Genomic DNA, 92,786 nt, shown 5'->3' with positions numbered 1-92,786 from the left:
ATCTGGTCGCGCTGACCGATGGCGGTGCGGACTATACCTTCGACTGCACCGGTAACACGACAGTCATGCGTCAGGCATTGGAAGCCTGCCACCGCGGCTGGGGCACCAGCATCATCATTGGCGTGGCTGAAGCGGGCAAGGAAATCAGCACCCGTCCGTTCCAGCTCGTCACCGGCCGCAACTGGCGCGGCACCGCCTTTGGCGGAGCCAAAGGACGTACCGACGTACCCAAGATCGTCGATTGGTACATGAACGGCAAGATTCAGATCGATCCGATGATCACCCATGTTCTGACGCTGGATGAGATCAACAAGGGCTTCGACCTCATGCACGCAGGCGAAAGCATTCGTTCCGTTGTCGTGTTCTAACTAGCAGCATATAGTAAAGGGAGACCAGATCATGGCAGTTATTTCCGGCGACGGCGTATTTTCGCATGCCACCGTAGGCGCGATCGATTTATCCAAGTCGACAACCTTTTACGATGCGGTACTTTCACCGCTGGGCATCAAGAATATGGGGCCGTTTGGCGATACCGTTGTTCTGTACGGCAAGGACAAGCCTGCTCTCCTGGTGCTTAAGCCCAGTAACGGCGAAGCTCCTTCGAGCAATGGCGTTACGATCGGCTTTGCTGCCGCGACTACCGCCGATGTGGACGCATTTCATGCGGCTGGCCTTGCGGCAGGCGGAACTTGCGAAGGTGCCGCGGGACCGCGCGGCCATCTGCCAGGTGCATATGCTGGCTATCTCCGTGATCCGGGTGGCAACAAGGTGTGCGCCTACACCTTTACGGCAGACTAAGGGTTCAAATGGCTGTCGAAACACTATCGACGAGTCGCGCATTCGGCGGCGTGCAGGGCGTGTATAAGCATGTCTCTGCCGCCACCGGCACGGATATGATATTTTCCGTATATGTTCCCGAGCATGCAGCCGATACGAAACTGCCGGTGGTCTGGTATTTGTCCGGCCTCACCTGCACCCATGCCAACGTCACGGACAAAGGGGAGTTTCGTCGCCTCTGTGCCGAGCTTGGCCTGATTTTCGTCGCACCGGACACCTCGCCGCGCGGCGAGGGCGTGGCGGACGATCCCGACGGTGCCTATGATTTCGGTCTGGGTGCCGGCTTCTATGTCGATGCAACTCAGGAACCGTTCGCGGCGCATTACAAGATGTGGACCTACATCACACAGGAGCTGCCAGACCTTATAGGGGCGCATTTTCCTGCCGACATGGATCGGCAGTCGATCATGGGCCACAGCATGGGCGGACATGGCGCGCTGACCATCGGATTGACATTCCCGGACCGGTTCCGGGCTATATCCGCCTTTGCGCCGATCGTCGCACCGTCGCAGGTTCCATGGGGCCATAAGGCTCTTGGCGGTTATCTGGGCCGCGATCAGGCGGCATGGCGTCGACATGATGCCGTCGCCCTGATCGAGGACGGCGCCCGTGTCGCCGATCTGCTGGTCGATCAGGGGGAGGCCGACAACTTTCTGACGGAACAGCTTAAGCCCCATCTGCTCAAAGAGGCTTGCGAGAAAGCTGGCATTCCGCTGACGCTGCGGCTCCAGCCGGGCTATGACCACAGCTATTACTTCATTTCCACAATCATGGCCGATCATTTGCGCTGGCATGCCGATCACTTGTCGAAACGGAAAAATTAATGGTTCAGATTATTGTTACGGACCGCGCTCGTACTGAGCGCGTACTTGAAGCCGAAGCAGGGCTTTCCCTGATGGAAGCCATTCGCGACAATGGCATTGACGAACTGCTTGCCCTTTGCGGCGGATGCTGTTCGTGCGCCACTTGCCACGTTTACATTGAAGATAGCGGCGCACTTCCGGCCTTGAGTGACGATGAAAACGACCTGTTGGACAGCAGTGACCACCGAACCGAAAGGTCGCGCCTCTCGTGTCAAGTTCCTCTTACATCGGCAATGGTCGGCCTTAAGGTCGTCATCGCACCTGAAGACTGAACGAGGATATGCCCGTGGAACTTGTGAGCATGTACTATGATGCCTTCAATCTCGGTGATTCCAACGCGATGCTTGATCTCCTGACGGATGGTGTCCTGCACGAGCCGTCGCAAGGCGCAGGTCGCATTGGTAAGGCCGCTTTCGCTGAATTTCTCGACCATATGAACCGTTGCTACCGCGAGGAGGTTATCGATCCCGTCTTCCTGACGTCGGCAGACGGGACACGTTGTGCTGCGGAGTTCTGGCTCAATGGCACGTATCTCCATACCGATGGCCACCTTCCCGCCGCGCGCGGTCAGGCATACCGACTGCGTGTCGGTGCCTTCTTTGAGATTGTGGACGGCAGGCTTTCTCGCGTCAGCAATCACTACAACCTTGCTGACTGGCTGGCCCAGATCGCATGACGACCGCTATGCCACTCTATGACAATCCAGCCGAACGGGTGACCATCGAACGCATGAGCCGAGATGACCTGACGCTGCGCGCGCTTGCTACCTTGCGGATGACGGTTTTCCGCAGCTGGCCCTATCTCTACGATGGCAACGCCGACTATGAAGCGGCCTATCTTGCCGAATTTCTGAGCGATCCTGCGTCTGTCCTGATCGTGGCGCGGATCGGCGAGATACCGATCGGCATGGCGACGGCATCGCCCCTTGCAACGCAGTCGGACACAATCACCGCGCCATTCAAAACCGCTGAAATCAATATCAATACCGTCTTTTATTTCGGTGAGTCAGTGCTGCTGAACCAATTTCGCGGAATGGGCATCGGCCATCGCTTTTTCGACGAGCGCGAAGCTGCAGCAGCAGAGTATTGTGCAACTCATTGCACATTTTGCGCCGTCGCACGGCCGGACGACCACCCGATGCGCCCGCTTAGTGCACGCGATCTCACGCCCTTCTGGCAGAAGCGGGGCTACCGGCTCGCGCCCGATCTGAACGCCTCTCTAAGCTGGAAAGATCTCGATCAAACTCTGGAGACCCCGCATAGCATGCGGTTCTGGATGAAGGCGCTGTGATGGTGCCAACCGCACCGGAAGCGGCAGGAAGCCCGTGCCGCCCGGCAGGAGCAGCAGATGACTGCCGATCGATCGGATTCGCCTGACATGACCGCGCTTGCTGACGTTATCTTGCGCGCCTGCGCCGCAGTGGGGAACACCCAAAGCGCCCTACTGCCGCTGCTTCATGCCGTTCAGCATGAAACAGGTTATATCGACGACGCTGCCGTACCGTTGATAGCCAGCGCCCTCAACATCAGCCGCGCCGAAGTTCATGGCGTCGTGACCTTCTATCATGACTTTCGCCGCAACCCTGCGGGCCGCCATGTCGTGAAACTATGTCGCGCGGAAAGCTGTCAGGCCCGTGGCGGCGCGGCAGTGGAAACGGTGGCTGTCAGTCGGCTGGGGGTCGGGATGGGCAAGACACGTGGGGATGGTGCGGTGACGCTAGAGGCAGTCTACTGCCTAGGGCTGTGCGCCATTGGCCCTAATGCGCTTGTCGACGGGCGACCGGTCGCGCGATTGGATGCAGCGGCGATTGATCGCATTGCAAAGTCTGTAAACGCATGACCCGAGTCTTCATCAGTCAGGACATGGCGTCGATTGCTTTAGGCGTCGATGCCGTTGCACAGGCGTTCCGCGATGCCGGATGCGATGTTGTCCGCACGGGCAGCCGCGGGCTGTTCCGGATCGAACCGATGGTCGAGATCGAAGACGGCGATCGGCGGATTGGCTATGGACCGGTGGGGCCGCAGGATGTTGCGGCGATTTTGAGCGGATCGCACCCCAATCGGCTTGGCAATGTCGCAGACTTGGCGTTCTTTGCGTCCCAGCAACGCTTTACCTTCGCCCGATGCGGCGTTGTCGATCCACTTAGCGATGCGGATTATGCCGCGCATGGTGGATGGCGGGGTTTAGAAAAGGCGCTCGGCCTGGATCGGCAAGATGTCGTCGATTGCGTCAAAGCCTCTGGCCTGCGTGGTCGCGGCGGCGCGGGCTTCCCGACCGGGATAAAATGGCAGACCGTTCTGGGCGCGCCGGGCAGCGAGAAATTCATTGTATGCAATGCTGACGAGGGAGACAGCGGAACCTTCGCCGATCGCATGCTGATGGAAGGCGACCCCTTCTGCCTGATCGAAGGCATGGCTATTGCCGCACATGCCGTAGCCGCTTCGCATGGGTATATCTATGTCCGGTCGGAATATCCTTTCGCCATTGAGACGATGCGCAAGGCCATCGAGCTGGCGGCGGGCAGGATCGCGCCTTTCACGCTTGAGGTCAGAGAGGGTGCTGGCGCCTATGTGTGCGGGGAAGAAACCGCGCTGCTGGATTCGATCGAGGGGAAGCGCGGGCAAGTGCGCGCCAAGCCGCCCTTGCCTGCACTGGAAGGCCTATTCGGCAAACCCACCGTCATCAACAATGTGCTGAGTCTGGCAGCTGTTCCTTTCATCCTCGACAAAGGGCCGGAAGCCTATGCCAGCGTCGGCTTTGGCCGCTCACGCGGCACTATGCCGGTGCAGTTGGCGGGCAATGTAAGAAATGGGGGCCTGTACGAAATCGGCTTCGGTATCACGCTGGGCGCGCTGGTTAACGACATCGGCGGCGGCACCAATAGCGGGCGGCCTGTTCGGGCAGTGCAAGTTGGTGGACCACTTGGCGCCTATTTTCCGCCGTCCATGTTTCACCTTCCCTTCGATTATGAGGCTTTCGCCGAAGCCGGCGGCCTTATCGGTCATGCAGGCATAACCGTGTTCGACGATAGCGTCGACATGGCCCACATGGCCAGGTTTGCGATGGAATTTTGCTCGGTCGAGAGCTGTGGCAAATGTACGCCCTGTCGGATAGGATCCACCCGTGGCGTCGAGGTGATCGACCGGATCATCGCGTGGCGGGGCGGCAGGCAGGGTGCGGGCGTCGCTTTGCCCCATGGCCTTGGTGCTGCCCTGTATTCGCGGTCGCCTGAGCGCATGCAATCCGACGCGGCGGCGCAGACGGCATTGCTGCGCGATTTGTGTGATACGATGAAGTTCGGATCGCTTTGTGCGCTGGGCGGGTTTACGCCCTATCCCGTGCTGAGCGCCCTTGACTATTTCCCTGAAGATTTCGGCGCAGTCGCTGCTGCCGCCGAAGTGGTGGAGCCAGTCCGATGAGCTTTTCGCGCGAAACCGATCATGGAACACCGCCAGCATTGGCCGGTGCCCAGTCCGTCAATGTCACGATCGACGGCCAAAGCGTTGCGATCCCTGAAGGAACATCGATCATGCGAGCGGCATCGCTGATCGGCGGCGCCATTCCAAAGCTTTGCGCTACGGACAACGTGGCGAGTTTCGGCTCCTGCCGATTGTGCCTGGTCGAGATCGATGGGCGCAACGGCTATCCGGCATCCTGCACGACACCGGTCGCCGAGGGCATGGTAGTGCATACGCAGACCGAACGGCTTAAGAAGCTGCGCCGTGGCGTGATGGAACTGTATATTTCAGACCACCCGCTCGACTGCCTGACCTGCGGGGCCAATGGCGACTGCGAGTTGCAGGACCAGGCCGGGGCTGTCGGCCTGCGCGACGTACGCTATGGCTATGACGGCGCGACCAACATGGGGCAACCGAAGGACCAGTCGAATCCCTATTTCGATTTCGATCCCAGCAAGTGCATTGTCTGCTCGCGCTGCGTACGAGCATGCGATGAAGTCCAGGGTACGTTCGCCCTCACGATCCAGGGCAGTGGTTTCGGATCGAAGGTTGCCGCCTCCCAGAACAATGATTTCCTTTCGTCCGAATGCGTTTCCTGCGGCGCGTGCGTGCAGGCCTGCCCTACTGCCAGCCTGATCGAAAAGAAGGTGGTCGAGATCGGCAAGCCCGAACGTGCGGTCGTTACCACCTGCGCTTATTGCGGTGTCGGCTGCACCTTCCGTGCTGAAATGCGCGGGGAGGAAGTCGTGAGGATGGTGCCGTGGAAGGAAGGCAAAGCTAATCGCGGGCATAGTTGCGTCAAGGGCCGTTTTGCCTGGGGCTATGCGCAGCATCAGGACCGTATCTTGAAACCCATGGTCCGTGCATCGATTGACCAGCCATGGCGAGAAGTTAGCTGGGAGGAGGCGATAACCCATACTGCGAGCGAAATTCGCCGCATCCAGGCGCAATATGGCGCGCGCTCGGTTGGTGGCATCACCTCCAGCCGCTGCACCAATGAAGAGACCTTTCTGGTACAGAAGCTGATCCGCCAGGGATTTGGTAACAATAATGTCGATACCTGTGCCCGCGTTTGCCACTCTCCCACCGGCTATGGACTTAAAACAACGTTCGGCACTTCCGCTGGAACGCAGGACTTCGACAGCGTTCAGCATAGCGATGTCATACTGGTGATCGGCGCCAACCCTACCGACGGCCATCCGGTTTTTGCTTCGCGCATGAAAAAACGATTGCGCCGAGGCGCGCGATTGATCGTCATTGATCCACGGCGCATCGATCTTGTAAAATCACCGCACATCCACGCCGATCATCACCTGCCGTTACGCCCCGGCACTAATGTCGCGATGCTGACGGCGATAGCGCATGTCATAGTGACGGTGGGTCTCGCTAACGAAGTATTCATCCGTGAACGCTGCGACTGGGACGAATATCAGGACTGGGCAGAGTTCGTCTCACAGCCCGAACGGTCTCCCGAAGCGATCGAAGCACTGACCGGCGTGCCATCGCACGAAGTTCGCGCCGCTGCGAGGCTGTTCGCGACTGGCGGCAATGGGGCAATATATTATGGCTTGGGTGTCACCGAACACAGTCAGGGTTCATCGACAGTGATGGCGATCGCAAACCTCGCCATGGCGACGGGCAATGTCGGGCGCGAAGGCGTAGGCGTTAATCCGTTACGTGGGCAGAATAATGTCCAGGGCGCGTGTGATATGGGGAGTTTTCCTCATGAATTTACCGGCTACCGCCACGTGTCCGACACGCAGACGCGCGAACTGTTTGAACGCGCCTGGGGTGTTTCCCTCGACAGCGAGCCAGGTCTGCGCATCCCGAACATGCTCGACGCCGCCACGGACGGCAGCTTCAAGGCGTTGTTCGTACAGGGTGAGGACATTCTCCAGTCCGATCCCAACACGCATCATGTGGCAGCAGGTCTGGCGGCGATGGAATGTGTCATCGTGCAGGACCTGTTCCTTAATGAAACAGCCAATTACGCGCACATATTCCTTCCAGGGTCGACCTTTCTGGAAAAGGACGGGACCTTCACCAATGCCGAACGGCGCATCCAGCGCGTGCGCAAGGTAATGGAGCCACTCAACGGCTATGCCGATTGGGAAATCGTCCAGCTTTTGGCGAACGCTATGGGATTGAGTTGGGGTTATGCCCACCCCTCGCAGATCATGGACGAGATAGCAGCGCTCACGCCGACGTTTGCGGGTGTGAATTACGATGCCCTCGATGCGCAGGGTTCCTTGCAATGGCCGGTGAACGAGGGTGCGCCGGACGGCACGCCCACAATGCATCTTGATGGTTTTTCGCGCGGCAAGGGCAAGTTCGTTGTCACCGATTACGTACCGACCGATGAAAAGACCGGGCCGCGCTTCCCTCTGCTGCTAACCACCGGGCGGATCCTAAGCCACTATAATGTCGGCGCACAGACGCGACGAACCGCAAATGTAGCCTGGCACCCGGAAGATCTGCTGGAAGTACACCCATCCGACGCGGAAAATCGCGGCATCAAGGATGGCGACTGGGTACTATTGCGCAGCAGGGCGGGTGAAACTACTCTGCGCGCCCAAGTGACCGAGCGCGTGGCGCCGGGCGTCGTCTACACGACCTTTCACCATCCCATGACACAGGCCAATGTCATAACGACCGACTATTCAGATTGGGCAACCAACTGCCCAGAATACAAGGTTACGGCAGTGCAGATTGGGCTATCGAACGGTCCTTCCGACTGGCAAGCGCGGTATGAAGCGCAGGCAAGGCAGAGTCGCCGCATCGATACCCCGGTGGCTGCCCAGTAACGTCCATGATGAGCAACGATGAGCGACTGGTGTACATGGTCAACCAGATCGCGCGCAATTTTGCGACTATGGCCGCAGACCACGCGGCGGCCGCCACTGCCGATCATATTGTCAGTTTCTGGGATCCGCGTATGAAGGCTCGTATAATGGTCCAGCTGGAGGCCGGGCGTGCGGATCTGACCCCAATTGCCGCGCTAGCGGTCGCCCATCTTCGCGATCACGACAAACCGGCGGGAGAGACCCGCGCGACGGAATTTAATGCCGTTGGCGAGTCGGGGCATTCGGACGCTGGATGACGCCCGATTGACGACGTTGATTAAGCAGGTCGATGCCAATGGACGACAGGAAGAGATAAAACAATCGATGGCGGCTGAGACGCCGATTTCCGTCGAGTTTAACGGTGTTGGCTACGCCGTATTAATGGTCACGCAGGATGACCTGTTCGACCCCGCTTATGGTTTCGCCCGATCCGAACGGCTCGTCGATAGCGCGCGGGTGTCCGTGGCCGTCCATATACTTCAAATGGCGCAAAGAATGCTCATTCGGGTGATGCAGATCGACGAGCGTCGCGCGCGTTGCCGACAGGGTGCGCTATCGCATAACCGCATCATCCTGTGCCCATACTGCGTCGAGAATCTGGAGCAGGTTCTTTGCCCTATGCAGCAGGTCACCCAGAAGTCGCTTGCGCGCGTATGGGATTTTTACGGTCGACGAGGTGGGGTTCCAGATTGAAGAGATCGTGAACGTTGGGATATTCTGAGGCGAACTTTTGTAACGCTTTGATTTGTCGGAACCGGAGCACAGCCCGCTCCAAGCGGGTGCAGAGTTAAAATAGCGAAACAGACTGGCGATTTTGTGCGGGCGGGGCATCCCTATTGGCTATCGGTACTTGCTTAACTAGCGATGCGTTTGCTCTGACAAAGCCCTTCGGGACGTCCTTTCGAGCTAAGAGAGAATACGATCGAGCAGCGGGGGACGGCGGATACAACAACGTTATCTTTGTCTAAATTTGCCCTTCAGAATCTTGGCGCCAGCCTGCAAGCCATCAAGGTAATCGGACCAGTGCTGCATCATCTTGACCCGCTCGTCCCAGTGAGCGCCACGGGCGTAAGCCCGTCGGACATCATTTGATTCTACATGGGCGAGTTGGCGTTCGATGGCGTCGGGATGCCACTTACCCATTTCGTTCAGTAACGTGCTCGCTGTAGCCCGAAATCCATGGGCCGTAACCTCGTCCTTTCCGTAACCAAGACGCCGAAGTGCTGCATTAAGGGTGTTGTCAGTGATCGGACGCTCGGCGGATCGGATGCTGGGAAACAGGTATGCCCCGCCACCCGTGATCGGTTCCAACTCAGCCAACATCTCCAGAACTTGCTCGGTCAGCGGAACCTTGTGAGGCCGACGCATTTTCGTTTTCTCAGGCGGAATGGTCCAGACAGCAGCTTCGAGGTCAAACTCCTTCCACTCAGCCATTCGAAGCTCACCCGGCCGCGGAAACATGTGTGGCAGGAGCTTGAGCGCTATACGCACGGCAGGCTGGCCATCATGGGCATCGACGGCCCGTAGGAGGCCTCCCAGCGCCTTGGGATCTAGGATGGCGGCACGATGCGTAGGTTTGGGCGTAATAAGGGCTCCACGAAGATCAACGGAGACATCTCGCTGCGCTCGGCCGGTAACAATTGCATAGCGAAAAATCGTCCCGAATGTGCTGCGGAGGCGGTTTGCAGTCTCATAGCGTCCGCGCACCTCCACCTTCCGTAGAACTTCAAGCAATTCCAGCGCCGTGAGATCCGCAATAGGCCGGTTGCCGATGAGTGGATAGGAAAGATCGAGAAGCCAACGCAGCTTCTGGAGCGTTGCCGGCGCCCGTCCCTCGATTTCAAGCCTACTTAGCCATTCAACGGCTATAGCTTTGAAGGTCTCTTCCAATTTTGCTTTTGCCTCGCGCACATTGGCCTTCCGAACTTCGAAAGGGTCGCGGCCGTCAGCTAGGGCTTCACGCGCCGCCGATCGCTTCTCGCGAGCCTTTGCCAGCGACACGTCTGGATAACTTCCGAAGGAAAGTGTCTTTTGCTGCCCAAGAAACCGGTAGTTCATTCGCCACAAGCGACCACCGGTTGGCGCGATCAGAATATAAAGCCCCAGACCATCAGCCAATTTATATGGCTTAGTCCTTGGTTTTGCAGCATTTATTGCCGTTACAGTGAGCGCCATGATGGTATCTCCGAGATGGTACTTTTTCGAATACCATCAAAATACCATCACCGAGGGCAGGCTGCCAGTGTACCTCCGAGGACATGGGGGGACGAAGAGCTAGTCAAAAACCTAGGTTTTCCGCCGTTTTTGGGATGTCTCTGGACGCTGCTGGATGCTGAAATCAGAGCCAATGGTGCCCGGGGACGGATTCGAACCGCCGACACTGCGATTTTCAATCGCATGCTCTACCAACTGAGCTACCCGGGCATCGATGCTGGAGCGCATTGCTCCTGCGATTGGGAGCGCTGCCTATAAGCGCCCGTTGCAGGCGCTGTCTAGCCCCTATTCATCGTCTTTTTCATCGGGGACATCGGCGGGGCCAGCAGGAACGCGATAGTCCTCCCCCAACCACTTCAATAAATCCCGATCGCGGCAACCCCGGCTGCAAAAAGGTTTGAATTCAGCGACGGTCGGTGCCTTGCACACGGGGCAGGATGCTTTGCGCGCCATGATTAGGCCATATGTCCGGCGGAGAGGGAAAGCGATGCATCCGGGCGCAACGTCACCTTGCCGCCGCGCCGCGTTTCAAGCTGCCTGATCCAGTCCGTCGCCTTGTACAGCATATCGATGGCGGCAGGCGCACCGACGATGGTAACCGCCCCGCCCGTCCCATGCCGCTCCGCCTTACGGAGCAGCGCCATCGCCGCATTCATCACCGGATCCTCGCGCAGCAACTCCATCAGCGACATGCGTTCCCGCTTGCGGATGATCTGGATAAAGCCAAAGCCGTTCACTGCCGTCCGGTCGAAGGGAAGTGGCAACAGCTTATCGATCTGTGTTGCCGCGATCAGCCTTTCATCCTTGTTGTTCATCGTCGGCAAGTCGATACCGATGGACCCCGTCAACCCCATCCGGCGGATCGCCAACGCTGCCAGCTTCGCCCCCTTCGGACCAAGCTGCGCAGGCGGCAGGCTCCCGTCTACATCGATCAACACCATGGCGGGCGTCGGGAAGATACGCAGTGCCGCGTCCTCGCTCCCCACTTCGCCACTGGCCGCTTCGTCGAGCAACTCGCTCCAGCCATGCGCTTCGAGCTGGTCTTCGGCATGGGCAGGGCAAGGCACGACAGGAAACTCGGTCTCGCGCAGCCGTTGCAGCAGGCTGGGGCCGGGATGCGGGCGCGTACCGGGTGCGGCGATGCGCCCCTTCGCCAGTTTCGCGCGTCCCTCCTCAGGAATCGCTGCACGCAGGATATCGACGACAACGACACTGCCCTCCGCTACCTTCGGCGGGATGGGTTCGAGAAGCACTTCCTCGCCGCTATCCAGCCGCACGATACCGCGCTTCTTGGGGATCAGCGTACGGACCAGCCGCCCCTGTGCTGTGGCACCAGGCAGCACCAGTCGGCGTTCCCGCTCGATCTGCGCCTCAAGAATCGCGCCTTTTTCCACCAGCGCCGCGCGGCATTCGCCAATGCCTTCTTCGTACAACCATTCAGCCACAAGGATAATCCACAGCGCGGAGCATGGCCCGCGTTTCATAGAGAGGAAGGCCCACGACGCCCGAATGGCTGCCCTGTAGCGCGCGGATCAATCCGGCGGCGCGGCCCTGTATCGCATAGCCGCCCGCTTTGCCGTGCCATTCGCCAGAAGCGATATAGGCGTCGATCTCATCGGCGTGGAGCCGTTTGAAAGTGACGGTGCTGATCGAAAGCTTGTGACGCGCTTTGCCCTGCGGGTCGATCACCGTCACCGCGCTCAGCACCCGATGTCGACGCCCGGACAGTATATCGAGGCAGGCGCGTGCGTCCGCTTCGGTCTCTGCCTTGGGCAATATGCGCCGCCCCGCCGCAACCACAGTATCGCCCGACACGATCACGCAGCCGGGATGACGCACCGCCACGGTTTGCGCCTTTTCTACGGCCATGCGCGCGGCGTAGAGTTCGGGTCGTTCCGCCTTGCCCGGCGTCTCGTCTATATCGGCGGGATCGATAATGTCCGGCACCACGCCAATCTGCGCCAGCAAATCGAGCCGACGCGGCGATGCGGACGCCAGAACCAGCCGCGCCTGCGCATCCTTGCCTGCGTGATCCGCCGGGGCGGCCACGATCATTTGAAGCGGTAGGTAATCCGACCCTTGGTCAGATCGTAAGGCGTCAATTCGACGAGCACTTCATCGCCCACCAGCACGCGGATGCGGTTCTTGCGCATCTTGCCCGCGGTGTGGCCCAATATTTCATGATCATTTTCAAGCTTTACACGGAACATCGCGTTGGGAAGCAATTCCACAACCGATCCGCGCATTTCAAGCAGTTCTTCTTTCGCCATAATATCCCGATAAACCAAAAATTTCGCGCCGCCATAGCGGCAAAGAGTGCAAATGAAAAGCTATGCCGTTGCCGCGCTGTATTTGGCGCTATCGGGCGAACAGCATACCCGCCTCGGCTATGGCATCGAAGATGCACGTCAATTGTCCGGCATCGGTACAATAAGGCGGCATGACATAGATAGTGTTGCCCAGCGGCCGCAGCAATAGTCCTCGCTCCAGAAAGAACGCGCGCAATGCTGGCGCGACCGACGACAGATAGCCATGATCGCCGGTGACAAGATCGACCGCAGCAATGGTGCCTTGCTGGCGCGGGCTCGTGAAAGCGGCCGTATCCAGACCGGCCAGTCGATCCGATATCCCCTGCGACAACACCGCGATCCGGCCCAGCACATCCTCCTCAGCCCAGATGGAAAGATTCGCAGCGGCGGCGGCGCAGGCGATGGGGTTGGCGGTATAGCTGCTCGAATGGAAGAACATCTTCGCCCGGTCGGTGGAAAGATGCGCTTCGAATATACGCCCGCTCGCCAACGTCGCGGCCAGCGGGATCGCGCCGCCGGTAATGCCCTTGGCCACGCACAGTATGTCTGGCGCCACATCGGCTTGCTCACAGGCGAACAGTGTGCCGGTCCGTCCCCATCCGGTCATCACTTCGTCAGCGATGAACAGCACGTCATGCCGCCCACAGATCGCTGCCATCTCGCGTAGTACCCAGGCCGGATACATCAGCATCCCACCCGCGCCCAGGATCAGCGGTTCGACAATGAAAGCCGCAGGCTTCGCAGCACAGGCCGCCTCCAGCGCATCGAACGTAACCTGCTCTCGCCCCGCAGCCGGAAACGGCACTGTAACGACATCGAACAACAGCGGTTCGTAGGCGCGGTTGAACGCCCCCCGCTCCCCCACCGACATCGCGCCGATGGTGTCGCCATGATAGCTATGCTCCATCACGACGATGGATACCCGACGCGGATCGACTACATTCCAGTAACCCAACGCCATCTTCAGCGCGACTTCCACTGCCGTCGATCCGCTGTCGGAAAAGAACACATGGTCGAGCCCATTAGGCGCCAGCGCGACCAGACCCCGCGCCACGGCTTCGGCAGGGTCGTGCGTATAACCTGCAAAGATCACCTGATCGAGCGTTGCGGCCTGCGTGGCAATCGCCGCAACAATGCGCGGATGGCAATGGCCGTGTGTAGTCACCCACCAGCTTGATATCGCATCGATCAAACTGCTGCCATCGGCGCAGTGCAGCACCGCACCTTCTGCGCGCACGATCCGGGGTATAGGTTCGTTCAACCCATGCTGGGTAAAGGGATGCCAAACGGGAGAGGTCATAACACCCCACCTCCACAACTACCGTCATTCCCGCGCCAGCGGGAATCCATCTCCCGACGTCTCATCTGGAGATAGCTTCGAAGATGGATTCTCGCCTGCGCGGGAATGACGAAAACACTCACAGAGCCGCCCTTATCGCCGCCATATCGATGCAATCCTGCATCGCCGCCCCCAGCGTATCCGGTGTCAACGGATCGAGCATCGGCAACCGCCCTAACGACGCGACTCTCCCCAGCACCGGAACGATCCGTTCGTTCTCTTCGTGCGCATCGCCGATAAACACGATTCCCAGCAAAGGCACATCGCGCGCGCGCAACGCTTCGATGCTGAGCAGGCTATGGTTGATCGTACCCAATCCAGTCCGCGCGCATAGGATCACCGGCATGCGCCACCGTGCGAACATATCCGCATACAGCACTGTCTCGCTCAACGGCACGAGGACACCCCCCGCCCCTTCGACCACCAACGGTCCGGCGATATCCGGCAACGCCAATCGCGCCAGATCGATTTCCACACCATCTATACGCGCGGCCAGATGCGGCGAAGCGGGCGTCGTCAGCCGATACGCTTCCGGGACGATGCGTTCAGCGGACAGCGCAGCCAGCGTAGCCACCGTCTGCGCATCCCCCTCCGGCTCCAGCCCGGCCTGCACCGCCTTCCAGTAATGCGCGCCCAGTGCCGCCGTCAGTCCGGCCGCGAACACCGTTTTGCCGATGCCGGTATCGGTCCCTGTCACCACCACAGCCTGCGTCACGCCATAGCCTCCCGCAATTCCAGACCCAGCGCATCGACATCCGCCAGCCCGATATTGAGCGTCAGCGAAATACGCAACCGCGATGTCCCCGGCGCAACCGTCGGCGGGCGAATCCCCCGCACATCGAACCCTGCCGCCTGCAACGCCGCTGCGACAACCATCGTCCGCTTGTCTTCACCGATGATGACCGGCAAAATCTGACTCTCGGGTTCGGGCAAGCCCAGCGGCGCGCAGATCGCCTCCGCAGCCCGGTCCCGCAAGGCCAGCAAGTCCGATCGCAGATCGTCCGCCCCCTCGATCCGGCGCAATGCTGCCCCAACAGCCACCGCCATCAACGGCGAAGGCGCGGTCGAGAATATGAAAGGCCGCGCGCGGTTTACCAGCCAGTCGACGACCGATCGTGGGCCGCAAACCAATGCCCCCTCGACCCCCAGCGCCTTACCGCATGTGTGCAACGACACGACATTGCCCTGCCCTTCCAGCGCCGCGGCAATCCCGCGCCCACCGGGGCCGAACACCCCCGTCGCATGCGCTTCGTCGAATAGCAGTATCGCATCGTGTTGCACTGCAATCTCCGCCAGCGCGGCCACCGGCGCGATGTCGCCATCCATGCTGTATAGCGTCTCGATGGCAATCCACACCCGTCCGGTGCCGCCCCCGGTGCGCCATTGCGCGATAGCATCGGCGAACGCGTTCGGATCGTTATGCGCCGCAAAAACATGCGCTGCCTTGGACTGCCGGATGCCGTCATGCGCGCTGGCATGGATCAGCGCATCGGCAACGATCAGATCGCCTCGCTGCGGCAGGCACGCCAGCAGCGCCATGTTCGCGGCAAAGCCATTGGCGAAGTACAGCGCCGCCTCGCTTCCGAAATAAGTCGACGCCTGCAACTCAAGTTCTTCGTGCTCCGGCGCATTGCCCCGCAACAACCGCGAGCCGCCAGACCCCACCGGAACGCCACGCGAAACCGCGTCCGCCACCGCCTGTGCAATGACGGAATCGTTCGCCAGTCCCAGAAAATCGTTGGAAGCAAAGTCGAGCCCTGTACGCGGCACCAACCGCCGCAACCGTCCCCGCGATTGCAGGGCGGAAAGCTGTGCAGCAAAGAGATCGGCTGACGAACGCATGTCGCCGCTATAGGCAGCATAGCCGACGAGGCAAGGGCCGACCCTGCGGCTTAGGCCGGATTATACTTCGCCAGGAAGGCTTCCATTTCCTTAAGGAACTGCAATCGATCCGGCCCACGAGAGAAATGGTGGTCGCCAAGAGGCTGCTCGATATATGTGACCGGCTTACCTGCAGCCTTCAGCTTTTCCACCATTTCCCGCGATTGTTTGACCGGCACGCGCAAATCTTCTTTGCCATGCATGACCAACATCGGGATGGAGAACTCGCTTGCGAAATTGACCGGTGACACCGCGTTGTAATCCGGTGCCTGCTTGCGCATCCAGTCACGTCGACGACCGCCGTTTAAAAAGCGCCCATCGAACGCCATCATCGCACCAAGGTCGGAGACGCCTGCATAGGATATCGCGCATTTGAAGCGTCCGCCATCGCGCTGTGCGGCCCGAAATGCGGCATAGCCCCCATAAGATGCCCCGGCTATGCAAACACGATCCTTATCTACGATGCCTTCTTTTACGGCCCAATCGACGGCATCGTTCAGGTCATCCTGCATCGCCAAACCCCACTGCCCTTCTCCTTTTTCGGCAAAGCTGACGCCATAGCCAGAAGAGCCGCGATAGTTCGGCTGGATGACCGCATAACCGCGATTGGCCAGGAACTGCGTCCACCAATCGAATGTTTCGCTGTCGCGTGCGAAGGGGCCTCCGTGCGGCAGAAGGATCATAGGTAAATTGCGGGCATCGCGACCGGCAGGTAGGGTCAGCACCGCAGCAATTTCCAATCCGTCACGCGCTTTGTAATGGACGGTCCGAACCGGAGAGAGCGGTGCCGTTCCCAATGCGCTATACTCTTTTGCAAGCAAGGACATCTTGCTCTCCGTCGGCCTGAACACATAATAGGCGCCCGCACGGTCGGCTGCTCCAACATGGACAAGTAGTGTCGACCAATCCCGGCTCATCGACACGATCGTTCCCTTGCGCGTCCCTAGCGCTTTGTCGATGTCGGCTTGGATCTGAGCCATTTCGGGGTCGGTCCAATGCACTTTTGCGCCTTCGGAAGTATAGCGATACCCTGCCACGCCAGTACCTGCACGATCTGAAATCAAGCTATCCACATCATAGCCTGGCACACCGAACACCCGTTTACCCTTCTCCATCGTGGTCAAATCGAGTTCGTAAAAAGAAGAAAAATCGGCCTCATCGCTTCGCGTAATTGCTTTGGTGGGGTCCGCCAGAAACATGGTCGGGACTGTGAGACTTTCGTCCCGCCGAAGATCGGCTCTATCGACCACGCGAAACGGCCCCGTTGCGTCGGGACGATAGTGAAGTCGGTATGTACGCGAGCCATCGACATAGCCAATTCCCATACGCACCGCGCCTTGGGCATCGGCATACCAATCGAAAACGCTGGATTTGGACGACACGATCTTGCGTGTCTTGCCCGTGGACACGTCTACACGGTCAACCTCTGGCCAGAAACCAGCGTCACCGATGTAAATAGAGCTCTGATAAGCCAGTAGAATATCGGCAGAACCATCCTGGGCCTTCCAAAGCACGTCATCTGCGGCCTGAGCGGCCTGCCTGCTCACGAGCATATTGATTTTAGCGCCATCGGATCTAATTCCGGCCAGCCGACGCAGATAGAAGCTTTGCCCCTGGACGAACTGGCTGGATCCAATACCTGCGATCAACCAGTCGTCATTTACCCACGACCACCAGTTAAGGTCGTTCTTGCCTGCATTTACTGCCTTCAGTGACTTGTCGTTGCTGTAAAGCCCCAGGATCACAAGTGCCTGCTGCCCGTTGATCGCCATCTTCGCAGCAATTTTCTTACCGTCGGGAGAGAGGCTGGGCTCCTCAAGGAACGGTAGCTCCGCAAAATGTTCTATCGGAATGAGTTTACGTTCAGCAGTCGCTGTCTTTTCGCTCGCCGCGCTCTGCGCCAAAGCAGGAATGGACCCCAACGACCCTGCAAAAACAACACCAGTAACAAGCAGTCCATGAATAACGCGTTGCATACATCCCCCCGGAAACCGTGCGATACGCTAGCATGTAGGACTCAATTTTTACAATCTGCGCCTCTTCCTAGCGGAGAATATTCTGTGGCTTGGAAAGACGCCGTCAGGATTGCTTCAGCGCCTCCCTGCACCCTTATGGCGGACCTCCCCGCGACGTTTCTCGAACAAAATTCGGACATTTTGAAACTCTAAGAGAATATTCATAACGCAATCATATCGCATCGTGCATAACCGGACTGGTGGCATTGGGGGGTATGATGCGATTTCGACGATTGATCGGGATGACGGCGGCGCTGGCTCTTCTGTCTGCCTGTGGCGGTGGCGGTTCGGGCACCAGCGCACCTACCCCCACGCCAACACCGACCCCGGTTCCAACACCTACACCCACTCCCACCGCCGGATGCGCCTTGCGCGATCGGCAGGACTGGGCGGCCGCGCAGATGCGGGAATGGTATCTTTTCCCCGAAACGCTTCCTGCCAGCCTCGACCCTGCTGCCTACAGTACGCTCGGCGATTATGTCGACGCGCTTACGGCCACCGCGCGCGGCCAACGCCGGGATCGCTATTTCACTTATGTCACATCGATTGCCGAGGAAAATGCCTACTATAATGCCGGGTCCAGCGCAGGTTTCGGCTTTCGCCTTGCCACGGATTCGGCGCAGCGGCGCATTTTCGTCATCGAAGCATTCGAAAACGCGCCCGCACTTAACGCCGGGATAGATCGCGGCGCGGAAATACTTGCGATCGGCACAAGCGCATCGGATATGCGATCCGTGGCCGATATCGCGGCAGCCAGCGGCTTGGATGGCGTTAGCAATGCGCTTGGCCCGGACGATGTGGGCGTCACCCGGCGGCTGCGCATCAATGACGCCACCGGCATGCACGAAGTCAATGTTACAAAGGCGGACTTTACTTTGCTGCCGGTGTCGACCCGCTATGGTGCGAAAATCATCGACGATGGCGGGCGGCGCGTCGGCTACATCAACTTGCGTACCTTCATTACGCCTGCCGAAACACCCCTGCGCAATGCATTTGCGATGCTCAGGGATCAGGGCATCACCGAAGTCGTCATCGACTTGCGCTATAACGGTGGCGGCCTGTTATCGACTGCGGCTGTCATGGCCAATCTGATGGGTAAGAACCGATTCAGCTCGGACGTGTTTTCCTACATCACCTATCGCTCTGAAAAATAATCACAAAATAGCACGTATTCCTTCATTCCTCAGACCGAATCGATCGCCCCCACCCGTATTGCCTTCATCGGTGGCGGGGGTACGGCCTCGGCCAGCGAACTTCTGATAAACGGCTTCGTACCGTATCTCGATACGGCTGTCGGACTGATCGGCAGCAACACCTACGGCAAGCCCGTGGGCCAGATTGCGCTCGACCGACCCCAGTGCGACGACCGGTTACGCGCAGTGGCGTTCTCCGTGCAAAACAGTTTGCGCTCATCGGCTTATTTCGACGGGCTGGCCGGTACAGTAAAGGCAAGCTGCCGGTCGGATGATGACATAGGCCACGCCTTGGGCGATCCGCAGGAAGCATCCACCCGCCAAGCTCTCGATTTTCTCGCCGGGCGCAGTTGCACGCCCATCGCCAGTGGCCCCAGCGTTACGGGTCAGTCGCTCAAGGAAAGCGTGCGAAAGCTGGTATCTCCACATCGCCCAAGCACGATACAAAGGGAAGTGCCCGGATCGTTCTGACGTCCAAGGCAGGAGGGTAGCGGCGCGGGGAGGATCACCTACTCCGCGCCGCACTCCGATCTCAGGCCGCTCCGTGCGCCAGTGCTGCCAGCAGCAGCAGCGCCACGATGTTCGTGATCTTGATCATCGGGTTCACCGCCGGTCCTGCCGTATCCTTGTACGGATCGCCCACGGTATCGCCCGTCACTGCCGCCTTGTGAGCTTCGCTCCCCTTACCGCCATGATGACCGTCCTCGATATATTTCTTGGCATTGTCCCATGCCCCGCCACCGCTGGTCATGGAAATCGCAACAAACAGACCGGAGACGATAACGCCCAACAACAATGCGCCAAGCGCCGCAAAGCCATTGGACACACCCGCCACCGCCGCAATCGCAAAGTACACGACAATTGGCGCTAGTACGGGCAACAGGCTCGGCACGATCATTTCCTTGATCGCCGCTTTCGTTACCAGATCGACGGTGCGGGCATAGTCCGGCTTGCTGGTGCCATCCATGATGCCCTTGTTCTCCGCAAACTGTGCGCGAACGTCTTTGACAACGTCCCCGGCAGCACGGCCCACAGCCGTCATCCCCATTGCCCCGAACAGATAGGGCAATAGCGCGCCAAGCAGGAGCCCGACGATGACATAAGGATTGGAGAGGCTGAAATCGACGGCATCGGTCAGCCCGAGCGCCGAGTTATAGAATTTCAGATCCTCCGTATACGCGCCGAACAGCACAAGTGCCGCCAGCCCTGCCGATCCGATGGCATAGCCCTTCGTCACTGCCTTGGTCGTGTTGCCCACGGCATCGAGCGCGTCGGTGCGCGTCCGCACGTCCTGCTCCATGCCTGCCATTTCGGCGATACCGCCTGCATTGTCGGTCACTGGCCCATAAGCGTCGAGCGCCACGACCATCCCGGCCAGCGCCAGCATTGCCGTCGCGGCAAAGGCAATGCCGATCAGGCCCGCCAGTTGGTGCGATATGATGATACCGACCACGATCACTAGCGTCGGCATCGCGGTCGATTCCAGACTGATCGCCAGTCCCTGAATGACGTTGGTGCCGTGGCCCGTCTCCGAAGCCTTGGCGATGGAGCGGACCGGGCGGTAATTGGTGCCGGTATAATATTCGGTGATGACGACCAGCAGCCCGGTAACGCCCAGACCGACCATCATGGACCAGAACAGCGCCATGCCGGTATAGCCGCCCGTGCCATCCAGATCGGCACCGAACACCGCGTTCAGATCACCAAGCACCTGATGACAGACATAATAGATCGCACCGATGGACAGGATCGCAGTCGCCCAAAATCCCTTGTACAGCGCGCCCATGATCGACTGGCTCGACCCCAGCCGCACGAAGTAGGTGCCGATGATCGAGGTAATAATGCAGATACCGCCCACCGCCAACGGCAGGGACATCAGCTTCATCAACTGCGCATTGTCGATGCCGGTTATCAGCAAAGCGATCAGCACCATCGTCGCGCCAACGGTAACGACATAGGTTTCGAACAGATCGGCGGCCATGCCCGCGCAATCGCCGACATTGTCGCCCACATTATCCGCGATGACCGCAGGATTGCGGGGATCGTCCTCGGGGATACCTGCCTCGACCTTGCCGACAAGATCCGCGCCCACGTCCGCAGCCTTTGTGAAGATACCGCCGCCCAGACGCGCGAAGATCGAAATCAGCGACGCACCGAAGGCTAGCGCGACAAGGCTGTCGATGACAAGCCGGTCGTCAGGCGCATGTTGGCCCGGCCCCGTCAGATACCAGAAGAACACCGAGATCGCGAGGAGCGCGAGCCCCGCCACCAGCATCCCCGTGATAGCCCCGGCCCGGAACGCGACCGTCAACCCGCTTTGCAGCGAACTGCGCGCAGCCTCCGCCGTGCGCACATTGGCGCGCACCGAGATGTTCATGCCGATATAGCCGGCCACGCCCGAAAGTACCGCGCCGATCAAAAAACCGATGGCCGATGTGATCCCCAGAAATACGAACACCAGCACCGCGACGACCACACCGACGATGGCGATGGTGCGATATTGCCGCGCCAGATAGGCCTGCGCGCCTTCCTGAATGGCGGCCGCAATTTCCTGCATCTTCGCGTTGCCCGGCGATGCGCTCAGCACCTGCCTGGCGGTGATAATGCCGTACAGCACGGCCAGCAGGCCGCACCCTATGGCGATATAAATTATTGTCATTCCTGTTCCTCTCCCCTTGTTCGCTTTCTAGGTCATGACCGCTCCACAGGGAAAACAGGCGGCATGAAGCGGGGAGCAGGCCGGGGATACAGCATCCGGTCGCTGGGTCAGGGCTGGCAATCGGCGGCGCGTAGACATGGCGCATATCCTGATCGGCAAGCAATTCGTCGGCGGAGAGTATCGCCCTGCCGCGCTAGGTCAAGCGCGCAAATATGGTGCTTAGGTCGAACCTTTGTGCTGATAACCAATATGTTTGGGCAGAGGCACGGTCTGGCCATCAAGAACCAACCGCATGCCGTCGCCGGTATCGAACCGCCCCACCGCAATTGCTGGAACAGGCAACACAGCCCCTTCCGGTGCGGCGAACAGCAATTCATAATCGTCCCCGCTGGTCGCCGCCTCGATCTGCGCGGCACGACCGCGAAGGGCAAGGAAGGCGTCCGACACCGAGATATAATCGACGGTCACGCCGATCCCGCTGGCCACAGCCATCCGTTGCGCATCGATCAGCAGCCCATCGGATATGTCCATCATCGCCGTAACATAGGGAGCCAGCGCCTTCCCCTCGGCCACGCGCGGTTGCGGACGGCGATAGGCATCGATCAAAGCGATGGGCGACGATTGCCCGGATCGCAGCAGCGCCAACCCCGCCCCGCTATCGCCCACCGGCCCGGTTACATAGAGGACATCCCCTGCCCGCGCGCCAGTGCGCGATGGCACAGGGGTAGCGGTCGCGCTCCCGATAGCGGTCAGCGTAAAGCTGCGCGCCGATCCGCGTGGCATCGCCACCGTATCGCCCCCAACCAAAGGCATTGCGAACTGCTCCAGCGCCGCGCGCAATCCCGACAGAAACGCGCTGTCCCAGCCGTCGTCACCCGACAACGCATAGTTCATCAGGCAGGCGATAGGCTTGGCACCCTTGGCCGCCAGATCGGACAGGTTCACCGCCGCCAGCTTCCACCCGATGGTGTCAGGCGGATCGTCCGGCAGATAATGCACGCCCTCCACCAGCGTATCGCTGGTCAGGACAAGCTGCGTGCCGCCGATATCCAGCACAGCCGCATCGTCCAACAGCCCGCGCGCAGCCGGATCGGTCGCCAGCCCGCGCAATAGGCCGATGAAGGCCGTTTCGTCCGTCAGGGACGCGCAACCTTGGCGACGGCATCCAGCAGGCCGTTGACGAAACCCGACTCTCGCTTGTCATAGAAGGCATGGGCGACATCGACATATTCACTGATGACGGTGCCGGTGCCGACATCGGCGCGTGCCAGCAGTTCATAAGTGCCTGCGCGCAAGATTTGACGCATCGGCTTATCGAGCCGTTCGAGGCTCCATCCGCTCGACAGCTTGCTGGAAATCAGCCGGTCGATTTCGTCGCTGCGGGCATCCACACCGGTCACGATATCGTCGAAAAATGTGGTTTCCGCGTCGGCATATTCCACATCCTCGATCGTCGCGCCGAGGCGATGTTCGTGGAATTCATGCAGCAACAGGTGCAGCGGCTTTGGCTCCATGTCGAGCTGATAGAGCGCTTGCACGGCGGCAAGCCGGGCAGCGGAGCGGGATTGGGCACGATCGTTCATCGCGTCCCCCTACTCCCTTCCCAGTCAGAATTGCAATCGCCGCGCCACCGAAGATGCGTGCGCCGGCAAGCCTTCCGCTTCCGCCAGCGCAACTGCCGCCGGGCCGATCGCTGCGATGGACGCCTGATCCAGCGCCAGAAAGCTTGTACGCTTCATGAAATCCAGCACCGAAAGCCCCGAGGAGAATCGCGCGCGCCGTCCGGTCGGCAGCACATGGTTCGGTCCCGCGACATAATCGCCCACCGCTTCGGGCGTCATGCGGCCCAGAAATACCGACCCGGCATGGCGCACCTGCGCAAACAGCGCGTCGGGATCGTCCACGGCCAGTTCCAGATGCTCCGCGGCCAATGCGTTGACCAGCGGAATGCACGCGACAATATCGGGCAGCAGGATGATCGCCCCATTGGCGTCCCAGCTCGTCCGCGCTACCGCAGCCGTCGACAATTCCGGTATCTGCCGCTCCACCGCCGCAGCAACGGCATCGGCAAAGGCCGCATCGTCAGTCAGCAGGATCGACTGGCTCGTGGGGTCATGTTCGGACTGGCTGAGCAGATCGGCAGCGATCCATTCGGGATCGTTCTTGCTATCGGCCACCACCACGATTTCCGACGGTCCCGCCACCATATCGATGCCGACCACGCCGTAAAGCTGGCGCTTGGCTTCGGCGACCCACGCATTGCCGGGGCCGACGATCACGTCCACCGGCGCGATGCGTTCTGTGCCATAGGCCAAGGCCGCAATCGCCTGCGCTCCGCCCACGCGCCAGATTTCACCGATCCCGGCGATTTCGGCTGCGGCCAGCACCATCGGGTTGATGATACCATCGGGCGTCGGCGTAACCATCGCGATCCGCTCCACCCCGGCAACCTTGGCCGGAATGACATTCATCAGCAGCGAACTGGGATAGGCTGCCCGCCCGCCCGGCACATACAATCCCGCCGCATCCACAGGCCGCCACCGCGCGCCAAGCCGCACGCCCGCGCTGTCGATGCCGTCGCTATCCTGCGGTTTCTGCTTGGCATGATAGGTCGTGATCCGGTCCGCCGCGAGTTCCAGCGCATCGCGCAACGTAGTGGAAATGCCCGCCAGCGCGGCCTTGCGCTCCGCCGCGGGTATAGCCCAGCCGCTGGTTTCCAGATCGTGCCGGTCGAACCGCTGCGTATAGTCAGCCAGCGCAACATCGCCCTCGGCGCGGACACGCTTCAATATCGCAGCGACGTCGCGCGATACATCCTCGTCCGCTTCCCGACGCGCATTTACGAGCGCTGTAAAGGCGTTAGCGAAATCCGGCGCAGTGGCATCGAGCCTAAGCGGCATCGCGCACCTCGACGGCACGGCGGAAGGCTTCGACCATCGGCACCAGTTCGCCCGACCGCATTTTGAACGCCGCACGGTTGACGATCAGTCGCGCCGAAATCTGCATGATGATGCTCGTTTCGACCAGACCGTTGGCGCGCAGGGTATCTCCCGACGATACCAGATCGACGATCCGTCGCGACAGCCCCAGCGACGGCGCCAGCTCCATCGCACCGTTCAGCTTCACGCATTCCGCCTGAATGCCCTGCGCTTCATAATGCTTGCGCGTCAGATAGGGATATTTAGTCGCGACGCGCACATGGCTCAACGCCGCTTCGTTCTCCGCCACCAGCCCGGCAGGCTCTGCTACCGACAATCGGCAATGCCCGATGTTCAGGTCGACCGGCGCATAGAGTTCGGAGTAATCGAACTCCTCAACGACATCCGACCCGACGATCCCGATCTGTGCCGCGCCATGCGCCACGAACGTCGCCACATCGAACGCCCGTACCCGGATGATCGAGACGTTGGGCTGATTGGTCGCAAAGCGCAGCGCCCGGCTCTTGCCATTATGGAAGTCCGCCTCCGGCTCGATCCCGACACGCGACAATAAGGGCAACGCCTCTTCGAGGATGCGGCCCTTGGGGATGGCAATGATCAGCGGCTGGCTCATGCCGCGCGCTTTACTTGCGGGCGCGGCATTGGGCAAGCCGCGCGGGGCGAGGGATTTTCGATGAGTGTGAACGCCCGCTTTGGATCAGGGATAACTCACCGTCTTGGGCCGCCCCTGCGGGATCGGAATAAACTCCTGATCGTCCCCCGGTATCAATGGAAAGCGCATCGCGTCCCAATCTTCGCGCGCCTGCATCAGTCGATCCTGCCGGGACGAAACGAAATTCCACCACACATGGCGCGGCGTCTTAAACGCTTCTCCTCCGCACAGCATCACCCGCCCGCCGTCCACGCTGTAAAGTGTGGCCCGCGTTCCGGGCCGCAACACATACAACGTCTGGGCCTTTAACGGCACGCCATCCAGCGCCGCGTCGCCACCCGAGACATAGATTGCCCGCTCGTCCGCTTCCGGCTCGATGGGGATCGCCCCGCCCGGACGGAGCATGATGTCGGCATAGATTGTCTGTGCATAGGTCGTGACCGGTGCCTGCTGCCCCCAGAGCGCCCCCATGATGACACGTGCATGTGCGCCGCCATAATCCAGCACCGGCAACGCATCTTCCGGCACATGCTCGAACGCCGGGTCCATTTCCTCCAGCGCATCGGGGAGCGCTATCCATGTCTGGATAGCCGACAGCTTGGACGCGCGCGCGCGTTCGTCGTCTGGCGACCGCTCGGAATGCACGATGCCCTTTCCTGCCGTCATCAGATTGATCGCGCCCGGTTCGATCAACTGGTTCGACCCCAGCGAGTCGCGATGCTGGAACGCGCCTTCGTACATATAGGTTACGGTCGCGAGGTTGATGTGCGGGTGCGGGCGCACGTCAATGCCTTCGCCCGGACCGAACTTCGCTGGTCCCGCCTGATCGAAAAAGATGAACGGCCCCACCATTGTCCGTTCCTTGGCGGGCAGGCTTCGATACACCTTGAAGTCGCCCAGATTATGCGTGGTCGGCGCAATCGTCTGGATAATGAGGTCGTCGGGCATCGTCATTCCCCCGGTGCTTTCGCCTTTATCGCTAGCGCATGAATTTTCCCCAGCATCAGGTCCGACAGCGCCATATTCACCAGCCGCTGCCGTGCGACCCGGCCCTGTCCCACAAAGGCCTCGGCGACGATTTCAACGGTGAAATGGCTCTCGCCCGATCCGTCGTCCCCCATATGGCCGCTATGTTTTGCACTGTCGTTCGTCACGACAAGCTGTTGCGGGTTCAGGGCAGCGCGCAGGCGCACCTCGATTTCTGTGGCCACTGGGCCTTTCGATTCTTCGGTCATCGACCCTATATAGTCGGATCACCGCTGTTTGCATCTGGACTGATCTTGGCTTCCGACCCTTTTTCTTCGCGCCGCCACAACCGTTTCCACGGACGAGTTGAAAACGATGGACGCCCCTGCGCGATAGAAGGCTGCACCGAGGCCGGCGAATTTCGCGCGCCTCCCCCCGAAGGTCCGGCATCCCATGCCGAGGGACCGCGCTGGCGCTGGCTCTGTCTCGACCATGTGCGGGAATTCAATTCCGGCTACAATTTCTTCACCGGCATGTCGCCGGACGAGATCGAAGCAGCGCAGCGCCCCTTTTCCGGGTGGGAACGCGAAACCCGCGCCTTTGCCGCCAATGGCGCGACGCCTCCCCCCAAATGGCAGGATTTCCACGACCCGCTCGACGCCATCGGCGCAAAATTCCGTGAACGGATGAAGGAAGCGAAGGCTCGCGCAGACGGAAAGCCGCTCTCTACCGACGACCGCAGCGCACTAAAGATACTCGGGCTTACCCCGGACGCGGACCGAAAAGCGCTTCGCCAGCGTTATACAGAACTCGCGCGACGATTCCATCCTGACCATAATGGGGGGGACCGCAGCCACGAGAAAGCGTTGCAGGAGGTCATTTCCGCCTATACGCACTTGCGAAAGGCTCCGGCCTTTACCTGATTCATTTACGGCGTTCGCGCGCAGCCCCCACGGCCTTCGGGCCATCATTCGACCGACAGGCAGACCATGACCGACATACCCAACACTCAGCCCGACAACCGCAGCGAGACGATATTGGAGCGGCCGGACCGCGAAGTCAGCGCGCGCGAAATCTTCGGCGTGGATGTCGACATGATGATCCCGGCCTTTTCCGAAGCCGATGAGCGCGTGCCGGATACCGATCCCGCCTATGTGTTCGACCCGGACACCACGCTCGCGATTCTGGCCGGATTCGCCCACAACCGCCGCGTGATGGTTCAGGGCTATCACGGCACCGGTAAGTCGACTCACATCGAACAAATCGCCGCGCGCCTCAACTGGCCCTGCATCCGCATCAACCTCGACGCGCATATCAGCCGTATCGACTTGGTCGGGCGCGATGCCATCGTGCTGAAGGACGGCCAGCAGGTTACCGAATTCAAGGAAGGCCTGCTCCCCTGGGCGCTGCAACGCCCGGTGGCATTGGTGTTCGACGAATATGACGCCGGCCGCCCTGACGTCATGTTCGTCATCCAGCGCGTGCTGGAAACCGACGGCAAGATGACCCTGCTCGATCAGAACCGCGTGATCCGCCCCTCGCCCTGGTTCCGCCTGTTCGCGACGTCCAACACCGTCGGCCTTGGCGACACGACCGGCCTTTATCACGGCACGCAGCAGATCAACCAGGGCCAGATGGACCGCTGGAACATAGTCGTGACCTTAAACTATCTGCCCGCCGCGACCGAAGCGCAGATCGTCCTCGCCAAGTCGGGTGAGTACGATCACGACGGCGGCCGCAAGGAAGTCGAGAACATGATCAAGGTTGCCGAACTGACGCGGCAGGGCTTCATCAATGGCGATATCTCCACCGTCATGTCGCCGCGCACCGTGATAAGCTGGGCGCAGAACGCGCTCATCTTCAAGAATGTCGGCTTCGCTTTCCGTCTGTCCTTCCTCAACAAATGCGACGAAGCGGAACGCAGCCTGGTGGCAGAATATTATCAGCGCGTGTTCGGCAAGGATCTGCCGGAGAGCGTTGTGGGGAAGGCATAGACTCTTACCACCATGACCGAACGCTCCCCCCTCGATTCCTTCAAAGCCGTGCTGTCCGGTGCAGCGCGGGCGATGGCGCGCGATCCGGAGCTGGAGGTATCCTTCACCGCCGATGCGCCGCATGTCGTGGGTAAGCAGATCAAGGTGCCGTCCCCGGCCCGCGCCCTGCCCGCCGATCAGGTTGCGCTCGCCCGCGGGTTTGCCGATGCCAACGCGCTGCGCCTGCGCCATCACAACCCCAAGCTGCACGCTGCATCCGCGCCCGGAGACGCCGTCGCCCGCGCCGTCTACGACGCTGTCGAGCAGGCCCGGATCGAAGCCATCGGTTCGCGGCAGATGGCGGGTGTCCGCGCCAATCTCAATGAAGCGCTTACCATGCGCCTCAAATCGGATCCCATCGTCCGCGCCAAGGGCCGCGACGAAGTCCCGCTCAGCACTGCGGTCGCGCTTATGGTGCGGGAACGCCTGACCGGACAGGCCGCACCGCGCAGCACCGAGGCCGGTCTCGATTTCGTACGCAATTGGATCGAGGACAAGGCAGGTCCGGATCTTGATGCCCTCGGCCTCGCACTCGACGATCAGCAATCTTTCCAGAAGCTGACCACCGCGCTTCTCGAACATCTCGAACTGATCGAAAGCGACGCTCCCCCTGACTCCAGCGACGATGACGCGCAGGATGAAGGCGAAGATCAGGAGCAGGATCAGGAAGACGGCGACGAAGGCGAGGAGGACGCCGGGGACAGCGACGCCCAGACCGAAGCACGCTCCGACGAAAAGGGCGGCGAAAGCGAAGACGGCGAACCCGATTACAGCGACGAATTCGAAAGCGACAGCGAAAGCGGCGCGGATGACATGGGCGAGGAGGGCATGATGCCCGTCCGCCCCAACCGCCCGATGTCCGATCTGCCGCCCGGCTTCGACTACAAGACCTACACCACCCGCCATGACGAAACCTGCGGCGCGGAGGATCTGTGCGACGAGGATGAACTCATCCGCCTGCGCGGGTTTCTTGATCAGCAACTGACCTCGCTGCAGGGTGCTGTCACGAAACTCGCCAACCGGCTGCAACGCCGCTTGATGGCGCAACAATCGCGCAGCTGGGACTTCGATCAGGAAGAAGGGATGCTGGACGCCGCGCGCCTCGCCCGCATCGTCATCGATCCCACCCATTCGCTCAGTTACAAGATCGAGCGCGATACCGAATTTCGTGACACCGTCGTCACGCTGCTAATCGACAATAGCGGCTCCATGCGCGGTCGCCCGATCAGTATCGCGGCGATCAGCGCCGACATCATGGCCCGCACGCTCGAACGCTGCGGTGTGAAGACCGAGATTCTCGGCTTCACGACCCGCGCGTGGAAAGGCGGGCAGAGCCGCGAGGACTGGCTCGCCGCCGGACGCCCCCCGCTCCCCGGACGCCTGAACGATCTGCGCCACATCATCTACAAGAAAGCCGATGACCCCTGGCGCCGCGCGCGCAAGAATCTCGGCCTGATGATGCGCGAAGGTCTGCTGAAGGAAAATATCGACGGCGAGGCGTTGCTCTGGGCGCACAGTCGGCTGCTTGCCCGGCATGAGGATCGTCGCATCCTGATGGTGATATCGGATGGTGCGCCGGTCGACGATTCCACTCTGTCGGTCAACAGCGGCACCTATCTGGAACGGCATTTGCGGCAAGTGATCGACTGGATCGAAAACCGCTCGCCCGTGCAGCTCGTCGCCATCGGCATCGGCCACGACGTAACCCGCTATTACAAGCGCGCCGTGACGATCATGGACGCCGAGCAACTTGGCGGCACAATGGTCGAGCAACTGGCGGGCCTGTTCGATGAGGATTAGACCATGAGCGTCGCCTTCCGTCGCGAGAGTGACGAGGAACATCTCGAACCCAAATTCGAACTGCCCATCCCGCCCGGCCCCAATCTGGTGACCCCGCGCGGCCTCGCGCTGATCGAAGCGAAGGTGACGGAAATCGAAGCCGCCCTCCCCCACGCGGCCGACGAAGAGGCACGCAAGAAAGTGCTGCGCGAAGCCCGCTACTGGCGCGCCCGTCAGGCCACCGCACAACTGGCCCCGATGCCTCTTGCCGACAGCATCGCCTTCGGCTCCCGCGTCCGCTTCCGCTTGAACGGCAAGGAACGGACGCTCGACATCGTCGGCGACGACGAAGCCGATCCCACCGAGGACCGCATAGCCTACTCCGCCCCCCTCGCCCGCGCTATGATGGAAGCAGGCGAAGGTGACCTGCTTGATTTCAGTGGGAAAACAGACGCGATACAGGTGCTGGAAATTGGCATTTCGACGTCAATGGCACGTTAAGGCCAAATCTCCGTTGCCTTCCAATATTCCCCGTTGCATAGGCGGATAGGGGAACCGTTGAATGAAGGATCATCTGGCAGAGGACGCGGTCGCGCAAGGCGATAACGACGAAATCAGAGCGATCCTCGAAGATATTTGCCGAATGACGGATATGGGTTTCGCGGCGGTGGCTCGTGTGACCGACACCCGCTGGATAGCATGTCAACTCCTAGACAAAATCGCGTTTGGGCTTCAACCCGGCGACGAACTCGAAATACAAACCACCATCTGCAACGACATTCGCCAATCCGGCCAGCGGGTCGTCATCGACCATGTGGACGCGGACATTCAATGGCAAACGCACCATACCCCCATTATGTACGGCTTCAAAAGCTACGCATCCTTTCCGATCTTTCTCCCCGATGGCAGCTTCTTTGGAACGCTATGCGCGATCGACCCTCATCCTCGCGCCGTAAGCGGCGCCAAAGTCATTGCGACGATGGAGGAATATGCAAAGCGTATTGCGCAGATACTGGGTAACAACCAGACGCCGGCGGGATAATCCCTTTTTAAAGGAGCCCCGACCCAGCTCTAGCTACACCAAAAAGTTGACCTCTCCTGCCAACCGCAGCATGGCATCGCCATGACCGACACTGCTCCGCCCACAGCCCCATTGCGCCTCTTCAACAGCCTCTCGCGATCTGTCGAGACGTTCGAGCCGATCGTGCCGGGCACCGCGCGCGTCTATAGCTGCGGGCCGACGGTCTACAACTACGCCCACCTTGGCAATCTGCGCGCCTATGTGTTCACCGACACGCTCCGCCGTACGCTGGCGTGGAAAGGCTATGACGTTACCCATGTCATCAACATCACCGATGTCGGCCACCTGACCAGCGACGCCGACGCAGGCGACGACAAGATGGAGGCGGCCGCCCGCACGCAGGCCAAGAGCATCTGGGACATTGCGGCCCACTATACGCAGGCGTTCAAGCAGAACATCGCCGATCTCAACATACTGGAGCCAAGTCGGTGGACTGTCGCCACCGATTATGTGCCGCAGATGATCGCCTTTGCAGAGCGGATCGCGCCGCAGCATTGCTACGAACTCCCGACCGGCCTCTATTTCGACTCGACCACTGTGCCTGATTATGGCGCGCTGGCGGGCGGTCGCGACGACGCCGCCAACGCCCGCATCGACCCGGTGGAAGGCAAGCGCCACCCGTCCGACTTCGCGATCTGGCGCAAATCACCACCGGGCGAACAGCGGCAGATGGAGTGGGATTCCCCCTGGGGCAAAGGCGCGCCGGGCTGGCATCTGGAATGCTCGGTCATGAGCCACGACACGCTGGGCCACCCCTTTGACATCCACACAGGCGGCATCGACCATCGCGAAATCCATCACCCCAATGAAATCGCCCAAAATCAGGCGTTCCATGCCTGCTGCGGCGGCGACGAAAGCATCACCCCGGCAGTTGCAGGCTTCACCGGCGCGCGCTGGTGGATGCACAACAACTTCCTCGTCGACCGCGCGGGCAAGATGTCAAAGAGCAAGGGCGGTTTCACCACACTTTTCTCTCTCATCGACCGCGGCGTGCATCCGCTGGCGTATCGGCTTTTGTGCCTCAGCGCGCATTATCGCAGCGAACTGGAGTTCAGCGGTGAGATCTTGGGGACGGCGCTGACGCGGCTGAAGCGCATGCTGATGGCGGTTAATTCGCTGCGCAACCTTGCTGAAAAAAAGCCAGACGGTAATTCTGCCCAATCGGCGGCATTCCTCAACACCTTCGATGCTGAAATCTCCAATGATCTTAATACGAGCAACGTTCTTGCTTATGTTGATATCGTGCTCGGTCGATCGGACATCCGACCGTCAGATCGCTTAGATGTATTGGCGCAGATTGACTCTGTCCTTGGCCTCAACCTCCTCACCCTCACCCGTGCCGATCTGCGCATTCGGCCCAACGACGCAACCATCACGGAGACAGAGATCGAAGCCGAACTCGACCGTCGAAAAGCCGCCCGCGCAAACAAGGATTTCGCTACGTCCGACGCGATCCGCGATAGCCTGGCCTCACGTGGCGTGGAGGTGATGGACGGCGATCCGCTCGGCTGGGAATGGAAGCTGGACCTTAACTAAGCGAGAGCGTCGATCACACTATCTCACGCAATAGTGTTTCGCCAAAGCCCTCCTTGCGGTAACTAAAGGCAGCGCAGGCTTGCCTTAGCGGAGATGGGCGCGCATAGGAGCCATCCAATTTTCCGGCCTGATTTCGGGCCGGTGACGACAGGAGCATGATAGTGGCAGCGAAGTGGACGCCGGACAGTTGGCGGACCCAGGAAGGGCGGCAGATGCCGACCTATCGCGATACGGCAGCCTTGGCTGCCGCGGAAGCACAGCTTGGCACCTATCCGCCGCTGGTCTTTGCCGGAGAAGCACGCAGCCTGAAGGCTGAGCTTGCCAAGGTCGGCGCCGGCGACGCATTCCTGCTGCAAGGCGGCGATTGCGCCGAGAGCTTTGCTGAGTTCCACCCGAACAACATCCGCGACACCTTCCGCGTACTGCTGCAGATGGCCGTGGTGATGACGTTCGCGTCGAAGCTGCCCGTTGTGAAGGTCGGCCGTATGGCGGGCCAGTTCGCAAAGCCGCGCTCTTCGGATACCGAAGTCATTGGCGGCGTGGAACTGCCCAGCTATCGCGGCGACAACGTCAACGACATCGCCTTCACCGCGGACGGTCGTGAGCCCGATCCTGCGCGGATGGTGCGTGCTTATAATCAATCGGCAGCGACGCTGAACCTGCTGCGCGCCTTCTCGACCGGCGGTTACGCCAGCCTTGACCGCGTCCATGGCTGGATGCTCGATTTCATGGGCCGCAGTCCGTGGGCGAAGAAGTTCAGCGAAATGGCCGACCGGATCGGCGAAGCGCTCGACTTCATGAAAGCGTGCGGGCTTAGCCCCGAAACTGTGCCGCAGCTTGGCGGGACCAGCTTCTACACCAGCCACGAAGCACTGCTGCTGCCCTATGAGCAGGCACTCACGCGCCAGGATTCGCTGACGGGTGACTGGTACGACACCAGCGCGCATATGCTCTGGATCGGGGATCGCACTCGGTTCGAAGGGTCCGCGCATGTCGAATATCTGCGCGGAATCGGCAATCCCATCGGCATGAAATGCGGCCCCAGCCTTGAGCCGGACGCGTTGCTGCGGATGCTGGATGTCCTGAACCCTGGTCGCGAAGCTGGGCGGATGACGCTCATCACGCGCTATGGCCATGACAAGATCGAAGCGGGTCTGCCCAAGCTCGTCCGCGCAGTGATGCGGGAGGGGCATCCGGTCATTTGGTCCTGCGACCCGATGCACGGCAATGTCGTGAAGGCCGCCAATGGCTACAAAACGCGCCCATTCGAACGCATCCTGGCCGAAGTCCGCGGCTTCTTTGCAGTGCATCGTGCCGAAGGCAGCTTCGGCGGCGGCATCCATGCGGAAATGACGGGGCAGAATGTTACGGAATGCACCGGAGGCGCCATCGCGATCACGGACGAGGGTCTGGCAGATCGGTATCACACGCATTGCGATCCTCGCCTGAACGCTGCGCAGAGCCTCGAATTAGCGTTCTTGCTTGCGGAAATGCTTAACGACGAGCTGGCGGAAAGGCGAAAAGTGGCGGCCTGATTCATGGTGATTCGCTGTTAACCGAATCACATACCGATGCCGTGAGTGCTCCGAATGCATTTCGGATCTCGCCCAGTAGATGCATTTTCGCACATACTGCCGTGCGTTTCAGAAGACTGCATCACCCGCATGCAAACACCGCAAGGCATAGAAAAGCCCCGAAAATCGGGGCTTTCCTTTGGTCCATTAGGAATTAACGAGTTTTACTTCCAGCTTCCACCGCCGAAAGCCCAGTCCCAGAAGCCACGAACGGGCTGCTTGTTCTTCGTCATATTGATCCCCATAACAAAAGGCACAGCACGAAGCCGTACCGTCCGGATCAATATAGTAAACGGCTATCCCTTACAACTCATTAACCATGGGAAGCGATACGGCTTTGCGGCTGGATCATGGTGAGCACAGTTTCCCAGTCCGTCGGACGACAGATGTGATAGCCTTGCCCGATCTCACAGCCCATTTGCGTCAGCAGATACTGCGTTTCAGCCGTTTCGATACCTTCCGCGACAACCTTCATACCCAGCGCATGGGCCAGCTCGATCGTCGACTGCATAACCGCCTGATCTTCCGCACTACTCTGCAGCGCCATAGAAAATTGCTTGTCGATCTTCAGTTCCGTAGCCGGAATGGCCCGGAGATATTCGAGGGTCGACATTCCCGTGCCATAGTCGTCGATAGACAGGCAAACGCCCATGTCCCGCAATTCCTCCAGCAAAGCTATCGCCACGCGTCCTTCCGCCATCGCCGCAGTTTCCGTAACCTCCAGCACCAAACCGGTTGCAGGGAAGCTATTCGCACTTAACGCTTGGCGCACCATGTCGATGATGTTGCGTGAAGCCAGCAGGACCGACGAGATATTCACTGATACTGTAAATCCGGGATCGTATTTCAATGCCTGCGCACCCACGCGGGCGGCATCATTCAATACGAAAGCCGTCAATTTCTCGATTCTACCGTGACGCTCCGCCACCTGTATAAATTCGTCCGGGCCGATTGGGCCTCGCGTTGCATGCGTCCAGCGAACCAGTGCTTCGGCACCGATGATGTCGCGAGTGGCCAACTCCATCTTCGGCTGATACGCGACCCAGATATGACCATTGTCGATGGCCTGGTCCAGCTCACCTAGAAGGGAAAGTGCCCATTGCTGCGCACCGTTGGCAGCAGGGTCATGGATTTTCCAGCATGTGCCCTGATCTGCCGCAGATCGTGCAGCGGCCAGCGTACTTGCCAAACGATGAGAAAGGGGCCGATCAATTTCCTGATCAACACCAAAGGCAATATCGACCGTGAAGCTCTTATCCGCGACTGAAATAGGGTTGCGGAAAATAAGCTGTAGTGCCTTGAACTGATCAACTGAAGACGCAAGCTGCTCTGCGGGCATGAGCCAGAAGAAATTGCCATCGTCCCCGTGCAGCAGTTGATGACGCCCTACGCCTAAAGACAAGCGGGAAACCACCTGTTCCAGCAAATCCCGCTCGTTATTGGGTGGCAGCGTACTAACAATTTCTGTAAAGCGGCTAATACGTGCCGCTACGAGTATATGCGGATCGAGTTGGTCGCGATGCAGAATCGCATTAACTGTCGGCAGCCCAGATACTGGATTGATGGCCCCTTGACTTTGTTTGCGAGCACCAAACCGCTGCCACGCAATTGCAGTGGCCGTGGCAACCGAGAGAAGCAGAGCAGGTGCCACGTCAATGAATATACGAAAATTCTGAAATATTATTGGCGCGACAAAAATTACTGCGATGCTAAAAAAACTGAGCCACGTTGCAAGTCTTGGCCAGCGCCCCAGCAAGCACAAGCAAGCAATCGCAAAGGAAAATAGCCAGGCAGGCCCCCACCCCCAGTTTACAGTTGGGCCCTGTATTAGCGTTTCGGCACCCATAGCGAGGACGAAAATGTCAGCAGAACTTCCCTGTCCTAGCACATAGAGCACGTTACCAAACACGTTAGAGCTATTGCCGACAAGGATTGTTTTACCCTTAATATTTGGCAAACCAGCATGTCGCTGAAACACATCGGCAGCGCTAAAATAGGGGATGGTAGAGCGCCGATACGAGCTGTCTACGGGAAACGAAGCCGCCGATAGGTTTTGATTCTTAGCAATCGCTGTCCAGATGGAAGGATACCGCTGTCCTGCAATCACCTGACTATAGCTCATTTCGGATACGCCGTTCCAAAATTCCGCCCATTTCATGTTGCTTACAATTGTGGCGTTGTTGGCCAGCTGCGGCATAGGCAGAATAGCTGAGCCTTTTGTTTCTCCCGTCCTATAGTCCATGCTTGCCGAGAGAAAGATACGACCAGGGTACTTTGAAATGCTCCTTGCGAACATTTCATCTCCGTGAGGCTCAAGCGGCTGAAAAGGAATATTATAGAAAACCCGATCGGCGCCAGCGGCCATCAGTCTGTCCGTCAATACAGCGAATCGGTCGCGTTTCCAGGGCCACGGCCCGACCTCTTGCAGGGCTTCGTCGTCAATACCAACGGTCACAATCTTGCCACTTGCGGGCTGCGAACGCGACTTGAACTGAAGTGTGCGCAAGCCCAGATCCAAGGGTTCTGCTATCTCACCCACGCCAACCACCAAGGTCAAAACAGCAATCCACGCGAGAAGCTTACGCTTGCCGCGTGGTGCTGATGCACCTTGCTGGACTGATCGATTCTGCATTCGTGTGACCCTCTGGCCACCGTCCTAGCGAAAAGTGGTTACGGAAATGCAAATCATATTTCCGCCTTTCCTTCACATGCCTTTCCTGTTGCTGGAAGCGGGCCTACCTCGCGAAGCGCGCGGGTGCATAGGACGCAGCATCAATTCCCGTAACGCAGTCATTCGGAGGATGGCGCAGCAATAATGCTGTACCCAGCTGCGCTGCGGCTGGAGACGTCTGAATGCCGAAACCACCCTGCCCCGCAAACCAGAAGAAATCTGCATTGTGCGCATCATATCCGTAGATCGGTAATCGATCCGGCGCAAAACTGCGCAAGCCGGCCCATTTCCGTTCGACCGCCAGTATTGGCCAATCGACCACATGCTGCAGGCGGGAAATTGCCGTCGCAACGGCTAACTCTTCGGGCGCGGCATCCCCAGGCATCCGGGGTTCTTCATCATGCGGCGAGAGCCAGATGCGCCCATTCCCAACCGGCTTGAAATAAAAGGTTCCGTTCAGGTCGAGAATGAGCGGCAAGTCTGTCGGGATGTCCAGGGCAGTGCGAAGTTGAACCACCGTGCGTTGAAGCGGTGTGATCCCCATTGGCGCGACCCCGCACCGCTGGGCCACGTCGTCAGCCCACGCACCTGCTGCATTGACCAACGTCTGGCAGCGATATTGACCCTCACCGGTGTCTACGAGCCAACTAGCTTGCAGATGCTTCGCTGAAAGCAGTCCGTTCCCGGTTTTCACGACGCCCCCGCGTTGACCCAATTGTCGCAGATAAGCAGAATGGAGCGCCGTTGTATCGATGTCCGCTGTGCTTGGTTCTGCGATCCCCAACGTCCATTCGGTGCGAAGGCCGGGAACGTACTTCGCAATCTCGGCGCGCTCCCGAACATCCATGCGAATTCCCGCGTTAGCATAAGCGCTCAGAAAATCAGCGCGCAACGCCTGATCCCTTTCGCGCCCGATGTGCAGCGCGCCTCGCGGTGTTAGGAACGACGTCTCCGAAAAAGAAGGGTCAGGATTGCGCAGCAAGGGTCCCGACGCCGAGGTGAGAGGCTGTACGGCAGGTCCACCGTAGCTTTCCTGCCAGAAGGAAACCGAGCGTCCGGTAGCATGATAGCCAGGGATCTCTTCCATTTCCAGGACAAGCACACGAGCGTGGGCTGCGACCTCTGCGCCAAGGCTTGCGCCAGCCATGCCGCCGCCGATGATGATGATGTCATAGTCCGTCATGCTACTGGCGCATGCGCATCCCAGAAAGCATCGATCCGGGCAAGCGCATCCAGTCGCACCGCGTCGTCCTCACGCAATATTTCGTGCGCGCACTCAGCACCGTACATATGCAGCGTAGCGTTTGGCAGGCGCGCAGCTACCCGACGAATGGCCGCCGGACTGACAAGTTGATCCGCATCCGTGCCCAGAATGAGAGTGGGCACATCCATATCCTCAAGAGCGGGATCGTGTTCCAGCGCTGCCGTCCCCTTATAGGCTTGATCGAGCCAACCCCAACTGGGCGGGCCAAGGCTGATCTCCGGCGTGTTCCGCCGCCAATGCAGTTCGTCATCGTAACGCGAAAGGCTGTGCGTCAGTCGGCGTTGGCGCGCGCGCAGCCGCACCGCTGACTCTTCGTTCTGCGTCCAGGCCGCCCCCGATGGACCGGCAATACGCAACATGACCTTCACGATCAGCCGTGCCAGCCACGCAGGGATATGCCCGCTGTTAAGTCCCAGCATAGGTGCGGTCAGAACCGCCGCATTCGGCTGTACAATCTTCTCTGACATCGCCCGTAGCGCAAGGAAGCCGCCCATGCTGTGCGCCAGAATGACATCGGGACCGCCCCTCCCTTTATCCTCCCATTGCGCGGCAAAGGCCTGCAGGTCTGCGATCCATTGTCCGAAATCGGCGATGTGTCCCACAAACGGATTGGCCGTAAGCCGCCCCGATCCGCCCTGCCCGCGCCAGTCGAACGCCGTAACGGCCCAGCCGCGCTCAGCGAAATAAGACATTATTTCCAGATACTTTTCGACCATGTCGCCGCGCCCGGTCAGCATCAGCATCCTGCCCCGCGATCCGTCTCCCATGCGATAAATGCGATGCACCCATCCGTCGGGAGCGACCCATCGATCAAGGGTTCCCTGTTCGGGCCAACTACGGAACTGCGGGGGATTCGGCTGCATGTGAACATGGTTACGGTTTGGTAAGGCATGTGGTCTACATCTTCTTCCCCATGACCGGGGAATTTTTCAAATTTGCACTGCTGGCGGTACTGTCAGGCCTGCTTTTGGCAGCCGTCGTAACCGACTTGCGGTCGCGCATCATCTCCAACTGGCTCAACTTGAGCATCGCGTTGCTGGCACCGCTATACTGGTGGGCTTGCGGCATCGATCTGTGGCCTGACGTGGCGTTGCAAATCGGGCTGGGCGTTGGCGTGTTTGCAGTCTTCGCGGGCCTGTTCGCCATCGGCATGATGGGCGGCGGCGATGTGAAGATGCTAGCGGCCCTTGCACTGTGGTTCCCGTGGCAGAGCCTGATCGTTCTCTTGACCATTATGGCGCTGGCGGGCGGCGTAGTTACGCTGATCACGATAATTCATCATCGCATCGCCAAACGCGAGGGTCCGCCGGAGATTCCGTACGGCGTTGCCATCTCCGTTGCCGCGCTTTGGCTGGTTGGCGAACGATATATTAACCAATTCACGTGAAGAAGAAGGTTGGGGCCGACGGCTTCAACTTGAGGGAGGCGAATTTCGTCATGGATGCCAAGAAAATTGTGCTGCTGGTTGGCGCGCTTATCATAGCAGTCGCTACGGCTTTATTGGCACGTAGCATGCTGTCGTCATCGGGAACGCCGCAAGCCAGCGCATCAGCCATGCCAGTCGACGCGGATACGCCGTTTGTGCTGGTCGCGACCAAAGCGCTGCCGGTTGGCACCATCCTCGACGCAGAGAGCTTCCGCTTTCAGCCCTGGCCCAAGGATCTGGTCGAACAAGTCTATTTCCTCAAGGGGCAGGTCAATCCGACCAGCCTGGCAGGGAGCGTCGTTCGCAATCCTATCACTGCCGGTCAGCCGCTGACCCAGGGCGCCGTCATCAAGCCGGGGGACCGTGGTTTCCTTGCTGCCGCCCTCGGCCCCGGCATGCGCGCCGTAACGGTGCCGGTGCAAATGGCCAACTCAGTCGCAGGCTTTGTATTCCCGGGTGATCGCGTCGACATGATGCTGACGCAGTCGGTTGCGGGTGGCGGCGAAGGCGAACCGCTCAAGGTTTCCGAAACGATCCTGCGCAACCTGCGCGTCCTTGCCACCGATCAGCGCACCGATGCGCTCGGTCCCGACGGCAAGCCGATCGTCCAACCCTATTCCAACGTCACTCTGGAAGTGACGCCCAAGATCGCCGAAAAGATCGCTGTGTCGCAGACGCTGGGGTCGCTGTCGCTGTCGCTTCGTTCGATTGCCGACAATGCGTCCGAAATGGATGCCGCGATTGCCAGTGCCAGCGACGATCTGCCCGATGGCAAAGATCCGGCTGCTGAAAAGCGCGCGCTCGCCAAAATCGCAGCCAGTCCGGCGGACAAGGGATCGACCTTTGCCACCGGCGCGGATGTATCGCGTTTTCAGCGCCGCAGCGTACCTGCCAAGCCCGCCGTCATCGGACCGGGCGGTGCGCCTATGGCACCGAACGGCGCGCCCGTAGGCCCCAGCGTCCGGGTCGCACGGGGAACAGATGTGACCGTTGTACCGGTCGGGGGGAAGTAAGATGACTTTAACCAAGTTCCTTGCGCGGAAATCCGCCGCATCCATGCTGGCCATAAGCGTTGCAGCGGGTGCAAGTTTGATCCCCGGCGCGACCTTGAACGCAGCGCCGTCCAACAGCACCAGTGCGGACGGCGGTGTCATTCTCTCGGTTGGCGGCAGCCGGGTCGTGAACCTGTCCGGCAAGATGTCCGACGTGGTGGTAGCCAACCCGACCGTCGCCGACGTCTTCGTCCGTTCGGATACGCAAATTTTCATCCTGGCCAAAGCGCCGGGCGAAACCACCGTATCGGCAGTTAGCAAAGGCGGTCAGACCCTTTACACGACTGTCGTGCGGGTCGGCAACAACCTGACCAGCGTCGATCAGATGCTCAAGCTCGCCATGCCGGATGCCGATGTGCAGGTATCCACGATGAATGGCATGATCTTGCTGACCGGCACGATCAAAGCCCCCGAGGATGCGGCCGAAGCAGAACGGCTCACGCAGGCTTTTGTTGGCAAGGAGGTTACAGTGGTGAGCCGCTTGCGGACGGCTACACCATTGCAGGTGAACTTGCAGGTCAGGATTTCCGAGGTCAGCCGCAACCTGGTTCACAAGATTGGCGTCAACTTAACCTCTTTTGATCCAGGCGGCACAAACAGCATAAGTGGGTTCATTGGTCGCGCGGGTCGCGATTTCGGTAAGTTCGAACTTGAAAAGACAAGCCCCAACTACGGGTCGTTCACGTTTAACCAAGTTGCGGACAACACCACAACAATTGGGGGAATTGCCAAGCTCTTTGGGGTGAACATTGCTGGAGCGCTTGATCTTGCCGAAACGGCAGGTTTGGCAACTTCGCTCGCGCAACCGAATCTGACCTCGCTTTCCGGTGAAACTGCAAGTTTCCTTGCGGGCGGCGAGTACCCCTATGCCGTCAGTAACGGCCTTCAAGGCAATACCATCGAATTTAAACAATATGGCGTACAACTCGCCTTCACACCTACTGTATTAGCAGATGGTCGCATTTCGTTGCGCGTTCGGCCGACCGTTTCCAGTCTCGACTTCTCGATCAATTCTTCAGTCCCAGCGCTTAAGAGCCGGATGGTTGAAACGACAGTCGAATTGGGTTCCGGACAAGCTTTCATGATCGCGGGCCTGCTTAGCAACGACAATGCAAACAACGTCGATAAGGTGCCTGGCATCGGCAATATCCCGATCCTTGGTAGCCTGTTCAAGTCACGAAATTTCCAGCGCAATGAAACTGAACTGGTTGTCGTCGTAACGCCCTATCTTGTTAAGCCGACTAACGCTTCGGACATCCGTTTGCCCACCGACGGTTTCCGGACAGCTACGGAGGCACAAGGGCTTTTCAATCAGCAAGGTTCAGATGGCGTGAGCGGAGCGCGCGCACCGACGCCGACCATCGCGCCGTCGGGCAGTCAGAATGTTGCACCCATTGCGCGTGCCAACACGACCAATCAACCCACACCCAATAAATCGGGCAGCGGCACCGCCGCTCCCGGCTTCAGCTTCTGATGGGAAGGACCGTTAAAATGGTACGATATTCCGCTGAACGGACCTCACTTCACAGCCGCGGGGCGACGCTGCTCCGCTCTGCTCTGATTGGCATAGCGTTGCTGCCTCTGGCGGCATGTGGGGGCAGCGACACAAGCTTCAACCGGGGCGTGCAATCTGTGCATCAGCCGGTCGTGAGCTACACTAACTATGCGTATGACGTACAGGTCGACAGCAATGGCTCTCTCTCGCCCAGCGAAGCAAAGCGGCTGGAAGGCTGGTTGGGTTCGATCGGTATTGGCTATGGTGACCGCATTTCGGTCGCATCCGACGCAAGCTATTATGGCCGCGGCGTGCGCGACGGGATCGCCAATATCGTTGGACGCCGTGGACTGCTTATCGAAGAGGATGCCGCGATTGCCGTCGGCGATGCGCCGGCAGGATCGGTCCGTCTAATCGTCCGCCGCGCGTCGGCAAGTGTACCGGGCTGCCCCGACTGGCGCGATACCGCCGAGAGCAACGGCGTCGGCAGCACGTCGCGCAACTTTGGCTGCGGTATCAATGCCAACCTTGCTGCCATGGTCGCCAATCCGGAAGATCTGGTGCGCGGCCAAACAACCCAGAGCGACTTGCGCACAGCGACATCGGATCGTGCGATCAAAACCTATCGGGAGAAACCTCCGACAGGTTCTGGCGACCTCAAGACCATTACCGCAGGGGGTAAATGATGAACGCACCGTGGAAAGGCGCAGGGTCCGCCGCGCGTGACCCGTTCCAGGCATTTACCTGCGACGATCATAGCTTCGATGTCATTCGCAGCGTTTGCATCGAAATGGGATGGCCACCGGAAAAGGTGAACAAGGGCGGACTGCGTAATGCGGTCCAGTCGCTGTCGATCAGCGCGAGCCCCCAGATCCTGTTCGTGGACCTTTCGGAAAGCGGCGATCCGCTTAACGACATCAACGGTCTTGCCGAAGTATGCGAGCCGGGGACGGTCGTCATTGCTGCGGGCCAGGTGAACGATGTTCGGCTGTACCGCGACCTGGTGGCAAGCGGCATACAGGATTACTTGCTCAAGCCGCTGAACGCGGACCATCTGCGGGACACGATCACGCAGGCACAGGCCGTTTTCATGGCACCCCGCACCGATGCATCCACGGAACGTCCGCATCTGTCGGCGGCCATAATCGGCACCCGCGGCGGCGCCGGCGCCTCCACCATCGCAACCTCGCTTGCTTGGCTCTTTAGCGAAAAGAGCAAGCGGACGACGGCTCTGCTGGATCTCGACGTGCATTTCGGCACGGGTGCGCTAGCCATGGATCTGGAGCCCGGTCGTGGTCTGACGGATGCAATCGAAAATCCCGGACGCATCGACGGCCTGTTCATTGAGCGCGCAATGGTGCGGGCAAGCGATCGTCTGGCGATCCTTTCCGCCGAAGCGCCGATCAGCCAGCCGATGATGACCGATGGGGGCGCCTATCACCAGCTACTGGACGAATTCCGCACAGCGTTCGAATGCAGCGTGGTCGATTTGCCGCGCGCCATGCTCATTGCACACCCCCATCTGATTTCAGATGCCAACGTCACCATCGTCGTCACCGAGATGACGCTGGCCGCCGCGCGCGACTCGATCCGGATATTGTCCTGGCTGAAAAGCAACGCGCCCCAATCGCGCGTCATCGTGGTCGCCAACCGGGTACATCCCACGGCACTGGAAATCAGCCGCAAGGACTTCGAGCAATCGATCGAGCGCAAGGTGGATATCATCGTGCCCTTCGACGCCCGCCTCGCCGCGCAAGCGGCCAAGCTGGGCAAGACGCTCGCCGAAGTAGCCAAGGGCAGCAAGACGGGCCTCGGCCTGACCCAGTTACTGGAGGAAGCACTGGGCGTTCTGGACGAAGCTGGCGCAGCCAAGTCCAAGCCCAAGGGCAGCTCGCTCATGGGTAAATTTACCGACTTCCGATCGAAGATGCCTGCCAGAAAAGACAAGAAAGCCGCCGTATAACGCCGCGCGTTCGGAACCGGCATGACGGGACAGATGTACGATGGATAGCCAATTGATCCTGCTGATAGTGCTGGCCATGAGCCTGGTGGGCATATTGGCATTCGCGTTGTCCGGCCCTTCGCCGGATAAAGCGCGGCAGCGGCGGCTGGCCTTGATCCGGGGGCGGCATGCCGACTCTCCGGATGCTATTCTTGAAGCGCGGATGCGGAAAGCCATTTCCAACCGCACGACCGACGACATGAAGTTGTTGGTGTCGCTGATTCCCAATCCGGAAAACCTGGCCAAACGTATCCGAATGACCGGTAAGAAATGGACGCTCAGCCATTATATGGCTGTAAGCGCCGGCATATTCGTCACGATAACCGCCATCATGGTTCTGCGGGACAACTCGCTGCTTTTTGCGTTGTTCGTCGGGCTGGCCGCTGGTTTGGGTCTGCCCTATTGGTTCACGGGCAAATTGATCGCCAAACGCATCGGCAAATTTACGAAGAATTTTCCGGATGCACTGGAATTGCTGGTGCGCGGGCTGCGTTCCGGCCTGCCGATCAGCGAAACGATGAGCATCGTGGCGAGCGAAGTGCCCGGACCGGTGGGTGAGGAATTCAAGCTCATCAACGAGCGGATGAAAATCGGCAAGACCATGGACGTGTCATTGCAGGAAACAGCAGACCGCCTTGGCACGGCGGAGTTCCAGTTCTTCGTCATCACATTGGCAATCCAGCGTGAGACGGGCGGTAACTTGGCCGAAACACTGTCCAATCTTGCCACGGTGCTGCGTCAGCGCGCCCAAATGAAGCTCAAGATCAAGGCGATGTCGTCGGAATCCAAGGCTTCGGCCTATATTATCGGATCGCTGCCATTCATTGTGTTCGGCCTGATTACATACATCAACTATGATTATATGGCGCCGTTCTTCAATGGCGATCCCACGGGCTTGATGGGCCTCAGCCTCATGCAGCTTATTGGCCTTGGTGGCATGGGCTGGATGAGCATTGGCGTGTTCATCATGTCGCAAATGATCAACTTCGAAATCTGACAAGGGAGGCACGACGACATGCAAGCCGCAACGCCGCCCGGAGCCACATTGTTCGGGTTGACTGCCACCGATCTGGGCACGCTGCTCGCCGCATTGGCCACTCTGGCCATGATGTTCGTACTGTATACCGTTATGACGGTGCGCGACCCAATGGCCAAGCGCGTCAAGGTGCTGAACGAACGCCGCGAACAGCTCAAAGCCGGGATTACGGCCTCGACCACGAAGCGTCGTGCCAAGCTGGTTCAAAAGAACCAGACGACCGATAATATGCGGTCGTTCCTGTCGAGCCTGAAAGTTCTGCAGGAAGACCAGTTGAAAGAGGCGCAGATCAAACTGGCGCAGGCGGGCATCCGGTCGAAGGATTGGGCCGTCGCGATCATTTTCGGTCGCATGATTGTGCCCATCGTCGTGGGTATTGCCGTTGGCCTGTGGCTCTATGTGCTGGGTGGAGAACCCGATTGGGGTCCGATGAAGCGCTTCGGTTGCTTTGCGGTATTGCTGATCCTCGCCTACAAGGCTCCGGACATATTCATCGACAACAAGGTCTCCAAGCGTGCGACGGAAATCCGCAAGGGCCTGCCCGACGCCCTCGATCTTTTGGTGATTTGCGCGGAAGCGGGTCTAACCGTTGATGCCGCATTCAGCCGTGTTGCCAGGGAACTGGGCAAAGCGTATCCCGAGCTAGGCGATGAGTTTCAGCTTACCGCCATCGAGCTGAGTTTTTTGACCGAACGCCGTCACGCCTTCGAAAATCTGGCAACGCGCGTCAAGCTGGATGCAGTCAAAGGCGTCGTCACGACCATGATCCAGACCGAGAAATACGGCACGCCGCTTGCGTCGGCCCTGCGCGTTCTGTCAGCCGAATTTCGTAACGAGCGTATGATGCGCGCGGAAGAAAAGGCAGCACGTCTGCCTGCGATCATGACCGTGCCGCTGATCCTGTTCATCCTTCCGACGCTGTTCGTCGTTATTCTCGGCCCGGCTGCCTGCTCGATCTCTACGGCGTTCTAAAGATTACCGTAGCAGTCGCCCTGCGACGGCATCCAGCCGTGCGACCGTTTCGGGGTCGCGTGCTTCCTGCGCGGTTATAAGAGCATGATCCAGGCACGTGTCGATCGGTGAAGCCGTGCGTTCGGACGGCAACAGCGCGATAAACTCCAGCACCAATCGCCTGGCAAGTGCGGCATTGTCGTTAAGAACGCGCAGAACGTCGGTCACTTCAACGCCTGCTTCCTCGGTTCGCCAGCAGTCATAATCCGTTACCATCCCGACAAGCGCGTAAGGCAGTTCCGCTTCGCGCGCGAGTTTGGCTTCGGGCATGGCCGTCATCCCGATTACATCGCAACCCCATTGCCGGTACAAAGCACTTTCCGCCCGTGTGGAAAATTGCGGTCCTTCCATTGCCAGGTAAGTCGCGCCAAGGGTCGTCGGTGCCTTGGCAGCGCGCGCGGCTTGCGCGGCCAGATCGGATAGACGCGGGCATACTGGGTCCGCGAGGGAAACATGGGCGACCAACCCCTTGCCGAAAAAGCTTTTTGCTCGCCCAAAGGTTCGGTCAATAAACTGATCGGCTATTACGAAATGCCCGGGTGGCAGTTCTTCACGGAGCGAACCTACAGCGGAAATGGACAGAATGTCGGTCACCCCCAGCCGCTTCATCGCGTCGATATTCGCGCGGGAGTTCAGGTCGCTCGGCCCCAGATAATGCCCCCGACCATGGCGCGGTAGAAAGACGCAGCGAACCCCCTCAATATGGCCGACCAGAAACTCGTCGGATGGTTTTCCCCATGGCGTAGTCACTGCCACCCAATGCGCATCCTCCAGTCCCTCAATGCGGTAAAGGCCGGAACCGCCAATGATGCCGATTGTCCATTCGCCCATAGTTTTTACGACCCCCGTGTTCCGCGCAGGCCATTCGGTCCATCGCGTTTCCGTTTACTGTGTCTAGCCGTGATCGGATGGCAGCTTTATGACAACGATAATCGACAAAATAGGAGCGCAGTTTGAAATCGAGCCCTTTACGCATAGCGCTGATGGTTTTGGCTGGAGGCTGGATTTCAATTGCCCAGGCTGCGCAGCCGATATCCGGGCGCTGGTTTACCGAAGATGGCAAGGCCATCGTGCAGATCGGCCCGTGCGGCAAAGCGGTGTGCGGACGCATCAGCAAGGTCATAAAGCCGACACCCGGCGCTCCTCAGAACGACGCCTATAACCCCGATAAGAAGCTTCGCAGTCGCTCGATCGAAGGGCTGACGATCCTTACCGATTTCAACGATGCAGGCGACCTCTGGAAAGGCCAGATCTACGATCCGCAGTCCGGCAAGACCTACGCATCGAAGCTGACGCGCAATGCCAATGGAACGCTCAAGGTGCAGGGGTGCATCGCATTTTTCTGCAAAACGCAGACATGGACGATAGCGCGATAGCCTTCGGCCTATTCTGCGAGAATAAACGCCGCGCCTGCTTTCGCATGGATGGTGGTGCAGTCATAAATCGGCAAGACGTTCGCTTTGACATCGACGATCATTTCCAGCTCGGTGCAGGCGAGCACAACGGCCTGAACCTGCTCCTTCGCGATGTCGGTGAGTTCCGATTTCATGAAGCGCTCGGATTCGCGCGTGGCTTTACCGAGCACCAGTTCCTCATACACGATCCGGTCGATCCGATCGGCAAGGCCCATGTCAGGCGGCAACAACGATACGCCACGCGACACGAGGCGCTGACGATAGAATTTTTCGGTCATCACGTTGCGGGTGCCGATCAAGGCTGCGGATTTGATGCCGTCGGCCTGCATTTTGTCACCCACGACTTCCGCGATATGGATGATCGGAACGTCGACCGATGATTCCACCGCCTCAAACACTTTGTGCATGGAATTGGCGCAGATAAGCAGCGCCTCTGCTCCGGCTTGCTGCAGCCGCTTCGCCGCCCCGATCAAATGGCCGGATGCGCAATCCCAATCGTCCGCGCTGGTGCAGCGGGCGACGTCAGCGAAATCGAGGCTCTCTATGAGGATCGGTGCGCTGTGTAATCCGCCCTTTGCGCGCGCGACCATTTCGTTGATAATCTGGTAATAGCGCGCCGTGGACGTCCAGCTTAGGCCGCCGATCAAACCGATTTTACGCATTGCCTGCCGTCCTCACCCTAACCGTCTGCAAAAGATACGGACGGTTAGGGGATGGACCGCTTAGTGAGCAAGCCCCTTGACGATTTCTTCCACCATCTTCTTCGCATCAGCGAGGAGCATCATGGTGTTGTCCATATAGAAGACTTCGTTATCGACACCGGCATAGCCCGCGCCGCCCATCGACCGCTTCACGAACAGCACCGACTTGGCATTGGCAACATCGAGGATGGGCATGCCATAAATGGGCGATGTCTTGTCCGTCTTGGCTGCAGGGTTGGTGACGTCGTTCGCGCCGATGACGAAGGCGACATCGCATTGGCCAAATTCGCCGTTGATGTCTTCCAGCTCAAACACATCGTCATAGCCGACATTGGCTTCGGCCAGCAGCACGTTCATGTGGCCCGGCATACGCCCTGCGACCGGATGGATCGCATATTTGACGCTGATGCCTTCCTTTTTGAGCAAGTCGCCCATTTCGCGCAACGCATGCTGTGCCTGGGACACCGCCATGCCGTAACCCGGCACGATGATGACGCTTTCGGCCTGCTTCATCAGGAACGCAGCATCTTCGGCGGAACCGCGCTTGTAGGGGCGGTCAATGACCGCACCACCGGCCCCGGCAGGACCGGCATCTGCGCCGAAGCCGCCGGCGATCACGCTGATGAAGCTGCGATTCATGGCTTTGCACATGATGTATGACAGGATCGCACCGGAGGAGCCCACCAGTGCACCGGTGATGATCATCGCGCTGTTACCCAGCGTGAAGCCCATCGCGGCGGCGGCCCAGCCCGAATAGCTGTTGAGCATCGAAACGACGACCGGCATATCCGCGCCGCCGATCGGGATGATCAGCAGGAAGCCGATGGCAAAGCTGAGGCCGATGACTGTCCAGAACAACCAGGGCGCGACCAAGCTAGGCGCAGCCATGACGTAGAACCAGGCGATGAGGCCAAGGATCGCTGCGAGCGTACCCAGATTGATGGCATGACGCCCCGGCAGCATGATCGGCTTGCCCGACATATTGCCGTTCAGCTTCAGGAACGCGATGACCGAACCGGAGAAGGTAATCGCACCGATGGCGACACCCAGACCAAGCTCGATGCGGCTGGCATTGTGGATCTCGTTCGTCACCGTATCGAGAATGCCGAACGCTGCGGGATTGAGATAGGCCGCTGCACCCACCAATACTGCCGCCAAGCCGACGAGTGAGTGGAACGCGGCCACAAGCTGCGGCATGTCCGTCATCGCGATCTTGCGTGCGGTGATGAAGCCGATGACCCCGCCGATGGCGATGGCACCGACGATTTCGGGCAGGCTGGTCAGATCATGGGTATAAAGCGTGGTGGCCACGGCGATTGCCATGCCAGCCATGCCGAAACGGTTGCCGGTGCGGCTGGTCGCGGGGCTGGAAAGGCCGCGCAAGGCGAGGATGAACAGAACGCCTGCGACCAGATAGGCCAGCGCGACGAATGGGGGAACGGATGTGACCGCTTCGTGCATCACTTGCGCTCCTTCTTCTTGTACATGGCCAACATACGCTCGGTCACGGCAAAGCCGCCGAATATGTTGACCGACGCGAATACCACCGCGAGGAGGCCGAGATACTTGGCCGCGGCGCTACCGGCCTCAGCCGATGCGACCAGCGCGCCGACGATGATGACGGACGAGATAGCGTTGGTAACCGCCATCAAAGGCGTATGCAGCGCGGGCGTCACCGACCACACCACATAATAGCCCACGAAACAGGCCATCACGAAGATGGATAATATTGATACGAAGTCCATTTTTGGCCCCCTTGGCTCGCCCCTGCGCACAGCGGCTTAGCGCAACCCGGCTGATATCCGGGCTCCGGATTATTCTTAGAGCAACCGCTCGTTCACAACCTTGCCGCCCTGCGTCAGACGGATAGCGTTGCCGATTTCCTCATCCAGCACCGGCGCGTTCTTTTCCTTGTCCCAGAAGGCGGACAGGAAGTTGTAGAGGTTGCGCGAGAACAAAGCGGATGTGTCCGCCGCGACGCGGGACGGAACGTTGCGATTGCCGACGATCTTGACGCCATGCTTGACAACGACTTCGCCCGCGACAGCGCCTTCGACATTGCCGCCTGCTTCGACGGCGAGATCGACGATCACGCTGCCGGGCTTCATGCTGGCGATCTGCGCATCGCTGATGAGGCGCGGTGCAGGGCGTCCGGGGATCAGCGCGGTGGTGATGACGATGTCCTGCTTGGCGATATGCGAGGAGACCAGTTCGGCCTGCGCGGCCTTATATTCGTCGGACATTTCGGTGGCATAGCCGCCCGATCCTTCGCCTTCGATGCCTTTGACGTTCTCGACGAACACCGCCTTTGCGCCAAGGCTTTCGATCTGCTCCTTGGTCGCGGAGCGCACGTCCGTTGCCGACACCTGCGCGCCAAGGCGGCGGGCCGTTGCAATGGCTTGCAGGCCCGCGACGCCCACACCCATCACGAAGACGCGCGCGGCGGAGACCGTGCCAGCCGCCGTCATCATCATCGGGAAGACGCGATCATATTCGGCGGCGGCGTCGAGCACTGCCTTATATCCCGACACGTTCGATTGCGACGACAGAATGTCCATCGACTGCGCGCGGGTGATGCGCGGCATGAATTCCATGGCCAGCGCTTCAAGGCCCGCCGACGCATAAGTGTCGACGCGCGCCCGATCACCGAAGGGATTGAAGCTGGCAGCGATCCATGCGCCAGGTTTCGCTCCCGTCAGCGTGTCCGCTGGAGGTGCCTGAACGGCCAGGACGATGTCCGCTCCGGCAACTGCGGTGGCACGATCGGCAACGGTTGCCCCGGCTGCGGCATAAGCCTCGTCGCCAATCGATGCAGTCACGCCAGCACCGGCTTCGACGGCTACTTCAGCGCCCAAAGCGATGAACTTCTTCACGGTTTCGGGCGTACCGGCGACACGCCGTTCCCCCGCCGCCAATTCCTTCACGATGACTATTTTCAACTGCATCCCCCCGCGCTGCTCCGGACTGACCTCGACCGGACTTTCAGCTCAATTTACGATCCTGGCCGTTCAGCTAGAGATCAGGATAACGACTAGCGCCCCAAGACCGACGCTCACGATAGTGCCCCATTTCATGAAATTCAGAAAGCTTTCGTACGTCTTTTCTGCACTCTTGATATTTTGCTGAGAGGCCATTGCATTTCCTTCGATGTTGAGCGTTTCGACATTCTCCTTATCGACAACACTCTGCGCCCTCAACCCTGCCATGCCCCAAAGAATTATGTGTCAGGCTTAATCGGGTCTTTACCGCAACCTCGTAGAATCGTCCTCCTGTCAGAAGTTAGGGGGAAGAAGTTTGCGGGACGAAACGCCCATGCTGCTGCTTATCGATGATGAGCCTGCTCAGCGGCGGCTTGTGTCCGCGCTGGCTGCGCGCGCGGGATGGCGTACGCTGTTTGCCAATGACGGGGAAACTGCGCTGGCCACGTTGGGTACGCAGGATGGGTTGCGGCTCGACGCAGTGCTGATCGATCAGTGGAGCCCGGATTTCGACCCGACCGATCTGGTTCGTGACATCCGGGCGCAACGCCCTTCCCTGCCGATCCTGATTGTCACGGCACATAACAGTGTAGCGGTCGCCGTGCAGGCGATGCGTGCGGGCGCCACCGACTATCTGTCCAAGCCGATTGCGCCTGACCAATTACTCGCTGCGCTCAACGCGACCTTGAGCGCAACACCCGACAGCCGCGAACTGCGGCCGCTGACGGAGAAAATCTCCGCGCCCCTCGCATTCGAAGAGATTGTAGGCTCTGCTCCACAATTCCGGGCTGCGCTCGCAGTGGCGGCGAAAGCGGCACGGGCGCGCATTCCCGTGCTGATCGAAGGCGAGAGCGGCGTCGGCAAGGATGTGATCGCGCGTGCGATCCATGCGGCATCGCCACGTTTCAAACAACGGATGGTTGCCGTGAACTGCGGCGCGATTCCCGCGAATCTCGTCGAATCCGAACTGTTCGGGCATGAGCGTGGCGCATTCACCGGGGCGTTCGATCGCCAATCGGGGCGTTTCCTCGATGCCGATATGGGCACTATCTTTCTGGACGAAGTCAGCGAACTCCCGCTCGAGGCGCAGGTAAAGCTGCTGCGTGTCCTGCAGGATGGCGAAGTTCAGCCGCTTGGTGCACGCATGCCGATCCATGTGGATGTCCGCGTCATCGCCGCGACCAACCGCCGCCTGATCGACGAAGTGGAAGCCGGGCGCTTTCGCGAAGACCTTTATTATCGTCTGAACGTCGTTCAGTTGACCATTCCGCCGCTGCGCGAACGGTCCGGAGACATTCCCGCTCTCTCCCGCCATCTGCTGGCGCGGATTGCGGCGCAGCCGGGTTTGCGCAGTCTGGGCATCACAGGCGAAGCCGTCGCATTGCTAATGCGGCACGAGTGGCCGGGCAATGTCCGGCAACTCCAGAACGCCCTGTTTCGCGCGGCAGTGCTGTGCGAAGGCGATGCGCTGACGCCGCAGGATTTTCCGCAAATCTCCGCGCAGATCGTTGCACGGCAGAGCAGTGGCAACGCCCAACCGGCACAGGCTAGCCATGGTGAGGCAGCAGGTATCACCTTGTTCGAACCCGATGGGCATATCCGTCAACTGGGGGAGATCGAAGCCGACGTGGTACGGCTGGCCATCGGCCATTACCGTGGCCGGATGAGCGAAGTGGCGCGTCGGCTGGGGATCGGGCGCTCCACGCTCTACCGCAAGCTTGCCGAATTGGGGATCGACAGCGCAGCCTGACTTGGCCCATGACAGCCTCGTCAGGAGAGCAGAATGTCGGGACGTTTCAAAGGTCATAGCGCGCTTATCACGGGTGCTGCTTCGGGAATCGGGCTGGCGAGTGCGCAGCGGCTGGCCGACGAAGGTATCGAGCGGCTGATCCTGTGCGACCTAAAAGCCGATACGCTCAATACTGTTGCAAAAGCTCTTGGCGGCAAGAAGCTGACAATCGATTGTCTGGATGGCGATGTGGCCGATCCGGCATTCTGGGCGGCAAATAAGTCGACACTCGAAAACGTCACTTTGGGACTGGCCAATGCCGGAATAGCCGACACGGGCGCGATAGACGACATGGACTTTGCCGACTGGCGGCGGGTGATGTCGGTCAATCTGGACGGCGTGTTCCTGACGTTGCAGGCACTGTTTCAGGCGATGAAGGGGCCGGGTGCCATCGTCGTCACAGCGTCCGTTGCGGGCATCAAAGCGGAGCCGGGAACCGCCGCCTATGCTGCGTCGAAGGCAGGTGCGTTGCATCTGATGCGGGTGGCGGCAAAGGAAGGGGCAGCGCGGCGTATCCGGGTGAATGCCATCGCACCGGGTGGCGTGCGCACGCCGATCTGGGAGCAGGCGCCGTTCTTCACCGACCTTGCCGAGCGGCGTGGCGGGATCGAGGAAGCTTTTGTGGCGATGGGCGATGCGACGCCGCTGGGCCGCTTTGCCACGGCGGAGGAGACTGCCGCGCAGATCGCTTTCCTGCTGTCGGACGAGACAGCGACCATGACCGGATCGGTGCTGGTCAGTGACGGCGGTTATCAGCTTTGAAGGGGCCATCGGGCGCTCTTCGGTTGAATTAACGGACGCACTATGCTTTGGCTATTGCCATGAAAACGCGTCTTGCCAGCCTCGCCCTGTTGCTCCTCGTCACCGCATGCGGACGGCAGGAGTCGGTTTCCGAAGTTCCCAACAGCGAGCAACTGGCGGCGGATGCGAAGGCCGCTGCGGACGAAGCAGCGAAAAAGACCGGGGCTTCGGATGCGGTGGCGTTAGAGAATCGCAATTACGTCAATACGCCGCGTGGCTTCTCGATCACATTGCCCGAAGGCTGGGTGCGCAATACGCAGACGTCGACGGCCGAGGGCGTGGTGTCGGAAGATCCGGGCGCAGGCGCGGACGTGCGGGTTTTCTGGTCGGCCAACAGCAATGATCAGGATTTGCGGCAGATCGTCGAAGCGATGAACGACCAGTCCGAAGCCGTCGATGGCGATTTCGTTGGTGAGAACGAATATCGCGGCACTGCGAACGATGGCGAAGGCAATAGCGTGGCCGTGCGTATGGTCCGCAAGAAGGACGGATCGCTGGTGACTGCGACCTTCGTCTATCCCGAAATGCTGAGCGAGCAGTATCAGGCCATCGGCCAGCGCACGTTGGACAGCCTGCGCGTGTTCGATGCAGCGGTCACGCCGCCTGCCGAAGCGGCTCCTGCTGCCGCAAGCAACGCCGCAAATTAAGGCGCGACAAGCGCCGCGTCGCGCAGGCCGCGCCAGAGGTGTAGCGCCTGTACGGTTTCCGGCACATCATGCACGCGCACCATCTGGGCACCCAGATCCACGGCGCGACTGGCCAACGCCACGGACCCGCCGAGCCTTTGCGCGGCAGGTGCTTCATTGGACAGTGCGCCAATCAGACGCTTGCGACTTCCCCCGAAAAGCAGCGGTACGCCCAGTCCCGTGAAGAGCGCGAGCCTGTTCACCAGCGCCAGATTGTCGGCCAGCGATTTGCCGAATCCCAGGCCGGGATCGACAATGATCTTGGCGCGCGCGATTCCGGCGGCTTCACAGGCGGCAATGCGCGCCTCCAGCCAGTCGAACACATCGGTCGCGACATCGCCATAGCCGCTGCGATTCGCGTGGGGATCGTCGCCGGTCGAAGGAGCATGCATGAGGATCACTGGACAGCTGGCGCGGGCCACCACATCCATGCTGCGGGGATCGTGGAGTAAGGCACTGATATCATTTACTATTGTGGCACCAGCGCCAAGCGCCGCTTCCATCACCGAAGCCTTGCGCGTGTCAATCGATACCGGCACGCCGGAGGCCGCAAGCCGCTCGATGACCGGCACCACACGGGTGATTTCATCGCCTTCCCAGACTTTCTCCGCGCCCGGACGTGTCGATTCGCCACCGACATCGACCAGCGCGGCACCCGCCACGCTCATGGCGAAACCGGAGTCGGCTGCCCCCTGCACATCGCCGACATGCTTGCCGCCGTCTGAAAAACTGTCCGGCGTGAGGTTCAATATCCCCATGACCTGCGGCAGATCGAGGCGGATGGTGCGTTCGCCCAGTTGCAGCGCGGAGCGCGGGGCGGCGATGTTGGCGACCAGCATTGTCGCGCGCTCGGCCAGGGGGTCTGGCAGACCTGCTATCCAGTCGGGAAAATGTTCGACGGGAATCGTATCGCGAAATACGCGCACGCCATTGTGAATCGCGACAGCTTCGTATGCCTGAAACCACAGCATGCTGTTGCCGATGCGGGCGGTGCGGCCATCCAACCCGACTGGCGTATCGACGAATGCGACGGGGCGCAGGGTCAGGCGGGCATCGGCGGGAATGGCGGACTGGATCATATGTCCCGCATTAATGCGATCTGGCCGGCGTAGGAAAGCCCGATTATTTGCCCCTGGCTGTCCCGGCGACTTGCGCGGTCTGAACTGCTGCCCCGACTCTGATCGACTTGAGCGCAGCAAGGCGCGCGCGGAACGCGGCCAGATCGCGACCCGCCAGTTGCGACGTGGTAGTGAAGCTGACCGAGGACGGATTTACCGTCTGGCCATTGCGATAGAGTTCGTAGTGGAGATGCGGGCCAGTCGAAAGGCCGCTGGACCCGACATAGCCGATCACCTGACCGCGCCGGACGCGCTGACCGGGATAGGCCGCGATCCGGCTCATATGCGCATAGCCCGTGGCCAGACCGCCGCCATGCGAGAGCTTCACATAATTGCCATGGCCGCCATGACGCCCGGCAAAGGCGACCACGCCGTCGGTCGCCGCGTAGATCGGAGAGCCATAGGCGGCGGCAAAGTCGATACCTGCGTGCATCCGGGTAAAGCCGAGGATCGGGTGACGGCGCATACCGTATCCCGATGTCATGCGTCCCGATACCGGTTGCGCCAATACGCCGCGACGTTCGCCGACGCCCGATGCCTCGAACCATTCGGTGCGACCGCCGGTGGTCCATTTGAGCATGTCGATATCCTTGCCCCGCGCCCGTTTCAGGCCGGCGTAGAGCAAGTCGCCGACTTCCACGTCGCCGGTTTCGGCGCGGCGATGGGCGACGATAATGTCGTAGCGATCGTTGGCGCCGATGGAGCCGATCGAAATCTGCTGCATCAAGGTACGCAGAAACGACTGGACAGCCTTGGGCGGTGCACCGGCCGCGCGGGCGGAGCGATAGAGGCTTTCGCCAACCGTCCCCTGAATGCGCAAGGGCGTGTCATCGACGCGGATGGGAATGCGCTTGGCCTGCAACGTGCCATTCAGGCGCGTCACGTCAATCGCAAGATCGAGCCGGGCACGGAAGGAAAGGCTTTCGAGCGGACGGGGCACCGAACGGCTGATGCGGCGACCCAGAACGATGTCCAGACGGGTGCCAGGCTTCAGCGCATCGCCGCGCAGATCGAGACCGGTGAGACCGATAACCCGCCCCGCATCGGCGCTGCTGACCCCTGCGCGCGACAAGGCGCGGGCGAAGCTGTCGCCATTGCCGATCTGTGCGGTGAGTTCGACTTGCGGGCGTTCAGGCGTTTCCTTGAGCGAGGATACGGCGTCGGTCGCGCCCATATGGCGTCCGCTGTCCGCGCCGAGCGCAAGCGGCGTGATCATCTGGCTGCGCACTTCATCGAATTGCCGCGCATCCATGACGGGTTCGCTCGTGCCGGGAATAGGATTGAAACCGGGGGACAGAGCGATGGCGGACGCACATAGCGCCGTGCAGGTCGCGAGGCCGCGGAACCATGTCAGGCTACCGACGCGCTGGCCCAGATCGGGGACGAGTTCGACGTCTTCCGCCCAATCCTTCAGGCGGGCGCGCCAATCGCGGGTGTCGACAGGAAGGCCGGGATTGGCAATCGCGCCAGCCAGCCACAAGGATGGCGCAGCGCCACCCTGGGCAGTCCCGAACTCATTCTTCTGAAACAAAACCGGCAACCCCCCGGACCATATTCCTGCCACAGCCCCCGCGCCACGGCATTAGGATTACGCTTGTGAACACATAAGGTTAAAGTCAATTTAACGGATGGACGTCAAACCGCTTTCTGCGGCGAACGGTGCCTTAGCGCCGTCCAATGATCCAAATGGGCGGGAACATAATCCGCGAGCGCACTATGCACGCATCCCCCCTTGCGTCGGCCCGGTCCTTGCCCGACATACGGCCATGGTCCAGTTCGCACGATCCGCCGTTACCGCCGTGCTTGGCCCGACGAACACTGGCAAAACCCATCTGGCCGTCGAAAGATTGTGCGGGCATTCCAGCGGGATGATGGGTTTTCCGCTGCGTCTGCTGGCGCGCGAAGTCTATGATCGGGTGGTGGCGATCAAGGGGCGCGAGAGCGTCGCGCTGATCACTGGCGAAGAGAAAATCTGCCCGCCCAAGGCGCGCTATTTCCTGTGCACTGCCGAGTCGATGCCGGTCGATGGGGATTACGCCTTCGTTGCGCTGGACGAGGCGCAACTGGGCGCTGACCCGGAGCGCGGGCATGTGTTCACCGACCGCCTGCTAAGGGCGCGCGGACGGGAAGAAACGATGATCCTGGGCTCGGCGACCGTCGCGCCGCTGGTGCGCAAACTGGTGCCGGACGTGGACATCATCAGCCGGCCGCGCTTTTCGACCCTGAGTTATGCGGGAGCGAAGAAGCTGTCGCGCCTGCCCAAGCGATCCGCCATCGTCGCCTTCTCCGCTGAGGAAGTATATGCCGTCGCCGAGATGCTGCGGCGGTTCAGCGGTGGCGCAGCAGTGGTGATGGGCGCGCTCAGTCCCAGCACGCGCAATGCGCAGGTCAAGATGTTCATGGAGGGTCAGGTCGACTATCTGGTGGCGACCGACGCCATTGGCATGGGCCTCAATCTCGACGTGGCGCATGTCGCCTTTGCTTCGTTGCGCAAGTTCGACGGGCATCGGACACGCAGGCTCTCGATCACCGAGATGGCGCAAATCGCGGGGCGCGCGGGGCGGCATCATCGCGATGGGACATTCGGGTCGCTGGGCGGCGAAGGGGGCGATGCGTCGTTCACGCCCGAGGAAATCGAAGCGATCGAAGCCCATCGGTTTCCGCCGCTCGATTTCCTGTACTGGCGCGATGGTGCGCCGCGTTGCGACACGCTCGACATATTGATATCCGATCTGGAGGCGCGCCCCGACAAACCGCAGTTGCGCGCCGCGCCGGAAGCCGTCGACCTCACGGTGCTCAAGCGGATGGCCGACGATCCGCTGGTCATCGAACGCGCGCGCAACCGCCAGCAGGTGAAACGCCTCTGGTCGGCTTGCGGCTTGCCCGATTTCCAGAAACTGGGCGCGGATCATCACGCACGGATGGTGTCGCGCCTGTGGCGGTTCCTGTCGGAAGGTCAGGGCTATATCCCGCGCGACTGGTTCGCGCAGCATATCGCGCGGCTCGACACCGTGCAGGGCGATATCGCCACGTTATCGGGGCGGATCGCGGCAGCACGGACATGGTCCTATATCGCGCATCGACCCGACTGGCTGGAATATCCCGCCGAAATGGCGGAACGGACGCGCGCACTGGAGGAAAAGCTCTCGGACGCTCTGCACGCCGCACTGACCCAACGCTTTGTCGACAGGCGTACCGCGGTGCTGTTGCGCGATATGGGGCAGAATATGGCGCTATTGCCCGTCGATGTGGATCAAGATGGATCAGTCAGTGTCGATGGCGAAGCGATAGGACGACTTGACGGATTCCGTTTCTCGGTCGATCCCCTTGCACGTGGTGAAAACCGGCGCATGTTGCTGGCAGCCGCGGAGAAACGACTTGGGGCGATATTGCGCGTGAAAGCCGATGAATTACTGGCGGCACCCGATGCTGCATTGGTGCTTACCCCCGGCCCGACGGGGATGCCGACGATATGCTGGGACGGTATCGAGATCGCGACCTTGCACAAGGGGGCGACGTTCATTGCGCCGGAGATTCGGCTGGACCGCGCGCTGACCGATCTGGGACCGGACATGCACAAGCGAATCGCAGAGCGATTGGCGACGTGGATGACGGCGCAGCAGGAGCGCAACGTCCTGCCGCTCGTCAAAATGGCGGCGGCGGCAATAGATCCCGCCGTGCCGCCCGTCATCCGAGCGGTGTTTGCGCAACTGGCCGATGCAGGCGGGGTGAGCGACCGCATCGATATAGACCCGGCCCTCGCGCATCTGGACAAGGAACAGCGATACACGCTGCGCAAGTCCGGCATTACCGTGGGTGTGCTGGATATTTTCCATCCCGGCCTGCTCAAACCCGGCGCGGCATTGTGGCGGATGGCTTTGATGTCGGCGCGCACTGGAAAGCCGATGCTGCCCCTGCCCCCTGCAGGCGCGACGCTGCTGGCGCTGGAAGGTGCGGATACCATCGAAGGCGCGCGCATTGCCGGGTTCCGGGGGTTCGGTGCGCAGCATCTGCGGATCGACATGGCCGAGCGCATGGCCCGCGCCGCGCATGAGACCATTGCGAAGGGCGAGCCGTTCGTTGCGCTCGATCCGCGGATCGTTTCGCTGGGCTTGCTGGAACCGGCTTTCCTCGAACTGATGCGCGCGGCCGGGTTTCGGCAGATCGAAGCCGTAGAGAGCGGGCCGAACTGGGTGTTTCGTGGGCGGCAAAAGGCACGCCCCGCCGAGCGGCCTGCGCGCCCCCGACCGCACGGCAGGAAGGACGGACCGCGCCCGGCGGAGAAGCCCGCGGCGGCGCCTGCGCCTTCCCCATCGGCAGGGTCGGCTTTCGCCGGTCTCGCCGACTTGCTGGGGCGCAATGGCTGAGCGGGCAGTAACGACAGCAGCGTCCAGCCCGACGCTGCGCATCGACAAATATCTGTGGTTCGTCCGGCTGGCCAGCAGTCGCACCAGTGCCCAGAAACTTGCCGAAACCGGATATGTGAGGCTGAACGGGCGCCGGATAGAACGCGCCCATGCACCCGTCCGGCCCGGCGACCTGATAACCTTTCCATTTGGAGAAGCGGTGCGCGTGGTGCGCGTGAGCGCCGTGCCCTTTCGTCGCGGACCGGTGCCCGAAGCACAGGCCTGTTACGAAGAAATTGTTGTGGGGGGCTGATACAAAGCTGCGCGCTATCGTCGCCATTCATATTGACGCAGGCGAAGGGCCGGAATAGCAGGACGACACTGGACCCAGGAAAAGGCCCCCCAAATGACCTATGTCGTGACCGACGCATGCATTCGCTGCAAATATATGGACTGCGTCGAAGTATGCCCCGTGGATTGTTTCTACGAAGGCGAGAACATGTTGGTCATCAATCCCAGCGAATGCATCGACTGTGGTGTGTGCGAGCCTGAATGCCCCGCCGAAGCCATCCTGCCCGATACCGAAAACGGTCTGGAGAAATGGCTGGAGCTGAACACCAAGTTTTCCGCCGAATGGCCGAACATCACGACCAAGGGCGATGCGCCGGCGGATGCCGACGACCATAAGGGCGAAGACGGCAAGTTCGACAAATATTTCTCTCCGGAGCCCGGCGCAGGCGACTGATTTCGCGGCGACATATCGACATTACCAACCTCTTCCTCATGCACATGATGCGTGGGGTGGTAATTTTATTACGAATCTGCTACATGATACGGAGCAGCGGGCGCCTTCGCGTCCGTGTGGAGTAAAATCGTCCCATGATTTTTCGGTGACGTTGCGGATAATGCCGCATGTAGGCCCCCTTTTTGCATGCGGTGACGCAACACCGGTTTCTCCCAGTTGTGATGGAAAGGTTCCAAATGGCTGCCAAAGCGCTGTCCTTTGACGTCGGTGATTACGTTGTTTACCCCAAGCATGGCGTTGGCCGTGTAATAGAGCTGCAGAAAGAGCAGATCGCAGGCATGGACCTGGAACTGTATGTTTTGCGCTTTGAAAAGGAACGCATGACTTTGCGCGTTCCCACCAACAAGGCCGAAGGCGTGGGGATGCGCAAGCTGTCCTCCAACAAGACGCTGGAAGAAGCCATGGATACCCTCAAGGGCAAGCCCAAGGTCAAGCGGACCATGTGGTCGCGCCGTGCGCAGGAATATGAAGCGAAGATCAATTCGGGCGACCTGGTGTCGATCGCCGAAGTGACGCGCGATCTGTTCCGCGCGGACGATCAGCCCGAGCAGAGCTATTCCGAACGCCAGATCTTCGAAGCGGCGTCCAGCCGCCTCGCCCGCGAACTCGCGGCGATGGAAGAAACGGATGAACCCGGCGCGCTCAAGAAAATTCTGTTCATCCTCAACGAGGCTGCACCGAAGTATAACAAGGAAAAGGTCGACTGAGGCTTTTACGGCTTTAGCGATACTGCAAAGGGCGTCCCGTTTGGGGCGCCCTTTTCCGTTGAGGCGCAACGCCATGGCGATTTTGCCTTTACAACCAAATGTCACCTTGTGTATTATAACGGCAATACAGTTGCAGGAGCCGACGATGCCTAAGTCCCCCATTCTTTCTGCTGCGTTGGCAGCGTCCGTGCTGGCCCTGACAGCCTGTTCGATCAGCAATCCGAGCAGCAGCATTCCGGGTGCTGTGGCGGGCAATGGCGATCTGTCCAGCCTGCGCGATTTCGCAAGCGTGGAAGCGACTGGCCCGGACGACGTCATCGTGACCGTCGGCCCCGCGTACAAGGTGACGGTCGAAGGCGATGCGAAAGTGCTGGAAAGGCTGGAGATCGGCGTCAAGAACGGGACTTTATATGTCGGTCGGAAAAGCCGGATCGGCATCATGTGGAGCAATGACGACGAAGGCGCGACGGTCCGCGTAACCATGCCCGCAATGGCCGCCGCATCGCTGACCGGATCGGGCAATATGAAGGTCGACACGGTGAACGGCGAAAGGCTCGCCTTGTCCCTGACCGGATCGGGGAATATCGATCTGGGCAAAGCAAAGGTGGGGATGCTGAAGGTCGACACCACGGGATCGGGCGATCTGAATATTGGAGGGACTGCCGATTCCGCAACGCTGTCTGCCACCGGATCGGGCGGTATCAATGCTGGCGCGCTGAAAGCGGGCAAAGCCGAGATCGACATATTGGGTTCGGGCAACGTCAAGCTGGCGTCCGATGGTCCGGTCAATGTGAGCATCATGGGATCGGGCAATGCGGACGTGCGCGGCAAGGCGCAGTGTAAAATCAAGGCGATGGGATCGGGCGAAGCGCGTTGCACGGCTTGATGCGACGCCAACGTCACCATTGATCGAGCGGCCCGCATGGGCTTTAACGCCGGTATGAAGCACATTGCCATTGCCCTGCCCCTGCTTATGGCTGCCACGCCAGCATTTGCCGCAACGCAGGGATACACGATCACGCGATTCGACAGCATCAGGGTGGAAGCGCCGATCCGCGTGACGGTGACGACGGGCACCGGCGTTACCGCCAAAGGCGATGGCGACCGCGACGCACTGGATCGCGTCGATATGCGCGTGTCGGGCAATTTGCTCGTCATCCGGATGAAAGCGCGACAATCGGGCACGAAAGGCGGCGGTGGACCCGTCAGCCTGAAGCTGTCGACCGATGACCTACGCCGGGTGACGCTGTCTGGCGGCGGATCGCTGACCGTGGACCGGATGCGGGGTCAGCGCGGCGAGATCGTGTTGGGCGGCGGCGGCGACATCACGGTCGGCAAGATCGCCCTGGACGATGTGACCGTGTTGCTGTCCGGCGGTGGGCGAGTGACGCTGACCGGCACGGCGGGACGCGCCGAGATGCGCGTGTCCGGCCCCGGCGCATTGATGGCGGAAGGCCTGATCGCGCGCGATGCAAAGCTGGTGAACGAAGGCACCGGCACCTTGTCGCTAACCGCATCGGGTACAGCGGACATCAGCGCATTTGGATCGGGCGACGTCGCAGTGCTGGGCAAGGCGGCATGCAAGGTCACGCACAGCGGCGCAGGGCGGGTGCTGTGCGGAGGCGAAGAACACTAAAGATCGAACCCGCGTTGAGTTATTGCGGTTGGGTTGCGTTGCCTTCCATTGGCCTGATCACCACGGTTTCCGGAGGTTTGGCTTTTATCGCAGGTTGCGGGGGCTGTGGGGGCGCAGCGGCAGCGGGGTCTCGCAGACGCATGCATTCCGCTTTCGTCGCCCTGGGAATGCGGATGCAGTTCCACAAGGCGCGTTGAAATCCGCCCGCAGCATCATGCATGTAGCTGAAGGCCATGCTGGACAATGCGCTTTCCGGGAGTGGGAAGCCCTGTGGCGCAACGGCTGAATCGTTCCACGCAAGAATGCGGCAGCGGGGGCGCCCGGCACAGAACGCACTCGATACGGCAGGATAGCTGTCCGGCGTTTTGGCGTCCAGCAGCAGGATAAAGGCATTGATCCCCGGCGCAAAGGCGATGAGCTTAGCTCCGCCCACCTGCTTGCCCAGCATATCCGCGCCAATCGCACGGGCAGGCGCAGCGGCCAGCACAGCGGGAGCAGCCAATCCTGGCGTATTGGATGGAAGTCCAAGTATCCCGACCGTCGATTGGTGTGCGGGTGAAAAACGGGCAATCTGTGGGATGATCGGCTCGGTCGTGCTCACGGTCCGTTGAAAAGCCGGGGGCGTTCCCCACCAGCCTGCCCAGCGGAAGAACAGATGGGTTTGCACAGCAGCAATCTTATTGAGGCTGCTGCTCCAGTACGGCACGACCCAGTCGGTATGGTAATGCGTCGCATAGCCGACCTTGGGATAGACGGCACCTGAAAGCGCCGCGCGTGCCACGTCCCGCGCCCGCTCCCATGCTGCAGCCGGGGGCGTTCGGTTCACCAGCGCGCCGTCGCAGGTGAAGGTGAACTGGCATCCGGTACGCCGTTCTGCGCCCTGAAACACGACGCCGCATACTGTCTTTGGGAAGGCGGGATGGCGCAGGCGATTGAGCACGACTTGCGCCACGGCCTTTTGCCCGGTCGTATCGTCGCCCGCTTCATAATATTGCGCCGCCGCCAAACAATCTATGGCGCGGGCCAGCGAATCCGGCGCGCCTGCGAAAGCGAATGGCCTCGCAGGCGGATTGGGTAGCGTGGAAAACGGCACGCGTGCGTTGATGTCGCGCGCTTCATTACGTTCGACCGCAAGCACGACAAGGGGTTCGACGCGAGGCGGAGGCGATGGCGGACGCAGCGCGATGCTGCGATAATTTCCCGCCGCCGACGCATCGGCAGCGACGCGCGCGGAATCGAAGCGCGCGACAGCGGCGGGCAAACCGGCAAACACCAGCAATGCGCCCGCCGCGCTTATCCAGTTCCTGATATCCTCACGCATGATGCGTCGCCGCAGACCCGCTTATTCCGGCAGGAAGTCGGGCACCGACAGATAGCGCTCGCCCGTGTCGTAGTTGAAGCCAAGCACCTTTGCGCCTGCAGGCAGGTCCGGCAGCTTCTGCGCAATTGCGGCGAGCGTCGCGCCGGAGGATATGCCCACGAGCATCCCCTCGACGGTAGCGGCACGGCGTGCGAAATCCTTGGCGATGGCCGGATCGACCTGAATCACGCCATCCAGCAATTGCGTGTGCAGGTTGGTGGGGATGAAGCCCGCGCCGATCCCCTGAATGGGGTGCGGTCCCGGCTGGCCGCCGCTGATGACGGGCGACAGGGTCGGCTCCACGGCAAACACCTTGAGGCTAGGCCAGGCCGCTTTCAGCACCTGTGCCACGCCGGTGATATGCCCGCCGGTGCCGACGCCCGTGATGATCGCATCCAGAGGCGTATCGGCGAAGTCCGCCAGTATTTCCTGCGAGGTGGTGCGCACGTGCACGTCGATATTGGCGGCGTTTTCGAACTGCTGCGGCATCCATGCGCCGGGCGTCTTGTCGATCAGTTCCAGCGCGCGCTCGATGGCGCCCTTCATGCCCTTTTCACGCGGCGTCAGGTCGAAGCTTGCGCCATAAGCCAGCATCAGGCGGCGACGCTCGATCGACATGCTTTCGGGCATGACGAGCACCAGCTTGTACCCCTTGACCGCCGCGACCATCGCAAGGCCAACGCCGGTGTTGCCCGATGTCGGTTCGATGATGGTGCCGCCGGGTTTAAGATCGCCCGAAGCCTCCGCCGCTTCGATCATGGCCAGCGCGATGCGATCCTTGATCGAACCGCCGGGGTTCGACCGTTCCGACTTGATCCATACTTCTGCGTCGGGGAACAAACGGCTCACGCGGATATGCGGGGTGTTGCCGATGGTCTCCAAAATGCTGGATGCCTTCATGATGTCGTCTCCTTGACGTCTGTAACCAGGGGGTCTCGGGCTGTTTCGCTCGGCCGTATGTCGGGTGGGTCGAAGCTGCGCGCAAGGCGAATTTCGGGGAATAACTTCGACCATGCAAGCGTTATGACGATCGCGCCGATGCCGCCTGCGATAACTGCCGTTACCGGACCGACCAGCGCGGCGAGAAAACCGGACTCCGCTTCGCCCAATTCATTGGATGCGGAGATCGTCAGTTGCGACACACTGCCCACGCGACCGCGCATCTCATCAGGCGTATGCAACTGGATCAGCGAGGATCGGACATAGACTGACACCATGTCCGAAATGCCAAGCACCACCAAGGCCGCCAGTGCAACCTCGACAGCGATGTCGCGCGGTAAAAAGGCCGTGAGACCGAAGACAATAGTCGCCAGCCCGAACACGATGACGGCGATCAGCATCTTCATGCCGACCTCCTTTTGCATCGGGCGGAAGGAGAACCACAGGGCCGTTAGCCCCGCCCCGACCGCCGGTGCCGCAGCCAGATGTCCCAGACCCTTGGACCCCACATGCAATATGTCGCGTGCGTAGATAGGCAGGAGAGCCGTCGCCCCCGCGAGCAACACCGCGAAGAGATCGAGCGTGATCGTCGCGAACAGGAACCGGTTCTGTCTCACATAGCTCAGGCCGTCGACCATCTGTCGGATCGGGTGGCGCGTGGTATTGCGCGCAGCCTGTGGGACCGGACCGATGGTCAACAGGCATAGCAGCGCCACGGCATACAACATCGCGCTTAACCCATAAGCGCCCCACGGCGCAGCGGCAAAAGCATATCCTCCCACCGCCGGACCGACAATCATCCCCGATTGCCATGCAACACTGGACAGAGCGATGGCACGCGGCAGAGTAGCCTTTGGCACCAGATTGGGTGCCAGCGCGCCGAAGGCCGGACCATTGAACGCACGCGCAATGCCAACCATCACAGCAATCAGCAGGATGAGTGGCAGCGTGACCCACCCTTCATATGTCGCAAAGCTGAGGAGGCTTGCGGCGGCCGTCAACAGCAACAGCGTACCGCGCACGATCATCCGTCGGTCGTAGTGATCGGCGACCCAGCCGGTAACGGGGGTCAGCAGGAACAGCGGCACGAATTGCGCAAGCCCGATCAATCCAAGCTGCGCGGCTGCGGCCTGCGTGCCCATCGTTTCACGCGCGATGTTGTACGCCTGCCACCCCAGCACGATCATCATGCCGTATTGCGCCAGCACGGCACATACACGCCCAAGCAAATAGGCGCGGAAGCTGGAGAAACGCAACGGATGGTCGATGGCGAGCGCGGTCATTTCTGTGGCTCTAGGCCGTGTAGTCAGGTTGCGGCAACACCGTATATTTTTTCAGTGACAGGAGCGCTGCTTTCATCGCTTCGTACAAATCGACAGTTCTTCCGTCAGTGCAATAATGTGGCATGGTGCTGTAATACACCGAATCATGATCCGTTCCGGGAGACTTCATTTGATACGCCGACTGCATGTCACTGCCTTGCTTGCTGCTTCCGCTCTTTCGCTTTCCCTGTCCGCCTGTTCCGAAGCGCCTGCCAATCAGCAGACGGTTACTGTCACCGATGCAGGTGCCGACAATGCCGACTGGGCGAAATTCAGTGCGGCGTTTCTGGAAGGCTATTTCAAGCAGGATCCTTATTTCGCAGTGTATCAGGGGCGGCATGAGTTCGATGGGAAGCTGCCCGACTGGAGCGAAGCGGGGCTAAAGGCACAGGCGGCTTTCCTGCAGGACAGCATCGCCAAAGCGGAAGGCTTTGCCGCGCGCAAACTGTCGAAGGAGCAATTGTTCGAGCGAGACTATCTGCTCGCCGTCGCACGAGGCAAGCTGTTCTGGCTCACGGATGCGGATCAGCCGCACAACAATCCAGCCTATTATATCGGCGGCGGGCTGGACCCCAATGTCTATATCGCGCGACCCTATGCCGACGCACCGACACGGATGAAAGCGTTCATTGCCTTTGCCAAGAATGTGCCGACCGCCGCTGCACAAATCAAAGCCAATCTGAAAATGCCGATGCCGCTCAGCTTCATCGATTATGGCAAGGCAGGCTTCGGCGGGCTTGCGGACTATTACAAGGGCGACGCGAAAGCCGCTTTCGCATCGGTGAAGGACGCAGCGCTACAAAAGGAATTCGATGAGGCCGCTGATGCCGCATCCGTCGCTATGCGCGATCTTGCGACGTGGATCGAAAGCGGGCGGCCAAAGGCGACGCAGAACTTCGCCCTCGGCCCCGAGCGGTTCGCGCGGATGGTGCAGGCGACGGAAATGGTCGATACCCCGCTCGACGAGCTGGAACGCATCGGTCAAGCGGACATGAAGCGCAATCAGGATGCGCTGAAAGCCGCCTGCGCGCAGTATCTTCCTGGTGGGACGATCGCAGCCTGCTTTGCCAAGATGAATGCGAAAAAGCCCGAAGGCGGCGTCGTCGCGGCAGCACGCAAGCAGTTGCCGGGACTGAAAGCCTTCATTCTTGAAAAGGATCTCGTCTCGATCCCCGGTACGGAAGAAGCGCAGGTCGAGGAATCGCCGCCCTATAACCGCCAGAACAGCGCCTATATCGACATCCCCGGACCGTATGAAAAAGGCCTGCCGTCAGTCTACTACATCTCGCCGCCCGACCCGAGCTGGTCGAAGGCGGTGCAGGATGGTTATATTCCCGGCGAAAAGGATTTGCTGTTTACCTCCGTCCATGAGGTGTGGCCGGGGCATTTCCTGAATTTCCTTCATGCCAACCGCTCCAAATTTACGTTCGGCAAGGTGTTCGTGGGCTATGCTTTCGCGGAAGGCTGGGCGCATTATACCGAAGAAATGATGTGGGACGCGGGCCTCGATAACGGCAACCCGGAAACGCATATCGGTCAACTCAGCAATGCGCTGCTACGTAACTGCCGTTATCTTTCGGCTATCGGCCTGCACGCGCGCGGGATGACGCAAGAGCAGTCGCGCAAGATGTTCGTCGAGCAATGCTATCAGGACGAAGGCAATGCGCGGCAGCAGGCGGCACGTGGAACTTACGATCCAGCCTATCTTAACTACACGATGGGCAAGCTGATGATCCGCAAGCTGCGCGAGGACTGGATCAAGGATAAGGGCGGTCGCGACGCATGGAAGCAGTTCCACGACGGCTTCCTAAGCTTTGGCGGCCCGCCGATCCCGCTGGTTCGTGCGCAGATGATGGGCGGCGACGCGAAGGCCGTGTTTTAGGGGTTCGAGGCTCATTGCCGTGAGGCCTCGCCGTTCCGGGGTCTCGCGGCGGATAGCCCGATTATTGGCCTTATATCCGCGGGATATCTTTCGATGAGATCCACAAGAACATCGGTGCAGCGGCGAGCAATAGCTATCGTCGATCGTTGGCGGCTGCCTGCACCGTCTACGAACGAGCGTGAAATTCAGACAGGTCGTATGCGTGCTATCGATCTGCCCCTGTTGGTCAGCATGTGACGCGGGCGAGGGAAACTGAACCCTTCCTGCCAGCCGCGCTCCTCCAGCCAGAGCAACAGAGACGGCATCGTCATCGGCGTCGCGAACAAATACCCCTGGGCCAAGTCAAACCCAAGTTCGTTCGCTTGCGAATGCTGCAATTCCGTTTCGATACCTTCGATGATACAGTCGATCTCAAGTGTGCGGCACAGACCCAGAATAGCGCCCACAATATTGCGTCCAGCCTTTTCACCAAGGCCGTCGACAAAGCTGCGGTCGATCTTCACCTCGTCCAGCGGCAAGCGATTGAGTGAACTGAGGCTGGAATAGCCCGTGCCGAAATCGTCCAGCGCGATGGCGATGCCGATGCTGCGTAACCGCCGGATACCTGAAACAGCAGCATCGAAATCACACATCAATGCCGTCTCGGTCAATTCGAAGGTGACCCTGGACGGGTCAACCCCTTCTTCCTCAATCGCCGCCATAAGCAGCGCAATCAATTCTGAAGAAACGATGTCCTGCGCCGAAAGATTGAACGAAAGACCGATATTTCTCGGCATCGCGACAAAGCTGCGCAGGGCCTTTCGAAACAGCTTGATCGTGATGGGGTGCATCATCCCCACCCGTTCCGCCACGGCGATGAAGCGATCCGGCGGAACCTCGCCGATGAGCGGACTGGTCCAGCGACCCAGTGCCTCCACTCCCAGGATGGTCAATGTCGACAGACACATGATCGGCTGAAACTCGACATGCAGTTCCGCATCGAGATCTGCCGTCTGTAACGCCGCTTCCATCGCACGTTCGGACCGGATGCGCGTTTCATGGTCCGCCGAGAACAGGGCGCATCCCCCCCGGTGCGCGGACTTCACATTATAGAGAGCATAATCCGCGCGATCGATCAGCTCATTCGCATCGGTGCCAGCATCCGGATAGATCGCGATTCCACCCGAACAGCCTAGTGACAGGCGGTTGTCATCAATATCGAACGGCTCGGACAACAATGCGCAGATATGTTGGCCTGTGGCAAAGGCACGGTCGCCATAGGTGGAAATAAGCGCGCCGAACTCGTCGCCCCCCAGCCGCGCGATCAGGATACCCTCGCCGACCTGGCCGGCCAATCGCCTTCCCACATCGGCGAGCAACCGATCGCCCATCACATGGCCATACATATCGTTCACCGGTTTGAAGCGATCGAGATCGAATATACCGACCGCAAACCGCTCTCCGGTTACAGCGCATTCCTGCAGCATTTCGTCCAGACGGCTGAAGAAGTAACGCCGATTGGGCAAGCCCGTCAGCATGTCGATCAAGGCAAGCCGGGCATTGTCCTCCCCCAGTCGCTCGGTCGCTACCTGTTGCAAAGCCAGACTGGCCTGCGACAGAATCTGCGTGGTAAATGCAGCATAGGTGTTCAACAGAACACGGGTCATAACCGCACTGACCAACGCTATATTGAATCCTATCGCGATGAAAATCGGGTTGCCACGGCACAGGTAATAAATCAGCAGCGGCACCATTATGGTGACATTCACGAGCAATGCCGCCTGGGGGAGATGCATCAGGCAAAATGTGCAACCGATCACCGTTATCGCGGTAAACACTGCGATATGTGCATGCTCAAGCTGACCGCCATATTGATCCAGCAGCATAGCCCATGTCAGGAACGCGAGCGAGAACGCCGTCGCGGATACTATCGACCTTTGCAATAACTTCCGCGCTCGCTCCGGCGTGATCTTAGCGGTTGCTTCGGCAAATACTGTCCATGCAAGAAGACGGACGGCAACGATTGAAATGAGGCAAGCGGTAATACCGACCGTCAGCCATTGGGGTGCCCAGAGATAGTGGATATATGTGACAGCCGCAGCATTGATGATAAGCAAAGCGAAGAGCATCGGCATCTGGCGACGCATTGCGTCATATTGCGCAATGATGATCCCCGGATCGTTCGACAAACACAGCCATGTTTTAAAGTCGTGAAACACAGTCTCTTCCCTGAAGATACCTGAACTGCCTGCAATGAACGGCCGCGTCGGTTGACGGTCGCCGATGTCTTCTATTGTAGGAAATCTCCGGCCCCTGGCCCGACCCAAGCTATCTATTTGCTTTGATGACTATGTTCTTTCTCTTGCTGTTCTCGACATCCCGGCAGTGTACGGTCGGGCGCTCACTGCCGGGGGTGGACGGACCTTTTTGCCTTAAAATGATTGCCAGGCATCATCGTCGGACATCGACGCGGGAACCGCAGCAGCGCGCAATGGCTTGGCCGAAACAACACTCCGCGGTCTTGCACCGCCAGTTTGCTGTGTCGGGGTGCGGGTTTTCTTTTGCGGCACCCGGTGGGCAATAGGCTTGGTCGTGGTTTTGAATTGCGCGGACTGATTTGTAAGATTGACGACCTCGCTCGCCAGATTTCGCGCTGCCGCCGAAGTCTGCTCGACCATCGCTGCGTTTTGCTGGGTAGACTGGTCGATCATGGTAATAGTGGCGGCGATCTCTGCAATGGCAGAAGCTTGGGCATGGTTTCCAGAGGCCATGCTGCCGACCGATTCATGGACGTGACTTACACCGTCCGAAATCCCGGAGAACGAACTATCCACCTTTTGAACGGCGTCAACGGCGACCACGATTTCGGCCTGCGTAACCGTAAGCTGATCGCGGGCGCGCTTCGCCTCTTCCTCGGCGCGCATGGCCAATGCCGAAACAAGATCGGCCACGACTGCGAAGCCTCTTCCTGCATCGCCCGCTCGACCGGCCTCGACAGCGGCATTCATCGCAAGCACCCGCGTCTGGAACGCAATCTTGTCCAGACCTTCAATGACGTCATCAATGCCTTTTGCGCTTTCCGCCACCCGTCCCATCGCCTGCACGGCTTCATCCGCTATCGCTCGACCGCTTCCAACCATGCCCCTTGCTTCATCGGCACGTTCCACCGTTACCTCTGCGGCCGTTACCGAAGCCCTGAGCCGTTCGTCGATCTGTGCGATGGCCGCAGCCGCTTCCTCCAGCGAGGCAGCATTACTCTCGGTCCGGCGGGCAAGATCTTCCGACGCATGCGCGATCTCGTCTGACCCCGTACCTATGGCATCGGCACTTTCCGAAACGACGCCGATCAATCCGCGCAACTGCCCCAGGGCCTTATTGTAACTCTGTTCCAACGCCAGGAAGTTGGCTGGCAACCCGGTCAGGTCTGTCGTCAGGTCTCCCTGTGCCAGCGCATCGAGCGCATGGGCTGTCGCCGAAATCGCAGCATTGCGTTCGATCTGCGCTTCCTCAAAATATATCGAGACCGACAATTCCATGTCGAGTAACGCTGCCTTGACGATGGCTATGCTCGCCTGCGTGGCGCTCGGCATCCGAAACAGCGACAACGCCCGCCGCCAAGGCCGATAATGCCGCCCGATGCCGGCGATGAGATCTTCCAGCACCAGCGCATATGCGCCGATGTACCAGCGGGGTTCCAGACCTATACGGGCGTGAACTGTCCCGATCCGACGGACGCTCGTGTAGAAACTCTCGTCGAAGCGACCGCTGGCGATAGACATCCAGTGCGCTTCCTGCTTCACCTTGGCAGATGCCATGTGCTTTGGATCGCGGAAGTGTCGCGCCGTCTCCGCCTGCATACTGGCGCGTGCATAAAAGCGATCGAGCGCCCGACCTATGAGCGATTTTACCAGGGGCCGAACAGATGCAATCGTCGCCTGCTGCCTCTCGTCGATTTCCATGAAGGCGAGGCGCGATTTAACCTGATCAATGGACATGATGTTCTCCGGCCGAAGCCCTGTTATTATTTTTTATAGCGCCGATAATGAACTTACAGGGGGCCGCAAACCGTACAGCCCCCACTCCCGCCCAAAGCTAGTCGGCCCGGACGAGCGCAGTAATAGCGGACGCAGGAAGCGGTCGGGCCGTACCTGCAGCGCCAGGCGAATGATCGCCGCTACCGAACGCCCGGCGCACCTTGCTGCGCACGCCCGAATCGTGAATGTTGAACTTACCTGCAGCATCGGTGAGCATGCTCACCTCGCCGTTGAGATTGCGGGCTGCGGCAGACGTTTCCTCGACCATGGCCGCATTTTGCTGCGTCGATTGGTCCATCGTCCGAATTGCTGCGGAAATTTGCGTGACAGCCACCGACTGGGCCTGATTGTCCGAAGCGATCGTCGCCAACAGTTCGTGCACTTGCCCAACGTCGCTCGAAATGCCTTCGAGGGCCCCATCGACTTTTTGCACAGCCTTGACGGCAATAACGATTTCCGTCTGCGTGGCTGTCAACTGATCGCGCGCACGCTTGGCTTCTTCCTCAGCGCGCATAGCGAGCGCACTGACGAGATCGGCCACGACGGCAAAGCCACGTCCGGCATCGCCTGCCCGACCTGCTTCAACTGCAGCATTCATCGCAAGCACGCGGGTCTGGAAAGCGATCTTGTCCAGTCCTTCGATCACATTGTCGATTCCCTTGGCGCTTTCCGACACCCGGCCCATGGACTGAACGGCCTCTGCAGCGATCGATCGACCGCTACCGACCGTCTCTATCGCCTGATTGGCACGACTGACCGTGCTCATCGCTGCTGCGGCAGTCGCCTGCAGGCGGCCATCCATCTGCGTGACGGCAGCCGACGTTTCTTCCAGGCTAGCGGCATTGCTTTCGGTACGCCGCGCCAGATCTTCGGATGCATGCGCGATTTCGCTGGAGCCCGTGCCGATGGTGGATGCACTTTCGCTGACGGAGCTGATCAATGCGCGCAGGTTGTCCAGAGCTGCATTGAAATTGGTCTTGAGCGTCGCATATTCGAAAGGAAAGTCAGTTTCGATCGCTGCCATGAGGTCACCTGCGGACAGTTCCTCCAGATGCGTCGATAATGTATCGACGACTTCCCTTTGCTCAGCCGCTCGATCGATTTGCGTCACGGCAGCATCACGGAATGTGAACATCGCCTTGGTCAGCCGACCGACGCAATCGCTATTGTCTGTAAACTCAATGGCACTGCTCAAATCGCCGTTCGCCAGACCTTCCATGCGAACCACAGTCGTCACATAGGGATCTGCGATCGCTTTACGGAACCATGCGCCGATGATTGCCGTTGCGGCAACCAGCACCATCCCCACCACTAACCCGATGGTCAGACCGCCGAACCATGTCGCGAAACTGCCGCTTATTGCAGCCAGAGCGACCATCGCTGTCATAACGCAGAAGGTAATAAACAGCTTTTGCCGTATAGGAGCGACTTCACAGTACCATTTCATCATCATCCGTTTCTTTCACGAACTGAGCTTTGCCAAACGTGGGCATCAACCATTCTAGGAAAAAATCCTCCTGACCGACGTCCTGCGCAAAATTTATTAGGCCATTGGAAGATGCGCGGTGGGAACGGTATCGATCGCTTTGGGATTCCGCCGACCGCCAAGGTTGAGATAAAAATCGATCAAAATAGGGCCAAAGACCGGGACTACCTTGATCATGCCCGGACTCTCCGGGGAAGCCACATGCGTGGGTAACTGTATCGAAGACCACGACAATGTCGAAGGTTGCAGCGCAGCATTACAGCGCGCGGACGATCAAATCGTAAGACCGTACAATAGGGAATATAAGTGCAAAATCCTATATGTCTAAATACCTACTTTATATTGGACGGTTCATTGATAAATATCAAAAAATATTGAGCGTTTGATTGTGTGGTAATATTATGGTGCGTGGATTTTTCAGCCGATTTACAGCCTGCCCCACGACATTGTTTGGCCAAGCAATTCGCCCCTCGCATGGGCGGCTGGCCTGATGAGTATGGCAGACATCCTACTGTACAGCAGAGGTTTTATGCCGCACGGGATTGTGCCCATGATTGCGGCGTGGGGGAGCTGTGCGGTACTCTTTGCATTTCTATGGTCGGCAGTTGCGGTCGCCACCGAACGTCAGCCGGAATACCGCCATAATGGTTCTACATCCGGTCAATGCTGGAGAAAATTGCGTAGGCAATTCGGTGCTTTTCGACCCGCCCTGGAAATAGCTTCGCCCGGTTCGACGATCCCGGACGAGAAAGGCAGGAGCGATTTTCAAAGATATGACTATCTGCCGATAAGGGAGGCTTTCCTTGCCGACTGCCCTTCCGCGGCTTGCGTATGGCAGTGCGATGACAGGAAAGCTCAAGCCAAATCGAAAACAGGCAATATCGAGTCCGGGACGCCGCAAAACCTTTTTGGTTTATCGCATGAAATTTCAAACTGGGCCATTGAGCACGAGCACGTAGCCACGGTGCATACCGAGCTACCTGACGGCTCGCCTCGATACGGGATGAACGAAATGGCGGCTGAGCTAGCGCATGAATTGAACCAGCCTTTGGCCGCTCTCGTCTATCTCCTTGGCGCGTTCGAGCTGCTTCCGCATGACGATATGAACCATGAGCGAGGAATAGCGCTCGTCCAGATGGCCAAGGAGCAAGCCCTGAGAGCCAGTGAAATCATCCGCAGAATGGGACTGGCCGAAAGCAAAGATCTGGAAACGCATATCGTATCCGTGTCGGAACTGCTGGACGATGCGATAGCCGCGACGTTTCTGGAGGCGGGACACTTGGACATACAATTATTGTCCGATCTCGATCCCATGGCAAAATGCGTGCTGGCCAACTGCGCGCAGATACGACAGGTGTTCATCAATCTTCTCCGCAATGCGATGGAAGAGCTCAGCGAATGCCCCCGCGATGGACGCATTCTGACGATCGGCACGAAACGCTTAGAAGCCGACATGGTGGAATTTAGCGTCTCCGATACCGGCTCGGGCATCAAGCCCGAAATCATGGACCGGTTGTATGTTCCGTTTGCGTCGACCAAGGGTGACAAGGGAATGGGGTTAGGATTATCGATTTCACGTCGCATAATTATGGCGCACGGGGGTACACTTACTGCAGCCAACCGACCGGAGGGTGGGGCGACGTTCCGCTTCACTCTGCCCAGCGCGAAAACCTAGTAAACGGAATTTAAATGGTAACGCGCAATATCTATATTGTTGATGACGACAAATCGGTGCGGGCCGGGCTACAAGGTCTGCTATCCACGCAAACAAATCTTATGGTCTTTTCTTTTAGAACTGGAAACGATTTCGTAGCCGAAATGGACCGTTTCGAACCGGGCTGCATCCTGCTTGACTATAATATGCCGGGAATGAGCGGACTGGACGTCCTGCGCGCCATTGCCGATTGCCCACAAAAGTTCGGGGCCATTATGCTGACCGGACAGGGTGCCATATCCATCGCCGTTGAGGCCATGAAACTGCGCGCCCTGGATTTTCTTGAAAAGCCGTGCGAACCGGCATTGCTCTTGCGAACCATCGAAAGAGTTTTCACGATAATCGAACAAGACCATCATAAAGGTTCGGCCATTGAGCGCGCCAAGAAGAGCATCGCCAGTCTGACGCAACGCGAGCAGGATGTGTTGATCAGGTTGGTAGAGGGCCGTGCCAACAAGCTGATCGCCGCCGATCTGGACATAAGCCCCCGCACAGTGGAAATCCACCGTGCCAACATGATGAACAAGCTGGGCGTTCGCAGCCTTTCCGAAGCACTACGGATCGCTTTTGCAGCGGGGCTTATTCCGATTGCGTGATCACAGCGCTTGCCCCTGCCAACGCGAAATAATCGGCGGTATTGCATAGGCGGCCTGGCTTCGCTGCACCAACATGATCCCGTCTTCCGGCTCGCTGGGACGCAGCAGGCGATCCGCTACAATGACGAGAGAGCCGGTCCAGCACTGGTTTCGAAGCGTCTCCGTCCATTCCGGCGGCGTCGCAGAGATCAGCGGCTCGTCGATGACCAGGATGGCAATCTCGCGCAATTCTGCTCCCAACGCCGGATCGAGGTGATCGACCGTCGATATCGGTGTTTCTCCCGCCATCGTAAGTAGAGCGGCCAGAACACTGCGTAACCCCGGATCGGAGATCGCGATTATGAGCGGTCGACGAACAACGATCATGTGGAAGTTTCCAATGGAGAAGTTCGAGACAGTTTTTGAGGCATCGCGAGGCCAAATGTGGGCGGCCCTTGTCTAGTCAGATGCATTTTCGGCTCCCAGGATGGGGGATGACACGTCAGGAGACGTCCTGCAGTAGTTGTATCGGGCAGATCTTGCCATTGACTGCGGCAGCACGCTGGTGCGCGCGCCGCCTCAATCGGGGATGCCGCTACCGGTCAGTCCCTCGATAATATCGCGATTGACCGAGATAAGATCGTCAATCGACTCCCGCCCTGCGGCGACATCGCTTGTGAACTGATCGACCCACAGGGCGAGCGAAATGATGCTCGCGCGCAAAGGCATGGGCAGTTCGTTGCCCGCGCTTCCACACACGGCCGAGAAGGTACTCCACAATTCCCGGTTGCGATGCAACGAAGGCATCAGAGCCCCCCGAACGTGGCCGGCTTCACGCGCATGGATCATTTCTCCGGTGATCTCGCACATCAGTCGGCGCTCCGCTTGGCGGGGCGTTTCGACGATGCTGCGAACACGTTGATAGGCATTGAGTGACATAGGCGTTCCTCTTGGCTGAACTCCTATTTTAGACGATCCCGCATCGAAAACGGCGAACGCACAATCCCATAATCGTCCTATAATGGGAGAGACCAGCGCATTGCCCAGCGCACCGATATCTGAAGGACACCCGCATGAACGACACGATCCTGGCTTGCGACCTGCCAACAGCGCTCGATGCACGGCCCGACGTGAAGATTCTTTCGCTCGACTGCTTCGATACACTCCTGTGGCGGGACACGCACGCTCCACGCGACATTTTCTCCGCGCTGGACGGCCCCAGTCAGTTGCAGCGCCAATTGGCAGAGCAGCGCGCGCGCATCGCATCTGCGCTGCGCACCCATAACAATGAGGTCGCTCTTTCAGATATTTATGCCGAACTTGCTCCCAATGCCACGTCGCGTGAGCGCGCAGCGATGGTCGAGCAGGAGCTTAATGCAGAGGCAAACCACTGTTTCGGATTCATGCCCGTCATCAAGCTCATGCAGGCGGCACGGGCACGCGGGCTGATGGTGATCATCATCAGCGACACCTATCTGAACAGTACGGAACTCGGCGCGCTGATCGCTGCTGCTGCAGGGGACGAGGTGCGGGCGCTGATCGACCGGATCTTCTGCTCCTCCGAACATGGCGTGTCGAAGGGCGAAGGCCTGATCGGTAAAGTCGTGAAGAAACTGGGTGTGCGATGCGATACCATCCTGCACATCGGCGACAACCGCGCTGCCGATCTGGTCGCGGGGCAAAAGGCCGGCGTACAAGCCCTGCATTTCAGGCAGTTCAGTCCCGCCGTTGAACAACGATTGCGGCTGGAAGCTGCCACCAGTGAAATGATCCATTCGGGGGCAGCGACCCCCAATTTGAACTGTCAGCCGCACCGTGCAGCGATTGCTCTTGGCGAGCCGCAAGTTCATAACCCCGCCGAACTGCTGGGCTATACGACGATAGGGCCGGTGCTCTGGGGTTTTGCGCAATGGATTGGGCAGGAGGCTGCCACGCTGCGTCAAACGTGCGGCGGCAAAGTCCATATCCTGTTCCTGATGCGCGATGGCCATTTGCCGCGTCTCGTTTACGATGCCGTAGCGCAGGACACCGCAACCCATGCAACGGAAATAAGCCGCTTCACCGCGACCGCAGCCTCGCTTAAAACGGAAGAGGATGTTCTGCGATATCTTGACGCGGAAGCAGGCACCTCTCCCCACGCAATCCTGACGCAGCTATTGTTCGAACCGGCTGAGATCGCCGTGCTGCTCCGTACGCTGCCGGCGCAGGGCGCGCATAGCGCGCTGGTGCGAGCGATCCGTAACGCGCAGCGCATGGCCAAGATATTGAAACGCACGCGCGCCTTTGGAAAGCGGCTAGGCGTCTATCTCCGGGCGACAATTGCGCCCGAGGCCGGTGACACGCTGATGCTGGTCGATCTGGGTTATAACGGGACGGTTCAGAACCAGATCGAAGCACCGCTCCGTGCAATGCTGGGCGTCGATATAGCAGGACGCTATCTGCTGTTGCGGGAACATGACCTGCCCGGTTTCGACAAGCGCGGATTTATCGACCGGCGTCACTACGACATGAACACATTGGAAGCCCTGTGCGGGAATGTTGCGGTCCTTGAGCAGATTTGTACGGCATCCCAAGGTTCGGTAATCGACTATACTGACGACGGGCAGCCGATCAGGGCCGCCAGTTCCATCAAAGGTGCGCAAAGTGCTACACGCGATGTGATCCAGCGTGGCACCGTGCGTTACGCGCGTGAAGCCAGAACGGCGATCGTCCGCCCCGAACGAGCCATCGACATGACCGCCGTTCGCAGCTCGTCCGTTGCCGCGCTGGCACGATTGATGTTCCTGCCCATGCCCGAAGAACTCGCCGCACTTGAGCAATTTCAACATGACGTCAATCTGGGTGTCGATGAAGTCGTACCGCTGTTCGATCGCGATATTGCGCGGCGCGGCCTTCGGCAGCGCGGGCTATTCTATATGCGCGGCGCCGAAAGAATGTACTTGCCTGCAGAGCTTCAGGGTGAAGGACTGGCCGTAAAGCTCACGCTGATGGCCCATAAGCGCTTTGGCCTGGCGTTGAAATATGCGGACTTTATAGACCAGACAATCACGCTTCCGGTCCTGATCGCCGATGGACGAAAGGTCGATACCGCCACAATCACGGCCACCCCGACGCACGATGGATACTTCGTCGCGCCGATCCCGATCAGTGACTGCCGATACTCCATCGGGTTGCAATTCGGGCAACTTTACGAGTGGCTGCAAGTCGAGAGCGTCGTCTTCATGCCCGTCGACCGTTTCCTGAGCGACAGACAGCGCGCGGGAGCAGAGGAAGTCGCCGCCGTCCCTACGCTTGAGGGCATGGAGCAGGCTGGGCCGCATCTCTTCCGTTGCGAGGACAAGGCCGCTTTCATGATGATCCCTCCACCGGCCCGACGCGACGCGCGTGCCATGATGCTGGCGGTGGTTTTTCGTCCCATCGTCATGCGTGAAACGATTCCGACGCCAGCGACAATCAATCAGGCCGCCCTGTTCGGCATATCCGGAGATTCCCCGCGATGAGCAACCTTCTGATCCATTCCATGACCGAATTTTCCGATCTGATCCTCGGCAGCCTGAAATTGTCGGGTGCACGACGGATCGTCGAAATTGGCGCAGAGTTTGGCGGCATGTCCCATATGCTCGCAGACTTCGTTGCCGACGTCGATGGCCACCTGACCAGCATCGACCCGGCACCGGCACCTGAATTCGTCGAATGGGCGGCACAGTCTGCGTTTGTGACTCACGTCGCCGCGCCCAGTCTGGAAGTGATCGATACTCTTTCCAATGTCGATGCCTGGCTTATCGACGGGGACCATAATTACTTCACGGTCTACAATGAACTGCTGGCTGCCGACGCCCTGTGCCAACGCGATGGCAAACCCCTGCTGACATTCCTGCACGATGTCAGTTGGCCGACGGCCCGACGTGACATGTATTATGCGCCCAGGCGCATTCCAAAGGCCTTTCGTCATCCCCACGAATTCGGCGCTGGAGCCATGCTGGATCGGGTTGCGCTGGTACCGGGCCAGGGATTTCGCGGCGAGCAGGCATGGGCGATGGCAAGCGTATCCGGCGGGCCGAGAAACGGCGTCCTGACGGCGGTCGAGGACTTCATAGCCGACGTCGGCAAGACCGGGCGCGTGCTGGCATTCGCGCGCATTCCTGCGGTATTTGGGCTGGGCGTCCTGTTCGACAGCGATGCCCCGTGGAGTGGCGCAATCGCGGAGCGGGTCGCCCCGTTCCACGAGAACCCCTTGCTGGCGTCGCTCGAGCTGAACCGGCTGCGCAATTATCTCAAAGTAATCGAATGGCAAGACGCAGCAGCATGCTGACCGCCTCTGCGGTCAGTAAATTGCGTGCTGCGGCACACTCCGAGGTCTAGCCGTCCTATAATCAAACAACGCCTTTCCATTACGGAGAATTAGAATTCATCATGTTAAACGGCGTTGGCTTTCTTCTTATACTTGGATGCGTATTTGGCAGCTTCCTCTTGGCGGGGGGCAAGATGGAAGTCATCCTCCATGCCTTGCCGCACGAGATGATGGCAATCGTCGGCGCTGCCGTCGGGTCGTTCATCGTCGGCAATTCACTCGCTACGGTTAAAAATGCCGGCAAGGGTATGCTGCGGGCTTTCAAGGGTTCGCGCTGGAAGGACAGCGATTATCGCGATCTGCTCACGCTGATGTTCGGCCTGCTGAGTACGTTCAAAAAGGGCGGCGCGACCGGCATTGAGCCCCATCTCGACAATCCTAAGGAGAGCAAGCTGTTCATGCCCTATCCGCGCCTGCTCGCCGACCATCATCTCATCGAGTTCATCTGCGATTACTTGCGGATGATGACGATCAACTTCGAGGATCCGCATCAACTCGCCGAGGCGATGGAAAACGACCTGGACAAGCATCACGCTGAGGAATTGATGCCGCAGACGGCATTGCAGACCATGGCGGACGGCTTGCCGGCGATCGGGATCATCGCTGCGGTGCTCGGCATTATCAAGACGATGGGTTCGATCGACCAACCGGTCGAAGTGCTCGGTGCGATGATCGGCGGCGCGTTGGTCGGCACCTTCCTGGGCGTATTGCTGGCCTACTGTGCCGTCGGGCCGCTCTCGTCGAAGCTGCTGGGGATCATCGAGGACGACAGCAAACCTTACATGATCGCCAAGACCGCGATCCTGGGCCACGCACATGGTCTGGCGACGCAGGTCGCTATCGAAATCGCCCGGCGGATGGTTCCGTCGAGCTTTGCTCCCACCTTCCAACAACTCGAGACCACACTCGATGAGGCGAAAAATGACCTTAACGCTCTCCCAGCCTGACCCAACATCGGATCCATCGGTGTCGGAACCCAATGCCGTGACGGACTTCGGTACCATCCGGCTGCACGGCCATGTCTCCACCGTCGCTGCGGAGGATCTGCGAAACCAGCTTATTATGGCGGCAGATCATTCCGGGACGACCGCGATCGACGCATCGGAAGTAGTCAGCATCGGCCAGGCCGCGCTCCAGCTACTGATCGCTGCAAAGCGTGAGGCAACCGAACGCGATCATGACCTCCACTACACGGGCGCAAGCGCTGCGTTCCGTGAGCGTGTCGACGCCTGCCAACTGGCAGATGCGATCGGCTTCGAGACAGGAAAGGACGATTCACTTTGAGCAAGCTCATCCTCGCCGTCGACGACTCCGCCAGCATGCGTATGCTGCTAAAGGCTTCGCTGACCGCACAAGGCTTTCGGGTCGAAAGCGCCGATGACGGCGAACACGGTCTGGAACGCATGCATGATGTGGTTCCGGATCTGCTCATCACCGACATCAACATGCCGAAGATGGATGGTTTCGAGCTGATCGAAGCAGTCCGTGCCGTGCCCCAGTTCCGCGGAACCCCCATTCTCGTGCTGTCGACCGAGTTTTCCGACGACAAGAAGCTTCGCGCGCGATCGGCAGGTGCCACGGGATGGATCACCAAGCCGTTCGACAGCGAAAAACTGGGGGCGGCAATTCGCCGTGTATGCCCGTGAGCGACGAACTCGACGAAATCCAGGCCATCTTTTTCGAAGAATGCACCGAAGGCCTTGCGGTCGCCGAACAGGGTCTGTCGGCGATGGCGGCGGGCGATGTTTCGAAAGAAGTCATTGCAGGCGTTTTTCGCGCGGTCCATTCGATCAAGGGCGGATCAGGCGCATTCGGTCATGCGGCGCTACTGGCATTCTCGCACTGTTTTGAAAACGTGCTGGACGAGGTGCGCGGCGGCAAGATCGCCGCAACGCCCGAAGTAACCAAAGTGATGCTTACCGCATTCGATGTGCTGGCCGATCATGTTGCCGCGGCGCAGGGCGTCGCAGGCCCGCCTTCCGATGCTGCAGCACTTGCCGCACTTGAGGAGGTTCTGGCCACCAAGGGTGCCGGAACGATGGCCATCGCATCGCCCGCACCCTCTACACCGGTTGAGACCACGCCTGTCGATATCGAGCCTGCTCCGGCAGAAGCGGATCAGTTCGGCTTTACGCCGGTCATCGCAGGGGTCGAGGAACTTGATCCATTCGGTTTCGAACCCGTCGGCGTTTCGATGGACGATCTGGGGTCCGGCGATCCGCAGCCCTGGACGGTCCGTTTCGACCCGTCGCGCGCTGCTATGGCTAATGGTGCTGAACCGCTGCTGGCCGTTCGCGAGGTCGAGCGTCTCGGCGGCGTGATGACCGAGGTCGATATCTCGGCGTTGCCGCCGCTGCGCGATCTCGACCCGGAAGAAAGCTATCTGACCTGGACGCTCTCGGTCCCGGCAACTGTCGAAGAAAGCACTATCAGCGAATGCTTCGACTTCGTTGCGCCGGATTCAGTGGTCGAAATCACCCGGGCCGCTGCATCGATGGCGCCTGCTATGCCAGCACCGATCGACCCTTCACCGGCAGAACCCAAAACGGCACCGCCGACGCCGGTCCTGGCATTGGTTGAGACGGCAAACGAGCCGCCGCCCCCACCGCGTGTCACGAGCACGGCCGATGCCCGTCAGGTAGAAGTCGTCCAGCAAACGATCCGTGTCGATCTGATGAAGCTCGACATGCTCCTCAATCTCGTCGGCGAACTGGTGATCCGCAATTCGATCCTGTCCGACCGCCTGCCGCCGGTGGATCAGGAGCGCGTGGAGCTTCCCGAACTGGCCCGTCTGACGCGCGAGATTCAGGACAATGTGATGTCGCTGCGTGCGCAGCCGATCCGGCAGGCCTTTTCCCGCGTTCCGCGCATGCTGCGCGATCTTGCCGGGGAGACCGGCAAGCAAGTGATTCTGGAGGTTAGCGGAGAAACCACCGAAGTCGACAAGGGCGTGATCGAGAAGATTGGCGATCCGCTGACCCATATGATCCGCAACGCCGTCGACCACGGCATCGAAGACCCGGCTGACCGGCTTGCCGCCGGCAAGCCCGCCGAAGGTTTGATCAAGCTGTCGGCCGAACAAAAGGGTGCGCGGATTTTCGTGCGGGTAAGCGATGACGGCAAGGGCATCGACCGAGTTCGCGTCCGCGCCAAGGCCATAGAGAAGGGCATCATTGCGGCCGATGCAGTGCTATCGGATGAAGAAATCGACCAACTGATCTGTGCGCCCGGCTTTTCGACGGCGGACACGATCTCCAGCATCTCAGGTCGTGGCGTCGGCATGGATGTCGTGCGCTCCAACGTTGAAGCGCTGGGCGGACGCGTGGACATCACCTCCACTCCAGGGGTTGGCACGACGTTCACGATGATCCTGCCGCTTACGCTCGCCATCCTCGATGGGATGATCGTGCGGCTATCTGGCCAGCGGTTTGTGCTGCCTTTGACCAATGTCATCGAGACAGTGCGACCGGAGCCGGGACAGGTTCGCCCAATGACGCCCACCAGCGAAGTGATCGAGCTTCGAGGGAATTATCTGCCGGTAAAGCGGCTGACCGATATGTTCGGACTCAACGAGGAAGCTCGTCGTTCACCCGAGGAATCGCTGATAATCATCGTCGAAAGCGAGAGCGTCGGCAATGTCGGATTGATGGTCGATACAATCGACGACCGCCGCGAGGTCGTGATCAAGAGCCTCGACCAGAATCTCTACCCCATCCGCGGATTGGGCGGCGCAACCATCCTGGGCGACGGTTCGATCGCCCTGATCCTCGACATAGACGCACTGGTCGCATCGGCCGGTCCGATAACTTCAAACGCACCTCTGAAAGGATTGGCAGCATGAGCACGCTTAACACTCCCGGTGAACGCAAGATCGTAACCTTCTCGCTGGGCGACCAGATGTTTGGAATAGACATGAAGGCGTTGATCGAAATTCGCGAGTGGGAACCCCCTACGCCGCTGCCAAGCGTGCCTGCCTATATCAAGGGCGTCACGAATTTGCGCGGCACCGTCGTCCCGGTCATCGGACTGGCCGAGCGGTTAGGATGGACGCCGAGTGTGCTCCATGCCCGTTCGTGCATCCTGGTCGCCACCATCGGCGGCAAGCAGGCCGGTTTCCTGGTCGATGAGGTCGCCGACATCATCTTGATCAACGAAGACCAGATCCAACCCGCGCCCGAAGTCGAAACCTGCGAACAAAGCGTTATCGCCGGCCTGGTGCAGGTTGCACCCCGCACACAGGAAGGCGCTGCAGCAGAAACGTCCATCATGGTCCTGCTGCTCGATCTCGAATCGCTTGGCCTTATGCGCCACCTCGAGATGGCAGCATGATCGACGAGCAGCTTACGGCGCGCAGTTCCAGCGATCCGGGTGGTTCCGGTTCGCCGATACTCGGCCGCGCCGAGTTCGCGACGATTGCCAAAATTATGCAGAGCGACGCCCGAATTCACCTCAGCGATGCCAAGACTACGCTGGTCCAGTCGCGCCTCAGTCGCCGTTTGCGCGATCACGGGCTGGCCAGCTTTCGCGATTATATGACGCTGGTGGAAAGCAATGCTGTCGAGCGCGCAGCAATGGTGGTGGCTCTGACGACGAACCACACGCATTTCTTTCGTGAGAACCATCATTTCGAGCATCTGCGCAAGACCACTTTGCCTTGGCTGAAAGACCGTGCCCGACGTCAGCCGGTACGGATCTGGTCTGCTGGCTGTTCCAGCGGCGAGGAAGTCTACACCATCGCGATGTGCCTTCTAGGACAGGATCGCAGTTCGGCTGGGTGGTTGCGGGATGGTGACGTCCGTCTGCTGGCGACCGACCTTGCTCCGCATGTCGTCGAAAGTACGCGGCGTGGCATCTATTCGGCGGAAACCATTGAGCCTGTGCCTGCGGCCTATCGCACCAGCTGGCTGCGACCGAATGGCGCCAATTTCGTCATGGCTGACGAGGCACGCGCACTTGTGACTGCGCGCGTACTCAACTTGTTCGAAAAATGGCCGATGCGGTGCCAGTATGACGTGATCTTCTGTCGCAATGTCATGATTTATTTCGACGATGCGGCCAAGGCAGAGCTGGAAGCGCGGTTCGTCGATTTGCTGGCACCAGGCGGATATCTCTACATCGGCCATTCCGAGCGACTAATCGGCGGGGCAACCAGTCAGATGGTGGGTTGCGGCCAGACGATCTATGTAAAAAGCGGCGGTAGCGGAGGATGAGTGCGCCCCCTGTCCGCGTGCTGATAGTCGATGACAGCGCATCGATGCGCGCCGTGTTGCGACGCATTCTGTCTGCCGATCCGGAAATCGAGGTCGTTGGCCTTGCTCCGGAACCTGATGCCGCGCGAGCAATGATAAAGGATCTGAACCCCGATGTTGTGACACTCGACATTGAAATGCCCGGCATGGATGGCTTGTCATTTCTCGAAAAGATCATGCGATTGCGACCCATGCCGGTCGTCATGTGCTCGACACTGACGGCGCGCGGGGCAGAAGCCACGATCGAAGCCTTGCGGCTCGGCGCGGTCGACTGCATCGCCAAGCCAACCGGCAACCCGCTCGACATTGCCCATAGTTCGGAAAAACTGTGTGCGACGGTCAAGGCGGCAGCGCGATCGAAGGTGAATCGCTCGCCAGAGCATAGCAAGCCGATCGACAAGCTGCTGCCGAACTCACTGCGAGACGTGGTCATCGCGATTGGCGCCTCCACTGGAGGCGTTGAGGCGCTGTTCCATATTCTGAAGACCCTGCCGGCCAACTCACCGCCGATACTCGTAGTGCAGCACATGCCAGCCGCGTTTACCGGAGGCTTCGCGGCCCGCCTCGACAAAGAATGCGCGCTCAATGTCGTCGAGGCGCGCGATGGAACGCCGATCCAGTGTGGAACCGTCTATATTGCTCCTGGAGGGAACACGCACATGGAACTTGCTGGCGGCGTCAACGGTCGTATCAAGCTTCGGGCGAGTGCCGCATATGGAGGGCATCGCCCCTCTGTCGATATTCTGTTCCATTCCGTGGCGCCGCTGGGCTCTTCAGCGGTCGGCGTGATCCTTACCGGTATGGGATGCGATGGCGCAGATGGCCTGCTTGCAATGCATGCGGCAGGTGCGCGCACGCTGGGACAGAACCAGGAAACTTGTGTCGTCTATGGGATGCCGCGCGCGGCTTTCGTGCTTGGTGCCATAGACCGGGAAATTCCTTTGTCTGCACTGCCAGAGGCCATCCTCCGCGCGTGCCGCAAATGATATTTGGGAGCGATTGATGCCAGCCGCATCTACGATAAAGGTAATGGTGGTCGACGACCAGACCAGCATGCGCGCGATGATCCGCCGGACCCTTCAGGATCTCGGGTTCAAGGACATCCGCGACAAGGCAGGTCCGGTGGACGCACTCGGCGCAATCCGGTCTGACCGCGTCCACCTCATAATTTCCGATTACAACATGCCCGACATGGACGGACTGCAATTTCTTGAGGAAGTGCGAAAGGATCCGGTGATCGGCAAGACTGTTTTCATCATGCTGACCGGATCTGCCGATCGCGAGATCGTACAGAAGGCCGCAGCACTGGGGGTCAACAACTATGTCGTGAAGCCGTTTTCCTCGGCCGTGCTCAAAGAGAAGATTGAGCGCGTCTTCGGCGAGCTTTCTTAACGCCGTGCGCCGGGTTTCCATCATTCAAGGCGAAAATCACGTCTCCGGCGAGCCCGAGGTCGTGATCTCGACCCTGCTGGGTTCATGCGTTTCGGTCTGCCTGCAAGATCCCCAGGCCCGGATCGGGGGTATGAACCATTTTCTCCTCGGCGAGCCGGGAAAGGACCATCAAGTCGACCGCCAGGGCATGCAAAGATACGGAGTCCACGCAATGGAACTGTTGATAAACGAGCTTATGCGCAAGGGGGCAAACCGGTCTCGGCTGCGTGCCCAGCTCTACGGCGGCGCAAACATCATCGCCGGGCTTGGATCGATAGGCAGTGGCAACGCGGCCTTCGCGCGGCGCTTCATGGAAACCGAAAGCATCCCCATCGGGCATTGCGATCTGGGAGGTACGCAAGCGCGCCGGGTGGAATTTGTACCCTACGAAGGGAAGGCAAGATCGCGTTTACTCACCGAGCCTCCCAAGATCGTGAGGGCGCCCGTGGTTCTACCCACAGGCGGCGGCGATCTCGACCTTTTCTGATCCCCTCCATCACTCCGTTGCATCAGCTCATTTCCCGTTAGGCTACCCCAATAATGGCACATGTCGATCCTCACGCAGCTTCGCTATACGGTGCAATCGCCGAAGAAATTCGCGATCTTCGCACCATTATTGAGGAGTTGGCACACACTCTTTTGTCCGACGAAGCCTTTGTCATGGCGTATATCGAACAATTCCAGGTCTTCGACCTCCTAGTCCAGCGCGCCAGCGAAAGCGCCGACCTGCTCGATCGCATGGCGGAAGGTGCGAAATCCCATGATGCAATCGATCAAGTGAGGCTGAGCATGGTGCAAGACAAGTTGCGGTCCGCCCTGTCCGCAGCGGCCTGATCGCGATGGCCATCGCCCCAAAAAACCAGGTTCGACCGATCATCATCCGCAAGGTCAAGAAGGGTGGCCATGCCGGCCATCATGGTGGCGCCTGGAAGGTGGCTTATGCCGATTTCGTAACGGCTATGATGGCGTTCTTCATGTTGCTTTGGCTACTGGCCAATCCCGACAAGGAACGGCTGAAAGGCTTGGCGGAGTATTTCTCGCCGGCAACGGCGAACTCCACGATCTCCACGACACTGACGGCCAGCCCCGGCGATCAGCCCGGTCTGGGTGGGCGGACGCGGCGCGCGCAGGCCGACAGCAAAACATCAACCGGGCAGCCCTCGGCGGAGTCAGCCAAAAATGGCAGCGCCCGCGGCGGCACCGCGAACATCCCCGATGCATCGATGCGCGTCGTCGCGCAGGAAATGCGCGTTTCGCTGGAATCGGTGCCCGCAGTCCAAGATGCCAAGGACAGCCTGAAGGTAGAGGCCGATCGCGATGGCGTCCGGATCAGTTTGATGGATACGGCAAGCCGTTCCATGTTCGTCGCCGGGACCGCGACGCTGAACCCGTTTGCGCGCAATATGCTTGGTGAGATTGCCCGCAAATTATCCAAATCGGGTGCGCAGATTGCCATAGAAGGCCATACTGACTCAGTCGGCGGGCAGAGCGACGCCAACTGGCGACTGTCTGGCGACCGTGCGCTCGCCGCGCGCTCAGCGATGATCGCAGCAGGCCTGTCGGCCGATCGCTTTTCCGAAGTCGTAGCGCTGGCGGGAACGCAGCCTGTTTATCCCGGGCAGCCCACGCGGCCGGAGAACCGCCGAATTACAGTCGTCGCACTTGGAGAGGCACCCACGCTTCCCAGCGACGTCAGCTTCAAGTTCTAGATCGGAACCGTGCGGTGAAACCCATCCTGCTAGGAGCCATCCTGTTGGTTGCAGGGCTCAGCGTCGGCGGGGGCACCGCCTATGGCGTGCATCTCCTGTTGCCAACGCCCGCCAGTGGTGCGGACAAGCCGGCCGCAAAGCGTGAACCGGACGATATCAGCTTTACGCCCACCGGCAAGATTCTCGCGCCGCTGGTGTTCGCCGACGGCACCTTATCCGGCTACGTTTCCTTCGAAGTCCAACTGGAGACTACGCAGGTGGATGCGGAATTCGTGACGCTGCGTTTACCGCTTTTGTTGAACGCAATAAACATGCGGACATATCGCGCGCCGATGGCGAGCGGACCGGGCGGCATGCTCCCTGACCTGGAACAGTTCCGCAAGCTGGTGATGGAATCATCGATCGAAGCCTTCGGGCCGAAAGTCGTGCGCCGCGCTGTCATCGTTCAAGCGACGCCAGCATAAGGGATGGCCGCGGAACCCCCCACATATTCAACCCCCGCATCAAGAGGAGATGCTACCATGAACGCCGTTCGATTGCTGCATGTTCCGACAGACCAAAGGCTGAAGCCGCGCAAGACCCGGCTGAAGACCGTTATGCTAGTCGCCCGAGTCCTGGCCGGCGATCGCGACGATCTTTGCCGGGTGCGCAATATTTCCGAAGGCGGCATGTGCATCGTAACGCTGGCCCCCCTGCGGGTCGCTCAGCAGATCCGTATCGAGTTCAAGAACGGCATGACGATAGAGCCGACGGTAAAGTGGGTTGGCAAGGAGGAAGCCGGGCTTCAATTCAATGAGCCTATCGAAATTGAGCAACTTCTGGCCGCCCCGAATGCATCCGCAGGAATTCCTCTGGCGCGCATCCCTCGTGGACCGCGCCTGTCTGCGCAATGCCCGGTAGCGCTGCGGCGCCAGGGTCATATTGGCTCCGGGACGCTCGAAAACATCTCTCAGGGCGGTGCCCAGTTACGGTCCGCCGTACATGTCGAAATCGATGACATGCTCCAGATTATCGTGCCCGGCCTCGGCTCCATCAAGGCGACGGTACGACGGGTGTCCGGCACCTCGGCCGGACTCACATTCTGCGATAAATTGGGGTTCTCGGAGCTAGCAACATGGCTGGCAGGCGAGGAACGGTTCAGTGCTTATCAGAAGCCACCGTCACCCTGATCCACCGAAGCTTCTGATAAGAGACCCCGCAACCAGCGCCCAGCCGTCCACCAGCACGAAGAAGATGATTTTCATGGGCAAGGCGATGGTTGGCGGCGGTAGCATCATCATGCCCATCGCCATCAATACCGCCGACACCGCCAAATCGATTATCAGGAATGGTAGCAGCAGCAGGAAGCCGATTTCGAACGCACGGCGCAGTTCTGAGATCATAAACGCAGGCATGAGCGTGGTCAGAGGCATTGCGGCACGGGCGACCGGTGGCTTGCCAGACAACTCCGAAAACAGTCGCAGATCGTCCGTCCGTACGTGCTTAAGCATGAACTGGCGAAATGGCTCGGACGTTTTTACAAAGGCCTGCTGCTCCGTCAGCTTGCCCGCGCTGTAAGGATTGACGCCCTGCTCCCACGCTTGCTGGAATGTCGGCCCCATTACGAAGAATGACAGGAACAGCGCCAGACTGATGATCACCGGATTTGGCGGCACGCCTGGTGCGCCGATCCCCGTGCGTAAAAGCGACAGTGCAACGACGATGCGCGTGAACGAGGTAACGGTCATCAGGATACCGGGGGCAAGGCTGAGCACCGTCAGCATCATCACCAGCATGATGGCACGACTGGATACCGATCCTTCACCCAGCGTGATCGACGCGGACTGGGCAAACGCCGTAGTCGGGACGACCATAGCAAGCGCGAACAGGATAAGGTGGCGCTTACGCAAGGTTCGTCTCCGGCGCGATCATTCGGTTGGTACGCGTCGGATTTCGGGCTGAGCGTCGACCGACGGTCGATGGTTTGCCGACATGCTTGGATTCATCTGCGACCGTGGGGGCCATGGGTCGCGCAAGAGGCGTTTCCACCGAAGCAACCGTGGCACGATCACTCGGCGCTTTCGACGCACGCCGGCCTATGGCAGCGCAAGCGGGGGCATCATCGACCCGCGCCACGAAGCTTTCAGGAGGCAATGTCAACTTTGCTGCCGGGGGGATAGGCTGACGTGCTGCAGCCAATAGCTGGCTGAATCCGGCGGGTTGCCGCGCAGATGCCAACCGCCATGATTCTGCCAGTTCACCCAGCCTAAGCTTAGAATTCCGATGCAGGATCTGCAGCTTTTGCCGTGCTTGATCAGCGAAGATGCGCGCCCGATCACCCCATGCACCCAGGCTTTCTGAAGTCCATATCGAGATTGCCGCCTTGGGAATGCGATCATCTGCTGCAGCTAGCCACTGGCGGAAGCGTGCAGGTTGCCCTGCGGACGCGGACCGCCATGATTGCCGGAGCTGTGCCATAGTACACGCAGCATTCCGACGCAGCGCCTGTAGCTTTACCAGCGCTCGTCCAGCGAAGAGGCGCTCGCGATCGACCAGTGCAGCGAAGCCTTCGACTGGCCATTGCGGAACTTCGGCAGAACGGACGCTTGCACGTGCGGCGGCCTTCGCTTCCCGTTCGGCCCGGCGCGCATCCTCTGACGCTTGATCGACGTCATCGCGCATCAGCCCGGTTTCCAGCACCAGATGCCCTTCGGGTGCGATCAGCAGGAGATGTTCGCGGCCGTCGCGCCGTACAAGCGCCACCACACGGCGCGCATCGATCGACAGTGTTTCAACCAGTTCCAGCCTCCGGTCGCGGATGCTAACCGCGCGTCCAGGCAAGCGAAGATCGTATCGGCGGACGACCCACAAGGCACCAGCCAAGAGGCCGAGTACAGTTCCCAGTCCGCCGAGTGTACGCAACAGTGACAGCATGTCCATCAGTTGGCCGTTCTCTGCACGACTTCACTGATCTCCAGTGACATCTGGTCGCCCTCTACGAGGATCTTGCCCTTGGCCACCAGTTCACCGTTTACATAGACAAGCGTGGGATCGTCGGCCCCACAATCGAGCGCCACCATGGCGCCACGCCCCATCTTGAGGATTTGCCGGATCGGCACGCGGGCTGAGCCGAGCACGACCGACATGTCGACGAAAATGCTATCAAGTACCGACATCGCAGATGTTCTCCCTTTCGTTAATTATAGGAAAAACTTTCCCCTTCGACGCCGGACTAGGCAATTTTTGCCTATAACTATGAGGACAGGTCGCTTTGGCCGGTGGAGACGACAAAATGGACCTTAAGACATCGCTGCAGGTGTCCGCATCGGGACTGCGTGCGCAGTCGCTCAGGATGCGCATAATTGCGGAAAATCTGGCTAATGCGGATTCCGTATCCCGTACCGCAGGCGGCGATCCCTATCGCCGTCGTGTTCCCAGCTTCAAGTCTGATCTGCCCCCGCGGAGTGGGCCGGTTGGTTTGTTAGTGGATTATGCTCACCATCGCCATATCCGGGCGGAGGTGGAGCGAAGCGGAACCAGAGGCCGGATATGGCGGTGAAGCCGTTTCCGGTGCCGGTGGTCGATAGCCCAGGCTGCTGTGCGGGCGCACGGTGTTGTAATGTCGCCGCCACGCTTCGATCAGCACTTTGGCCTCGGCGAGGCTGT

Annotated in this window: 94 protein-coding genes, 1 tRNA gene and 1 pseudogene; 56 read left to right on the top strand and 40 right to left on the bottom strand. The window is 59.8% G+C overall.

Going from position 1 to position 92,786, the window contains the following annotated elements; all coding sequences use genetic code 11:
* The 11 genes from LQ220_RS19730 to LQ220_RS19680 form a co-directional block, all read left to right on the top strand.
* On the top strand, positions 1-368 hold a 368-nt coding region (locus LQ220_RS19730; RefSeq protein WP_230189850.1), incomplete at its 5' end, for a zinc-binding dehydrogenase.
* A gap of 31 nt (positions 369-399) precedes the next feature.
* The gene (locus tag LQ220_RS19725; protein ID WP_230189849.1) at positions 400-798 is read left to right on the top strand and encodes a VOC family protein; all 399 of its coding nucleotides are present in this window, start codon (positions 400-402) and stop codon (positions 796-798) included.
* Between the two features lie 8 nt (positions 799-806).
* Positions 807-1,661 (top strand): S-formylglutathione hydrolase, encoded by an 855-nt coding sequence (gene fghA / locus LQ220_RS19720; protein WP_230189848.1) that lies wholly within the window; start codon positions 807-809, stop codon positions 1,659-1,661.
* Entirely contained in the window at positions 1,661-1,972 is a 312-nt protein-coding gene (locus LQ220_RS19715; protein WP_230189847.1) for a 2Fe-2S iron-sulfur cluster-binding protein, read from the top strand. The genes fghA and LQ220_RS19715 overlap by 1 nt, the downstream gene beginning before the upstream one ends.
* Before the next feature lie 8 nt (positions 1,973-1,980).
* Positions 1,981-2,376: a ketosteroid isomerase-related protein gene (locus LQ220_RS19710; RefSeq protein WP_230189846.1), complete on the top strand. Its 396-nt coding sequence runs from the start codon at positions 1,981-1,983 to the stop codon at positions 2,374-2,376.
* A complete protein-coding gene (locus LQ220_RS19705) occupies positions 2,373-2,990 on the top strand; it encodes a GNAT family N-acetyltransferase (protein ID WP_230189845.1) in 618 nt (205 codons plus the stop codon). The genes LQ220_RS19710 and LQ220_RS19705 overlap by 4 nt, the downstream gene beginning before the upstream one ends.
* 87 nt (positions 2,991-3,077) lie before the next feature.
* Positions 3,078-3,539 (top strand): formate dehydrogenase subunit gamma, encoded by a 462-nt coding sequence (locus LQ220_RS19700; RefSeq protein WP_230189856.1) that lies wholly within the window; start codon positions 3,078-3,080, stop codon positions 3,537-3,539.
* A complete protein-coding gene (locus LQ220_RS19695) occupies positions 3,536-5,119 on the top strand; it encodes an NADH-ubiquinone oxidoreductase-F iron-sulfur binding region domain-containing protein (protein WP_230189844.1) in 1,584 nt (527 codons plus the stop codon). Before LQ220_RS19700 ends, LQ220_RS19695 begins: the two co-directional genes overlap by 4 nt.
* Positions 5,116-7,962 (top strand): formate dehydrogenase subunit alpha, encoded by a 2,847-nt coding sequence (gene fdhF, locus LQ220_RS19690; protein WP_230189843.1) that lies wholly within the window; start codon positions 5,116-5,118, stop codon positions 7,960-7,962. Before LQ220_RS19695 ends, fdhF begins: the two co-directional genes overlap by 4 nt.
* Positions 7,963-7,967: 5 nt before the next feature.
* Positions 7,968-8,258, top strand: a complete 291-nt coding sequence (locus LQ220_RS19685) for a formate dehydrogenase subunit delta (RefSeq protein ID WP_230189842.1) — start codon at positions 7,968-7,970, stop codon at positions 8,256-8,258.
* A gap of 7 nt (positions 8,259-8,265) precedes the next feature.
* Complete coding sequence (locus LQ220_RS19680) at positions 8,266-8,694, top strand: formate dehydrogenase accessory sulfurtransferase FdhD (protein WP_230189841.1); 429 nt, start codon at positions 8,266-8,268, stop codon at positions 8,692-8,694.
* A gap of 261 nt (positions 8,695-8,955) precedes the next feature.
* Here the strand turns inward: LQ220_RS19680 and LQ220_RS19675 are convergent, their stop codons facing one another.
* The 10 genes from LQ220_RS19675 to LQ220_RS19630 all read right to left on the bottom strand — a co-directional run bounded on the left by LQ220_RS19675 (position 8,956) and on the right by LQ220_RS19630 (position 17,720).
* Positions 8,956-10,176, bottom strand: a complete 1,221-nt coding sequence (locus LQ220_RS19675; RefSeq protein ID WP_230189840.1) for an integrase arm-type DNA-binding domain-containing protein — start codon at positions 10,174-10,176, stop codon at positions 8,956-8,958.
* 173 nt (positions 10,177-10,349) lie between these two features.
* Positions 10,350-10,425, bottom strand: a tRNA-Phe gene (locus tag LQ220_RS19670).
* Between the two features lie 75 nt (positions 10,426-10,500).
* Positions 10,501-10,668 (bottom strand): DNA gyrase inhibitor YacG, encoded by a 168-nt coding sequence (gene yacG, locus LQ220_RS19665; protein WP_230189839.1) that lies wholly within the window; start codon positions 10,666-10,668, stop codon positions 10,501-10,503.
* Positions 10,669-10,670: 2 nt separating this feature from the next.
* Positions 10,671-11,660 carry a ribonuclease gene (locus LQ220_RS19660; protein WP_230189838.1) on the bottom strand — a complete coding sequence of 330 codons (990 nt, stop codon included), beginning with the start codon at positions 11,658-11,660 and terminating at the stop codon, positions 10,671-10,673.
* The gene (locus LQ220_RS19655) at positions 11,653-12,270 is read right to left on the bottom strand and encodes a nucleoside triphosphate pyrophosphatase (protein WP_230189837.1); all 618 of its coding nucleotides are present in this window, start codon (positions 12,268-12,270) and stop codon (positions 11,653-11,655) included. Before LQ220_RS19655 ends, LQ220_RS19660 begins: the two co-directional genes overlap by 8 nt.
* Entirely contained in the window at positions 12,267-12,485 is a 219-nt protein-coding gene (gene infA / locus LQ220_RS19650; protein ID WP_037524582.1) for a translation initiation factor IF-1, read from the bottom strand. The genes LQ220_RS19655 and infA overlap by 4 nt, the downstream gene beginning before the upstream one ends.
* 88 nt (positions 12,486-12,573) lie before the next feature.
* Entirely contained in the window at positions 12,574-13,824 is a 1,251-nt protein-coding gene (locus LQ220_RS19645; protein WP_230189836.1) for an adenosylmethionine--8-amino-7-oxononanoate transaminase, read from the bottom strand.
* A 118-nt stretch (positions 13,825-13,942) separates the two neighbouring features.
* Positions 13,943-14,578, bottom strand: a complete 636-nt coding sequence (gene bioD / locus LQ220_RS19640; protein WP_230189835.1) for a dethiobiotin synthase — start codon at positions 14,576-14,578, stop codon at positions 13,943-13,945.
* Complete coding sequence (locus LQ220_RS19635; RefSeq protein WP_230189834.1) at positions 14,575-15,705, bottom strand: 8-amino-7-oxononanoate synthase; 1,131 nt, start codon at positions 15,703-15,705, stop codon at positions 14,575-14,577. Before LQ220_RS19635 ends, bioD begins: the two co-directional genes overlap by 4 nt.
* Before the next feature lie 50 nt (positions 15,706-15,755).
* Entirely contained in the window at positions 15,756-17,720 is a 1,965-nt protein-coding gene (locus tag LQ220_RS19630; RefSeq protein ID WP_230189833.1) for a S9 family peptidase, read from the bottom strand.
* 254 nt (positions 17,721-17,974) lie between these two features.
* Between LQ220_RS19630 and LQ220_RS25090 the strand changes: the two genes are divergently transcribed.
* Positions 17,975-18,913 carry a S41 family peptidase gene (locus LQ220_RS25090; RefSeq protein ID WP_354958241.1) on the top strand — a complete coding sequence of 313 codons (939 nt, stop codon included), beginning with the start codon at positions 17,975-17,977 and terminating at the stop codon, positions 18,911-18,913.
* 174 nt (positions 18,914-19,087) lie between these two features.
* Positions 19,088-19,423 (top strand): hypothetical protein, encoded by a 336-nt coding sequence (locus LQ220_RS25085; RefSeq protein ID WP_354958238.1) that lies wholly within the window; start codon positions 19,088-19,090, stop codon positions 19,421-19,423.
* Between the two features lie 61 nt (positions 19,424-19,484).
* Here the strand turns inward: LQ220_RS25085 and LQ220_RS19620 are convergent, their stop codons facing one another.
* From LQ220_RS19620 to LQ220_RS19590, 7 genes are all read right to left on the bottom strand, one after another.
* Positions 19,485-21,611, bottom strand: a complete 2,127-nt coding sequence (locus tag LQ220_RS19620) for a sodium-translocating pyrophosphatase (RefSeq protein WP_230189832.1) — start codon at positions 21,609-21,611, stop codon at positions 19,485-19,487.
* Positions 21,612-21,830: 219 nt separating this feature from the next.
* Positions 21,831-22,751, bottom strand: a complete 921-nt coding sequence (gene thiL, locus LQ220_RS19615) for a thiamine-phosphate kinase (protein WP_230189855.1) — start codon at positions 22,749-22,751, stop codon at positions 21,831-21,833.
* Positions 22,748-23,194, bottom strand: a complete 447-nt coding sequence (gene nusB, locus LQ220_RS19610; protein WP_230189831.1) for a transcription antitermination factor NusB — start codon at positions 23,192-23,194, stop codon at positions 22,748-22,750. The genes thiL and nusB overlap by 4 nt, the downstream gene beginning before the upstream one ends.
* A gap of 24 nt (positions 23,195-23,218) precedes the next feature.
* On the bottom strand, positions 23,219-24,511 hold the full coding sequence (gene hisD, locus LQ220_RS19605; protein ID WP_230189830.1) for a histidinol dehydrogenase: 1,293 nt from the start codon (positions 24,509-24,511) through the stop codon (positions 23,219-23,221).
* Positions 24,501-25,163, bottom strand: coding sequence for an ATP phosphoribosyltransferase (hisG, locus tag LQ220_RS19600; protein ID WP_230189829.1), 663 nt, complete (start codon positions 25,161-25,163; stop codon positions 24,501-24,503). The genes hisD and hisG overlap by 11 nt, the downstream gene beginning before the upstream one ends.
* 84 nt (positions 25,164-25,247) lie before the next feature.
* Positions 25,248-26,156 (bottom strand): pirin family protein, encoded by a 909-nt coding sequence (locus tag LQ220_RS19595; RefSeq protein ID WP_230189828.1) that lies wholly within the window; start codon positions 26,154-26,156, stop codon positions 25,248-25,250.
* Entirely contained in the window at positions 26,153-26,437 is a 285-nt protein-coding gene (locus LQ220_RS19590; RefSeq protein ID WP_230189827.1) for a BolA family protein, read from the bottom strand. Before LQ220_RS19590 ends, LQ220_RS19595 begins: the two co-directional genes overlap by 4 nt.
* 45 nt (positions 26,438-26,482) lie before the next feature.
* On the opposite strand from LQ220_RS19590, the gene LQ220_RS19585 reads away from it, so the two are divergent.
* From LQ220_RS19585 to LQ220_RS19555, 7 genes are all read left to right on the top strand, one after another.
* Entirely contained in the window at positions 26,483-27,091 is a 609-nt protein-coding gene (locus LQ220_RS19585; protein WP_230189826.1) for a J domain-containing protein, read from the top strand.
* 66 nt (positions 27,092-27,157) lie between these two features.
* Positions 27,158-28,162 carry a cobaltochelatase subunit CobS gene (gene cobS, locus LQ220_RS19580; protein ID WP_230189825.1) on the top strand — a complete coding sequence of 335 codons (1,005 nt, stop codon included), beginning with the start codon at positions 27,158-27,160 and terminating at the stop codon, positions 28,160-28,162.
* A 12-nt stretch (positions 28,163-28,174) separates the two neighbouring features.
* Positions 28,175-30,001: a cobaltochelatase subunit CobT gene (cobT, locus tag LQ220_RS19575; protein WP_230189824.1), complete on the top strand. Its 1,827-nt coding sequence runs from the start codon at positions 28,175-28,177 to the stop codon at positions 29,999-30,001.
* A gap of 3 nt (positions 30,002-30,004) precedes the next feature.
* The gene (locus LQ220_RS19570) at positions 30,005-30,481 is read left to right on the top strand and encodes a GreA/GreB family elongation factor (protein ID WP_230189823.1); all 477 of its coding nucleotides are present in this window, start codon (positions 30,005-30,007) and stop codon (positions 30,479-30,481) included.
* Positions 30,482-30,542: 61 nt separating this feature from the next.
* A complete protein-coding gene (locus LQ220_RS19565) occupies positions 30,543-31,022 on the top strand; it encodes a GAF domain-containing protein (RefSeq protein WP_230189822.1) in 480 nt (159 codons plus the stop codon).
* Between the two features lie 81 nt (positions 31,023-31,103).
* Entirely contained in the window at positions 31,104-32,597 is a 1,494-nt protein-coding gene (gene cysS / locus LQ220_RS19560; RefSeq protein WP_230189821.1) for a cysteine--tRNA ligase, read from the top strand.
* A gap of 161 nt (positions 32,598-32,758) precedes the next feature.
* Positions 32,759-34,132, top strand: coding sequence for a class II 3-deoxy-7-phosphoheptulonate synthase (locus tag LQ220_RS19555; protein WP_230189820.1), 1,374 nt, complete (start codon positions 32,759-32,761; stop codon positions 34,130-34,132).
* 352 nt (positions 34,133-34,484) lie between these two features.
* Here the strand turns inward: LQ220_RS19555 and LQ220_RS19550 are convergent, their stop codons facing one another.
* The 3 genes from LQ220_RS19550 to LQ220_RS19540 all read right to left on the bottom strand — a co-directional run bounded on the left by LQ220_RS19550 (position 34,485) and on the right by LQ220_RS19540 (position 38,969).
* Positions 34,485-36,803: an EAL domain-containing protein gene (locus LQ220_RS19550; protein ID WP_230189819.1), complete on the bottom strand. Its 2,319-nt coding sequence runs from the start codon at positions 36,801-36,803 to the stop codon at positions 34,485-34,487.
* A gap of 103 nt (positions 36,804-36,906) precedes the next feature.
* On the bottom strand, positions 36,907-38,025 hold the full coding sequence (locus tag LQ220_RS19545; protein WP_230189818.1) for an FAD-binding oxidoreductase: 1,119 nt from the start codon (positions 38,023-38,025) through the stop codon (positions 36,907-36,909).
* On the bottom strand, positions 38,022-38,969 hold the full coding sequence (locus LQ220_RS19540; RefSeq protein ID WP_230189817.1) for an alpha/beta hydrolase: 948 nt from the start codon (positions 38,967-38,969) through the stop codon (positions 38,022-38,024). Before LQ220_RS19540 ends, LQ220_RS19545 begins: the two co-directional genes overlap by 4 nt.
* Before the next feature lie 50 nt (positions 38,970-39,019).
* Here LQ220_RS19540 and LQ220_RS19535 point away from each other — a divergent pair, with 50 nt between their 5' ends.
* Genes LQ220_RS19535 through LQ220_RS19505 form a run of 7 tightly spaced genes read left to right on the top strand, consistent with a single transcriptional unit; the run spans position 39,020 to position 46,089 of the window.
* Positions 39,020-39,493 (top strand): prepilin peptidase, encoded by a 474-nt coding sequence (locus LQ220_RS19535; RefSeq protein ID WP_230189854.1) that lies wholly within the window; start codon positions 39,020-39,022, stop codon positions 39,491-39,493.
* Positions 39,494-39,543: 50 nt separating this feature from the next.
* The gene (gene cpaB, locus LQ220_RS19530; RefSeq protein WP_230189816.1) at positions 39,544-40,545 is read left to right on the top strand and encodes a Flp pilus assembly protein CpaB; all 1,002 of its coding nucleotides are present in this window, start codon (positions 39,544-39,546) and stop codon (positions 40,543-40,545) included.
* A gap of 43 nt (positions 40,546-40,588) precedes the next feature.
* Entirely contained in the window at positions 40,589-42,058 is a 1,470-nt protein-coding gene (locus LQ220_RS19525) for a type II and III secretion system protein family protein (protein WP_230189815.1), read from the top strand.
* A gap of 17 nt (positions 42,059-42,075) precedes the next feature.
* Positions 42,076-42,765: a CpaD family pilus assembly protein gene (locus LQ220_RS19520; protein ID WP_230189814.1), complete on the top strand. Its 690-nt coding sequence runs from the start codon at positions 42,076-42,078 to the stop codon at positions 42,763-42,765.
* On the top strand, positions 42,765-44,042 hold the full coding sequence (locus LQ220_RS19515) for a pilus assembly protein CpaE (protein WP_230189853.1): 1,278 nt from the start codon (positions 42,765-42,767) through the stop codon (positions 44,040-44,042). The genes LQ220_RS19520 and LQ220_RS19515 overlap by 1 nt, the downstream gene beginning before the upstream one ends.
* A gap of 40 nt (positions 44,043-44,082) precedes the next feature.
* A complete protein-coding gene (locus tag LQ220_RS19510; RefSeq protein ID WP_230189813.1) occupies positions 44,083-45,078 on the top strand; it encodes a type II secretion system F family protein in 996 nt (331 codons plus the stop codon).
* 18 nt (positions 45,079-45,096) lie between these two features.
* Positions 45,097-46,089: a type II secretion system F family protein gene (locus LQ220_RS19505; protein ID WP_230189812.1), complete on the top strand. Its 993-nt coding sequence runs from the start codon at positions 45,097-45,099 to the stop codon at positions 46,087-46,089.
* A 3-nt stretch (positions 46,090-46,092) separates the two neighbouring features.
* On the opposite strand, the gene LQ220_RS19500 is transcribed toward LQ220_RS19505, so the two are convergent.
* Positions 46,093-46,959, bottom strand: coding sequence for an S-methyl-5'-thioadenosine phosphorylase (locus LQ220_RS19500; RefSeq protein WP_230189811.1), 867 nt, complete (start codon positions 46,957-46,959; stop codon positions 46,093-46,095).
* 152 nt (positions 46,960-47,111) lie between these two features.
* Between LQ220_RS19500 and LQ220_RS19495 the strand changes: the two genes are divergently transcribed.
* Complete coding sequence (locus tag LQ220_RS19495) at positions 47,112-47,504, top strand: DUF2147 domain-containing protein (protein WP_230189852.1); 393 nt, start codon at positions 47,112-47,114, stop codon at positions 47,502-47,504.
* Between the two features lie 8 nt (positions 47,505-47,512).
* Here the strand turns inward: LQ220_RS19495 and LQ220_RS19490 are convergent, their stop codons facing one another.
* The 5 genes from LQ220_RS19490 to LQ220_RS25080 all read right to left on the bottom strand — a co-directional run bounded on the left by LQ220_RS19490 (position 47,513) and on the right by LQ220_RS25080 (position 51,378).
* Positions 47,513-48,205, bottom strand: coding sequence for an amino acid racemase (locus LQ220_RS19490; RefSeq protein WP_230189810.1), 693 nt, complete (start codon positions 48,203-48,205; stop codon positions 47,513-47,515).
* Between the two features lie 60 nt (positions 48,206-48,265).
* A complete protein-coding gene (locus tag LQ220_RS19485; protein ID WP_230189809.1) occupies positions 48,266-49,705 on the bottom strand; it encodes an NAD(P)(+) transhydrogenase (Re/Si-specific) subunit beta in 1,440 nt (479 codons plus the stop codon).
* Positions 49,705-49,989, bottom strand: a complete 285-nt coding sequence (locus tag LQ220_RS19480) for an NAD(P) transhydrogenase subunit alpha (protein ID WP_104952160.1) — start codon at positions 49,987-49,989, stop codon at positions 49,705-49,707. Before LQ220_RS19480 ends, LQ220_RS19485 begins: the two co-directional genes overlap by 1 nt.
* A gap of 75 nt (positions 49,990-50,064) precedes the next feature.
* Positions 50,065-51,183 carry an NAD(P) transhydrogenase subunit alpha gene (locus LQ220_RS19475; RefSeq protein ID WP_230189808.1) on the bottom strand — a complete coding sequence of 373 codons (1,119 nt, stop codon included), beginning with the start codon at positions 51,181-51,183 and terminating at the stop codon, positions 50,065-50,067.
* Positions 51,184-51,252: 69 nt separating this feature from the next.
* The gene (locus LQ220_RS25080; RefSeq protein ID WP_354958250.1) at positions 51,253-51,378 is read right to left on the bottom strand and encodes an aa3-type cytochrome c oxidase subunit IV; all 126 of its coding nucleotides are present in this window, start codon (positions 51,376-51,378) and stop codon (positions 51,253-51,255) included.
* A 178-nt stretch (positions 51,379-51,556) separates the two neighbouring features.
* Between LQ220_RS25080 and LQ220_RS19470 the strand changes: the two genes are divergently transcribed.
* The 3 genes from LQ220_RS19470 to LQ220_RS19460 are packed head-to-tail and all read left to right on the top strand — an operon-like array spanning position 51,557 to position 54,459.
* The gene (locus tag LQ220_RS19470; RefSeq protein WP_230189807.1) at positions 51,557-52,972 is read left to right on the top strand and encodes a sigma-54 dependent transcriptional regulator; all 1,416 of its coding nucleotides are present in this window, start codon (positions 51,557-51,559) and stop codon (positions 52,970-52,972) included.
* 33 nt (positions 52,973-53,005) lie between these two features.
* On the top strand, positions 53,006-53,773 hold the full coding sequence (locus LQ220_RS19465) for an SDR family oxidoreductase (protein ID WP_230189806.1): 768 nt from the start codon (positions 53,006-53,008) through the stop codon (positions 53,771-53,773).
* A gap of 59 nt (positions 53,774-53,832) precedes the next feature.
* Entirely contained in the window at positions 53,833-54,459 is a 627-nt protein-coding gene (locus LQ220_RS19460; protein ID WP_230189805.1) for a hypothetical protein, read from the top strand.
* On the opposite strand, the gene folP is transcribed toward LQ220_RS19460, so the two are convergent.
* Together folP and LQ220_RS19450 are read right to left on the bottom strand one after the other, a co-directional pair.
* Positions 54,456-55,577: a dihydropteroate synthase gene (gene folP, locus LQ220_RS19455; protein WP_230189804.1), complete on the bottom strand. Its 1,122-nt coding sequence runs from the start codon at positions 55,575-55,577 to the stop codon at positions 54,456-54,458. The two genes, LQ220_RS19460 and folP, sit on opposite strands and share 4 nt — an antisense overlap.
* Positions 55,578-55,620: 43 nt before the next feature.
* Positions 55,621-57,147, bottom strand: coding sequence for a M23 family metallopeptidase (locus tag LQ220_RS19450; RefSeq protein ID WP_230189803.1), 1,527 nt, complete (start codon positions 57,145-57,147; stop codon positions 55,621-55,623).
* A gap of 235 nt (positions 57,148-57,382) precedes the next feature.
* Between LQ220_RS19450 and LQ220_RS19445 the strand changes: the two genes are divergently transcribed.
* The 6 genes from LQ220_RS19445 to LQ220_RS19420 all read left to right on the top strand — a co-directional run bounded on the left by LQ220_RS19445 (position 57,383) and on the right by LQ220_RS19420 (position 63,110).
* Positions 57,383-59,983, top strand: coding sequence for a helicase-related protein (locus LQ220_RS19445; protein WP_230189802.1), 2,601 nt, complete (start codon positions 57,383-57,385; stop codon positions 59,981-59,983).
* The gene (locus tag LQ220_RS19440; RefSeq protein ID WP_230189801.1) at positions 59,976-60,275 is read left to right on the top strand and encodes a S4 domain-containing protein; all 300 of its coding nucleotides are present in this window, start codon (positions 59,976-59,978) and stop codon (positions 60,273-60,275) included. The genes LQ220_RS19445 and LQ220_RS19440 overlap by 8 nt, the downstream gene beginning before the upstream one ends.
* 93 nt (positions 60,276-60,368) lie before the next feature.
* Positions 60,369-60,707 carry a ferredoxin FdxA gene (gene fdxA / locus LQ220_RS19435; RefSeq protein WP_230189800.1) on the top strand — a complete coding sequence of 113 codons (339 nt, stop codon included), beginning with the start codon at positions 60,369-60,371 and terminating at the stop codon, positions 60,705-60,707.
* 236 nt (positions 60,708-60,943) lie between these two features.
* Positions 60,944-61,474 (top strand): CarD family transcriptional regulator, encoded by a 531-nt coding sequence (locus tag LQ220_RS19430; protein WP_230189799.1) that lies wholly within the window; start codon positions 60,944-60,946, stop codon positions 61,472-61,474.
* Between the two features lie 145 nt (positions 61,475-61,619).
* Positions 61,620-62,360, top strand: coding sequence for a head GIN domain-containing protein (locus tag LQ220_RS19425; RefSeq protein WP_230189798.1), 741 nt, complete (start codon positions 61,620-61,622; stop codon positions 62,358-62,360).
* A gap of 36 nt (positions 62,361-62,396) precedes the next feature.
* Complete coding sequence (locus LQ220_RS19420) at positions 62,397-63,110, top strand: head GIN domain-containing protein (protein WP_230189797.1); 714 nt, start codon at positions 62,397-62,399, stop codon at positions 63,108-63,110.
* A gap of 19 nt (positions 63,111-63,129) precedes the next feature.
* Here the strand turns inward: LQ220_RS19420 and LQ220_RS19415 are convergent, their stop codons facing one another.
* The 3 genes from LQ220_RS19415 to LQ220_RS19405 are packed head-to-tail and all read right to left on the bottom strand — an operon-like array spanning position 63,130 to position 66,692.
* Complete coding sequence (locus LQ220_RS19415) at positions 63,130-64,431, bottom strand: cell wall hydrolase (RefSeq protein WP_230189796.1); 1,302 nt, start codon at positions 64,429-64,431, stop codon at positions 63,130-63,132.
* A gap of 21 nt (positions 64,432-64,452) precedes the next feature.
* Positions 64,453-65,370, bottom strand: coding sequence for a cysteine synthase A (gene cysK, locus LQ220_RS19410; RefSeq protein ID WP_230189795.1), 918 nt, complete (start codon positions 65,368-65,370; stop codon positions 64,453-64,455).
* Positions 65,367-66,692: an MFS transporter gene (locus tag LQ220_RS19405; protein ID WP_230189794.1), complete on the bottom strand. Its 1,326-nt coding sequence runs from the start codon at positions 66,690-66,692 to the stop codon at positions 65,367-65,369. Before LQ220_RS19405 ends, cysK begins: the two co-directional genes overlap by 4 nt.
* 169 nt (positions 66,693-66,861) lie before the next feature.
* On the opposite strand from LQ220_RS19405, the gene LQ220_RS19400 reads away from it, so the two are divergent.
* Entirely contained in the window at positions 66,862-68,613 is a 1,752-nt protein-coding gene (locus LQ220_RS19400) for a DUF885 domain-containing protein (RefSeq protein ID WP_230189793.1), read from the top strand.
* A 185-nt stretch (positions 68,614-68,798) separates the two neighbouring features.
* On the opposite strand, the gene LQ220_RS19395 is transcribed toward LQ220_RS19400, so the two are convergent.
* The 3 genes from LQ220_RS19395 to LQ220_RS19385 all read right to left on the bottom strand — a co-directional run bounded on the left by LQ220_RS19395 (position 68,799) and on the right by LQ220_RS19385 (position 74,004).
* Positions 68,799-70,811 carry an EAL domain-containing protein gene (locus LQ220_RS19395; RefSeq protein ID WP_230189792.1) on the bottom strand — a complete coding sequence of 671 codons (2,013 nt, stop codon included), beginning with the start codon at positions 70,809-70,811 and terminating at the stop codon, positions 68,799-68,801.
* 213 nt (positions 70,812-71,024) lie between these two features.
* The gene (locus LQ220_RS19390) at positions 71,025-72,587 is read right to left on the bottom strand and encodes a protoglobin domain-containing protein (protein WP_230189791.1); all 1,563 of its coding nucleotides are present in this window, start codon (positions 72,585-72,587) and stop codon (positions 71,025-71,027) included.
* 97 nt (positions 72,588-72,684) lie between these two features.
* Complete coding sequence (locus tag LQ220_RS19385; protein WP_354958219.1) at positions 72,685-74,004, bottom strand: methyl-accepting chemotaxis protein; 1,320 nt, start codon at positions 74,002-74,004, stop codon at positions 72,685-72,687.
* A gap of 598 nt (positions 74,005-74,602) precedes the next feature.
* Here LQ220_RS19385 and LQ220_RS19380 point away from each other — a divergent pair.
* On the top strand, positions 74,603-75,787 hold the full coding sequence (locus LQ220_RS19380; protein ID WP_230189790.1) for a HAMP domain-containing sensor histidine kinase: 1,185 nt from the start codon (positions 74,603-74,605) through the stop codon (positions 75,785-75,787).
* Positions 75,788-75,801: 14 nt separating this feature from the next.
* Complete coding sequence (locus tag LQ220_RS19375; protein WP_230189789.1) at positions 75,802-76,422, top strand: response regulator; 621 nt, start codon at positions 75,802-75,804, stop codon at positions 76,420-76,422.
* Here the strand turns inward: LQ220_RS19375 and LQ220_RS19370 are convergent, their stop codons facing one another.
* The gene (locus LQ220_RS19370) at positions 76,423-76,788 is read right to left on the bottom strand and encodes a hypothetical protein (RefSeq protein ID WP_230189788.1); all 366 of its coding nucleotides are present in this window, start codon (positions 76,786-76,788) and stop codon (positions 76,423-76,425) included.
* Between the two features lie 192 nt (positions 76,789-76,980).
* On the bottom strand, positions 76,981-77,340 hold the full coding sequence (locus LQ220_RS19365; RefSeq protein ID WP_230189787.1) for a flagellar biosynthesis regulator FlaF: 360 nt from the start codon (positions 77,338-77,340) through the stop codon (positions 76,981-76,983).
* 134 nt (positions 77,341-77,474) lie between these two features.
* Here LQ220_RS19365 and LQ220_RS19360 point away from each other — a divergent pair, with 134 nt between their 5' ends.
* The 15 genes from LQ220_RS19360 to LQ220_RS19290 all read left to right on the top strand — a co-directional run bounded on the left by LQ220_RS19360 (position 77,475) and on the right by LQ220_RS19290 (position 90,310).
* Positions 77,475-79,901 carry an HAD family hydrolase gene (locus tag LQ220_RS19360; RefSeq protein WP_230189786.1) on the top strand — a complete coding sequence of 809 codons (2,427 nt, stop codon included), beginning with the start codon at positions 77,475-77,477 and terminating at the stop codon, positions 79,899-79,901.
* A complete protein-coding gene (locus LQ220_RS19355) occupies positions 79,898-80,713 on the top strand; it encodes a class I SAM-dependent methyltransferase (RefSeq protein WP_230189785.1) in 816 nt (271 codons plus the stop codon). The genes LQ220_RS19360 and LQ220_RS19355 overlap by 4 nt, the downstream gene beginning before the upstream one ends.
* 101 nt (positions 80,714-80,814) lie before the next feature.
* A complete protein-coding gene (gene motA, locus LQ220_RS19350) occupies positions 80,815-81,699 on the top strand; it encodes a flagellar motor stator protein MotA (protein ID WP_230189784.1) in 885 nt (294 codons plus the stop codon).
* Positions 81,674-82,036 carry an STAS domain-containing protein gene (locus tag LQ220_RS19345; RefSeq protein ID WP_230189783.1) on the top strand — a complete coding sequence of 121 codons (363 nt, stop codon included), beginning with the start codon at positions 81,674-81,676 and terminating at the stop codon, positions 82,034-82,036. The genes motA and LQ220_RS19345 overlap by 26 nt, the downstream gene beginning before the upstream one ends.
* Complete coding sequence (locus LQ220_RS19340) at positions 82,033-82,398, top strand: response regulator (RefSeq protein ID WP_230189782.1); 366 nt, start codon at positions 82,033-82,035, stop codon at positions 82,396-82,398. The genes LQ220_RS19345 and LQ220_RS19340 overlap by 4 nt, the downstream gene beginning before the upstream one ends.
* Positions 82,389-84,593: a chemotaxis protein CheA gene (locus LQ220_RS19335; RefSeq protein WP_230189781.1), complete on the top strand. Its 2,205-nt coding sequence runs from the start codon at positions 82,389-82,391 to the stop codon at positions 84,591-84,593. Before LQ220_RS19340 ends, LQ220_RS19335 begins: the two co-directional genes overlap by 10 nt.
* On the top strand, positions 84,590-85,081 hold the full coding sequence (locus LQ220_RS19330) for a chemotaxis protein CheW (RefSeq protein ID WP_230189780.1): 492 nt from the start codon (positions 84,590-84,592) through the stop codon (positions 85,079-85,081). Before LQ220_RS19335 ends, LQ220_RS19330 begins: the two co-directional genes overlap by 4 nt.
* A complete protein-coding gene (locus LQ220_RS19325; RefSeq protein WP_230189779.1) occupies positions 85,078-85,962 on the top strand; it encodes a CheR family methyltransferase in 885 nt (294 codons plus the stop codon). The genes LQ220_RS19330 and LQ220_RS19325 overlap by 4 nt, the downstream gene beginning before the upstream one ends.
* Positions 85,959-86,987: a chemotaxis response regulator protein-glutamate methylesterase gene (locus LQ220_RS19320; RefSeq protein WP_230189778.1), complete on the top strand. Its 1,029-nt coding sequence runs from the start codon at positions 85,959-85,961 to the stop codon at positions 86,985-86,987. The genes LQ220_RS19325 and LQ220_RS19320 overlap by 4 nt, the downstream gene beginning before the upstream one ends.
* Positions 86,988-87,003: 16 nt before the next feature.
* The gene (locus tag LQ220_RS19315; protein ID WP_230189777.1) at positions 87,004-87,393 is read left to right on the top strand and encodes a response regulator; all 390 of its coding nucleotides are present in this window, start codon (positions 87,004-87,006) and stop codon (positions 87,391-87,393) included.
* A 4-nt stretch (positions 87,394-87,397) separates the two neighbouring features.
* Positions 87,398-87,919 (top strand): chemotaxis protein CheD, encoded by a 522-nt coding sequence (locus LQ220_RS19310; RefSeq protein WP_230189851.1) that lies wholly within the window; start codon positions 87,398-87,400, stop codon positions 87,917-87,919.
* 53 nt (positions 87,920-87,972) lie between these two features.
* Positions 87,973-88,266 carry a hypothetical protein gene (locus tag LQ220_RS19305; protein WP_230189776.1) on the top strand — a complete coding sequence of 98 codons (294 nt, stop codon included), beginning with the start codon at positions 87,973-87,975 and terminating at the stop codon, positions 88,264-88,266.
* A gap of 5 nt (positions 88,267-88,271) precedes the next feature.
* Positions 88,272-89,141: a flagellar motor protein MotB gene (locus tag LQ220_RS19300; protein WP_230189775.1), complete on the top strand. Its 870-nt coding sequence runs from the start codon at positions 88,272-88,274 to the stop codon at positions 89,139-89,141.
* 14 nt (positions 89,142-89,155) lie between these two features.
* Complete coding sequence (locus LQ220_RS19295; RefSeq protein WP_230189774.1) at positions 89,156-89,605, top strand: hypothetical protein; 450 nt, start codon at positions 89,156-89,158, stop codon at positions 89,603-89,605.
* Between the two features lie 57 nt (positions 89,606-89,662).
* A complete protein-coding gene (locus LQ220_RS19290) occupies positions 89,663-90,310 on the top strand; it encodes a PilZ domain-containing protein (RefSeq protein WP_230189773.1) in 648 nt (215 codons plus the stop codon).
* Here the strand turns inward: LQ220_RS19290 and fliP are convergent.
* Genes fliP through LQ220_RS19275 form a run of 3 tightly spaced genes read right to left on the bottom strand, consistent with a single transcriptional unit; the run spans position 90,302 to position 92,296 of the window.
* Positions 90,302-91,030 (bottom strand): flagellar type III secretion system pore protein FliP, encoded by a 729-nt coding sequence (fliP, locus tag LQ220_RS19285; protein WP_230189772.1) that lies wholly within the window; start codon positions 91,028-91,030, stop codon positions 90,302-90,304. The genes LQ220_RS19290 and fliP overlap by 9 nt on opposite strands.
* On the bottom strand, positions 91,023-92,060 hold the full coding sequence (locus LQ220_RS19280) for a flagellar biosynthetic protein FliO (protein WP_230189771.1): 1,038 nt from the start codon (positions 92,058-92,060) through the stop codon (positions 91,023-91,025). The genes fliP and LQ220_RS19280 overlap by 8 nt, the downstream gene beginning before the upstream one ends.
* Entirely contained in the window at positions 92,060-92,296 is a 237-nt protein-coding gene (locus LQ220_RS19275; RefSeq protein WP_230189770.1) for a FliM/FliN family flagellar motor switch protein, read from the bottom strand. Before LQ220_RS19275 ends, LQ220_RS19280 begins: the two co-directional genes overlap by 1 nt.
* A 116-nt stretch (positions 92,297-92,412) precedes the next feature.
* Here LQ220_RS19275 and LQ220_RS19270 point away from each other — a divergent pair.
* A pseudogene (locus LQ220_RS19270) lies at positions 92,413-92,574 on the top strand (flagellar basal body protein); the annotation flags it as partial.
* A 27-nt stretch (positions 92,575-92,601) separates the two neighbouring features.
* On the opposite strand, the gene LQ220_RS19265 reads toward LQ220_RS19270, so the two are convergent.
* The coding region (locus LQ220_RS19265) for a transposase (protein ID WP_230188207.1) at positions 92,602-92,786 on the bottom strand (185 nt) is incomplete at its 5' end.

Source organism: Sphingobium sp. CECT 9361 (genome assembly GCF_918741285.1).
In the GTDB taxonomy this organism is placed as follows: Bacteria; Pseudomonadota; Alphaproteobacteria; order Sphingomonadales; family Sphingomonadaceae; genus Sphingobium.
The sequence above is the reverse complement of the archived record's forward strand: the minus strand, read 5'-3'. Positions and strand labels throughout refer to the sequence as shown.

Excerpts from the sequence above, each read along its gene's own strand:
- LQ220_RS19520 (WP_230189814.1), top strand. The coding sequence starts at position 42,076 with ATGGTACGATATTCCGCTGAACGGACCTCACTTCACAGCCGCGGGGCG.
- LQ220_RS19360 (WP_230189786.1), top strand. The coding sequence starts at position 77,475 with ATGAACGACACGATCCTGGCTTGCGACCTGCCAACAGCGCTCGATGCA.
- LQ220_RS19460 (WP_230189805.1), top strand. The coding sequence starts at position 53,833 with ATGAAAACGCGTCTTGCCAGCCTCGCCCTGTTGCTCCTCGTCACCGCA.
- LQ220_RS19510 (WP_230189813.1), top strand. The coding sequence starts at position 44,083 with ATGGATAGCCAATTGATCCTGCTGATAGTGCTGGCCATGAGCCTGGTG.
- LQ220_RS19320 (WP_230189778.1), top strand. The coding sequence starts at position 85,959 with ATGAGTGCGCCCCCTGTCCGCGTGCTGATAGTCGATGACAGCGCATCG.
- folP (WP_230189804.1), bottom strand. The coding sequence starts at position 55,577 with ATGATCCAGTCCGCCATTCCCGCCGATGCCCGCCTGACCCTGCGCCCC.
- LQ220_RS19415 (WP_230189796.1), bottom strand. The coding sequence starts at position 64,431 with ATGCGTGAGGATATCAGGAACTGGATAAGCGCGGCGGGCGCATTGCTG.
- LQ220_RS19275 (WP_230189770.1), bottom strand. The coding sequence starts at position 92,296 with ATGTCGGTACTTGATAGCATTTTCGTCGACATGTCGGTCGTGCTCGGC.
- hisD (WP_230189830.1), bottom strand. The coding sequence starts at position 24,511 with ATGCCGCTTAGGCTCGATGCCACTGCGCCGGATTTCGCTAACGCCTTT.
- LQ220_RS19470 (WP_230189807.1), top strand. The coding sequence starts at position 51,557 with ATGCTGCTGCTTATCGATGATGAGCCTGCTCAGCGGCGGCTTGTGTCC.
- LQ220_RS19330 (WP_230189780.1), top strand. The coding sequence starts at position 84,590 with ATGAGCACGCTTAACACTCCCGGTGAACGCAAGATCGTAACCTTCTCG.
- LQ220_RS19545 (WP_230189818.1), bottom strand. The coding sequence starts at position 38,025 with ATGACGGACTATGACATCATCATCATCGGCGGCGGCATGGCTGGCGCA.
- LQ220_RS19280 (WP_230189771.1), bottom strand. The coding sequence starts at position 92,060 with ATGGACATGCTGTCACTGTTGCGTACACTCGGCGGACTGGGAACTGTA.
- LQ220_RS19595 (WP_230189828.1), bottom strand. The coding sequence starts at position 26,156 with ATGACGATGCCCGACGACCTCATTATCCAGACGATTGCGCCGACCACG.
- LQ220_RS19420 (WP_230189797.1), top strand. The coding sequence starts at position 62,397 with ATGGGCTTTAACGCCGGTATGAAGCACATTGCCATTGCCCTGCCCCTG.
- LQ220_RS25080 (WP_354958250.1), bottom strand. The coding sequence starts at position 51,378 with ATGGCCTCTCAGCAAAATATCAAGAGTGCAGAAAAGACGTACGAAAGC.
- LQ220_RS19425 (WP_230189798.1), top strand. The coding sequence starts at position 61,620 with ATGCCTAAGTCCCCCATTCTTTCTGCTGCGTTGGCAGCGTCCGTGCTG.
- LQ220_RS19385 (WP_354958219.1), bottom strand. The coding sequence starts at position 74,004 with ATGGTCGCTCTGGCTGCAATAAGCGGCAGTTTCGCGACATGGTTCGGC.
- cobS (WP_230189825.1), top strand. The coding sequence starts at position 27,158 with ATGACCGACATACCCAACACTCAGCCCGACAACCGCAGCGAGACGATA.
- LQ220_RS19440 (WP_230189801.1), top strand. The coding sequence starts at position 59,976 with ATGGCTGAGCGGGCAGTAACGACAGCAGCGTCCAGCCCGACGCTGCGC.
- cysS (WP_230189821.1), top strand. The coding sequence starts at position 31,104 with ATGACCGACACTGCTCCGCCCACAGCCCCATTGCGCCTCTTCAACAGC.
- LQ220_RS19540 (WP_230189817.1), bottom strand. The coding sequence starts at position 38,969 with ATGCAGCCGAATCCCCCGCAGTTCCGTAGTTGGCCCGAACAGGGAACC.
- LQ220_RS19465 (WP_230189806.1), top strand. The coding sequence starts at position 53,006 with ATGTCGGGACGTTTCAAAGGTCATAGCGCGCTTATCACGGGTGCTGCT.
- LQ220_RS19480 (WP_104952160.1), bottom strand. The coding sequence starts at position 49,989 with ATGGACTTCGTATCAATATTATCCATCTTCGTGATGGCCTGTTTCGTG.
- LQ220_RS19620 (WP_230189832.1), bottom strand. The coding sequence starts at position 21,611 with ATGACAATAATTTATATCGCCATAGGGTGCGGCCTGCTGGCCGTGCTG.
- LQ220_RS19645 (WP_230189836.1), bottom strand. The coding sequence starts at position 13,824 with ATGACCTCTCCCGTTTGGCATCCCTTTACCCAGCATGGGTTGAACGAA.
- LQ220_RS19525 (WP_230189815.1), top strand. The coding sequence starts at position 40,589 with ATGCTGGCCATAAGCGTTGCAGCGGGTGCAAGTTTGATCCCCGGCGCG.
- LQ220_RS19685 (WP_230189842.1), top strand. The coding sequence starts at position 7,968 with ATGATGAGCAACGATGAGCGACTGGTGTACATGGTCAACCAGATCGCG.
- LQ220_RS19725 (WP_230189849.1), top strand. The coding sequence starts at position 400 with ATGGCAGTTATTTCCGGCGACGGCGTATTTTCGCATGCCACCGTAGGC.
- cysK (WP_230189795.1), bottom strand. The coding sequence starts at position 65,370 with ATGAAGGCATCCAGCATTTTGGAGACCATCGGCAACACCCCGCATATC.
- motA (WP_230189784.1), top strand. The coding sequence starts at position 80,815 with ATGTTAAACGGCGTTGGCTTTCTTCTTATACTTGGATGCGTATTTGGC.
- LQ220_RS19590 (WP_230189827.1), bottom strand. The coding sequence starts at position 26,437 with ATGACCGAAGAATCGAAAGGCCCAGTGGCCACAGAAATCGAGGTGCGC.
- LQ220_RS19515 (WP_230189853.1), top strand. The coding sequence starts at position 42,765 with ATGAACGCACCGTGGAAAGGCGCAGGGTCCGCCGCGCGTGACCCGTTC.
- LQ220_RS19500 (WP_230189811.1), bottom strand. The coding sequence starts at position 46,959 with ATGGGCGAATGGACAATCGGCATCATTGGCGGTTCCGGCCTTTACCGC.
- LQ220_RS19495 (WP_230189852.1), top strand. The coding sequence starts at position 47,112 with ATGGTTTTGGCTGGAGGCTGGATTTCAATTGCCCAGGCTGCGCAGCCG.
- LQ220_RS19565 (WP_230189822.1), top strand. The coding sequence starts at position 30,543 with ATGAAGGATCATCTGGCAGAGGACGCGGTCGCGCAAGGCGATAACGAC.
- LQ220_RS19405 (WP_230189794.1), bottom strand. The coding sequence starts at position 66,692 with ATGACCGCGCTCGCCATCGACCATCCGTTGCGTTTCTCCAGCTTCCGC.
- nusB (WP_230189831.1), bottom strand. The coding sequence starts at position 23,194 with ATGAACGATCGTGCCCAATCCCGCTCCGCTGCCCGGCTTGCCGCCGTG.
- LQ220_RS19695 (WP_230189844.1), top strand. The coding sequence starts at position 3,536 with ATGACCCGAGTCTTCATCAGTCAGGACATGGCGTCGATTGCTTTAGGC.
- LQ220_RS19325 (WP_230189779.1), top strand. The coding sequence starts at position 85,078 with ATGATCGACGAGCAGCTTACGGCGCGCAGTTCCAGCGATCCGGGTGGT.
- LQ220_RS19365 (WP_230189787.1), bottom strand. The coding sequence starts at position 77,340 with ATGTCACTCAATGCCTATCAACGTGTTCGCAGCATCGTCGAAACGCCC.
- LQ220_RS19430 (WP_230189799.1), top strand. The coding sequence starts at position 60,944 with ATGGCTGCCAAAGCGCTGTCCTTTGACGTCGGTGATTACGTTGTTTAC.
- LQ220_RS19635 (WP_230189834.1), bottom strand. The coding sequence starts at position 15,705 with ATGCGTTCGTCAGCCGATCTCTTTGCTGCACAGCTTTCCGCCCTGCAA.
- LQ220_RS19675 (WP_230189840.1), bottom strand. The coding sequence starts at position 10,176 with ATGGCGCTCACTGTAACGGCAATAAATGCTGCAAAACCAAGGACTAAG.
- LQ220_RS19505 (WP_230189812.1), top strand. The coding sequence starts at position 45,097 with ATGCAAGCCGCAACGCCGCCCGGAGCCACATTGTTCGGGTTGACTGCC.
- LQ220_RS19630 (WP_230189833.1), bottom strand. The coding sequence starts at position 17,720 with ATGCAACGCGTTATTCATGGACTGCTTGTTACTGGTGTTGTTTTTGCA.
- LQ220_RS19390 (WP_230189791.1), bottom strand. The coding sequence starts at position 72,587 with ATGTCCATTGATCAGGTTAAATCGCGCCTCGCCTTCATGGAAATCGAC.
- LQ220_RS19550 (WP_230189819.1), bottom strand. The coding sequence starts at position 36,803 with ATGCAGAATCGATCAGTCCAGCAAGGTGCATCAGCACCACGCGGCAAG.
- LQ220_RS19355 (WP_230189785.1), top strand. The coding sequence starts at position 79,898 with ATGAGCAACCTTCTGATCCATTCCATGACCGAATTTTCCGATCTGATC.
- LQ220_RS25090 (WP_354958241.1), top strand. The coding sequence starts at position 17,975 with ATGATGCGATTTCGACGATTGATCGGGATGACGGCGGCGCTGGCTCTT.
- fdhF (WP_230189843.1), top strand. The coding sequence starts at position 5,116 with ATGAGCTTTTCGCGCGAAACCGATCATGGAACACCGCCAGCATTGGCC.
- LQ220_RS19345 (WP_230189783.1), top strand. The coding sequence starts at position 81,674 with ATGACCTTAACGCTCTCCCAGCCTGACCCAACATCGGATCCATCGGTG.
- LQ220_RS19715 (WP_230189847.1), top strand. The coding sequence starts at position 1,661 with ATGGTTCAGATTATTGTTACGGACCGCGCTCGTACTGAGCGCGTACTT.
- LQ220_RS19570 (WP_230189823.1), top strand. The coding sequence starts at position 30,005 with ATGAGCGTCGCCTTCCGTCGCGAGAGTGACGAGGAACATCTCGAACCC.
- fdxA (WP_230189800.1), top strand. The coding sequence starts at position 60,369 with ATGACCTATGTCGTGACCGACGCATGCATTCGCTGCAAATATATGGAC.
- LQ220_RS19300 (WP_230189775.1), top strand. The coding sequence starts at position 88,272 with ATGGCCATCGCCCCAAAAAACCAGGTTCGACCGATCATCATCCGCAAG.
- LQ220_RS19335 (WP_230189781.1), top strand. The coding sequence starts at position 82,389 with ATGCCCGTGAGCGACGAACTCGACGAAATCCAGGCCATCTTTTTCGAA.
- LQ220_RS19375 (WP_230189789.1), top strand. The coding sequence starts at position 75,802 with ATGGTAACGCGCAATATCTATATTGTTGATGACGACAAATCGGTGCGG.
- LQ220_RS19305 (WP_230189776.1), top strand. The coding sequence starts at position 87,973 with ATGGCACATGTCGATCCTCACGCAGCTTCGCTATACGGTGCAATCGCC.
- fghA (WP_230189848.1), top strand. The coding sequence starts at position 807 with ATGGCTGTCGAAACACTATCGACGAGTCGCGCATTCGGCGGCGTGCAG.
- LQ220_RS19700 (WP_230189856.1), top strand. The coding sequence starts at position 3,078 with ATGACCGCGCTTGCTGACGTTATCTTGCGCGCCTGCGCCGCAGTGGGG.
- LQ220_RS19710 (WP_230189846.1), top strand. The coding sequence starts at position 1,981 with ATGCCCGTGGAACTTGTGAGCATGTACTATGATGCCTTCAATCTCGGT.
- LQ220_RS19370 (WP_230189788.1), bottom strand. The coding sequence starts at position 76,788 with ATGATCGTTGTTCGTCGACCGCTCATAATCGCGATCTCCGATCCGGGG.
- yacG (WP_230189839.1), bottom strand. The coding sequence starts at position 10,668 with ATGGCGCGCAAAGCATCCTGCCCCGTGTGCAAGGCACCGACCGTCGCT.
- LQ220_RS19490 (WP_230189810.1), bottom strand. The coding sequence starts at position 48,205 with ATGCGTAAAATCGGTTTGATCGGCGGCCTAAGCTGGACGTCCACGGCG.
- infA (WP_037524582.1), bottom strand. The coding sequence starts at position 12,485 with ATGGCGAAAGAAGAACTGCTTGAAATGCGCGGATCGGTTGTGGAATTG.
- cobT (WP_230189824.1), top strand. The coding sequence starts at position 28,175 with ATGACCGAACGCTCCCCCCTCGATTCCTTCAAAGCCGTGCTGTCCGGT.
- LQ220_RS19705 (WP_230189845.1), top strand. The coding sequence starts at position 2,373 with ATGACGACCGCTATGCCACTCTATGACAATCCAGCCGAACGGGTGACC.
- LQ220_RS19655 (WP_230189837.1), bottom strand. The coding sequence starts at position 12,270 with ATGATCGTGGCCGCCCCGGCGGATCACGCAGGCAAGGATGCGCAGGCG.
- cpaB (WP_230189816.1), top strand. The coding sequence starts at position 39,544 with ATGGATGCCAAGAAAATTGTGCTGCTGGTTGGCGCGCTTATCATAGCA.
- LQ220_RS19315 (WP_230189777.1), top strand. The coding sequence starts at position 87,004 with ATGCCAGCCGCATCTACGATAAAGGTAATGGTGGTCGACGACCAGACC.
- hisG (WP_230189829.1), bottom strand. The coding sequence starts at position 25,163 with ATGAGCCAGCCGCTGATCATTGCCATCCCCAAGGGCCGCATCCTCGAA.
- LQ220_RS19485 (WP_230189809.1), bottom strand. The coding sequence starts at position 49,705 with ATGCACGAAGCGGTCACATCCGTTCCCCCATTCGTCGCGCTGGCCTAT.
- LQ220_RS19290 (WP_230189773.1), top strand. The coding sequence starts at position 89,663 with ATGAACGCCGTTCGATTGCTGCATGTTCCGACAGACCAAAGGCTGAAG.
- LQ220_RS19445 (WP_230189802.1), top strand. The coding sequence starts at position 57,383 with ATGGTCCAGTTCGCACGATCCGCCGTTACCGCCGTGCTTGGCCCGACG.
- LQ220_RS19380 (WP_230189790.1), top strand. The coding sequence starts at position 74,603 with ATGAGTATGGCAGACATCCTACTGTACAGCAGAGGTTTTATGCCGCAC.
- LQ220_RS19535 (WP_230189854.1), top strand. The coding sequence starts at position 39,020 with ATGACCGGGGAATTTTTCAAATTTGCACTGCTGGCGGTACTGTCAGGC.